The 111,748-nt window shown below is 58.6% G+C and carries 108 protein-coding genes and 7 pseudogenes (1 of these 115 cut by a window edge); 39 read left to right on the top strand and 76 right to left on the bottom strand.

Annotated features, from left to right (window positions below; genetic code table 11):
- Window positions 1-285, bottom strand: partial view of a hypothetical protein gene (locus AC1DIH_RS13150; protein ID WP_477771987.1) — the start only. It extends 447 nt beyond the left edge of the window; the window shows 285 of its 732 coding nt (coding positions 1-285); its start codon is at window positions 283-285; the stop codon falls past the left edge of the window.
- Between the two features lie 240 nt (window positions 286-525).
- On the opposite strand from AC1DIH_RS13150, the pseudogene AC1DIH_RS13145 reads away from it, so the two are divergent.
- A pseudogene (locus AC1DIH_RS13145) lies at window positions 526-726 on the top strand (DUF159 family protein); the annotation flags it as partial.
- Here the strand turns inward: AC1DIH_RS13145 and AC1DIH_RS13140 are convergent.
- The 14 genes and pseudogenes from AC1DIH_RS13140 to AC1DIH_RS13075 form a co-directional block, all read right to left on the bottom strand.
- The gene (locus AC1DIH_RS13140; RefSeq protein WP_477771986.1) at window positions 707-1,228 is read right to left on the bottom strand and encodes a lysis system i-spanin subunit Rz; all 522 of its coding nucleotides are present in this window, start codon (window positions 1,226-1,228) and stop codon (window positions 707-709) included. The pseudogene AC1DIH_RS13145 and the gene AC1DIH_RS13140 sit on opposite strands and share 20 nt — an antisense overlap.
- Window positions 1,225-1,650, bottom strand: coding sequence for a cell wall hydrolase (locus AC1DIH_RS13135; protein WP_477771985.1), 426 nt, complete (start codon window positions 1,648-1,650; stop codon window positions 1,225-1,227). The genes AC1DIH_RS13140 and AC1DIH_RS13135 overlap by 4 nt, the downstream gene beginning before the upstream one ends.
- 57 nt (window positions 1,651-1,707) lie before the next feature.
- Entirely contained in the window at window positions 1,708-2,058 is a 351-nt protein-coding gene (locus AC1DIH_RS13130) for a hypothetical protein (RefSeq protein ID WP_477771984.1), read from the bottom strand.
- Window positions 2,059-2,060: 2 nt separating this feature from the next.
- Window positions 2,061-3,137, bottom strand: a complete 1,077-nt coding sequence (locus AC1DIH_RS13125; RefSeq protein WP_477771983.1) for a hypothetical protein — start codon at window positions 3,135-3,137, stop codon at window positions 2,061-2,063.
- Between the two features lie 27 nt (window positions 3,138-3,164).
- On the bottom strand, window positions 3,165-3,776 hold the full coding sequence (locus AC1DIH_RS13120; protein ID WP_477772042.1) for a hypothetical protein: 612 nt from the start codon (window positions 3,774-3,776) through the stop codon (window positions 3,165-3,167).
- Window positions 3,777-3,844: 68 nt separating this feature from the next.
- A complete protein-coding gene (locus AC1DIH_RS13115; RefSeq protein WP_477772041.1) occupies window positions 3,845-4,156 on the bottom strand; it encodes a hypothetical protein in 312 nt (103 codons plus the stop codon).
- Window positions 4,157-4,171: 15 nt separating this feature from the next.
- Window positions 4,172-7,870, bottom strand: a complete 3,699-nt coding sequence (locus tag AC1DIH_RS13110; protein WP_477771982.1) for a TipJ family phage tail tip protein — start codon at window positions 7,868-7,870, stop codon at window positions 4,172-4,174.
- A 59-nt stretch (window positions 7,871-7,929) separates the two neighbouring features.
- Entirely contained in the window at window positions 7,930-8,541 is a 612-nt protein-coding gene (locus tag AC1DIH_RS13105; protein ID WP_477771981.1) for a tail assembly protein, read from the bottom strand.
- Window positions 8,542-9,191: 650 nt separating this feature from the next.
- Window positions 9,192-9,662, bottom strand: a complete 471-nt coding sequence (locus AC1DIH_RS13100; protein ID WP_477771980.1) for a carboxypeptidase regulatory-like domain-containing protein — start codon at window positions 9,660-9,662, stop codon at window positions 9,192-9,194.
- Window positions 9,663-10,139: 477 nt separating this feature from the next.
- Window positions 10,140-11,276: a nickel/cobalt efflux protein RcnA gene (locus tag AC1DIH_RS13095; protein WP_477771979.1), complete on the bottom strand. Its 1,137-nt coding sequence runs from the start codon at window positions 11,274-11,276 to the stop codon at window positions 10,140-10,142.
- Between the two features lie 8 nt (window positions 11,277-11,284).
- Entirely contained in the window at window positions 11,285-11,560 is a 276-nt protein-coding gene (locus AC1DIH_RS13090) for a metal/formaldehyde-sensitive transcriptional repressor (protein WP_461981654.1), read from the bottom strand.
- Between the two features lie 34 nt (window positions 11,561-11,594).
- On the bottom strand, window positions 11,595-12,386 hold the full coding sequence (locus tag AC1DIH_RS13085) for a C40 family peptidase (RefSeq protein ID WP_477771978.1): 792 nt from the start codon (window positions 12,384-12,386) through the stop codon (window positions 11,595-11,597).
- 2 nt (window positions 12,387-12,388) lie between these two features.
- A pseudogene (locus AC1DIH_RS13080) lies at window positions 12,389-13,141 on the bottom strand (phage minor tail protein L).
- A gap of 11 nt (window positions 13,142-13,152) precedes the next feature.
- Entirely contained in the window at window positions 13,153-13,491 is a 339-nt protein-coding gene (locus tag AC1DIH_RS13075; protein WP_477771977.1) for a phage tail protein, read from the bottom strand.
- A gap of 64 nt (window positions 13,492-13,555) precedes the next feature.
- Here AC1DIH_RS13075 and AC1DIH_RS13070 point away from each other — a divergent pair, with 64 nt between their 5' ends.
- Window positions 13,556-13,756 (top strand): hypothetical protein, encoded by a 201-nt coding sequence (locus AC1DIH_RS13070; RefSeq protein WP_477771976.1) that lies wholly within the window; start codon window positions 13,556-13,558, stop codon window positions 13,754-13,756.
- A gap of 18 nt (window positions 13,757-13,774) precedes the next feature.
- On the opposite strand, the pseudogene AC1DIH_RS13065 reads toward AC1DIH_RS13070, so the two are convergent.
- Window positions 13,775-16,048 (bottom strand): annotated as a pseudogene (locus AC1DIH_RS13065) (phage tail tape measure protein); the annotation flags it as partial.
- A 94-nt stretch (window positions 16,049-16,142) separates the two neighbouring features.
- Window positions 16,143-16,301: a hypothetical protein gene (locus tag AC1DIH_RS13060; RefSeq protein ID WP_477771975.1), complete on the bottom strand. Its 159-nt coding sequence runs from the start codon at window positions 16,299-16,301 to the stop codon at window positions 16,143-16,145.
- A 50-nt stretch (window positions 16,302-16,351) separates the two neighbouring features.
- On the opposite strand from AC1DIH_RS13060, the gene AC1DIH_RS13055 reads away from it, so the two are divergent.
- Window positions 16,352-16,630 (top strand): hypothetical protein, encoded by a 279-nt coding sequence (locus AC1DIH_RS13055; RefSeq protein WP_477772040.1) that lies wholly within the window; start codon window positions 16,352-16,354, stop codon window positions 16,628-16,630.
- Window positions 16,631-16,762: 132 nt separating this feature from the next.
- Here AC1DIH_RS13055 and AC1DIH_RS13050 read toward each other — a convergent pair whose 3' ends face one another.
- Window positions 16,763-17,272 (bottom strand): hypothetical protein, encoded by a 510-nt coding sequence (locus AC1DIH_RS13050; protein ID WP_477771974.1) that lies wholly within the window; start codon window positions 17,270-17,272, stop codon window positions 16,763-16,765.
- A 130-nt stretch (window positions 17,273-17,402) separates the two neighbouring features.
- Between AC1DIH_RS13050 and yejK the strand changes: the two genes are divergently transcribed.
- Window positions 17,403-18,410: a nucleoid-associated protein YejK gene (gene yejK / locus AC1DIH_RS13045; protein ID WP_477771973.1), complete on the top strand. Its 1,008-nt coding sequence runs from the start codon at window positions 17,403-17,405 to the stop codon at window positions 18,408-18,410.
- Between the two features lie 56 nt (window positions 18,411-18,466).
- A complete protein-coding gene (locus AC1DIH_RS13040; RefSeq protein WP_477771972.1) occupies window positions 18,467-19,750 on the top strand; it encodes a DNA-methyltransferase in 1,284 nt (427 codons plus the stop codon).
- A gap of 10 nt (window positions 19,751-19,760) precedes the next feature.
- Here AC1DIH_RS13040 and AC1DIH_RS13035 read toward each other — a convergent pair whose 3' ends face one another.
- A complete protein-coding gene (locus AC1DIH_RS13035) occupies window positions 19,761-20,267 on the bottom strand; it encodes a hypothetical protein (protein WP_477771971.1) in 507 nt (168 codons plus the stop codon).
- Between the two features lie 109 nt (window positions 20,268-20,376).
- Between AC1DIH_RS13035 and AC1DIH_RS13030 the strand changes: the two genes are divergently transcribed.
- A complete protein-coding gene (locus tag AC1DIH_RS13030; RefSeq protein WP_477771970.1) occupies window positions 20,377-20,784 on the top strand; it encodes a hypothetical protein in 408 nt (135 codons plus the stop codon).
- 30 nt (window positions 20,785-20,814) lie between these two features.
- Here AC1DIH_RS13030 and AC1DIH_RS13025 read toward each other — a convergent pair whose 3' ends face one another.
- The 3 genes and pseudogenes from AC1DIH_RS13025 to AC1DIH_RS13015 all read right to left on the bottom strand — a co-directional run.
- Entirely contained in the window at window positions 20,815-21,390 is a 576-nt protein-coding gene (locus AC1DIH_RS13025) for a hypothetical protein (RefSeq protein WP_477771969.1), read from the bottom strand.
- A 98-nt stretch (window positions 21,391-21,488) separates the two neighbouring features.
- On the bottom strand, window positions 21,489-21,941 hold the full coding sequence (locus AC1DIH_RS13020; protein WP_477771968.1) for a hypothetical protein: 453 nt from the start codon (window positions 21,939-21,941) through the stop codon (window positions 21,489-21,491).
- Between the two features lie 495 nt (window positions 21,942-22,436).
- Window positions 22,437-22,613 (bottom strand): annotated as a pseudogene (locus AC1DIH_RS13015) (lysis protein); the annotation flags it as partial.
- Window positions 22,614-22,708: 95 nt separating this feature from the next.
- On the opposite strand from AC1DIH_RS13015, the pseudogene AC1DIH_RS13010 reads away from it, so the two are divergent.
- A pseudogene (locus AC1DIH_RS13010) lies at window positions 22,709-23,266 on the top strand (nucleoid-associated protein); the annotation flags it as partial.
- Window positions 23,267-23,293: 27 nt separating this feature from the next.
- Here the strand turns inward: AC1DIH_RS13010 and AC1DIH_RS13005 are convergent.
- The 7 genes from AC1DIH_RS13005 to makC (AC1DIH_RS12975) all read right to left on the bottom strand — a co-directional run bounded on the left by AC1DIH_RS13005 (window position 23,294) and on the right by makC (AC1DIH_RS12975) (window position 28,511).
- Complete coding sequence (locus AC1DIH_RS13005; protein ID WP_477771967.1) at window positions 23,294-23,515, bottom strand: hypothetical protein; 222 nt, start codon at window positions 23,513-23,515, stop codon at window positions 23,294-23,296.
- Between the two features lie 100 nt (window positions 23,516-23,615).
- Window positions 23,616-23,933, bottom strand: a complete 318-nt coding sequence (locus AC1DIH_RS13000; protein ID WP_477771966.1) for a hypothetical protein — start codon at window positions 23,931-23,933, stop codon at window positions 23,616-23,618.
- A 426-nt stretch (window positions 23,934-24,359) separates the two neighbouring features.
- Window positions 24,360-25,421 (bottom strand): alpha-pore-forming cytotoxin subunit MakE, encoded by a 1,062-nt coding sequence (gene makE, locus AC1DIH_RS12995; protein WP_477771965.1) that lies wholly within the window; start codon window positions 25,419-25,421, stop codon window positions 24,360-24,362.
- 58 nt (window positions 25,422-25,479) lie between these two features.
- Window positions 25,480-26,583, bottom strand: coding sequence for an alpha-pore-forming cytotoxin MakA (makA, locus tag AC1DIH_RS12990; protein WP_477771964.1), 1,104 nt, complete (start codon window positions 26,581-26,583; stop codon window positions 25,480-25,482).
- Window positions 26,584-26,594: 11 nt separating this feature from the next.
- Window positions 26,595-27,683: an alpha-pore-forming cytotoxin subunit MakB gene (gene makB / locus AC1DIH_RS12985; RefSeq protein WP_477771963.1), complete on the bottom strand. Its 1,089-nt coding sequence runs from the start codon at window positions 27,681-27,683 to the stop codon at window positions 26,595-26,597.
- Complete coding sequence (gene makC, locus AC1DIH_RS12980) at window positions 27,683-28,081, bottom strand: alpha-pore-forming tripartite toxin MakABE regulator (protein ID WP_477771962.1); 399 nt, start codon at window positions 28,079-28,081, stop codon at window positions 27,683-27,685. The genes makB and makC (AC1DIH_RS12980) overlap by 1 nt, the downstream gene beginning before the upstream one ends.
- 37 nt (window positions 28,082-28,118) lie before the next feature.
- Complete coding sequence (gene makC / locus AC1DIH_RS12975; protein WP_477771961.1) at window positions 28,119-28,511, bottom strand: alpha-pore-forming tripartite toxin MakABE regulator; 393 nt, start codon at window positions 28,509-28,511, stop codon at window positions 28,119-28,121.
- A 480-nt stretch (window positions 28,512-28,991) separates the two neighbouring features.
- On the opposite strand from makC (AC1DIH_RS12975), the gene AC1DIH_RS12970 reads away from it, so the two are divergent.
- The 5 genes from AC1DIH_RS12970 to AC1DIH_RS12950 all read left to right on the top strand — a co-directional run bounded on the left by AC1DIH_RS12970 (window position 28,992) and on the right by AC1DIH_RS12950 (window position 35,851).
- A complete protein-coding gene (locus AC1DIH_RS12970) occupies window positions 28,992-29,669 on the top strand; it encodes an SOS response-associated peptidase family protein (RefSeq protein ID WP_477771960.1) in 678 nt (225 codons plus the stop codon).
- A 518-nt stretch (window positions 29,670-30,187) separates the two neighbouring features.
- Window positions 30,188-31,207: a substrate-binding domain-containing protein gene (locus AC1DIH_RS12965; RefSeq protein WP_477772039.1), complete on the top strand. Its 1,020-nt coding sequence runs from the start codon at window positions 30,188-30,190 to the stop codon at window positions 31,205-31,207.
- A complete protein-coding gene (locus AC1DIH_RS12960) occupies window positions 31,195-34,215 on the top strand; it encodes an EAL domain-containing protein (RefSeq protein WP_477771959.1) in 3,021 nt (1,006 codons plus the stop codon). Before AC1DIH_RS12965 ends, AC1DIH_RS12960 begins: the two co-directional genes overlap by 13 nt.
- Before the next feature lie 70 nt (window positions 34,216-34,285).
- The gene (locus AC1DIH_RS12955; protein WP_477771958.1) at window positions 34,286-35,032 is read left to right on the top strand and encodes a phytanoyl-CoA dioxygenase family protein; all 747 of its coding nucleotides are present in this window, start codon (window positions 34,286-34,288) and stop codon (window positions 35,030-35,032) included.
- A gap of 144 nt (window positions 35,033-35,176) precedes the next feature.
- Complete coding sequence (locus AC1DIH_RS12950) at window positions 35,177-35,851, top strand: DUF3313 domain-containing protein (protein ID WP_427538637.1); 675 nt, start codon at window positions 35,177-35,179, stop codon at window positions 35,849-35,851.
- Between the two features lie 153 nt (window positions 35,852-36,004).
- On the opposite strand, the gene AC1DIH_RS12945 is transcribed toward AC1DIH_RS12950, so the two are convergent.
- The gene (locus tag AC1DIH_RS12945; RefSeq protein ID WP_477771957.1) at window positions 36,005-36,607 is read right to left on the bottom strand and encodes a GNAT family N-acetyltransferase; all 603 of its coding nucleotides are present in this window, start codon (window positions 36,605-36,607) and stop codon (window positions 36,005-36,007) included.
- 446 nt (window positions 36,608-37,053) lie between these two features.
- Entirely contained in the window at window positions 37,054-37,317 is a 264-nt protein-coding gene (locus AC1DIH_RS12940) for a hypothetical protein (protein WP_477771956.1), read from the bottom strand.
- Window positions 37,318-37,595: 278 nt separating this feature from the next.
- Here AC1DIH_RS12940 and AC1DIH_RS12935 point away from each other — a divergent pair, with 278 nt between their 5' ends.
- The 3 genes from AC1DIH_RS12935 (at window position 37,596) to AC1DIH_RS12925 (ending at window position 40,074) form a co-directional block, all read left to right on the top strand.
- The gene (locus tag AC1DIH_RS12935) at window positions 37,596-37,802 is read left to right on the top strand and encodes a hypothetical protein (protein ID WP_054596953.1); all 207 of its coding nucleotides are present in this window, start codon (window positions 37,596-37,598) and stop codon (window positions 37,800-37,802) included.
- 128 nt (window positions 37,803-37,930) lie between these two features.
- On the top strand, window positions 37,931-39,043 hold the full coding sequence (locus AC1DIH_RS12930) for a CapA family protein (protein ID WP_477771955.1): 1,113 nt from the start codon (window positions 37,931-37,933) through the stop codon (window positions 39,041-39,043).
- Between the two features lie 674 nt (window positions 39,044-39,717).
- A complete protein-coding gene (locus tag AC1DIH_RS12925; RefSeq protein ID WP_477771954.1) occupies window positions 39,718-40,074 on the top strand; it encodes a hypothetical protein in 357 nt (118 codons plus the stop codon).
- Window positions 40,075-40,324: 250 nt separating this feature from the next.
- Here the strand turns inward: AC1DIH_RS12925 and AC1DIH_RS12920 are convergent, their stop codons facing one another.
- Window positions 40,325-40,519 carry a hypothetical protein gene (locus AC1DIH_RS12920; RefSeq protein WP_054596949.1) on the bottom strand — a complete coding sequence of 65 codons (195 nt, stop codon included), beginning with the start codon at window positions 40,517-40,519 and terminating at the stop codon, window positions 40,325-40,327.
- Window positions 40,520-40,787: 268 nt separating this feature from the next.
- Between AC1DIH_RS12920 and AC1DIH_RS12915 the strand changes: the two genes are divergently transcribed.
- Both AC1DIH_RS12915 and AC1DIH_RS12910 read left to right on the top strand, forming a co-directional pair.
- Window positions 40,788-41,699 carry a cache domain-containing protein gene (locus tag AC1DIH_RS12915; protein WP_477771953.1) on the top strand — a complete coding sequence of 304 codons (912 nt, stop codon included), beginning with the start codon at window positions 40,788-40,790 and terminating at the stop codon, window positions 41,697-41,699.
- Between the two features lie 59 nt (window positions 41,700-41,758).
- Window positions 41,759-42,346 (top strand): GGDEF domain-containing protein, encoded by a 588-nt coding sequence (locus AC1DIH_RS12910; RefSeq protein ID WP_477771952.1) that lies wholly within the window; start codon window positions 41,759-41,761, stop codon window positions 42,344-42,346.
- A 542-nt stretch (window positions 42,347-42,888) separates the two neighbouring features.
- On the opposite strand, the gene AC1DIH_RS12905 is transcribed toward AC1DIH_RS12910, so the two are convergent.
- Together AC1DIH_RS12905 and AC1DIH_RS12900 are read right to left on the bottom strand one after the other, a co-directional pair.
- Complete coding sequence (locus tag AC1DIH_RS12905) at window positions 42,889-43,428, bottom strand: hypothetical protein (protein WP_477771951.1); 540 nt, start codon at window positions 43,426-43,428, stop codon at window positions 42,889-42,891.
- Between the two features lie 405 nt (window positions 43,429-43,833).
- Entirely contained in the window at window positions 43,834-45,114 is a 1,281-nt protein-coding gene (locus tag AC1DIH_RS12900; protein ID WP_054596945.1) for a haloacid dehalogenase-like hydrolase, read from the bottom strand.
- Between the two features lie 263 nt (window positions 45,115-45,377).
- On the opposite strand from AC1DIH_RS12900, the gene AC1DIH_RS12895 reads away from it, so the two are divergent.
- Window positions 45,378-46,148: a DeoR/GlpR family DNA-binding transcription regulator gene (locus AC1DIH_RS12895; protein WP_477771950.1), complete on the top strand. Its 771-nt coding sequence runs from the start codon at window positions 45,378-45,380 to the stop codon at window positions 46,146-46,148.
- A 1-nt stretch (window position 46,149) separates the two neighbouring features.
- Here the strand turns inward: AC1DIH_RS12895 and AC1DIH_RS12890 are convergent, their stop codons facing one another.
- A complete protein-coding gene (locus tag AC1DIH_RS12890) occupies window positions 46,150-47,034 on the bottom strand; it encodes an alpha/beta fold hydrolase (RefSeq protein WP_477771949.1) in 885 nt (294 codons plus the stop codon).
- 331 nt (window positions 47,035-47,365) lie between these two features.
- Here AC1DIH_RS12890 and AC1DIH_RS12885 point away from each other — a divergent pair, with 331 nt between their 5' ends.
- Both AC1DIH_RS12885 and AC1DIH_RS12880 read left to right on the top strand, forming a co-directional pair.
- Entirely contained in the window at window positions 47,366-48,130 is a 765-nt protein-coding gene (locus AC1DIH_RS12885; RefSeq protein ID WP_477771948.1) for a substrate-binding periplasmic protein, read from the top strand.
- 144 nt (window positions 48,131-48,274) lie between these two features.
- On the top strand, window positions 48,275-48,985 hold the full coding sequence (locus AC1DIH_RS12880; RefSeq protein ID WP_477771947.1) for a class I SAM-dependent methyltransferase: 711 nt from the start codon (window positions 48,275-48,277) through the stop codon (window positions 48,983-48,985).
- 62 nt (window positions 48,986-49,047) lie between these two features.
- Here AC1DIH_RS12880 and AC1DIH_RS12875 read toward each other — a convergent pair whose 3' ends face one another.
- Window positions 49,048-49,923: a DNA/RNA non-specific endonuclease gene (locus AC1DIH_RS12875; RefSeq protein WP_477771946.1), complete on the bottom strand. Its 876-nt coding sequence runs from the start codon at window positions 49,921-49,923 to the stop codon at window positions 49,048-49,050.
- A gap of 390 nt (window positions 49,924-50,313) precedes the next feature.
- Here AC1DIH_RS12875 and AC1DIH_RS12870 point away from each other — a divergent pair, with 390 nt between their 5' ends.
- The gene (locus AC1DIH_RS12870) at window positions 50,314-52,053 is read left to right on the top strand and encodes a dipeptidase (RefSeq protein WP_477771945.1); all 1,740 of its coding nucleotides are present in this window, start codon (window positions 50,314-50,316) and stop codon (window positions 52,051-52,053) included.
- Window positions 52,054-52,106: 53 nt separating this feature from the next.
- Here the strand turns inward: AC1DIH_RS12870 and AC1DIH_RS12865 are convergent, their stop codons facing one another.
- The 12 genes from AC1DIH_RS12865 to AC1DIH_RS12810 all read right to left on the bottom strand — a co-directional run bounded on the left by AC1DIH_RS12865 (window position 52,107) and on the right by AC1DIH_RS12810 (window position 63,933).
- Window positions 52,107-53,834, bottom strand: coding sequence for a PAS domain-containing hybrid sensor histidine kinase/response regulator (locus AC1DIH_RS12865; RefSeq protein ID WP_477771944.1), 1,728 nt, complete (start codon window positions 53,832-53,834; stop codon window positions 52,107-52,109).
- Window positions 53,818-54,981 carry an alcohol dehydrogenase-like regulatory protein ErcA gene (gene ercA, locus AC1DIH_RS12860; protein WP_477771943.1) on the bottom strand — a complete coding sequence of 388 codons (1,164 nt, stop codon included), beginning with the start codon at window positions 54,979-54,981 and terminating at the stop codon, window positions 53,818-53,820. The genes AC1DIH_RS12865 and ercA overlap by 17 nt, the downstream gene beginning before the upstream one ends.
- A 90-nt stretch (window positions 54,982-55,071) precedes the next feature.
- Window positions 55,072-56,214 (bottom strand): pyrroloquinoline quinone biosynthesis protein PqqE, encoded by a 1,143-nt coding sequence (pqqE, locus tag AC1DIH_RS12855; RefSeq protein WP_477771942.1) that lies wholly within the window; start codon window positions 56,212-56,214, stop codon window positions 55,072-55,074.
- The gene (gene pqqD / locus AC1DIH_RS12850; protein ID WP_054596934.1) at window positions 56,192-56,464 is read right to left on the bottom strand and encodes a pyrroloquinoline quinone biosynthesis peptide chaperone PqqD; all 273 of its coding nucleotides are present in this window, start codon (window positions 56,462-56,464) and stop codon (window positions 56,192-56,194) included. Before pqqD ends, pqqE begins: the two co-directional genes overlap by 23 nt.
- Window positions 56,461-57,213, bottom strand: a complete 753-nt coding sequence (pqqC, locus tag AC1DIH_RS12845) for a pyrroloquinoline-quinone synthase PqqC (RefSeq protein WP_477771941.1) — start codon at window positions 57,211-57,213, stop codon at window positions 56,461-56,463. Before pqqC ends, pqqD begins: the two co-directional genes overlap by 4 nt.
- A 152-nt stretch (window positions 57,214-57,365) precedes the next feature.
- Entirely contained in the window at window positions 57,366-58,280 is a 915-nt protein-coding gene (pqqB, locus tag AC1DIH_RS12840) for a pyrroloquinoline quinone biosynthesis protein PqqB (protein ID WP_477771940.1), read from the bottom strand.
- Window positions 58,281-58,334: 54 nt separating this feature from the next.
- The gene (pqqA, locus tag AC1DIH_RS12835; RefSeq protein ID WP_477772038.1) at window positions 58,335-58,406 is read right to left on the bottom strand and encodes a pyrroloquinoline quinone precursor peptide PqqA; all 72 of its coding nucleotides are present in this window, start codon (window positions 58,404-58,406) and stop codon (window positions 58,335-58,337) included.
- A 256-nt stretch (window positions 58,407-58,662) separates the two neighbouring features.
- Window positions 58,663-60,183: an acetaldehyde dehydrogenase ExaC gene (exaC, locus tag AC1DIH_RS12830; RefSeq protein WP_477771939.1), complete on the bottom strand. Its 1,521-nt coding sequence runs from the start codon at window positions 60,181-60,183 to the stop codon at window positions 58,663-58,665.
- Window positions 60,184-60,338: 155 nt separating this feature from the next.
- Window positions 60,339-62,114 (bottom strand): PQQ-dependent methanol/ethanol family dehydrogenase, encoded by a 1,776-nt coding sequence (locus AC1DIH_RS12825; RefSeq protein ID WP_477771938.1) that lies wholly within the window; start codon window positions 62,112-62,114, stop codon window positions 60,339-60,341.
- A gap of 195 nt (window positions 62,115-62,309) precedes the next feature.
- On the bottom strand, window positions 62,310-63,185 hold the full coding sequence (locus tag AC1DIH_RS12820) for a substrate-binding periplasmic protein (protein WP_477771937.1): 876 nt from the start codon (window positions 63,183-63,185) through the stop codon (window positions 62,310-62,312).
- A 3-nt stretch (window positions 63,186-63,188) separates the two neighbouring features.
- Entirely contained in the window at window positions 63,189-63,650 is a 462-nt protein-coding gene (gene pedF / locus AC1DIH_RS12815) for a cytochrome c-550 PedF (protein ID WP_019690840.1), read from the bottom strand.
- A gap of 160 nt (window positions 63,651-63,810) precedes the next feature.
- Window positions 63,811-63,933, bottom strand: a complete 123-nt coding sequence (locus AC1DIH_RS12810; RefSeq protein WP_477771936.1) for a hypothetical protein — start codon at window positions 63,931-63,933, stop codon at window positions 63,811-63,813.
- Between the two features lie 154 nt (window positions 63,934-64,087).
- On the opposite strand from AC1DIH_RS12810, the gene AC1DIH_RS12805 reads away from it, so the two are divergent.
- The 5 genes from AC1DIH_RS12805 to AC1DIH_RS12785 all read left to right on the top strand — a co-directional run bounded on the left by AC1DIH_RS12805 (window position 64,088) and on the right by AC1DIH_RS12785 (window position 68,664).
- A complete protein-coding gene (locus AC1DIH_RS12805; RefSeq protein WP_477771935.1) occupies window positions 64,088-65,272 on the top strand; it encodes an ABC transporter substrate-binding protein in 1,185 nt (394 codons plus the stop codon).
- Window positions 65,273-65,302: 30 nt separating this feature from the next.
- The gene (locus AC1DIH_RS12800) at window positions 65,303-66,262 is read left to right on the top strand and encodes a YVTN family beta-propeller repeat protein (RefSeq protein WP_054596926.1); all 960 of its coding nucleotides are present in this window, start codon (window positions 65,303-65,305) and stop codon (window positions 66,260-66,262) included.
- On the top strand, window positions 66,259-67,014 hold the full coding sequence (locus AC1DIH_RS12795; RefSeq protein WP_477771934.1) for an ABC transporter ATP-binding protein: 756 nt from the start codon (window positions 66,259-66,261) through the stop codon (window positions 67,012-67,014). The genes AC1DIH_RS12800 and AC1DIH_RS12795 overlap by 4 nt, the downstream gene beginning before the upstream one ends.
- Entirely contained in the window at window positions 67,011-67,802 is a 792-nt protein-coding gene (locus AC1DIH_RS12790) for an ABC transporter permease (RefSeq protein ID WP_477771933.1), read from the top strand. The genes AC1DIH_RS12795 and AC1DIH_RS12790 overlap by 4 nt, the downstream gene beginning before the upstream one ends.
- Before the next feature lie 196 nt (window positions 67,803-67,998).
- Window positions 67,999-68,664, top strand: a complete 666-nt coding sequence (locus AC1DIH_RS12785) for a response regulator (protein WP_477771932.1) — start codon at window positions 67,999-68,001, stop codon at window positions 68,662-68,664.
- Window positions 68,665-68,724: 60 nt separating this feature from the next.
- Here the strand turns inward: AC1DIH_RS12785 and nahK are convergent, their stop codons facing one another.
- The 6 genes from nahK to AC1DIH_RS12755 all read right to left on the bottom strand — a co-directional run bounded on the left by nahK (window position 68,725) and on the right by AC1DIH_RS12755 (window position 76,492).
- Window positions 68,725-71,358 carry a hybrid sensor histidine kinase/response regulator NahK/ErcS' gene (nahK, locus tag AC1DIH_RS12780; RefSeq protein ID WP_477771931.1) on the bottom strand — a complete coding sequence of 878 codons (2,634 nt, stop codon included), beginning with the start codon at window positions 71,356-71,358 and terminating at the stop codon, window positions 68,725-68,727.
- Complete coding sequence (nosP, locus tag AC1DIH_RS12775; protein WP_477771930.1) at window positions 71,288-72,451, bottom strand: nitric oxide-sensing protein NosP; 1,164 nt, start codon at window positions 72,449-72,451, stop codon at window positions 71,288-71,290. Before nosP ends, nahK begins: the two co-directional genes overlap by 71 nt.
- Before the next feature lie 270 nt (window positions 72,452-72,721).
- Window positions 72,722-74,308, bottom strand: coding sequence for an MFS transporter (locus AC1DIH_RS12770; protein WP_477772037.1), 1,587 nt, complete (start codon window positions 74,306-74,308; stop codon window positions 72,722-72,724).
- A 19-nt stretch (window positions 74,309-74,327) separates the two neighbouring features.
- Window positions 74,328-74,756, bottom strand: a complete 429-nt coding sequence (locus AC1DIH_RS12765; protein WP_477771929.1) for a DoxX family protein — start codon at window positions 74,754-74,756, stop codon at window positions 74,328-74,330.
- 68 nt (window positions 74,757-74,824) lie between these two features.
- On the bottom strand, window positions 74,825-75,478 hold the full coding sequence (locus tag AC1DIH_RS12760; protein WP_054596913.1) for a hydrolase: 654 nt from the start codon (window positions 75,476-75,478) through the stop codon (window positions 74,825-74,827).
- Between the two features lie 120 nt (window positions 75,479-75,598).
- Complete coding sequence (locus AC1DIH_RS12755; protein ID WP_477771928.1) at window positions 75,599-76,492, bottom strand: LysR family transcriptional regulator; 894 nt, start codon at window positions 76,490-76,492, stop codon at window positions 75,599-75,601.
- A gap of 161 nt (window positions 76,493-76,653) precedes the next feature.
- Here AC1DIH_RS12755 and AC1DIH_RS12750 point away from each other — a divergent pair, with 161 nt between their 5' ends.
- Both AC1DIH_RS12750 and AC1DIH_RS12745 read left to right on the top strand, forming a co-directional pair.
- Window positions 76,654-77,670, top strand: coding sequence for an alpha/beta hydrolase (locus tag AC1DIH_RS12750; RefSeq protein WP_477771927.1), 1,017 nt, complete (start codon window positions 76,654-76,656; stop codon window positions 77,668-77,670).
- Between the two features lie 177 nt (window positions 77,671-77,847).
- Window positions 77,848-79,275: a mechanosensitive ion channel domain-containing protein gene (locus tag AC1DIH_RS12745; protein WP_477771926.1), complete on the top strand. Its 1,428-nt coding sequence runs from the start codon at window positions 77,848-77,850 to the stop codon at window positions 79,273-79,275.
- Between the two features lie 44 nt (window positions 79,276-79,319).
- On the opposite strand, the gene ycaC is transcribed toward AC1DIH_RS12745, so the two are convergent.
- The 4 genes from ycaC to AC1DIH_RS12725 all read right to left on the bottom strand — a co-directional run bounded on the left by ycaC (window position 79,320) and on the right by AC1DIH_RS12725 (window position 83,758).
- Entirely contained in the window at window positions 79,320-79,946 is a 627-nt protein-coding gene (ycaC, locus tag AC1DIH_RS12740) for an isochorismate family cysteine hydrolase YcaC (protein WP_019690857.1), read from the bottom strand.
- A 69-nt stretch (window positions 79,947-80,015) separates the two neighbouring features.
- Window positions 80,016-81,854, bottom strand: coding sequence for an amidohydrolase (locus AC1DIH_RS12735; protein ID WP_477771925.1), 1,839 nt, complete (start codon window positions 81,852-81,854; stop codon window positions 80,016-80,018).
- Window positions 81,851-82,486 carry an antibiotic biosynthesis monooxygenase gene (locus tag AC1DIH_RS12730; protein ID WP_477771924.1) on the bottom strand — a complete coding sequence of 212 codons (636 nt, stop codon included), beginning with the start codon at window positions 82,484-82,486 and terminating at the stop codon, window positions 81,851-81,853. Before AC1DIH_RS12730 ends, AC1DIH_RS12735 begins: the two co-directional genes overlap by 4 nt.
- A 348-nt stretch (window positions 82,487-82,834) precedes the next feature.
- Entirely contained in the window at window positions 82,835-83,758 is a 924-nt protein-coding gene (locus tag AC1DIH_RS12725; RefSeq protein ID WP_477771923.1) for a LysR substrate-binding domain-containing protein, read from the bottom strand.
- Window positions 83,759-83,984: 226 nt separating this feature from the next.
- Between AC1DIH_RS12725 and AC1DIH_RS12720 the strand changes: the two genes are divergently transcribed.
- A complete protein-coding gene (locus AC1DIH_RS12720; protein ID WP_477771922.1) occupies window positions 83,985-84,389 on the top strand; it encodes a helix-turn-helix domain-containing protein in 405 nt (134 codons plus the stop codon).
- Between the two features lie 279 nt (window positions 84,390-84,668).
- On the opposite strand, the gene AC1DIH_RS12715 is transcribed toward AC1DIH_RS12720, so the two are convergent.
- Together AC1DIH_RS12715 and AC1DIH_RS12710 are read right to left on the bottom strand one after the other, a co-directional pair.
- On the bottom strand, window positions 84,669-85,493 hold the full coding sequence (locus AC1DIH_RS12715) for an alpha/beta fold hydrolase (protein ID WP_477771921.1): 825 nt from the start codon (window positions 85,491-85,493) through the stop codon (window positions 84,669-84,671).
- Between the two features lie 41 nt (window positions 85,494-85,534).
- Complete coding sequence (locus AC1DIH_RS12710; protein WP_477771920.1) at window positions 85,535-86,110, bottom strand: flavodoxin family protein; 576 nt, start codon at window positions 86,108-86,110, stop codon at window positions 85,535-85,537.
- 326 nt (window positions 86,111-86,436) lie between these two features.
- On the opposite strand from AC1DIH_RS12710, the gene AC1DIH_RS12705 reads away from it, so the two are divergent.
- The gene (locus tag AC1DIH_RS12705; protein ID WP_477771919.1) at window positions 86,437-89,232 is read left to right on the top strand and encodes an ATP-binding protein; all 2,796 of its coding nucleotides are present in this window, start codon (window positions 86,437-86,439) and stop codon (window positions 89,230-89,232) included.
- Here the strand turns inward: AC1DIH_RS12705 and AC1DIH_RS12700 are convergent.
- Both AC1DIH_RS12700 and AC1DIH_RS12695 read right to left on the bottom strand, forming a co-directional pair.
- The gene (locus AC1DIH_RS12700; RefSeq protein WP_477771918.1) at window positions 89,179-90,675 is read right to left on the bottom strand and encodes an ATP-binding protein; all 1,497 of its coding nucleotides are present in this window, start codon (window positions 90,673-90,675) and stop codon (window positions 89,179-89,181) included. The genes AC1DIH_RS12705 and AC1DIH_RS12700 overlap by 54 nt on opposite strands.
- Before the next feature lie 186 nt (window positions 90,676-90,861).
- Window positions 90,862-91,812 carry a GlxA family transcriptional regulator gene (locus AC1DIH_RS12695; RefSeq protein WP_477771917.1) on the bottom strand — a complete coding sequence of 317 codons (951 nt, stop codon included), beginning with the start codon at window positions 91,810-91,812 and terminating at the stop codon, window positions 90,862-90,864.
- Window positions 91,813-92,027: 215 nt separating this feature from the next.
- On the opposite strand from AC1DIH_RS12695, the gene AC1DIH_RS12690 reads away from it, so the two are divergent.
- A complete protein-coding gene (locus AC1DIH_RS12690) occupies window positions 92,028-92,750 on the top strand; it encodes a pirin family protein (protein WP_477771916.1) in 723 nt (240 codons plus the stop codon).
- Between the two features lie 83 nt (window positions 92,751-92,833).
- On the opposite strand, the gene AC1DIH_RS12685 is transcribed toward AC1DIH_RS12690, so the two are convergent.
- The 7 genes from AC1DIH_RS12685 to copC all read right to left on the bottom strand — a co-directional run bounded on the left by AC1DIH_RS12685 (window position 92,834) and on the right by copC (window position 98,627).
- Window positions 92,834-93,610, bottom strand: a complete 777-nt coding sequence (locus tag AC1DIH_RS12685; protein WP_477771915.1) for an alpha/beta fold hydrolase — start codon at window positions 93,608-93,610, stop codon at window positions 92,834-92,836.
- A gap of 23 nt (window positions 93,611-93,633) precedes the next feature.
- A complete protein-coding gene (locus AC1DIH_RS12680) occupies window positions 93,634-94,143 on the bottom strand; it encodes a cytochrome P460 family protein (protein ID WP_477771914.1) in 510 nt (169 codons plus the stop codon).
- A 22-nt stretch (window positions 94,144-94,165) separates the two neighbouring features.
- The gene (locus AC1DIH_RS12675) at window positions 94,166-95,239 is read right to left on the bottom strand and encodes an alpha/beta fold hydrolase (RefSeq protein WP_477771913.1); all 1,074 of its coding nucleotides are present in this window, start codon (window positions 95,237-95,239) and stop codon (window positions 94,166-94,168) included.
- Window positions 95,240-95,302: 63 nt separating this feature from the next.
- A complete protein-coding gene (locus AC1DIH_RS12670; protein ID WP_477771912.1) occupies window positions 95,303-96,676 on the bottom strand; it encodes an epoxide hydrolase family protein in 1,374 nt (457 codons plus the stop codon).
- Window positions 96,677-96,744: 68 nt separating this feature from the next.
- A complete protein-coding gene (locus tag AC1DIH_RS12665; RefSeq protein ID WP_477771911.1) occupies window positions 96,745-97,008 on the bottom strand; it encodes a DUF2790 domain-containing protein in 264 nt (87 codons plus the stop codon).
- 293 nt (window positions 97,009-97,301) lie between these two features.
- Window positions 97,302-98,240, bottom strand: a complete 939-nt coding sequence (gene copD / locus AC1DIH_RS12660; RefSeq protein WP_477771910.1) for a copper homeostasis membrane protein CopD — start codon at window positions 98,238-98,240, stop codon at window positions 97,302-97,304.
- A 3-nt stretch (window positions 98,241-98,243) separates the two neighbouring features.
- Window positions 98,244-98,627 carry a copper homeostasis periplasmic binding protein CopC gene (gene copC, locus AC1DIH_RS12655; protein WP_477771909.1) on the bottom strand — a complete coding sequence of 128 codons (384 nt, stop codon included), beginning with the start codon at window positions 98,625-98,627 and terminating at the stop codon, window positions 98,244-98,246.
- Between the two features lie 467 nt (window positions 98,628-99,094).
- On the opposite strand from copC, the gene AC1DIH_RS12650 reads away from it, so the two are divergent.
- The 4 genes from AC1DIH_RS12650 (at window position 99,095) to AC1DIH_RS12635 (ending at window position 102,791) form a co-directional block, all read left to right on the top strand.
- Entirely contained in the window at window positions 99,095-99,301 is a 207-nt protein-coding gene (locus AC1DIH_RS12650) for a co-regulatory protein PtrA N-terminal domain-containing protein (protein ID WP_477771908.1), read from the top strand.
- 163 nt (window positions 99,302-99,464) lie between these two features.
- Window positions 99,465-101,315, top strand: coding sequence for a copper resistance system multicopper oxidase (locus AC1DIH_RS12645; RefSeq protein ID WP_477771907.1), 1,851 nt, complete (start codon window positions 99,465-99,467; stop codon window positions 101,313-101,315).
- A gap of 12 nt (window positions 101,316-101,327) precedes the next feature.
- Window positions 101,328-102,227: a copper resistance protein B gene (locus AC1DIH_RS12640; protein WP_477771906.1), complete on the top strand. Its 900-nt coding sequence runs from the start codon at window positions 101,328-101,330 to the stop codon at window positions 102,225-102,227.
- Between the two features lie 102 nt (window positions 102,228-102,329).
- Window positions 102,330-102,791 (top strand): DUF411 domain-containing protein, encoded by a 462-nt coding sequence (locus AC1DIH_RS12635; RefSeq protein WP_477771905.1) that lies wholly within the window; start codon window positions 102,330-102,332, stop codon window positions 102,789-102,791.
- Window positions 102,792-102,913: 122 nt separating this feature from the next.
- Here AC1DIH_RS12635 and AC1DIH_RS12630 read toward each other — a convergent pair whose 3' ends face one another.
- The 3 genes and pseudogenes from AC1DIH_RS12630 to AC1DIH_RS12620 all read right to left on the bottom strand — a co-directional run bounded on the left by AC1DIH_RS12630 (window position 102,914) and on the right by AC1DIH_RS12620 (window position 105,154).
- Window positions 102,914-104,125, bottom strand: coding sequence for an alginate lyase family protein (locus AC1DIH_RS12630; RefSeq protein WP_477771904.1), 1,212 nt, complete (start codon window positions 104,123-104,125; stop codon window positions 102,914-102,916).
- A gap of 265 nt (window positions 104,126-104,390) precedes the next feature.
- Window positions 104,391-104,753, bottom strand: a pseudogene (locus AC1DIH_RS12625) (tyrosine-type recombinase/integrase); the annotation flags it as partial.
- Window positions 104,754-104,941: 188 nt separating this feature from the next.
- Window positions 104,942-105,154 carry a DUF3079 domain-containing protein gene (locus AC1DIH_RS12620; RefSeq protein ID WP_477766086.1) on the bottom strand — a complete coding sequence of 71 codons (213 nt, stop codon included), beginning with the start codon at window positions 105,152-105,154 and terminating at the stop codon, window positions 104,942-104,944.
- A 262-nt stretch (window positions 105,155-105,416) separates the two neighbouring features.
- Between AC1DIH_RS12620 and AC1DIH_RS12615 the strand changes: the two genes are divergently transcribed.
- Genes AC1DIH_RS12615 through AC1DIH_RS12600 form a run of 4 tightly spaced genes read left to right on the top strand, consistent with a single transcriptional unit; the run spans window position 105,417 to window position 108,518 of the window.
- Window positions 105,417-105,941, top strand: a complete 525-nt coding sequence (locus tag AC1DIH_RS12615; RefSeq protein ID WP_054596886.1) for an iron transporter — start codon at window positions 105,417-105,419, stop codon at window positions 105,939-105,941.
- A complete protein-coding gene (locus tag AC1DIH_RS12610) occupies window positions 105,942-106,274 on the top strand; it encodes a cupredoxin domain-containing protein (protein ID WP_477771903.1) in 333 nt (110 codons plus the stop codon).
- A 22-nt stretch (window positions 106,275-106,296) separates the two neighbouring features.
- On the top strand, window positions 106,297-107,151 hold the full coding sequence (locus tag AC1DIH_RS12605; protein ID WP_477771902.1) for an FTR1 family iron permease: 855 nt from the start codon (window positions 106,297-106,299) through the stop codon (window positions 107,149-107,151).
- Window positions 107,139-108,518 carry a 4Fe-4S binding protein gene (locus AC1DIH_RS12600; protein ID WP_477766089.1) on the top strand — a complete coding sequence of 460 codons (1,380 nt, stop codon included), beginning with the start codon at window positions 107,139-107,141 and terminating at the stop codon, window positions 108,516-108,518. Before AC1DIH_RS12605 ends, AC1DIH_RS12600 begins: the two co-directional genes overlap by 13 nt.
- Before the next feature lie 16 nt (window positions 108,519-108,534).
- On the opposite strand, the gene AC1DIH_RS12595 is transcribed toward AC1DIH_RS12600, so the two are convergent.
- The 4 genes and pseudogenes from AC1DIH_RS12595 to AC1DIH_RS12580 form a co-directional block, all read right to left on the bottom strand.
- Window positions 108,535-109,230 carry an anaerobic ribonucleoside-triphosphate reductase activating protein gene (locus AC1DIH_RS12595; RefSeq protein WP_477771901.1) on the bottom strand — a complete coding sequence of 232 codons (696 nt, stop codon included), beginning with the start codon at window positions 109,228-109,230 and terminating at the stop codon, window positions 108,535-108,537.
- The gene (gene nrdD, locus AC1DIH_RS12590; RefSeq protein ID WP_054596881.1) at window positions 109,227-109,394 is read right to left on the bottom strand and encodes an anaerobic ribonucleoside-triphosphate reductase; all 168 of its coding nucleotides are present in this window, start codon (window positions 109,392-109,394) and stop codon (window positions 109,227-109,229) included. Before nrdD ends, AC1DIH_RS12595 begins: the two co-directional genes overlap by 4 nt.
- A gap of 32 nt (window positions 109,395-109,426) precedes the next feature.
- Window positions 109,427-111,442: a ribonucleoside triphosphate reductase gene (locus tag AC1DIH_RS12585; protein ID WP_477771900.1), complete on the bottom strand. Its 2,016-nt coding sequence runs from the start codon at window positions 111,440-111,442 to the stop codon at window positions 109,427-109,429.
- A gap of 172 nt (window positions 111,443-111,614) precedes the next feature.
- Window positions 111,615-111,748: pseudogene (locus AC1DIH_RS12580) on the bottom strand (IS110 family transposase); the annotation flags it as partial.

Raw genomic sequence — 111,748 nt, 5'->3', positions numbered from 1 at the left:
TGAAACCGAGATGGTTTGGGTGTCTGTACCTGAGACAAAACCCAGCGAAGCCTGGCCCGCATTGGCCGTGGTACCAGGAACGGTGATCGAGGCAGGCGGCTGACTATTACTCCAAACCACACTGACTGCGGCGTTATTGTCATTTTGAGCAGAGTTGTAGATAAAGATCCCATAGAGTTGGCCCGGACGAAGAACGGTACAGGTCGCGGTGTCACCCGCCTTGAGGGTAATGCGTTGTCCACCGTTCCAATTAATCTGAGCAGCTGCTATAGCGAAGCTTTCCATGTTGAAACCCCTTTCCTTGGTTGATCAGCAATAGGTGTCACGCGCAACGACAGCTCCACTTCCGCTACACGTGGATAGGAGGCTAGCCGCCCTTACTATTCCCGTTTGTTAATATCTAGATTCATTGGCGATAACCAGAAAGAGCCTAAAAGCGTTCCAAACAGGCCATTTGGAATCAGTCAAAAAAGAGAATTTTTCAGGGGCAGGCTAAAGCCTTTCGCCAGAAGAAATGTCCGACATTCGCGACCGGTGGTGCTTACGCCAGAGCTGGCTCGGGAATGGCTGGACCTGACCACATCAAAGGAATACGCCGAACAGATGGTGCTGCTCCAGGGCGAACCGGCCGGAGCCTTCGAATGGTTCAAGGTCAGCCCCGGCGTGGGCAATGTGCGCAACCAGAGCCAGAGTCTGATCAAACCGATCAGCGAACCATTTCTCTGACGAATGCCTGACACGCAGCCAGCGCGATCAATCCCCGGTCACCATCGTCGGTGATGCCGATAATTCGTTGAGCATGCGCCGGGTCAAGTCGGGCGCGCGCTCCTCCATGAACCACGCCGCCGGCGCCGGTAGCGGCTGGCACTGCGCAACCACTGGCTGAATCCGCTGCGTCGATGAGGACTGACAGCCGTAGATCGGAAGTAGCAAGACGATCGCGCAGGCGAGCCTGGTCTTTTTGAGCATTGGTCAAAGCCTCGTAGTGAGTTTGGTCGCTGGCCGCCAGGCGCTGCTCGAGCGCGAGGCGTTTGTCTTGCTCGGTGCGCTGCTGAGTGGCGGCGGCCAGGGTCAGCTCGTTCAAGGTCTCGCCGTGAAGCCTCGCCTGCTCCGCCAGTTGCCGGCCGTAGCGCCAGTCCTGAATCTGCCAGGCCAACGCCGCCGCGCCGCCGGCCACAACTGCCAGCAACGCAACGGCACCCGCCAACCGCCACGCCGCGGTGCTCACGGAACATCCTTGAAGAAGACGTGGTGCCCGAGCTTCAGCGTCTGCTTGGCCTTTGCGGCCCAGGCCGGAGCCTTCGGCATGGTGGTCGCGTAGTAGTGCGTGGCCCCGTCGGTGGGATCAAGCGCGGTACCAGCGATCACCTGGTCGGCCGCCTTCTGCGCCTGAGCGAACTGCCCGGCCGGGATCGGCTTCGCGCCGCTGAGGTAGGCGAAGTTCGGGTCATTCTTGTTCCAGCAACTGAACTGGTACGGCTTCAGGCACACACCGGCGTAACCCTCGCCCCACCAGGAGCCGGCCTTTCCATCGTTCACGCGGTTGCGGATCGTCCAGGCGACGGCGATCTGGCCGGCCAGGCCTTCGCCGCGGGCTTCGCCCCACAGGGTGCGGACGAGAATGTCGCGGTCTTTGTCGGTAGCGGTCATCACTTTTCTCCAGGCAAAAAAATACCCGCTCAGTGGCGGGCCTTCGATTGAGGTGATTTATTCGGGTCGGGGTGGTCGATGGGAGGCATCCGGGAAGTGCTCGGCCCCTGCTTTCCAGGCGCGGACCTTGGTGCGATAGGAGAGCCATTGCACGCGCGTCCCAGGTAGCGCGCCCGTGTCCTCGCTGGTGGCTTCCTCTTCCTCCAGCGCCATCAGTTGGTTCGAGATCACTTCAATCTCCTGATCGCGCCATACGTTCTCAGCGGTGATCGAAATCACGCTTTCTTCAGCGGCCTGGAACTTGTCGTAAACCCATTGCGGGATGTCCGAGTAAGCCGTTTCGTCAGGGTCAAGCGCCATGCCTTCCGACACGGCGCGCAGGTCACCATTTGCCTTGATTGCGTACATTGTCATCTCCAAAACCTATACCCAACAGCCCTGCCTATCGCCGGATCTGCGTTTCCGAGATCAAGGAAATATGTGAATGTGCCATCTGGATCTATCAGCACATCCCCCGTAAAGCCGCTTAACGGGCGCACCAGGTCACGGTAGTTACTGCTTGAGACAGTTCCCACCGACGGAATGGATAGCCGAAGAATTCCCGTGTTGGTATTTACCAGTATCGCCCTAACAGCCCAAGCGGTTACTGGGGCCACCGCCCTTGTGTTTACGGTCACGGGAACCGAAGAAGCCGAATTAAACAAAATGTATGGCGCAGAGTTGTTGTCGCCGCTGCCTATATAGAACATCGAGTCGCCGCGCTGGTAGAACCTCACTAACTGGCCGGCTGCGTTGGTCAGCAGGGAACTAAGGTATCGGCGGCTGAGGTCGCCGGTCTTGTAGCTTGCCGAGTCAGTGTATTTGACCGGTGCAACGGAGTTGAACTCGATGGCCATAACCCCGCTAGAGTTTTCGTACGCGTAAAGGTGGTATATCGAGTTTTGAGCGGGCTGCTGACCGTTGAGGACGATGTCGGCCCGACTCTCGATAACCCGATCCAGTGAAGGGATGTAAGCGGCTCCTGCGCGTACCAACAGGCTATTTGTACCGGTCCATACCGCCTCAAGGCCCCAGATATAGCCCATGGAGGCATTCAAAACCCCGAGCGCATAGCGTGCCCCTATTTGAGTTGTCGCCCCGAGCCCGCCCTTCTCCAGCGGCAGAACATCATAGTTGCCCGTGGTGCCAAGTGCGGCCAGCTTTGTACCGTAGCTGTTCACAATCGCCCGCAATTGGTCAGCTGAGTCCTTTACATAACCCTGAAGCGGAGCCAGCGCATAGCCGCCGACATTGTTCGTTGTGCCTTTGTAAGGCGGATCAATCGACATCGCCGTATTACTGGCAATGTTGGTCACCTCGTACCAGCCACCATCGGGGCCGCGAAAGCCATCACCGACCCTGCTATTGGCAATAAATGCGGTGTTCGTACCGATCACGGCGCTGGAATTTTGAGTGACGGAAACCGTCCCGGCCTTGTACCAGGGCATAAGCAATATCCTTGAGGAGAGTTGAGGCTATGCGTTCATCTTTGCGAACACGGCCGGGAGAAAGAACGCAATGGGGTTTGAAGCGGCGCTCGTGATTGCGTAAAGCGTGTTGTTTGGAAAGTCCCACCAGCAGTAAAGCCAGCGGGGAATGCCGCTCCCCGAAGTCATCTTCATGCCGAAGTTATTGATCAGCAGGTACTCGTTCTGCGGGAAGTTGAAGGGAACCGTGTAGTAGATCCGCGTCAAACCTTGAGCATCCAGGTCATATTTCACGTAATTCCAGTTCTGGAACGCGCGGGTGAAGGTGGCGTTTGGAGTTCCCGAGTCGAACAACAAGCCCCCAGCGCCATCCCATAGCCGCATGCCGTACTGCGCCACCGCCTGCGCAGCGAAAGCGGCAACGAAGTACCGGCCATTTGGTTTCGCCGTGTTCACGTCGTAGGCTCTAACATAGAACCCTGTCCAGTTACCCGCCGAGCCGATCAACCTCATCATGCAAAGCCCCGCCACGCCATTGACCGTATCGGGGCGGACAAAAACCAGCGGGGGTTCTTGTGACGTAACTGGCCTGGAAAAGTAGGTAGTCGAGCCCATGCCTGACTCCTCCGTTGGCGCAAACCTCCCGGAAGAGATGACCATCAACCTGGCGTACTCAGAATCGAGCACCACGGTGTTGCTGCTGTTGGTGAACTGAAGTCCATACGCCATCAGCTCCACCTCATCACGATCAGTCGCATGGTTCCACTGGCGGTAGTACTCGCCGCAAAACCACGGGTATGGTTGTAAACCCGGGCGACGTTATCGAGCAGCTCTGTTTCGAACTGCATCTGGCTATCGCTGTAGGCCCCTACCGAAACAACAATCGCCGAACCGTTACCCGGGCCGACACCCGGTACCGAAAAATCCTGATTGCTCTTGCTTCCACCAACGGGGAACGTCACCAGGATCGATAACGCAACACGAATCGTAAAAGAGTTCTCATCGAGCTGGAGCCCCCCCTCGGCGCCCCACACTCGCATTCCATAAGCCATATCTCACCCCAGATATCCAAGACGCACGCGCAGCACGTTGTTGGCGTCATAAACCGAAACATTGAGCGAATTGATCACCAGCCGCCCCTGACCAGGGACAACGCCGTTAATTTCCAGCGTGCCGTCTTTGTTGAGAATCCACCCCTGCTGACCAGCGATGTAGTTGGTCGAGCTGATGTAACTGCCGATTTTCGCGTTGGTGATCGAGCCATCCAGAATAAAAGCATCCCGGATAAAGGTCTGGCCGCCCGTGATCCCGAAGAAAGAAACCGGGTCTTGGGCGTTGGTGTTCATCACCAGGAAGGTGTCCGCACGCACCACAAACTGCGATGTTGTGCCGGCAGCCCCACTTTCCAGACCCAGGCCGAAACCGGCCGCATAAGGCTGGCCGTTCGCCGTCAGCTCCATCCGCACCGACCAGATCGACGCCAGTTTGCCGTTGGTGGTTGCGAGAGCGCTGGAGGTTTGCTGAACCGCGGCGCTCGCCCCATCGGCTTTCGCTTGCACCGTATCAACGCGCGTTGAGAGCGACCCGACCGCGTCAGACCTGGCAGTGGCTTCAGCCTGGATAGCCGCCTGGTTACTGCCGACTGAGGTCTTCAGCGTCTCCACCTGCTGGGAGATCGCGAGCTGATTAGTCGCCATCGTCGTCTCGACAATAGTGATCTTCGACTCGCTCGTACCAACGCGAGAGTCAAGGGACGTAATGCGCTGTGTTTGCGCGGAGTATTGGTCGGTCCGCACGCGAACTTCTTGCGCATAGTTCGCAGTGGCTTGCCAGCCATTCAACGCATCCGCCAAATCCCCGCTTCCATCATCATCGCGGGACGAAGCCTGCAATGCCTGGAGCTGGCTCGCGGTGGACGTGGTCTTGCCATCAATCACGGTAATGTCGGCCGTATTCTTGGTGACCTGTGCCGCGAGGCCGTTCGCCGTCTGTACTACCTGCCCAGTGTCGAGCCAATAGGTGACGTTCGGCGGCGCGTTGCCGGCGCCGGCCGGTACCGCAATCTTGGCGGTGTACAGGCGCTGCCCCAGGCGAACCGATTCGCCGATGGCGTAAGCCTTGGCAGGGTCGTATTCCAGCGTGTCGACCAGCTCACCAATCTCTTCTTTCAGTTCGCCGAGCCGCTCGTTGACTGAGCCAGGGCCATCGCCATCGATCAAATCGATTCGGCCCAACAAGTGCTCACCGAATTGGCTTTCGGTCAGCTTGTGCGTCAGCAAGTCCAGCACCGGACCGGCGTCGCTGCTGGCCTGCCCCATCACGCCATTTACTACCGGGTAAAACGGACCGATGTTGCCAGTACGATCCACAAGCCGCGCCCAGAAGAAGAACGTGGCGCCCGCCAGCAGGCTCTGCATTGAGTAGTCGCTTTGCGGATACGCCAGATCCGCCAGTTTGGTCGCTGCCTCAAGGCTGGTAGTCGGGCCGTACCAGATTTCCGTGCGCTGGGTGTCCTCGGCGCCGGCCGGAAAGCCCCACTTGAGGCCAATGCCGAACAGCAGTGAGGTGGCGGTCAGGAACGACACTGCCGGCGGCAGGCCTTCTTTGCCTTTCAGGTTGGTCAGCATCGAGCTGCGCCACGCCGACGAGATATCGAAGGCGCTCACCGCGCGGACACGGGCCAGGTAGGCGCCGGCGTAAATACCCACCACATCGACGCTGGTAGTGCCGACACGCTGCACCTTAATCCAGTTGCTGCTGTCCTTGCGCCACTCCACGTCATAGGCGACCGCGCCATTCACGGCAGGCCAGGTGACGGTCATGGTGGCGACAGCAATACCCTGGGACACAACCGAATTCGACGTGACGGTAACGCTGGCCGGCGCCGGAACCACGGTGATTGGAATCACGCTGATCGGGCGTTCTTCAAGGCGGGCGCCGGTGTCGATGTGAGCGAACTTGCTCGGGTCGTATTGGACGGCCGAGATTTCAAATACACCAGGCTCTGGTCGGGACACACTGGTCACCCGATACAACGGCACGGCCAAGTCGTCGGCATCCAAAGCCCAAACAAGTTCAGGCTCTGGCGCGGCCGAGTAGGCGACAGTGACAGTCACCACGCGGCCAGTTACCGATTGAACAGTGCGGCCTTCGCACTTGCCATTGGACAGGTTCAGGATCAGTCGGTCACCGGCCTTGGCCTGGGTGTCGCGGTCCAGGGTAATGGCGCGGCCATTCACCGACGAGATCCGCCCGCCAATTGGCCTGCCGGCCAGCAGCTCATCTGCCACCGGAATGACATAACCCGGGAGCGGGATACGACCATCGAGGCCGACACGGAAAGTGATACCGCGATCCTTCGAGTTGGTCAGCAGCGCCCACTTACCGCGACGCTGCGCCTCAGACTCGCGAGTGCAACCGATTGCGCTGATCTCCAGAGGATTGTCGCCGTAGCGCCGCTGGAGCTTGGCGTCAGTTACAGCGGTGACGTCGGTATCGTAGTTGTTCGCCGGGTTGTCGTAGCTGATAAGGGCGCGGCTGTACCGCGTGCGCTCCGAAGCGCTCGAGTAGGTGAACTTGCCTTCAATCACGTTCGCCCGGGTGTAGGTGAAGTCGAAGTCTGTCGCGCGCGGCATGTCGGACAGCGTGAAGACCTGGCCTTGAGCCCAATAGGTCATGCCACGGTAGATCGCCGAGATATCACGCAGTAGCGACCAGGCGTCAGCCTTGCCCTGCAGGTTCAGGTTGCAGATGAAGCGCGGCTCCTGGCCACCCTTCCCGTCCGGCACCAGTTGGTCGCAGTACTGGGCGATCCGGTACAGCTCCCACTTGTCCACCTGCCAGGGTTTGATGCGTCGACCGAGGCCGAAGCGGTCGTTGACCGTGATGCCGTAGGTTGCCCAGGCCGGGTTATCAGTCCAGGCCAGTTTGAAAGTGCCGTCCCAGATCCCGGTGTAGCTTCGGGTCTCCGGGTCGTAGTTGCTCGGCACCTGGAACTTGCGCAGCTTGCAGTCAATCGTGACTGCCGGGATGTTGCGAAACTGCTCGGCCGAAAACTCGATATAGAGCAGCGCGGTGTTTGGGTACCGCAGCTTCGCGTCGATTACCTCGGTGAAGCCCGCGATGTTCATGGTGTCGGCGATTTTGTTGTTGTTCTGGTTTGGCGTGATGCGGGTCACGCGGATTAGCCAGCCGCTGGTGGCCGTCGGCAGATCGATCCGCCGGGTGCGCTCGTAGTTACTGGTGGTCTTGCCGTCCACGGCCTCGCTGAGTACTTGCTGATAGGCACCGCCGTCGGTAGCCAGTTCGACCTTGTACTCGATCCGGTAACCGTTGACGTTGCCGCTTGAATCAATCGACTGAAGCATTGGCCAGGCAAAGCGTAGGCGCACCGCCGACAGCTCGGTATTGCTTATCGCCCGCACCCACGGCGTGCCGCTGCGCAACTCGATGCCGAGGGTAGTTTCGTTCTCGACCGAGGGGATGCCCTGGATATAGTCCTGCTCGACCGAGCCGCTGCGGAACTCCCACTTCACGTTCGGGAAGTTCATATTGCCCTGAGGGTCTTGCAGCGGGGTGTTGTCCAGATAGATGTCCTGCGCCGTTGGCTGGCCGGCGAACTCGCCCTCGCCCACCGCGATCAGGATCTTGGCCATCGCCACCGAACGCAGGCTATCTGGCGCTTCGGTTGGCGTCTTGGGTTTGTCCGATCCACCCTTGGCGCCGTAGATGTCGAGCTGTTGTGCTGCGCCCATGCTTTTCTCCAGGCAAAAAAATACCGCCTCATGGGCGGTTGCGGTGTTTGGTGGTCCGGCTACATCTGGTCTTCGGCGTAGATGGCGGCGCTGATGATCGCGCCGCCTACCCGACGTTTACCGATGCAGAGCGGTACCGGGTTGCCGGATGCCGTGGTGTTCTTGGCACTGCCGAAGGCATAGCCGGGGGTGTTCTCGGGGGCGGCGCTGGTCTTGAGGCCGCCGGCCTGGGGGCTGAGCATCTGGATTATGCCACCCACTGCTATCACTGCCCCCATTTTCATCATGGGCACACCTACAGCCCCTCCTCCCATAGCTGTTACCACTGCTCCCACAACAATCAACACGGCACCTATAACAGTCTGGAACGATCCAGCTCGCTTGCCACCGGTGATAACAGGAACAATTCGAATTTCTCGTGTGCCAGAAAGCTCGAACTCTTTTTCGGTGGCATTTTTGCCGTTACGAAAGATCGCAAATCGCATACCCAGGCGATCCAAGCGCTTGATCTCTTCCTCGAACCCAGGGATCGTATTCTTTAAGGCCTTAAAGACTTCCCATGACCGTCCTGAGTCAAGACACTTCGGATGGAGGCGACCAAACTTCTGCGCAAGCGAGCCGGAAAGCTTGATGGTTGTAGTTGGCTGGTGGTGGATAGCTGTTGCTGCCATGGGCTTCTCCAGATAATAAAAAGCCGCCCGGAGGCGGCTCGATGAATTAAATTGTGCTTGGCAATATATCGACATCGCCTTCGCTACTTGTAAAAACCCTATACCGTTTGGTCTGCCCCGCCCCCATGGACACCTCGCGCGCTCGTCTTGGGCTTTCGCACAGACCAGCGCCGACTCCGCCAGCCCCAACGACATAGCTCCCAACCGGCAAATAAAGCTGCACGCGCTCTTTTGTTCCGATCTTTGCCACAAGCTTGCCATCGACATAGACCCCCATGTCACAAGCAAAGCCAATAAAGCCCGAGTCACGGGTAATGGTAAGTGCTCCATGGAGCAGCAGGTGCAGTCTGATATCTGAAAACTTTATCAGCTGTTACCGGCTTAGAGTTCTCCGTGGTTACGCACGATAGTTCCACACATGATCACGTCCGTAAGCAGATCGATGAAGTCTGCTGCAGAGAGTCTCCCTTCCTCGCGAAGCTGCTGGCCGACGCTTAGCCTTACCAGTTGCTCTTTTCGCCTGTACGAATCCCCAGAAACAACAAAGCCCAGCACTAGACTGGGCTTTTTCGTGTCAGGTATTCAGGATCTCAGCGCCGGTATCGGTAAAAAATTGAGCAGCGCATCGCGCTGCTCAAGGGGGTTTATATCTATTGAGCGGTTAAGCTCGCATCCTTCCAGTGGAAAACCACATTCCGACTTGAGTGGTCGTCGATTGCGACCGTCTGCCGCTCTTCATGTCCATTGCGGCTGCCGACGACAAGGTATTTGCCTACCGGCAATTTAACGTAGACGATCGGGCCTACTTGGCTCAACGATAGTACTTCATGACCTTTGTCCGTCTGGATCACAACGTTAACATCGGAGGTGTACTCATTAGCTGGCCCTGCGGAAAAAGTCATGTGCAGACTGTAGCTCTTGGCCTGCTGCTGGATGGCTTTCGACTCGTCCTCGCCAATACCGCCCGATAGATACGCTATTCCGTTTTGCTGCTGCGGCTCCAATTTTACAGCCGACATGTCAACCGGCTCTGCAGTAGCGGCATGCAGCACCACAGGAGACAAACCTAACAGAATAGCCAAGACAGCTCTTGAAAGGGTTCGTGTATGGATGGATCTCATGATGACGACTCCCGGGCTCTTACAGAACCCATGCATGGATGCCACCACTGAGCGCTATGTCATAAAACGGCGACACCCCGATTTCAGTCATCCCCCTTGTACTGTTGATCCCTCACGTTCTAAAAAGTTTATATTTTTGTCATTGGCGGTTTTGACCGTCAGTATGAGGTCTCCACGGAACAACAAGGCCCAGGACTAAACTGGGCTTTTTCCCACCTGTACGAATCCCCAGTAACGCCCGACTGCCCTCGGATAGTAGCCTCCTGCCCCCACACAACGGATTCCCCCAGTCCTTTGCCTGCAAGCCCAAGGACTGGGATTGCGCCAATTTCGGCGCGGACAAGGCCTGGCCGAGCCCCAGAAACGAAAAAGCCCAGCGAGTGAGCTGGGCTTCGCTGTGTTGACAGCTCACAGAGATTACAACTGCATTTTGGGATCAACCCTGTTTCGCCCCTCACAAACTCCCCAAACGTCGCCTTATGCGTTCAAGCCGATCCAGCCATGGATGCCCACGTAAAGACCAACACCAATGATCAACACGCTGGACAGGTAAGGTGCACGACGTGCAACTGTACCCAGCCAAGGCCATCGGTTGGAGGCTTGTTTGGCACCAATGGCCGCAGCAACACCAACAGCAACCAAGGTAAGCGCCAAACCGATGCTGAAGCACAGAACGAGCATGCCTCCCAGAGCGACCTCTTTAACCTGAAGGCAGAGCAGCAGAACGGTGATGGCGGCAGGGCAAGGGATCAAACCGCCCGTCAAACCAAACATGACGACCTGGCCCGTGGTGACTTCCCGGCTGGTGAAGCGCTTGCGAATATCATTGGCATGCGCTCGTTCATGAGCATCCTGATAGCCGTCAATCGACAACTCCAGGCCTTCCAGCTCGGAATGCACATGCCCGTGATCATGCTCCTGGTACTCCAGATCGTAATCATGGGAGTGACCTGCATGCCCAAGGCTCAAGCGCGCACTGAATTCATGAGGCTCGGGAATGTCGACGGTCGACTCCAGGAAGCCTTCACGCTCAATAAATGAGAACGCTTGGGTGCTGCCGTCTGGACGGGTAGTCATCAGGCGAACGTCCGAAGCGGCCCACGCATGCCCGCTCAGTGCTTTCAAACGCCAATGCGGAGGCATGCCTTCTTCAAAGATCGACAGTTCGATGCGGCCATGGCCCGTATCGATGCGATGGGTTTCATCGTGATGACCATGGTCATGCTCGCCGTGGTGGTGATCATCACCTTGCTCGAACTTGAACATCTGCTCGCCGCGCCATGTACGCCAGAGCATCCAGAGCGCAATCAAAATGATCAGCGCGGAGGACGCGAGCTGGAAGTAAGGTTCAGTGGTTTGAGCATCCAGGCCTTTGCCTAAGTACATGCCGCCAATGGCAACCAGCCACACCACCGCTGTGTGCGAGAGCGTTGCGGCCAGGCCCAGCAGCACCGCCTGTTTCACCGATCCGCGAATGGCGATGATGAACGCTGCCATCATGGTCTTTGAATGGCCGGGCTCCAGCCCGTGCAAGGCGCCCAACAGTATCGCGCTGGGGAAATACAGCCACGCGTGGGAGCCGCCCTGTTGAAGCAGTTCTGCAAAATTTGGCATGACAGGACCTATTTCGAATAGCGACGGATGGCTTCGAGCAACTCTTCGACGCCTTTGGCGCGTTCTTCATCGCTCAGCTCAGGGTTGGCGACATGTGCGTGAGCGTGAGCTTCGATAATTTCATCCATCAGGCCGTTCATTGCCCCACGTGTAGCCGCGACAAGATGCAGCGTTTTGGCGCAGTCGGCATCTGACTCCAACGCTCGCTCTATCGCCTGAACCTGCCCGGCGATACGCCGAACACGCTTCAACAGATCGTCTTTTTGCCCATGAACATGCGACATACCATACCCCCCCTACCTATTAAGGCGCGCATATTCACCTAGATTTAAGGCGTTCGCAAGCGAAGCGTTCGTTCTGTGCATTTTTGTGCCTGAGGATCAGGCGTGTTCGGTCGAGCCATGGGCCGCCGAAGACGACGATCTCGCTCGGGCGGCCGTATAGGTGGTGCAGCAGGAAAGGACCGGAGCCGAAGGTCGCGGCGTCCTCGCCAGGCAATGCCGGATCGGCGCCAAGGAATATCCCGGCGTGGTTCGGGTGAACTGTCCGCCCTACTTCCATCACGATCATGTCGCCGCGCTGCGGTCGGTCCACCGTCATGAAGCCGGCGGCCTCGTAGTTCGCCTCATAAAGGCTCGCCGACTCCGCACTCTCCCACCAGCCGTCCTCGCGCTTGAACGCTTCGAACTCAAGCCCCCACTCACGCTGGTACCAATCCGCGCAGACCTGCCAGCAATCCCAGGCACCGTGCACGAACGGACGCTTCAACAGCGGCACTTCACCTATAGGCATAACAGTGCGCAGGTCACTCTCGGGCCAACTGAGGATGTGCCAGGGCAAAGCCGTGGCCTCACACATGGCCAAATCTCGCGGTGACGGTCGGCTGGTAGCGTCCGGATGCGAATGAACGACCCCGATCACTTCACCCAGGTCTTCCGCCGCGGCGTAGTCCTCCGGATCAAGCCGGAACTCCTCGCTCGGCTCGGTCGCGATGTTCCGGCACGGGAAGTACTGCTGCTTTCGTCCAATCGTCAGCACCAGGCCGCAGCACTCTTTCGGGTACTCGGCTGCCGCATGAGCCTGGATCGCACTCAAGATATGTTTGTGCATGCTCAGCTCCGGGCGATCAGGGACACGGCGGGGAAACCACCGTGCGGGAGTTGGTTGTTCTGTCCAAAGCGCAACTTGCAGGACTTCAGGCCGCCCTTGCACTGATCCTTGCTCGGGTCATCCGTAGGGTTGTCGTCGTCATCAAACATCAGTGCACCGGTGTAGCCGCAATTCGGTCCGCGGTAACCGCCAGTCATGGCCCAGTGGCAGAAGGTCGTCATCTGCCGACCGGGTAGCCCGTGGTTATCGATCTCGCCCGGCGAGGACAGCTCCCATTGCACGACCTCGCCGTCTTCGCCGGTCTTCTGGTCGATGTACCAAATTTCCAGCGCTTCCTGCGTCGGGTCGGCGGTCGGGTTGCCCTAGGGAAAATTCGCCGCATCCAGGTACTGGGCCAAAGTCTCGCGAACCGTCAGCTGGAACTTCAGCAGGTCCTCGAACGCCAGGCACAGCGCTGTGATGCGTCCGTTGACGTTGCCAGCGCTGAAGGTTGGGCGAGTAGCAGTGCCATTGCTGTCCGCGCCAATACCTTCAATCTGCACCGGCCAGGCCGCGTACTCGTTGCCTTGCCACCAGATCGATTTCGCTGGCAGCTCATCCGGCGAGCCGGCATAAGCCAAGAGCTCTTCCGGCGAGTGCGGGATTGCGTGAGCGTGAAAACGCAGAACGTCGGCGCCGTACTCGGTACCGTCAATTTCAAACAGCCGCACTTCCCCGCCGGGCTCCAGTTTCTGGATGTCCGTGATTAATGCCATCAGGGTTTCCCTTATGGGTGAAAGGTTTGTTCGAAGGTGGCGGTCAGCGTGTACACGTTGCCGCCCTTATGGGTTGGCTTGTAGCCATTGCATTTGTAGAGGCCAAGCTCGCCGAGTGGCGGCGTCCAGAGAAACGCTTTCGCGCCCTGGTGGCGATCGAGGAAGGTGATGATCTCCTTGATCCGCGCCGCACCGCCGGTGTGGCTGTAAGGCCAGGACTGCATTTTGTTGTTGATGCCGTCCGAAACTGTCTGGCCATAGCCATCGCCGAATTGCTTGGTCCGGGTCCGCTGGCTGATCTCGCCGGCGGCACCCTTTTCGATCTGCCAATTGAATGTCTCGAGTGCCATGTATTGTCCTTTCGTGGTTAGACTCTTCGGAGTAGCCTCGACTGACCTCTAGAGGGAGCGCCAAATGCAAATTCGGATTCAATCTGTCAGTCATAACCCAGACTTAGAGCCCGAAATATTCTCGGTTCGCCTACAGCTGGACCCTGATGAAGGCTACGAGGGCATCTTTATGGGAGAGGCCACCGTGACCATCCCGTTTGACTCCGGCCTGACCTTTTCTCAAATTGAGGAAAAAGCCATAGCTGAAGTCAAAAGAGTCCTTTAAGCAGGATTTTTGCGGGCATCAACCACCCTTTATTGCGGTACGGATTCGCCCGCCCTGCCCCAAGTCCTTGCGCATTTTTTGCTCGTAGACTCGCTCGATCATCGGCGCGATTGTCTTGGCGAAATCGTCTGCTGCAGCGCTTTGCGAGTCACTGGAGGCATCGGTACCGCCATCGCTGGAGATGTTCACCACAACGTTTATCTGCGTTGCTGACGCCCCACCGTCGCCCATTGCCGAGATACCAGGCCCACCGCCAGATGTCAGCGGTGTCACACTGCCGCCCTCGGCGCCGGTCATCAGGTAGGACCTGCCACCCTGGCTGAACAGCTCCGGCCCCTTCTCGTTCACTTCATACAGCGTGTTGGGATCAACACCACCACCCGAAGCCCGGCCACCACCGAAGGTCACCGAGGCGGAACTGGCATCGAACTGGCTGCCGAAGCTCTGCGCGCCAGCCTCCGCACCACCGGCCGTTGCAGCACCTGTTGCTCCGGTACCGCTGCCAGTGAAGTAACTGATGCCAGCACCGACCAGGCTACTCAGCAATGCCGAGCTGGCCTGCCGCGCAGCAATCCGCGCCATGTCCGCCAGAATCGACTTGGTGAAGTCGGCGAACGACAACTTCCCGGTCATGGCGAAGTTGACGACCGCGTCTTCCATCGAGCTGAAGGCATTGCCGAACAGGCTTTTGGTCTGGCCGGCAACGTTCTGCGCCGAATCCAGATAGTTGGCCCAGGCCGAAGTCGCGCCCTTGGTCCAGTCACCCTGCGCCGCTTCGACATCGGCATAGTTCTGCCGGATCTGGTCGGTTGCCGCTTTGTTCGCGTCGGCGAGGGCCTGGGATTTGCGAGTGAACTCTTCGTCGGACATATTGCGCGACGGATCGGAGCGCTGGTTTTCCAGCTCTAGTGACTGCTGAGCGAACCGGTCTTGCTGGTTGTTCAGCTCGCCACTGAGTGCGTTCTGCCGGTCGCCTTGGCCAACGCCGATAACGGCGCGCCGCCCGGCCAGCTCCAGCGCCTTCTGTTGCTGACTCAACGCCTGAACGTACGAAGTGATCGCGCGCTCTTGCTTGGCCAGTCGGCCGGTTTCGTTTGTCGCGATTACTTCAAGCTGGCTGTCAGCATCCTTCTGCGCCTTGACCATTGCGGTGCGTGCGTCGGCGATCTTCTGGTCCAGCTGAATACGCTGCGCTGCCGTGGTGCTGGATTTGTTCTTCACGGCTTCCAGCGCGGCGATTTCGGCTTCGTAGGCTGCCGTGACCTCGTCCCGTTCGTTGCCGATCAGGCCGTCGCGCTTTTGGGCATATTCAGCCTGGGAGATGAGACCAGCTTTCTGCGCGGCTTCCAGCTGTTTTTGGGCGTTGCTGTAATCGGCCACGATCGAGGCGAGCTGTTTTTTTGCGTCGTTGAAACCGGTGAGATCGACACTGCCTGCTGCGGCCTTTGAGTCCTTAAACTTGTCATTGATGTTCGCAATGTTCTTGTCGACGACCGACTGATCAAGACGCTTGTCTTTGGGGTCGGCCTTGCGAATATCGTCGAGCTGCCGGCGGTATTCCTTCAGCGCATCTGTGCGCTTTTGCTCATTTGTCCACGATGACTTGGTGAGCGCATCAACCTTTGTCATCGCCGCAACAGCATCTTGCTGGACTTTCGCCTGCTCGCCTTCGTACTTGGCGATATCAGCTTCTGCAGCCTTCTGGTCCTCGAGCATGTTGAGACGATTGCTGTAGAAGTCGATCATCTCCTGCTTGTTCTGGAACAGCCCAACATCCCCAGATTGGGCGCCAGCCAAGTTACGCCGTGCCTGCTCAATGTCGGCGCCGATGTCTGGACGACCTATATTTTTGAGGTTGTCAGCAGCTCGAGCTACCGCGTTGTAGCCCTTCTCCCAGAAGCTCAGGTTCTCCAGAATCTTCGGCGTACGCTCGTTGATCGCATCGGCGTACTGCTCGGTCGCCAACTTCACTGCGCCAGCATGGTCGCCCTGCTCTTCCAGTGCAGCAATCTGCGAGTAAACCGAGGCTGTCAGATAGTGGTACTGCTCGTTCAGTGCTGCGGATGCCTTGACGGGGTCATCCGCCAACTTCGTGAACTCGGCAATCGTTTCACTGATCGCTTTACCGGTTGCTTCCTGCATAGACACGGCGGCCTGCGTGATGCCGGCGAAGCTTTCGCCTGCGATCTTGCCATTCCCTGCCAGTGCCGCGAGCGCTTCGGCGGCTTGGCCAGTGGTGCCCACGGTTGCGCTAACTTGGCGCGCCATATCAGCGAGCTGCCCAGTGCTTACCGCCGTTGGGGATTTTGAAGCCCATGGTTTTTCCTCTTTTCAGAAATGACAAAACCCGCACAAGGCGGGTTCTGGATTTGCCCAACGGGCGTAATTAGTTGGTGTCAGCGCGGTACTGGAACGACGCCGCAACGGTGTAGGTGGTGTCGTCGGGAATGCCGGGGCTTGGCTCTACCGGCGTCAGCACGATGACTTCGAAATCTGCACGGTTGAGCCTGAGGTAGAGCGGGAACAGCGTAGCGAGCTCATCCACCAGGTCTTCCGCCGCGCCAGGACCAGAGCCCGAAGGCCGCCGAGAAGCGGATCGAGTACGACGAGAAGGAGTTGCGGCACCGGCTCAGGCTCGGCACCCGGCAGAAGCTTGACGAACTGATGGCCTGGAACGGTATCGAGGAGATGAGCGAGGCGGTGCAGAACCTGATACTGAACGCTCATGCTCTTGGGCCGACCCTGTCATACCAGGCGATAGAAAGTCCGCGCCACAAAGTGCAGATAAGCGAAAACGTGGCGCGGATGTTTCGGAATGAGAGCTTGCGGGAGCTGCGCAAAGACCCGGGCGACGAGAGCTTTGCATCCGTTTGAAATCTGGGTGGTTACTTGTCTTTTTTGGGCGGCTGTACTTTAGGCATTGGCAAAGTGTTTTGTACCGGCGGTAGACCTCTGTCATTTGCTTGGGTTGGGCCCGATGGCCGCTTGTGACCGGTAGACGGTTTGTTATCGCTCATCTTGAAGCTCCTGATAATGGCTTTTGAAATATTTCCGCATTTGATCTTCTGCTTTGGCCATCAGCTTTTCATTTTCTGGAAAAACCATTCCTGAAAAAGCTGACTTCATTACAGCAGACTTTTTCTTCCGTATCGCAACGCGTTTGTCATTGATTTCACGCTCAGTTAGATTTCCTTGAGCTACGTCAAACCAGCCTTTTTCAGCATCATCAGCTAAAAGAGAGAGCTCTACTCCTGCGGAGGCCAGCGGCTTTATTCGCGCCTTGAAAGGGAGGAACTTATAAACCACCGATATAACCTGAGTGATCATAATAAAAAACGCCCAAACAAAGGCGTAATCCTTCCAGATCACCCACCCACCTATGCTCGCCGACGATGCAATAGCCAGAATGATGCTGATCCATCGTTCAACAGACTCAGATCCCAGCTGATACAGCTCCAGGTAGTAGACGTGCGCCTTAAGGTTCTGTAACTCAACCCAATACTGTTGTTGGTACATCGGGAGCCCTTCTTCGATTCGATCCCGACTATATCAAAATGCCATCCGTTGTCGATGGAGCAACATCCCCCCCTCCAACCCCACTGTCGCATCCGGTCACGGAGGGCGGCGCCTACCCGAGGTAATCGCAATGCCTGTTCTCCACAGCGTGATTCACAAGATCGACAAGAAGCCCGACGGAAACCCGGCCATCCTGCACCGCAGCGCCGGTGAACTGGTCGAAAGCCAAGCCCGCGACGAACTGATGCAACAGCTCAACGAAAGCTACAACGCCAAGCCCGGCAAAGGCTGGGGGTTTTTCCATGCTGAATCCGGCGCCCACCCATTCAGCGGCTGGCTCAGCAACTACCTGGCCGGCACCGAAGACTTCATGGAGTTCAGCAACATCGCCGTCGAGCACCTGCAAAAGCTCATGGAAGAATCCAATCTGACCGTCGGCGGCAATGTCCTCTTCTGCCATTACCGGCAGGGCATGACCGATTACCTGGTCATCGCCCTGGTGCAGGAAGCAGAAGCGGTAATCATGACTGACGGTCTCACGCTACAGTCTATCCGGCGCCTGGACCTCGACAGCATCTTCCTCGCAGCACGGATCAATTTGTCTGAGTGGAAAAACAACCCGGCCTCGAAGCAGTACGTGTCATTCCTCAAGGCGAAGAAAGGCAGGCGCGTCACTGAATATTTCCGCGATTTCATCGGAGTTCAGGAAGGCATCGACGGACCAGGTGAAACCCGAACCCTGCTCAAGGCCTTCAGCGACTTCGTTGAAAACGAAGATCTCGGCGAGGAATCGGCCCGCGAGAAGACTGACACGCTGATCAGTTACGCAATGTCCCAGGCCAAGATCGGCGAGCCGGTCACTCTCGAGGAGCTGTCGGAACTGCTCAACGAGGAACAGCCGAAGAACTTCGCCGAGTTCATCCAGGGCAATGACTACGGCCTTTCGGATTCGATCCCGCCAGACAAAAAGACCCTCAGCAAATTCCGGCGTTTTACCGGCCGCATTGACGGCTTGTCGATCAGCTTCGAGCAGCACCTACTGGGCTCGAAGGTCAAGTTCGACAAGGTAGGGGGCACTCTGACGCTGAGCCATCTTCCTACCCAGCTCACCGACCAACTCAAGCGCGCAGCCGCCTGAAACCCACCGCTACGCCGCGCTCTGAATGGAGGGCGGCGCCTGACTGGAAATCACTTATGACCTCTTCCCACCAGATACTGGTCGGCGACTGCCTGGAGCTGATGCGGCTGTTGCCTGACAATTCAGTCGACAGCGTCGTGACCGATCCGCCCTACGGGATTCGGTTCATGGGCAAGAGCTGGGATGGGCAGGACATCGAAGACCGCGCCGCCTACAGAGCCAGCATGCCGTCACACGCCTCAGCTTGCGGGCCGAACGGCGGACATCGATCCGTAGCGGCCGAGGCCGGCAAGTACGACCTGACACCCAGCGGCATGCGTGCCTTCCAGTCGTTCACGCTTGAGTGGGCAACGGAAGCGCTTCGGGTACTCAAGCCCGGCGGACACCTGCTGTCGTTCGCCGCGGCTCGCACCTACCACCACATGGCGGTCGGCATCGAGATGGCGGGCTTCGAGATCCGCGATCAGATCATGTGGGTGTTTGGCTCGGGCTTTCCCAAATCGCACAATTTGAAGGGTGATCACGAAGGCTGGGGCACCGCACTCAAGCCGGCACATGAACCAATCTGCATGGCTCGCAAACCGCTGATCGGTACGGTAGCGGCCAACGCTCTGGCACACGGCACCGGACCAATCAACGTCGATGCCTGTCGAATTCATGGACCGGATGCCGCCGGCGGCCAATACACCCAGAAGCGGATGGCACCAGGTCACCACATCAATGAAACCGGCAAATGGAAGCAGGACGCAGAGTTCACCGGCGAGCGAAAGGCCGGGCGCTGGCCAGCCAATCTGATTCACGACGGAAGCGATTGTGTGGTTGCAATGTTTCCGGCGGAGGCCGGTGCCAGCGCACCAGTGCGCGGTAGCGAAGCCAGCGCCGCGAGTACTGGTGAGATCACTGGCAAGCGCGATCGAGTGGCCGGGGCATTTCACGGCGACACCGGCAGCGCCGCCCGCTTCTTCTACTGCGCCAAGACGAGTCGCGCCGATCGGCACGAAGGCCTGGCCAATCCAGGATCTCAGTTCAAACGGGGCAACACACTGCGCAAGGTCGAGAACACCGCCACCACCGGTAACACGCACCCGACGGTGAAGCCGACGGATCTGATGGCTTATCTATTGCGCCTGATCACACCGCCCGGTGGCACCGCACTCGATCCGTTCATGGGGTCGGGCAGCACCGGAAAAGCAGCGGCGCGTGAGGGTTTCCAGTTCATCGGCTGCGAAATCAACGAGCAGTACGCGGCGATCGCTCAAGCGCGGATCGAACACGAAGTCACTCGCCAGCAAGAGCGGAAGGTAAAAACTGATCAGCTTGATCTGTTCGGCACCGCCTGACCCACCCTCACTATTGCGCTGGCGGGTAATTCTTCGAAACCGCTTCAAAGGCGCTCAGTAGATGTCGCCGAAGATAAATCCGCTTCTCACCGTAATAAATCGCGATATCGTCAGCGAAATCCCCCCCCAGTGTTATGCCGTTCAGACTGAATGCGGAGGGAGAAAGACCTGCAACTACGTTAAATGTGAATTTACCAATTGACTCAAACAGATGCTCGCCGCTGCTGATATGGACTGCGGAGTTTCGGCACTCTCGAACAAGGTCGGTAACGTCCTTAATACTCTCCGTCTGATCGACGTGATCAACAATTGATATTCGCATCCCATCGGCTTTGGACTTCCCCAGCAGGTCGTTCAAATTAATGATCAAGAAAACAACGGCGGGCTCGAACAGCGGGTTTGAAATCCCGCCAGATGAAAATACCCCTGAATTGAAAAGCTCCTGGCATTTATAGATTGAAGTCTGAATATCGCCACTTCTTATCCACGCAGAAAAGCTCTGTTCTTCGCCAGCCATGTAGTTCTCCTTGATCCGGCCTCATGCCGGGCCATCAATTAATAGCCCACAAACCCACATCTCGCCACCGCATCCGATCACGGAGGGCGGCGCCTGACTGGAGATAATCATGAGCTACAACTGCGCATACGTCCGGCAGCACTATCAGGTGCCCGCCGAAGTCGGTCGTCGTGTCATCGCCTACGGAAAACCCGGCGTCATCCTTGCGGATCGCGGCCACTACATTGGCGTGGTGTTGGATGAAGATCCGAAGAAACGGATCAGCAACTACCATCCGACACACGAGATGCAGTACGGCGAGATGGCCGAGAAGCTGCCTCTCAAAGAGTGGCAGGTCATCACCGCCAAGTGCTTCGACTGGTTCGATGTCGTCCACAACATCGGGGACGCTCGGCATCACGTTGAACGCGTCTGGGCAGCAACTGCAAGCCAGGCCAAGTACCAGGCATTTAAGCGCTTGGAAGATTGTTTCGATAGCGCCAAGGCCATGTGCTTCTTCAAGGTTCGCCGCGCCTGAGCTGCCATCACCTACTGCGCTGAGCGCAGTTTAAAGATCAGCAGTCCTGATTACTTCGACTCCGCCATTATATTCATCCGCAAAAGAAGTTAAGCCCACTAAAGCCTTTTCGGCGGCAACGCTAAGCCCGCACAAAGATTTGTGGTTTTCAGCAGACTGATGCCCTTCAATGGATATTTTATCTAGAACTTTGAGCATTCGATTTGCGGAAAGGGCAATGTTCTGCACGTCTCTGGCGACCAAAGCTCCAGGGAGTTCATAAATAGGCAACCTTGCAATCCAAAGCGCTGCTGCCTCAAGAGCATCCCTATGGCGAGACGCACTCCCCTCCATGAGGATATCTGGCATCTTCCTGGCTGCCTCAATAACGCGTTTAGCGACAATTTCAGCTACCTCAGCTGTGGCTCTAAGCGACGCAACTCGTTGAAGTCTGGCTTCTTCCGCCTGGTGGTTAACCTGATCTCGAAATAGCTTTCGAGATTGGTGCCCTTGCCACCACGCAACACCTATCACTACAAGTAAGGCCGCGAGCGATCCAATCGCTTGAACCCATGACGCCAATCCTGGATGGCTATCCATCCAGGACAAAATCACTTCACCACCCATTAAGCCTCCTGGTACCGGCTCCATGCCGGGCCAAACACAAATACCCCACTTCAACGAATCACGCCAGCCGGCGAGGCTTGTGAGTGCTTCTGCGGCGACTAGGCCATTGCAGCCCTCAAGTAATTGACCAGCAAATCACCAAAGCCGTTGGTCAAAGTGCCGAGTACCAGAAGGGAAATTTCAACGCGCTTAACTCGATCTACGCGTTTTTCGATGTATGCGGAGAAGGTTGATTCAGTTTTCGCCCTAACATCACGCGTTAAGTTTGCTTTGAAATCTTCAGGGATTTTACCGCCCCAGAATTTTTCGTAGGCTTCGTATAGCAGGGCAAGCTGAGCGGGCTCATTTTTCTCAACGAATCTTTGTATTTGTTGACCGAGAATGTCTTTTAGCTTTATTGCGGCCACCACTACAGCTACGACGATGATCAAAGACCCGCATCGATTGAGCCACAACGAATCGTTGAAATAACCACCAATAGCCCCTCCTAGAAACAGAACCGATGAAAGGAAGACAGAAATTCTTTCCAGCCAGGTTGTTCGAAGTTTCAAGCCTTGGGCTCCCTTTCAAAATGTCCGTTTATTTCACAATTAGGCTATCACCAGCCTCTTGGAGGTATATCCTCACGTTCATCGCCCTCTATTGCATTGGCACCAGCGCAGCGTTTGCGGATGGCTCGCAGGCGACAGACGACAGGCGCGGGCCGGCAGGCATCGCGGTCGGTGAGCCCTTGGTCGCGGCCAGGTCCAAGCTCGTCAAACAAGGATGGAAGCCGACGCGAATGCATGCCAATGGCTATGAATATAGTGGCGTGGAGCGTGAGCTGACTGCACACAAGTTCTACGAGGTCGATGTCTGCTCTTTTGATAGCTCGCGTTGCATCTTGTTCTACTCAAAGAGCGGCGTTTGCCTGCGCGTAGACACTATCGGGGAGCAATTCAACGACATGACGGTTACGCGATGGGCCGATGAGTGTCCTGGCGCGCCTCCAAAACCAAGCAAGCGCGGCGCGGGCTAGCAACCGACCATCGCCAGGTCATTAAGCCTCAGTGTGATACCCCCCTCACATGCGCCTGGCACGCAGCCAGAGCAATCAATCCCCGGTCGCCGTCGCCGGTAATGCCGATCATTCGTTGGGCATGCGCCGGGGCAAGTCGGGCGCGCGTTCCTCCATGAACCACGCCGCCGGCGCCGGTAGCGGCTGGCACTGCGCAACCACCGGCCAGCTTCCACGCCGCGGCATTCACAGCAAAGCCCTGCGTACGCCTTCCACCAGCACTGCACTCGGATAGGCAAGGCCGGCGTTCTCGTGGTGGAGATGGCTTTCACGAAGCCCTGCATCATTGCGCTGTTAGGTCAGCAGCGTTTTACCCAGGGCCCGGATGCCGTTCTCTGGTGTGTCGAAGCGGGCGAGCGGGTCGAAAGCCAGGCCCGCGAAGAACTGATGCAACAGCTCAACGAAAGCTACAACGCCAAGCCCGGCAAAGGCTGGCGTTTCTTCCATGCGGAATCCGGCGCCCACCCATTCAGTGGCTGGCTCAGCAGCTACCTGGCCGGCACCGAAGACTTCATGGAGTTCAGCAATATCGCCGTCGAGCACCTGCAAAAGCTCATGGAAGAGTCCAACGAGGAATCGGCCCGCGAGAAGACCAACACCTTGGTCAGCTATGCAATGGCTCAGGCGAAGCTGGGTGAGCCGGTCACTTTCGACGAGTTGTCGGGACTGCTCGACGAGGGCCGACCGAGGAACTTCGCCGAGTTCATCCAGGGCAAGGACTACGGCCTATCGGCTTCGATCCCGCCAGACAAAAAGACCCTCAACACATTCCGCCGCTTCACCGGCCGCGCCGAAGGCCTGTCCATCAGCTCAGCTCAAGCGTGCTTCAGTCTGACCCACCCTCGCCTATTTCGAAGCAGACTTAAATGACATCACGTAAGTAAAGAATCCTTTCAGGTCATCGCGCAGGCGTTCTGAAATTAGAGGGTCATCAAATATGCGGGGGTCAAAGTAGATGAGCCACGTGCCATCCGGCCTTAGCTCCGAGTCGGCAAAGTAGGCCCCCACTTCGTTCTCTGTAAGTCCTGTGGCGTCAGCAATTTCCTTGATCGTAGGCTTGCTTTTCATCAGCGGCCTCCTTGATTCGGCGGCATGCCGAATCCTCAACAAATAGCCCACAACCCCGAATCACGCCACAGCCTTTCGTCACGGAGGGCGGCGCCTACGATTACGACCCTACGTGCGAAAGCTCTTCGTCAATGATTCGCTCAGCATTCTTCGCAGCGGTTGTCGCAAACTCGTAACAGATCCAGAAGTCCTGCTCCGTTACGGATGCAGATCCCTGCAAGTTCTCCAGGCAGCGCGCCAATGCATGCTTTATCAAGCCATCATTTAGAGCATTGCGGGCTGCCTCTTCACCTTCAACCGCTCGAATGGCAGCTTCGATTTCTTCGATCTGCTTAATCTTTGCCACCAGCACGACCTTGGCGGACTCATCTCGCTCGATGATCTTGGTCCAAGAGTGATCAACTATCAGCGTTTTCATTAGTAGCTCCCCGTCTTCATGGCTTATGCCGGGTCATCAACCAATAGCCCACAAACTCACATCTCGCCACCGCATCCGATCTTGGAGGGTGGCGCCTACTGAAGGCTCGGCACGCTTTGCCAACATGTCGCGACCAGAAATCGTTGTGACTGAAGATTGGTTCAATGTTGAACATTACGTCGGCGACGCCCGCCACTGGGTGAAGACAGTCTGGGCAGCCACTCGTAGCCAAGTTAAGTACAAGGCTTACGAAGACCTGCAAGACAACTGCTATAGCTCGAAGGCCATACGCTACACCGGCCCAAAGGATTAACTGGCCATGAACAGCGAAGGTGAGGCCCCCTCCCTGCATCTCAACCTGAGCGCCTATTACCCGATTCGGTGGTCATCCAACTGAGTGGCGTTTGATGTGGGCACTCCAACCTTTCAGGGTATTCGTACCCTGGTGCTGCTGGTATTGGTACTGGCGCCGATCAGGTCGCCAACGTGTTCGACGATCACGGTCCATTCGTCGCAGGCGGCGTTATACCAGGCTTCGGCGAGTATCGCCTCGGACGCTGAAGCAGACTTCTGGAGCTTGCTGATGGTGTCCAGGAGTTCTCCCGCGAACGCCGTCCACCCGGTACGGAGCGAGTCGAGCGCGATGGCTATGCGGTTCATGTCACCGAGCACCATGCCCGTGGATAACGTGAGGCCGTTCAAGGTGACAATCACCCGATCATCGGTGCTGAGTTCAGTCTGGTCACCCGCTATTGTCTGCTGATAGCCACTGATCTGCGTTTGCATCGAGGAGATCAGCGTTTGTGCCTCGGCGATCGACGCCACGCCAATGCCCGCCAGGATCAGTGACGCGCCTCCCGTGAAGGGTGTGAGCAGGACGCCGAAAATCGTCTCGATAATGCCACTGGTCCGTTTCGACTCTGCCTTGGATATCGCATCGCGGTCCGCCTGGATCTGCGTGTTCAGGGAAGCGATCTGTGCGTTGATGCTGGTGATCTGGGCCTGCAGTCGTTGCTCCTCAGCCTGCACTGCGCCGATGGTCGCTTGCATGTTCTGATGGGGGGTCTGCATGTTGACTTCGAAGGCCTTCAGCTTCGTCAGATAATCACCGCTTTGCGAGACAATCGACTGGATCGGCGGCTGCAACGCTTGTAGTGCGCTGACGAGCTGAGCCTGGGCGCTGTCGGAAGGGCTTTTTATCAGCGCAGCCAAGAGGGCCTGGATCTGCGGTGCACCGGCAGTAAAGGCATTGCCGGCCTGCTGGATCGTCTGGAGCACTTGCGAACTGAAGTAGAGGACACCGCTTTGCCGCCAGTCGAGGACAAGGTCCTCTGCCGCGCCGAGTTCGGCGTCGAGTTGCGGATACCAACTGGAGCTGACACCTTCGATCTGGGCCTCGACGACAGCCTGGCACGAAGCATTGAGGAGCACGACGGCTGACATCGCCCCGTCGATCTGCGCATCCGCAGTCTTGGCACTTAATGGCATCAATAACTCCTTAATGAATGAGTGCTGCGCGGCACATTGCCGCGCAGCACCTGTTCGATCACGCGGCCTGAGAGGTGATCGTGCCGTCCATGTTCATCTGGGCGGTGGGTATGTTGATCTGGGTGCCCTGCAGTGTCGTGGCGAAATCGATGGCGAGCTGCCACTCGTTCGCCGCCGCATTCGTGAACGCCATTTCGAGCAACGTGCTGAGTGCTTTGTCGGCTTTGTTCAGATCGTTAATAACGCCCTGCAAATCGTCGTGGAACCCGGCCCAGCTCGTACGGAAGTCAGAAAGTGAGCTCTCTGCCTGCACCATGTTGCCGACCGCCTGATTTGCCGATGTCGCAAGCCCCTGGAGCGCCACAATCTGTGCCTGATCGGAGGATTTTTCCACCTGGTCTGCCGCAATCTGTTGGAAGTCAGAGTTGATCTCACTCTGAAACTTCGACCACTCGACCGCACCGCCGACAATCCCGGCTACGGCAACAGCGCCTACCACGAGGCTCGCGCCACCGGAAACAGGAGCCAGCGCGAGCGCGACAACGCCCAGAAAGATGCCGACGCCGACGGCGATCTGCGCATCCATCATGTACTTGTTCAGTTGAGTGATCGTATCGTTGAGGTTCTGGATTGCCGTGTTCATCGCATCGATATCGCTTTGAAGCGCGACCTCGGCGTTCTGGATACTGCTGGCGCCGCTCGACAGATTGTCGTGCGCCGTCTGCAACCGGTCTCCCCAGGCCTTCAATTGAGTACTGGTTGTATCGACGGTGGCCAGGATTTCCGTTATCTGGTCCAACAGGCCGCCAATCAGCTGTTGAACCTGCTTGACATACTGGTTGTCCGCCCCCGACGCATTCGGATTGGCCTGACAAATGCTCACTATCTCGGCCGTAAGAGCCTGGTACGTCGTGCCATAGTCGAGCACAGCCTTTGGAACACTCGCTGTCACCGAGGGCGCGATATTGTCGACCCAATCGCGGGCCACAGTTTTGGCGTCGTCGAGGTGAGTGCTGAGGGCGTCGTACCACGACGGCTTCGGATCGGGAGCAGTGAAGGTTGTGTCAAGGACGCCATGACATGCCTGAGTGATCAGGATGAGCGACAGGAATCCCTTCTGGGTCTTGGACTGAAGTGCCGGCTGCGGGGTTGGGTCAGACATTTTTACTCTCCTTAGTGAACCGCTGATACAGATCGGGCCCGTGCTTGTTGGGGATTGAGTACCACGGGCCTCCCTGTAGCTGTCTTGAACGTCGTCAGGGATGCGGCGAAACCGGCGATTGTCTGCCAGTTCGCAGCGGCGGTAGAAAGTGTCAGCAGATCGAAATAACCGGCTGGGTCAGCGCCATCGTTCAGCGCATCGATTGCCTGCTGCACACCTTGTGTCTGGTCGCGCCACATTTGCGAGAGCTGCGGCACTACATCGTTTATCGACTTGAAGGAAAGTTGCAGGTTGTAAAGAAGCTGCAGGACCGACTTGGTCGCTGCGGCGGCCTGAGCGGCCTGGCTCGCTTCGATTTGAAGCTCGGCGATCTTCTGCAAGGTCGCCTGGACTTCTGCGGAGCCTTCGACAAGGTCGGCGAAGAACCGCCCGATCGTGATCGCAGACGTCAAGAAGGAAAGAAACGGAACGCCTTCGGCGCCGTCGACCGCGACATCGTAGACGATGCTCACGGACGTGGAGACGACGCCTTTGCCGTCGCTGATCGATCCGCTCGTGATAGCGTCCCCGAGCGATCCGACCAAGTCTTCAAGTCGGGCGAGTTCGGCCGCGATCTTCACCATCTGCTGCTCTTCCGCGGCCAGAGACTCCCATCCCTGATCAATACTCGCCTCAAGGAGCGGCTGGATGTCCGAGAAAGTATCGAGCTGCTCTTTCAACGCAACCCCGGCCGCATCAGTTGCCACCGCTGCGGCCTGCAGTTGCGGTATCAGCACTTGACCAAGCACCTGCACCCACTGCGACACAGTGACGAGCCGGCCGTTCTTTTGCAGGCTGGCGATCGAAGCAAGCGTCGCATTATAGGTAGCGAACTGATCCAGAATCGGCGCCCAGATCGAAGGTTTCGCCATGATCCAGCCACCACCCGCAGCCGCCAACATCGCCACCCGGTTTCGCACGGAAGCGAGCCAGTCAGGATCCTCCGTGAGCTTCCCGATGAAGATGGTACGGGTCGTGGCACAATAGTTGTCGATGCTCACGACCTCGTTCAGTGCCGCAACCAGTAACGTCTTCGCGAAGTTGACAGTAGGACTGAGCATCAGGCAGTAATCACAAGGAAGGGGTCGAAGGTTTTGGAAGTTCCGTCCATGGTCAGCACCACCGAATACTGCTGCTGGCTGCTGGTTCCCTGAGCCTCGACGCGCCCTTCCCAGTAAACACCGTTCGGGTTTTTGTACGGGTTCGGCACACACACCTTGTCTGTAATCATCTGGCCGGTGAACCGGGTGATGCTGACGTCGCTGGACGGTGAAACCGGCACCACGCTCCAAGTGATCAGTTGCCCGTCCTKGCATGCAGTCTTGAGCTCAACCTGACCCTCATTGCCGGAACCAACATATTTGTTGGTGTCGACAAGGTAGACGTTATCTTGCAGGTTTCCGGCGAGCGCAGCTTCCACGTCGACGACGATCAGTACATCGATGGTTTTTAAAGTCATTACTTTCTCCAAGGTAGCCGCGCACCGAGGTTCGGCGTCAGGCAATTTTCAGATTTGAGTTCAAAGACATGGATTTGCCGCCGACCGACAGGGTCACGGTGTAAGCGAAGGAAGCGAACTGCTGTCTGGACTGCACCTGGCCGGACCAGAATTGATCGCCTTGAGGCCCGTTTGTGCTCGGTCTACAGATGCCACTAGACACCATGTCGCCCGAAAAACCGGTGATTGCCACCTCGGCACTGGGGTTAATGGCGGTGATGCTCCAGATCACCACTTGTCCGTCCTGACAGACGGTGTTGAGCGTGGAAGTCCCCTCGCCCCATGATCCGAGGTAACCCTTGGTGTCGACCAGATAGGCGTTGTCCATTGCGGACCCGCTAGCCAGTGCACCATCGGTATCTATAACGATCAGCGCTGATATAGAGCTCATTCCAAGGATCCCTCCCACTACCGCTTTCCTGATGGCAGACGCCGTACAAGGCGACAGGGTCGATGCCATCGGCTGGGAGACTAGACCCGAGATCAGCTTGCCGCAAACCGATAATGTTAAATTGCTATGACCCTGTGAAATTTCAGGCGTAGCGACCGGCGAATGGATGCAGCGCTGCGCTGTTCAACCCTTTTGATTAAAGGCTGGCGAGAGCATGGCCTGCCTGGCTTAAAGTAAAAATCGCAATCGAGTAGGAGGCGTCTTCACAGCCGTCCCTCGAACGATGGCCCCGCCGCCACATGGGCACGGGCTGACTCGGGGGTCGCGGTGAGCATCTGCGCAGCTACCTTGGGCTAGCCGGGGCTTGGGTGCACCTGGTGCGCTTTTCCTATCTAAACCTGCACTCCGGTATGTTGGACGACCTCATAGAGCGCCCGAAAACGATCGTCTAAACTCAGGGTTGAGCTTGAGGGTTCAGCCATGTGCGGACGACTTTCCCAATACAAGGGCATCCACGACTTCGTGGCGGCGCTGAGCATGCCCAATGCTCTGGTCAACACCGTTGGCGACCAGCCGCTCGAGCAGTACAACGTCGCCCCGACAACAAGGGTCGCGCTCTTTCGCCAGGAGGGCGACACGCTGCACGCCGACCTGGTCAGGTGGTGTTGGCGACCGCATTGGGCAACCGATCAGCCAGCGAAACCGAACGGCAGAGTCGAAAAGGTAGCGCATAGCCCATTCTACCGGGCGATCTGGCCACACCGAGCCATCACCCCCATCAACAACTGGTTTGAGTGGGTCGATGAGGGCGGGCCGAAGAAGCAGCCCTATTTGATCCGGCATCGGGACGGCTCACCGATCCTGTGCGCTGCTATCGGCCAGTTTACGACCGGCGAACACGCGCCTAGCGAGTATGACGGCTTCGTGATCATCACTGCCGATTCGGCAGGTGGCATGGTGGACATCCACGATCAACGCCCGGTAACACTGGTGCCCGAGGTGGCACGGGAATGGCTCGACCCGACCACACCCAAGGAGCGCGCCGAGCATATGATGATTCAACAGGGAGAGCCGTCCGAGGCCTTCGAATGGTTCAGAGTCGGCGCAGCCATTGGCAATGTGCGCAACCAAGGCGCGAGCCTGATCAAACCGATTTGAAATGCTATTTGTCCCGCTGAACCCTGAAATTCACGCAGGCATCACTCCCCGGCTTGGCACCGTACGATTGGCAAGCAGATTGCCGGGCGTTCACACCGTCTGTGCAGGTGCCTGTTCTTGGCCTGGTGTTCATGCAAAGTCGAAGTTTTGTAAACCACTCAGTGGTCAACGATGCAATTGGCTTTCATCCCTTGTTTTGTGCCATGGCACCCTGCCCCATTTCCTGAATGTTCAGGACTAAAGCTCACGGACTTTACCCACAAAAGATCTGATGACAGCAGAACCGACTATCCTTTCGGATAGTGAACGCTGCACTCCTGGCAAAAAGGGACGCCATGCCAAACCATGATCGCGCCATCGGCTCCAGACCCGACATCACAGGCGGTGATCGAACCTGTCTGATCAGGCCCTGGTTACTCTGGATAGCTTCAATTGCGGCTTGCTGTCTTTTCACGGTAACTCCCGGATACGGGCAGAACCTGCCAACTGCAGCGGGTGTCGAGAACGCCACGGTTACGGTGATTCAAGCGCAGGAAATCGTTTCCAGGGCCACCCTCGAAGCCGTTCGCTGGAGCGGCCCTGAATCCGGCCCGCAAGCCCTGAAGGGCAAGAGCATCGCCCTTGTCGCAGAAGATTTGCGTAACGGAGGAATTCTCGGTGTCGCGCAGGGCGCTCGCGAGGCAGCCAAGGCGATGGGCTGGACGCTGGAGATATTCGACGGCGCGGGATCATCGGCCGGGCGCGCAAAGGCCTTTTCCGATGCCCTGGCAGCGAAACCCGACGGCCTGATTTTGTGCGGCTCCGATGCCCTTGAGAACAATGCGGCGCTGACCCTCTTCGCCAACAGGGATGTGCCGGTGGTGGGCTGGCACGCTGGCGCACACCCCGGGCCGATTGACGGCACGCCGGTGGCCATGAATGTCACGACCGACCCGCTCGAAGTGGCTCGCCTCACAGCCATGGCGGCAGTGGCACAGTCAAACGGACACGCCGGCGTGGTCATCCTGACCGACTCCAAGTACAGCATCGCCATGGCGAAAGCCAAGGCCATGGAAAACGTCATTCGGGCCTGTCGGGAATGTACGTTGCTGGAAGTGCGCGATGTCGCGATCTCCGATAGTGGCGAGAAGATGCCGGCGATCACCAAGGAACTGCTTCAACGCTATGGCAAGCGCTGGACCCACACGCTGGCCATCAACGATATCTATTTCGACTACTCGATTGCCTCATTGACCAACGCCGCAATACCGAGTGACGGCATCAGTCTGTTATCTGCCGGTGATGGCAGCGCTTCGGCTTTCTTGCGCATACAGGCAAAAACCTACCAGACCGTCACCGTTGCCGAGCCGCTCAACCTGCATGGCTGGCAAGTGATGGATGAATTGAACCGGCTGTTTTCAGGCCAGCCGGTGAGCGGCTTCGTAGCGCCGATTCACCTGGTCAATGCCGACAATATCGCCTTCGACGGCGGGAAGAAATTCCAGTACGACCCTGACAATAAATATCGAGAAATCTATCGCCACCAATGGAATCCCTGACATTGGACGTTACTTCCCGGCTCGGACACCGGCTATTGCCGCAATCGCTACGCGCACAGTTCACACTGGCGTTTCTGACGCTGGCGCTACTGATCCTGGCGGGTGGTGCAACGGCGGTCTACGCGTTGCGCACGTCAAACAGCGCCACTCGCCAGCTGACGGATGAACGACTGGTCCGCATGCAAAATGGGCAAGACATGCTGCAGCGCACCTTGCTGATCGAACGCCAGACCGATCAGCTTCTGACAACCCGCTCCCCCGACTCCCTGCGTACAAGCTATGCAGCGACCGTCGAACAGCTTGAAGCCCTTGATCAGTTGGTGCAGCAGCTGACTGCAGCGAACAGTGGCGTGGCGATACTCGACATGTATCAGTCGAGTCAGATGTTTCGCAATACCGCCAACATCGTTGCGCAGCTGCGAGAAAGCCTGCTGCAAACCGAGGTCACCTTCGAGCAGACCCTGGAGGATCACACCACCCGGTTAACCGCGACCAAGACCCCGGCCAGCCTGGAACTGGCGGTGTTACTTTTTGATCTGCCGCAGGCTGTTGACAGTGATGCCGTGCAACGCCTGCGGGTCCGATATGAGCGCCTGTCACGTACCGCAGGCAAGTTACCCGACACCGATGTGGAGACGCCCGATCTCTTCTCCCTGCGCCTGAGACTCATCAATCAGCACAACGTCATACAGCGGTTCAATGAGGAGCTGAAGAATGAGGCCGGGGTTCTGGTCGCGGTGGCCCGTGCGCAATCCAGTGCTTACACAGAAGACTATCGCAAAGCCGTGCAACGCCTGGTCGAGGCCTCAAATCGTAGCCAGCAATGGGTGCTGATCATGTTGGGCGCCAGCCTGGTGTTCGCCTGGTTTGTGACCCGGGTCTTCATGGGCCGTCATGTGCTCGTGCGCCTGAATGAAATAAGCCGGCAATTGCGTCAGGAACACACTGACAGAACACATTTGATGATGGCCGAACATGGGAAAGACGAGATCGGCAACATGGCTCGCGCGGTGAATCAATTCCTCGAAGACCGACTTCAGCTGGAAAAAAGAACGGTCCAATTGAGTATTGCCACAGAGCGGCTCGCCGTACAAAACAGCCGATTGGAGCAAGAAGCCGTCATCCGTGCCGGACAAGGTCGTGTCCTGGAACTGATCGCCAGGAGCACCGAGCTTGCAGAAGTCCTCGACAGCCTGGCTCACCTGGTCGAGTCCCAACTGGAGGGGATGAGGGTGTCCATCCTGGTGCTGGATGAGGATGGCAAGCACCTGTTGCATGGGGCTGCACCCAGTTTGCCAAAAGCCTATAACCAGCTCATTGACGGGATTGCGATCGGTCCGAACGTCGGTTCATGCGGCACCGCGGTGTATCGACGAGAACCGGTCATCGTCACGGATATCGAGCTGGATCCGCTGTGGGAGGACTACCGTTCAGCCGCTACGCCCTATGGATTTCGCGCCTGCTGGTCGACGCCGATTCTGTCCCATGAGCGAAAGGTATTGGGGACGTTTGCCTTGTATTCCAACACCGTACGTAGCCCTAGCTCGAGCGAGACACGGCTGATCGACATGGCGACACCGCTTGCCGGCATTGCGATAGAACGCCAACTGACCGAAAAGCGCATTCGCTACATGGGCGACCATGACGCACTGACCGGACTGCCGAATCGCACACTGCTCGAAGACCGTCTCAAGCAGGCAATACTTTATGCCCAGCGCTACAACCGCCAGGTAACCGTGGCGTTTCTCGATCTGGACAAATTCAAACTGGTGAATGACAGCCTTGGGCACAGTGCGGGAGACGAACTGCTGAAAACCGTCGCCCAGCGCATGCTGGAGTGTGTACGCCGCACCGACACCGTCGTGCGACTGGGTGGCGACGAGTTTGTGATCATCCTGTTCGACCAGCCCTCAGACCTCGACGGCGTGACTCCAGCACTGCACAAAATCCAGGAAGCCATCCTGCGGCCAATTCAGCTCAGCGGACATACACTCCACGTCACCTGCAGCATGGGGTTGGCCACCTACCCTGCCGACGGCAGCGATACCGACACGTTGCTCAGCAACGCGGACGCCGCCATGTATCGGGCCAAGGAGTTGGGGCGCAACAGTTACCAGTTCTATACGAGCGAGATGAATAACAAAGTTCAGGGCAAGCTTGCCATGCAAGACGGGCTTCGAAACGCACTCAACCATGACGAGTTCCTGTTGCTGTACCAACCTCAGGTGGATTTGCAGTCAGGTCGGATTATCGGCGTAGAGGCACTGATCCGCTGGCAGCACCCCGAGCTCGGCATGGTGTCTCCAATCAAATTCATTCCGCAGGCTGAAGATACCGGGTTGATCGTCCCCATCGGCGACTGGGTGATTCATACCGCGTGCAGACAGAACAAGGACTGGCAGGATGCGGGCTGGCCGCCGATCACCATGTCGGTGAATATTTCAGCACGCCAGTTCATCGAAAGGGACCTGATCGACCGGATAAGGCATGCCTTGAAAGAAACCGGACTGGACCCGATGTACCTTGAGCTGGAGCTGACCGAAAGTCTGATCATGCAAGACCTTCAGCAAGCCATCAGCAAAATGAAAGAACTGCAATCAATGGGGATCAGTCTCTCGATCGACGACTTCGGCACCGGCTACTCCAGCCTTGCAGCATTGAAAAGCTTCCCGATCGCGAGACTCAAGATCGACCAGTCTTTCGTACACGATCTGCCTGACAACGAGAACGACAAAGCCATCGCCACCGCGGTGATTTCGCTGGGGCACACACTGAACCTCAAGGTCATTGCCGAAGGTGTCGAAACCGAAGAGCAGCAAACCTTCCTGCGTGAAAACGGCTGCGATGAAATTCAGGGCCACTTTTTCAGCAGAGCGGTCAGCGCAGAGGAAATCAGCCTGTTACTGCGTACGTCCCGGTTGCCTCAACCGAGCCGCATTGCGAGCCCTGACTCGGTAAGGCGAAAGCACGATGTAAAACGCCCAAGCAGTCCAATGCCCGGGCATTAATGACTTAGCGTACGGTAGCGTGGGAACGATCTGTATTGATCGAGTTGATGGCGAGGGAATTGAGCAATCCATGACTGACCGCGAACAACTTCATCGAGATGGCTATGCACTGCTCCGTCGAGCGATCCCGGCCGAGTGGCTTGCAGACCTTCGGACTGTATTCGATGCGGGCGTGAAACCGGCGGACCAATGGCCCGTGCCACGTGGCATGGATTGGCGCCATTCGCTGCTGGACTCTGATTCGAAGATTCAGGCTGTGTGTCGTCTGCCCCAGGTGCTGGCGGTGGTGGGCGAGTTGATCGGAGAGCGGTTCTTCCTCTCGCAGGTGGAGGGTCGCGAGCCTCTTGCAGGTGGCGGTCATCAGCAGCTGCACCGCGACTTGTCGGCCCAACGGCCAGGCGACATTGTGAACGTCCTGGCTTTTTTCGACGATTACGGCCCCGAGAACGGCGCAACTCGTATCGTCCCTGGCAGCCATCGCCCTGAGCAGGGAGAGCCGCCATTCGACTTCAATGACGAGTCCCGGTCCGTGCAGCTTTCAGGTTCGGCGGGTGACATCCTGGTGTTTGATGTCGATTTAGTGCATGCGGGCAGTCTGAACTCAATCGGCGCACGCCGTCGTTCCATCCTGATGAGTTATTTTTCAGAGCCCCTATACGCTTCACACCTGGAAACGGTGAGCCTGCGAAATATTCGGATGGACACGACCGATCGGTTCGATCCCTCGGATTGGGAACATTGTTTCGAAGGAGAAAAAGCTGGAACATCGGCCAGCCATATATTTCATTTGGGTAACATTTCTACCGCATGGAAATAAGCGGGACATACTCCAGCAAAGGACACAAGGCACGCTATGCAGGCCGCCTCATAAGGAATTCAGCGTGCAGGTATTAGCCCTATAGCCTGTCACTGCCGTCAACTCGATGCGGTATTGAACGTCTTAATCCATGGAGTAAACAGTATGAGTCTGTCCAGAAAATTGCTTGTCGGCGTTGCCTTGAGCGGCCTGCTGCTCGGCGGGTGCACCTCAAGAATCACGGAGAAAGAACAGTACTCAGGGTTTCTTCCCGACTACAACAACTTGCAGGAAGTCACTACACCCAGCGGTGAGAAGGCGATGCGTTGGGTGACTCCGTCCTGGAACCCGAACACTTATGACACGGTGGCCTTCAAGCGATTGGAACTGTACCCGACACCACAGCCCAATGAACGGGTCAACCGCCAGACGCTGGACCAACTGCAAGCCTACATGACGAACAATGCCAAGAGCGCGCTGGGCCAGAAGTACCGTGTGGTACCCAACGTTCAGTCGGCCCCTGCCGGTTCGCGAGTCCTGGTCGTACGCGCTGCGATTACCGGGGTCAGCACGTCCAACGAAGGTATGAAATGGTATGAAGTGGTTCCGGTTGCGGCCGCAATAGGCGCGACTCAGGCGGCCACCGGCCACCGTAATCAAGAAACCGAGTTGTACATTGAGGCCGAGATAATCGACGCAAGCAATGGCCGGACTGTGGCCAAAGTGGTACGCAAGGTCTTCGGTGAGCAATTGAAAAATGCAAGCCAGCCGGTTACCGCCAACGATTTCAAAGCGGCGATCAAAAAACTGGACAGCGATATACAAGCATTCATCGAATAGCAATGAAGTGTCAGTCAGCTTCCGTGGATGACTGTGCTTCTCATCTCAGCCCCGCAGGAAAAGGTCGGTGCCGTCCAATCTGATGGCGCCAGCTGCTCGGGCGCCCGCCTACGTCTCAGGAGCAGCGAGCGGCAGAGCACATTGACACCTGGACTATAAAAACTGCCCTTGCGGCAAGGCGAGATTTATAACCCCGTGCGTAAATGTCGATGCTTTCGCGATTGCCTTCTGCGAAAACAGCCGCAACATGACGACTTTGCCCAACGTATCGCTGCGTAAAGCCTCTTCATCCTGGTTGCCGATCAGGATGATAGTGGGCGCAACAGACCATCCGCCAGCCTGCGCATAGAAACGAGCGAGCGGCGGATCACACGTGAAGACACCGATATCAAGGTTACTGCGCTCCATACAACGAGTCGCTGCAGCGACGGTCTTCAACCCAAGACCTAGCCCCTGACAATCTGGATCGGTCATGACGCAACTCAGCCCGGCAATGTCAAATGTGTCACCCGCATGTTCAATCGGCTTCATTACGACCGCGGCATAACTGACAACCCTGTCGTGCGCGCAAATATAGAACGAGAATGTATCGAACACCGGATCGTGCAGCGGTATCGCCATATTGATTTCATCTTCTTCCGTCTCGGGATAGACACGGTTTTGCAGCAAAGCAAACTCTCGTTTCAAAGCCGAAGAGGCCCGAATGTAGGCTATCGCGTCAACAGCCCAAGGCTCTGATGGCTTACGGTGGATCATTGTTACCCCTTCTCCTGAAATGACATGCCCGATCTAAACCTCGCCCCTCATAGGTGCGCCGGCATCCAGTACATAGTGTTTCCAGACGCCTCACACCGTCTGTCTGAAGCCTGAGAACCATAAACGAATGCCGTGCGTCCTAATTCATGCAAACCCACTCTTATCGATGGAAGCCATCATGCATTTTGAGTAACGCTGCTACTTCGAGCACCAAACAAGATAAAGATAAAGATAAAGATCAGTAGACCCGATCTTTACGTCTTCATGCTCCAATATGATGCAGAAAGCCCGCCGGTAGCGGGCTTTCTCATTAACCTCTCCCTCTCTTGAACATCAGTTTCGGCTCATGGGTTTTAAAGTTCCCTTGGTTCTCCGTCTTGAACCTGGAGAGCAGCTGGACTGCACGGGGCGACTCCATGCAGTCAATGAGCGTGTTCACCCTCTCGTTAACCAGCCTCTTGGCTCGCCTGCGTTTGACGACCTCTTTCAGCATCTTGAACCAACGCGTTCAAGAGTTCTTCGGTATGGTTTATCGAATCACGTATCTCGTCAAACGCCTCATCCAGAGCTTTTTCGATCTCGAGTGCAGGAGATCCACGTAATGTTTCCTGTATTTCAAGCTCGTCCTGCTTGAATTGCGAAAGGTTGGCGCGCAAGCCCTCTAATCGAAGAGATATCTGGGAGATATGGTGTCGGCGGCGCTGAACCATGATGCTTCTCCTGTTGGGTTCCCATACCTGTTTAGAACGCTGCCTGCAAAGAGATGTTCAGCATTTCCTGACCAAAGGATCCGGTCTCGGTAAAAGTCCTTTAGAGAGAACTCTGCGACACCATTCGTCGCCTATTAAAACGGGGTGCAGGATACGGCTCAAGGATTGCTAAGTACGCCCGTAGCGGCCCCAGGACGACATAATTCTGACGCGGCAGCAATCAACATTAACGCTTAAGGACTCCAGCGATACGCCTGGTCAGTCACCGGAGATGTAACGTGTCAACTCTCAATGAAATCGCAGCGAACCACGCGAGAATGGCTAAGGCAAACGAAGAAGAGTCGACCGGGCTGAGTGAGCGACACCTTCAAATAGTGGGCAGCTTTGAAATCCCCGCCATCGATGCACAACAGCACATTCCATTGCACCTGATTGCCGGGGTGCAGGACAACCACTTCGAACAGGCAACTGGCTACTTGCTCTGACAGTGTTTGATCTCAATACCGGGTTGGTTCGTCATCGGCTTGTCGCAGGCCACGCAGAAAAATTGATATTTTGAACAGTGTGCGAGCAAAACGTGCGGTGAGCTGATCGGGATATCCGGGAGGGTGTCATGGCCGCTGTTAGCGATACGCTGAAGCTGTTTCTCGCGGGCGACGTCATGACCGCCCGCGGCATCGACTCAGTACTGCCGCATCCTGGCGATCCGCGGCTTTACGAAGCTTACGTCAAGCATGCCGGCGACTACGTCCGGCTGGCAGAAAGACTCAATGGCCCGATTCCCCGCCCGGTCGACTTCACCTATGTCTGGGGCGCCGCGCTGGATGAGTTCGAACTTCGCCAGCCACACGCACGCATCATCAATCTGGAAACTGCGGTGTCCCGCCGCGGGCGACCGGAGCCAAAAGGCATCAATTACCGCATGAGTCCGGAGAACTTCCCGGTCATCAGCGCAGCCGGCATCGACTGCTGCATGCTGGCCAACAATCATGTGCTGGACTGGGGAGAAGCCGGTCTGACCGATACGCTAGACACCCTGTCAAGCAACGGTATGTGCAGCGCTGGCGCCGGGCATAACCGGCAAACTGCCGAAGCGCCTGCCGTACTGTCGCAGCCTGGCGGGCGGCGTTTGCTGGTGTTTGGCCTCGGCGCCCCCGACAGCGGCATCCCACCGGACTGGGCCGCTACAGACAAGCGCGCGGGCGTCGCACGGCTGGAGGATCTGTCGATGCAAAGCCTGCACCCGGTGGCCAAACGGATTCTTGCGAGCAAAAAACCGGGAGACCGGGTGGTCGCCTCCATTCACTGGGGCGGTAACTGGGGATTCGATATCCCGCGGGAGCAGGTCCGGTTCGCCCATGCCTTGATCGACGAGGCCGGAGTTGACGTGGTGCACGGGCATTCCTCGCACCACATCAAGGGCATCGAGGTGTACCGCGAACGCCTGATTCTCTATGGCTGCGGTGATCTCCTGAACGATTACGAAGGTATCGAGAACCACGCAGACTTTCGTGGCGACCTGGGGCTTCTGTACTTTGCCGCCCTGGACCCAAGCGGGTGCCTGCATTCGCTGGACCTGATACCCATCCGCCTCCATCGCTTTCGCATCTGCCGCGCCGAAGGGGATGACCATCAATGGCTGCACGATACCCTTTCTCGCGAATGCGCACGCTTGGGCAGCCGCATCGAGCCAGGCGCGAAAAATGCCTTCACGTTGTGTTGGTAGGAAAACAGGTCGGCATTCTGTTGCGAATAGTTGCACCCAACCCGCCGGATTCAACTGAATAACCTATGGGATCTCAACCATCAGGGCTCTGACGCCCAGATAACATTCGAACTGTTGATAACCGGACACCGGTCAGGGTTGATCTCGCGCTCGCGATGAAGCCAGACCCTGGTTCGCTCGACATCGAGTTTTCGCTCGTCTCTTTCCCTCATGACGATGCCAGATACGCCGAAATGCCCGCACTCAGGACAATTCAGTTCAATGCCATCCATTGCGGATTCAATACGTCGCGCGTCTTCCGAGCAGATCAAACACCACATGAGCCACTCCCAAGCACCTGTCAATTTCCACGACCAAGCGATCCAGCCGCCAACTCATGCCCCACCGCCGGGCATCGCCGAACGTTTTCCAGGCGCTGACTTCTCGCCCATCCTCGCGGTGCAGGTTGTCAATTAATAGACCATTTCCAACCGTCACGCTACCTCGACAAAAAATTCCTTGTACCCACAGAAAACCGGTAGCCCTGGTCTCGATCAGACGGGGGGGTGAATACCCTCGGCGGGTGTTGATCAAGTGACCGTCGGCCTCACCTTTTGTCGCAAGTCGATTGACTGAAGGGAGCCTTTGGAGCCCAGTACTCAACGGGCCAGACCAGATCACACGAAGAAAAAATCATGTCGAAAATAACGGTGATATCCGGTGACTTTCTGGCAGGCGATGCTGAATTTCAATCTGGATTTTTCACTCTGAAATCCGCACTGAAACCTTCTCTCGAACTCAAGATTCCCCTGTCAAATCTGGAAACCCTGGAAACAGCAACCGAAGAAGTCGTCAACAAGAAAGGCAGCGTCATCCGATGGGGCCTGGCGGGAGCATTGCTTCTAGGGCCAATAGGGCTAGTGGCGGGCTGGTTACTATGCGATACAGAAAGGGAAATAACGTTCTACGCAAAACTCAAGGATGGCCGCTGCTTACTGGCCACTACCGATAAAGGTACTTACTCAAAGATCTCTGCTTCTCCCCTCAAGTAACCCCCTCCCCTCAAAGTCAGCCGCTATAGCAGCAAGTGTTCGCCCTGACCAGCAGCTGGCCACTCAGCACGTTTCCTGAAGCATCTGGCAGGGCGAACAGGTAAACCTTACGCGCTCCATAACACCGCGTCCTCAAGCCAATTCTGAACAATTCACAACTGAACAGACACGCTCTGCCGACTGTCAGCATCCATCCGCCCCAAAACCAACAAAGCCCAGCACTGGGCTGGGCTTTTTCACTCCGTTGAGCTTATCTTTTCGGAGGTTTTTTGTGGCTGTCCAATCGACCGCTCTCCAGCAAATCCTTGTACTTCAACGCCTCAGCTTCACTGTGATAGACGCCGACCAGAACATCTCCCTGAAAGACATCCCACATCCTGATTCCCGCGCTACTTGATTCATGAGACATGTGATGCTCATCGCGCTCTTTGATGGTAATGACCATTTGCACATCCTCTGGATGAGGCAGGTAAGGTCTTTTTTACTCCTGTAATCCCCAAGATTCCATACCGAAAGCCTTCACCTCTCTCTGACGCTCCTGGGAGGGAGTGATTGCGGGGCAATCACGCTGTCGTTATTTGACCGCCTGCACATTTGGCAATAAGCAAGATGGGCATATGGCGAAAACGAATACCCACGCTGAAAATAGCTCAACGGTTTGAGAAAAATAGAATACGCTAACTATTGATACCCACGTCTAATGGCAGGATTTCATGTTGACAAGGAAGGCTTCTTTTTTTTCCGCCGGGTGGACCGATGCCAAACTCAAAGTCGGACATGTCATCCTCTTTGTTGCCGTCGTATGCATCTCGCTGATAGCAATAAGCACTTGGGGAATCTTCAACTCCCTGGAGTACCATTTGCACGACAAGGAAACCGAGATGTCCAATCTCTCGAAGACGTTGTCGTCCAACATAGAGGCCACCCTTACGCAGGCTGACACGGTACTTATAGGCGCCAAGGAACGACTGGAAACTGAAGGCGGCAATGCAGAAAACTTAAACAAACTGGAAGAGTTACTTAAAATACAACAAAAGCGCCTGCCTCAAATACATGGCTTTTTTGTCTACGATGAACAGGGACGCTGGCTACTCAATTCAAACGGTGTCATACCCGCTAGCGCCAACAACTCGGACCGTGACTATTTCATTTATCATCGCGACCATACGGACCCGGGACCCTATCTTGGCCCTTCCATACGCAGTCGCTCAACCAATGAATGGATCATGACGGTATCACGCCGAATCAACCATCCGGACGGCAGTTTTGCCGGCGTCGCACTCGCTACCATTTACCTCAACTACTTCCTCAATCTTTACGAAGGTGTGGACACCGGAACGAACGGCCTGATCAATCTGGTGAGTTCCAGCGGCAACATTGTGGTGCGCAAACCATTTCGCGACCAGGACATCGGCATTAACATATCAAAAGGCGAAGTGTTCGCCCTGTTAAAGCCTGATGTGAACTCCGGCACGGCGACCATAAAATCGTTTATCGACGGTGTAGAGCGGGTCATAGGCTTTAGACGCATTAATGGGTACCCCCTTGTCGTCGTCGCCGAATTTGATCGAAATGAAGTACTGGCGGACTGGCGGACTGGCGGAGCGAATCCCTCGCCAGCCTGATCATTTCCTCCATATTATTAATAATCCTGAGCGTTATAGGTTATCGACTCATCAAACTCATGAGTCAGCAAATTCAAGCGCAAAGAGAATTGCAAGCCTCTCAGAAAGATTACATTGAAGCCAATAAGATTCTTGGTTTGATGGCCCTCGAAGATGGACTGACACGGCTGGCCAACCGACGCCACTTTGATTTCTTCATAGAAGCTGAAGTGGCCAGGAAAAAACGCAAGAAACTGGACGGCACTGCACTGATCATGATCGACGTTGACCTCTTCAAGAGCTACAACGACCTCTACGGCCACGTACAGGGTGATGAGTGCCTGAAGGCCGTGGGCGCTATCATTAGAAAGCATGTCAACCGGACCGGTGATCTTGCCGCCCGGTACGGTGGGGAAGAATTTGCCGTAGTACTGTCAAACACCGATTATGTTGGGGCTTTCCTGCTGGCCGAAAAAATCCGACTCGATTTGGAGCACGCTGAAATACAACACAGCGACTCTCCGCTAGGGGTGGTCACTATCAGCATTGGCATTAGTTCACTTTCCGAACTGGAAGTCGATACGGTAGAGGGCTTGGTGGATATCGCCGACAAAGCGCTATACATCGCCAAGTCCAGCGGGAGAAACAGGACCGTCATTTCAAATTAGCAAGGACGGCAGACAGCAGTAAAAAAGCAGCCAAGCCGTAGTTGGCTGCTTCGTCACATCGAAGCAAGAACCTCCATCTAATCCAGCGTTACCGATTCCCTGGAACGATTTGACCGGGTGACCGCCTTCTCCTCGGTGTCGCGACGCAGTAAGGAAATGTTGTAATCGTAGGTCGATATCAAGGGCACTGGCTCATCATTGCGGGCCATCTGAAGCCATCGCCTTGTACGTTCAAGGTCAAAGGATTCGTTCTTCGAGGTCATTTTCGCAACAAGGTTCGCCGAGACCCTGAAGTGTCCACAACCGGCCGGGCAATTGACCTCTGACCAGTCTCCCAGCGCGTGAACAGTCTTGGCGACAGCCTGACAAATTAAGCACTTCATATGGGATCTCCCTATCGATGACCTCTCAACTGTAGTCGATCCCCGGCCGAAAACGAGAAAAGCCCTGCAAGCGTGAACCTGCAGGGCTTCTCGGTCAGACTGACCGTCTCATTAAGCCGGGCAACCCATGGTTTTCCCGGCTTTTTGAATGCGTTGTGCTTATCGGATTTTGTCGGTGGTCGAAGTCACTGCCTTACTCAAACCTTTTGCGTTGTGATCACCGGGTGTTGTCGCCGAGATAGCCGTTGCTTTCGCCACCCCTCGCGTTGCTTTCGAATGCGCAATACCCGAAGTCACGGCTCCATGACCACGATGGCTATCGCGGGCACGTCCAAGGTGATCGCGTCCTAGGTGATCGCGTCCAAGGTGATCATCGCTATCACGTCCGAGGTGTTTTCCGCTCAATCCGCGGTCTCGAACAGCCCGGCCGTCGTGATCGGTTTCCTGGCCTTCAGCGCGACCATTGCTCTTGGCACCCGCCGAATGACCTTCACCCGCATGAGCACCACCTGCATGACCACCACCGCCGCCACTGCCACCACCATTTCCGCCACCATTGCCATTACCGCCACCGTGACCACCACCTTCTTTGGCATAGGCCGTACCCATGACAGACAATCCGGCGGGGAGCAGAGGCGCGGCAGCAAGCATCAATACGCACGACATAGCTGCGGCTAGCTTCTTGTTTTTCAAAGGCATGATAGATTCCATAATGGTTCGTTTTTTACAGATTGTCGGACAAAGACAGTTGCCTGTAGTTCAGAACGAACGACGAACGGATCCATGCCCCTGCGCTGATGGAATCGGCTGCACGGGCAGCCGATTTCTTCTCATAGCCAGCCGCACAAACAGGACGATACGAAGATTGATTCAACGGCGCCCCCACCCTACTGATCGAGAGCGCCGTTTAGAACCTCATCAATGATCGCGGTAGTGATAGCGACAAGAATCAGATATCTACGAGCGCGATCTGAACATGTCCGCGCTCTCAGAAAAGGGATTAGCCCCTGCACTGCAGACGGTACTGGAGGGTTTAGTTCCACCCGTGACAGTCGTTGCACTGCGGCTCGCGGATAGCCGTCGACCACCCGCGAGCCAGTACCATCAGGCCAGCAGCTTACGTTCGTCTTTACCGTACTTGAGCGATTTTTCGTCCGGAATCATCAGGCCGGTGTGCTCGTCGCGCCCCTGCAGGATGAAACGGGCGTCCGGCTTGCCCAACTGGGTGGCAGCCTGCTGGCTGTCGGCACCAATCTCGCCTTTCTTCATGCGATTGACGATCACGCCCACCGCCGTGTCGTTGAAGTCGCGCAGCATCCATGCATCACCGTCGCTGTCACCGGCCACCAGCACCGGGCCATAACCCTTCTGTTTCACCAGTACATTCTTGATGCCGACGGTCTTGCCTGGGCCGTAATTGAAGTGCCAGTCCGGTTGATAGCGACTGGTGTACTTACCGTTTTCCATCGCCATGCGCAGGCCGATCACGTTCTCGGGCGGTACGCCATAGCCGTAGTTGGGATGACCGGCGAACACGCGTACTACATCGTCGATCGAGGCGGTGCTGACGTAGACGTCGATACCATTGGCGCGCAACGTGTGCATCAGGCCGCGGATTTCCTCATGGATGCGGATGCCATGAAAGTGCGTGTCCGCCACCACCCCTGCCTTGCCTGGCAACGTGCGTGAACTCTCGTACTTGACCTTGCGCAGCGCGTCGCCCATGGCGTAGTTGTTGGAGGCCTCCGCCATCGCCTGCAACTCGGCCGTGGTCATGTTCTTGTAGAAGTACAGAATCCACTTGTAGCCGATCTCCACCGGGTAGCTGTCGCAGATCGCGTCGTACATGAAGTAGAGCTTGGCGAGAAAATCCTTGTACTGCTCGCTGGCCTGGATCTCTTCCAGGCTTTTGTCGCCGGCAAGCCCTTTGTAGTTGGCGTGCAACCAGCGGTAGTCAGCTTCCACGTCGCTGGAGATGTCTTCCATGGTGACCGGTTTACCGTCCACCGTGGTGTAGTCCTTCATGAACGCGCCGTTCGGCACGTCCTGGCGCAGCACGGCGGCGAACTCATCGGGCGTCAGCTTGTACTGCAAATGATTGATCTGGTAGACCAGCAACGCTTCTTCACAGTCATTCATGATGCAGGTGTTGTCCCAGTCGAACACCGCGTACGGGCGTTGGTCAGGACGGTAAGACGCACTTTTGACGCCGTGCTGGTCGATGACCGCCTGCAGGCGCTGGGTGTTCAGTGGTGACCAGCGTGCCGGATCCAGCGCGCTCGGTGTGGCCGCGGGCGTGGCGGCTTGCGTTATACGGGAGGACAACAACAGCGGGGTTACGACGGAAACAGTAGCGAGGGTGTTCAGAAACTGGCGACGCTGCATGGTATAGCTCCTACTTCTAGACGATAGGTTACAACCGAGGCGATGGCGAAAGCGTGTTTCGAAAATAGGGACGAGGGGAAAAACCGTCCCGTGACGAGGCTAACTTCAAATACACAAAAACACAATATTGCCACAATATTACATTTTGATGATTCGCAGACCGCGCCCGCCCCTGCTGATGGAGGCCGGAGCGAACTTGACAGTGACCGGTGCCCCTCCACAATGCGTGCTCGGACAGCGACTCAAACGGCAGGACACCAGGCATGTGGCAAGAAGAGCGTTACCAGCGAATCCGCGCACTGCTATCGACCTTGCAGCGCGTCACCACCGACCGCATCGTCACGGAGCTGAATGTTTCACGCGAGACCGTGCGKCGCGATCTGGTCGCTCTGGAAGACCTCGGGGAGTTGAAGCGGATACACGGCGGCGCCATTCGAGTCGAAGACGAAGCCCCCATCGCCGAGCGGGCGCTCAGCAACGTCAAATTCAAGCGTGACCTCGCGCGTGCAGCGGTCGGCCTGCTGTCGCACGGACAGACCGTGTTTATCGACGCGGGCACCACCACGGTCATTCTTGCCGAAGAGCTGGCCAAGCTGGGCGGGCTGACCGTGATCACCAACTCGTTCAACGTGGCGCTGCAATTGCGTAACCCCGCCGCGTCGGGCGGCCAGCACAACGAGGTGATCGTGCTCGGCGGTTCGCTCGACGACCGTGCTCCCGCCACGGTTGGCGGCACCACGGTGGCGGAGATTGGCCGCTATCGGGCCGACCTCGCGCTGTTGTCGCCCGTCGGCATCGACGCCCAGCGCGGCGTCAGCAACTACGACCACCGTGAGGCCGAAGTGGCCCGCGCCATGGCCGAGAATGCCGAACGCGTGGTCATCCTCGCCGACTACAGCAAGATCGGCGTGGAGAGCCGCGTAGCCTATTGTCCGCCAGAGCGCATCGACGTGCTCATCACCAACCACAAGGCCAGCACCGAAGCGGCGTTTGCCGCACTGAACGCCAAGCTGAAACACATCATCCTGGCGTAGCTCACATCAGTGAAGCTTCTCTACTGAAAGCGTGATGACGGACCTGATTCGGTGTGCCGCAAGCCGGCTGCAGAAAGCCGAGTAAGGCCTGCCGTGTGTCATGCCAGGCCGCCGGGTGCTCCATATCGAGGAAGTGCCCAGTGTTCTTGATGGTGTGGAACCGGGACTGACGGGCATGAGCGGCAAAAAGCCGGGCGTCCTCCACCGAGGTGTATTCATCCCATTCGCCGTTGACGAACAACATCGGGACTTCGATCGCGTCGGCACAGACCGAGTAGCAGTGGATATCCTGCGTCAGGATCTCGTTGACGTGGAAATGCATCTGCCGGTATTCGTGTTCGGCCAGGCTGCTGACATGGCGATGATTAAAACGTTTGAACAACGATGGCAGGTGCTTGCCAATGGTGCTGTTGATCAAGTGCCCGACATTGGGCCGATCACAGGCCTGGAGAAAACTCAGGCCGTTCTCCAGGTAATCGCGCATCGGCGCATTGATCCGCGCTGCAAATGAATTGATCACCGCCTTCTCGATTCGACGCGGCCGCTGGGCCAGCGCCAGCAAGGTCGCCGCGCCCCCCCAGGAAAAGGACAGCACATGATGCACGCAAAAGTGCTCGATCAATTCCAGCAGGATCTGCGCCTCGTCTTCCTTTCGGATCGGTTGGCCATGGAGGTTGTGCTCTCTCGACTGACCGGCGTAAGGCTGGTCGTATAGCACCACATTGAATCGCGGTTGCAGGTAACGCACCGTTTGAGCAAAGGATGCGGTAGTTGCCAGCGAGCCGTTGACCAGAATGATGGTTTTGTCAGCGGCGGCGTTGAGATAGTGCTCGGTATAAACCTTGTACTTCTTGCAAATCTCGACGATGGCAGTTTTCGGCATCATGTCATTTTCTTCCCTGAACAAATTTAACTAAGCGCACAGCGTGAGCGACTTCCCGGACGGCCTTTGTGACTGATAAGTCACTGACTGACCGGAGGTTCAGAGTTAAGCAGGGATTTTCCCGTCTGCAAGAGCCCGAACGAGTTATTTTGCCGCCCCGTGGCAAGCAATGATCCGACTCACAGTCCCGGGCTCTAAAACCCGATGTAGAGGCCTCGCCCGGGTTCGCTGCCATCGCTTAACACCTGCACCTATGGGAAGATGTTTGCCACCTTGAGTCGGCGGTTAGTTGAGTTGAGTCGACCCTCTACTTCCAACGCCTGAAATATCAACCATGAACCGGATCACACACGTATCAAGTACCCGTACCAAGGCGCTTTGCGGACTGTGTCTGTCGATATCGCTGCTGATGACCTATAACGCGTGCGGTGCACCATTACCGATTGAACTGTTTATCCCCGACGCTCCCCCGTTGACCCTTGTCGATGATCCCAAAGGTCACGGAATCGTCGGAGACGCGGTCCTGAAGGCCATCGCCAACGCCGGCTATGTCGCCCATGTACAGGCGCTGCCTTGGGCCAGAGCGCAAAAACACGTCAGTGAGAATCAGGACATCCTCATAGCCCCGTTGTCACGTACGCCAGAACGTGAGGAGCACTTCAGCTGGATCGCTCCCATCATGTCCATGGAGCGAGCCTTTTTCAGTCTTGACCGGCCAGTGAGCAGCTTCGCTGAAGCCAGGAAAACCTACCGCGTGATCGGTGTAGGCCTGGGCAGCGCACAAGAGGAAATCCTGCGCGCGCAGGGCTTCGACAACCGACAGATCTACCCGCTGACCATTGGCGACAACCCCGCGCAAATGCTCTTGAGAGGACGCATCGATGCCTGGTTCAACGGTGTCCCGGAGACTCAATATATTTGGCCGAAGGTGTCTCGACGCACGCTGCTGATGAGTCCCGTCATGAATAGAACAGATCTTTATCTGGCCTGCTCGAAGCAATGCTCCCCTCAACAGGTACGAGCCTTGCGCAAAGCGGTTGAAACGCTTCGCAGTGACGGCACCCTGGCACAGATACAAAAGGGCTATTTGTCGCAATAAGCACTGCTTCAAATACATGCAGTGGGGGTCTTGAGTCTCTTCGGTACCGGGCTACGCTTCGCTGATGGTCGCCGTCACCCTTGCCGGTGGTCTGCAACTGATCGGCATCGGGTGCGCCAGGTCTACACCACCAGGGACTGAACCATGGATCTCAAGGAAATCGACATTCTCGGTTCAAGCATCGGTCAGCATTGGTATTACTGTTCGAAAGCCGCAGCGATGACTCGTCTGCTGGGCGATACCCCTGTCAAAAGGATTCTCGACATTGGCGCCGGCTCCGGCTTTTTCACCCATCACCTGCTGGCCCGGACAACCGCCACCGAGGCCTGGTGCGTGGATATCAGCTATGAGACGGACTCGGACACCACAACCGCCGGCAAACCGCTGCACTACCGTCGTTCGATTGATTCAGTGGACACCGATCTGGTGCTGTTGATGGACGTGCTGGAGCATGTCGATGACGACGTTGGATTGCTCAAGGCCTATGTCGATAAGGTCCCGTCCGGCAGCCGTTTCCTGATGACGGTGCCGGCATTCCGGTTTCTCTGGAGCGGGCACGACGAGTTTCTCGAGCACAAGCGTCGCTACACCTTGCCGCAACTGGAAACGGTGGCCAGGGACGCCGGTTTGACGGTGATGCAAGGGGTCTATTACTTCGGCCTGGTGTTCCCGATTGCGGCAACCCTGCGGTTGTTGCCAATAGGCGCACAACCGTCGGCGCCACGCTCGCAACTCAAGCGCCATCATCCGCTGGTCAATACCCTGTTGAAGACCCTGTGCACCCTCGAACTTCCGTTCATGGGGGTAAACCGTCTGGCCGGTCTGACCGTGTTTTGTCTGGCTCGCAAGCCGTGACCGCAGCTGAACAGTCAGCGTTGGTCAACGGCATGGCATTCAGCAAAGTGGGCCCTTGAAGATCAAGAGCGAACCACCGAACCCGAGACCGGCAGATTTCCCAGCAGGTTGAGTCCGGTGATCTTCACAAAAGTCTCATAGTCCACCGGCTTCTCGATGCGGGTTTCCGCGTTAGGTAGCACATACGCCCAGGCACGTTTGGACGAAGCGTCGTACACCAGTTTGAACAGGCGGTTTGGCACCCAGACCTTGTTGTCGCCAATGGTGGCATGACCTGCATCAAAGAGCGGGCCGGTGAAGACAAAGACATTGCCATCGGCGCGCTTCGCGAACTTCCTGACATCAGACTCGACCTTGCTCCAGATCTTGCGGTTATTGGTCGGGTCTTGCGGCACCATGTTCGACAGTGCAAAGGTCTGGGCCATTGCATGCGGATTCGGGGCATCGGCGGCCGGGGACTGATGACCACGATCCACGGCCGGATGTTGGCCGCGGTAGTCGCTCAACTCTGCCCGCCCGTCCTTGGGAATGCGTGGGTCCGGATAGAACTGATTGGTTCGCTCTTCTCCCTTGGCATCTGCCAGCTGGGCTGAATTCAGACGCTCAACCACAACCAATGGCGTCTTGCTGGTTTGCGAATACAGCACCGCAAAGTTGTCGGAACACAGGGCCAAGGGCTTCATCGTTGCAGCCACGATGGCCATGCTGATCGGCCGGGCTGCCGGAAACAGGTCGGCGCACCCATCAAACGATGCCTGTTGCTGCTTGCTTGAATACAGCTCGATCGCCGCGCTCTGGCTGATTGAGCCTGAACGGTGCCCTTGTTCCTCGTGCTGGCTGGGCGGCTTGAGGAAGTCCAGCAGGTTGCGAGCTTCTGCCGTACCGGTCGAGAACAAAACAAGGGCCGACAGCCCCACTGCCATTTTGCGTAGGTTCATGCTTGGAATCTTTGAGTTGGATTGAGGGAGGATACTGGCGGCAAAGCCCTGAAATCGTCGGCAAGAAAAAAGAGGCCAATGCCCCTTTTCATGATGCGGACAACATAATAACGAGACTCGCACCCGGCGTCTGACCCATTGAAATCAAAGGAGTTTCTTTTACTCGAAAAACAGTAACGGACATGACCCACAAAGACCTGGCCAACGACACTGAAAGCCCGTGAAACCGTCCCCGGGCTTTTTCGTTTCTGCGTCGCTTTGGCATTTCTGTGCGACAGATCTCACTTCAAGGACTCCCGTACCACTTCCTCATGGTGTTAGTTTGGAAACGTTTCTGTCTCATCGATCAGAAATCTCTCACAAACCACCTGCAAAGGAATGCCCCCAGCAATGGACTTCTCACTCAAGCACCTGGCCGCAACAACCTTGATGCTGGCCAGCCTTTCGGCGTTCACCACATCAGCGCACGCCAACATCACACCGCTCCAGAGCGCAACCATCCTCAAGACCTTCAGTGATACATCAGTCACGGATTTCAGGCAGTTCCTGGGCAGCCTGGCCAAGAGCGACCTTGCCAAAACCGCCGACTTCGGCCCGGCAATCAGTGCGTTCCAGGGCAACAAGCCTCTTTCCCTTGAACAACAGAACGAGATCCATCGCCTGCTTGGCATCTATGCGCGGGTGAAGTACGGCAACGCTGCCACCGAAACCCTGCGCGAGCTGGTGGCCATTCCGACCTTCCGCGTGGAGGGCGTTGCCCAGCACGAGAATCCGGAATTCATCAAGATCGCCGACAAGCTCAAGGGCCTGGCCCAGGCTTTCAACCTGAACTTTCGCAACATCGACAACCGCGTCTATGAAATTTCCCTCGAAGGCGGTGGCGATGAAATCGTGGGCATTCACGCGCACGCCGACGTAGTCCCCGTGACTCCGGAGAACTGGGTCCTGAAAGACGGCACCCGACTCGATCCGTTCAAGGTCACCCTGGTCGGCGACCGCATGTACGGTCGGGGCACCGAGGATGACAAGAACGGCATCGTGGTGGCGCTCTACGCCATGAAGATCATCAAGGAAGAGAAGCTGCCGCTGGCGAGGAATTTCAAGCTGCTGGTGGACACCACCGAGGAAACCACCGGCGACGCCATCCCCTATTACTTCGAACACAACCCGACACCCAATTACAACCTGGCGCTGGATGGCGGCTACCCGGTGGTGATTGCCGAGAAAGGCTACGGCACCGTCATGGCGAGCTTTGCCCGCCGTAAGGCTGAAGGCAGCGGCGCCGAAATCACCTCAATGACGGGCGGCCTGGCCACCAACCAGATTCCATCGACTTCGGTCGCCACCCTGGTGAGTGACAAGCCCGCCGAGTTGGCCGCCAGCCTGCAGCAGGCCGGTACTGATTATGCCAAGCGCAATGGCGGCAACTTCGAGGTGACCGCCAAGGTCGTCGGCAAGGACGTCAAGCTGACGGTCACCGGGGTTTCCGCCCACTCCTCCGAGCCCGAGTCAGGCGTCAACCCGGTGGCAAGGATGCTGGGCTTGATCAACAGCCTCGACGGTAAAGTCGCGCTCAAGCACAACCACATTACCGATGCCGCCCGCTATGCTGCCGACAACTGGAGCCTGGACTACCTGGGTGGCAAATTGGGGGTCGGTTTTTCCGATGCCTTCATGGGACCGCTGACCACGTCCCTGACCTATGTCGGGATGGATGACAAAGCCTTCAAACTCGCGGTCAACCTGCGCGTGCCGGTCGGTAAATCCCCGGAGACGCTCAAAAACGAAATCGCCGATAAGCTTGGCGCCTGGAGCAAGCAGACCCACATTGCCGTGGCCTTCAACTACTCGATCGCCGAGCCGATGCACCGCAACCCCGAGGGTGAATGGGTCAAGGCCCTGCTGGCCGTGTCCAGTGAAAACCTTGGCATGGAACACAAATTCGGCACCTCCGCCGGCGCCACCTCGGTCCATGAACTGCCCAATGGCGTGCAGTTCGGCCTGGCCAGGCCGGAGGTCAAGTACACCGGCCACACCGACAACGAGTTCAAGACTGTCGACCAGTTCCTGCTGGACCTGCAGATCGTGACCGAGATGATGGGGCGCGTCGGGCAGTTGCCGAAGCTCTGATCCACCGTTCGGACCCGCTGTTCTGGCGGGTCCACCTTTTTGATGGTCGGGCGCTACCCCAGCAACTGACTCAACGCCGCTCGCAGCTTTCCGGGTTTGACCGGTTTGTTCAGCAGCGGCGCGCCGAGTCGTTGCAACGAGCGGCGACACTGATCGCTGCGGTCTGCGGTGATGATCACGGCGGGAATGGCGGCGGCGAAATGCTCGCGCAGGTGGCGAATCACGTCGCAGCCGATGACCCCATGGTCCAGGTGGAAATCCGCCAGAATCAATTCCGGCGCCCGCCCCTGCAAGGCCAGCAGCGCACCGCTTTCGTCGGTTGCCGTCACCACCTCGCAGCCCCACTGGCCGAGCAATGCGCTCATGCTCTCGAGGATGCTCACTTCGTTATCCAGCACCAGCAGACGACGGCCCGGCAAAGGGTTGCCGGTGCTCGGCTGCGGCACCGCCTGATGGATGGGCAGCGGCACTTGCTCGCCGATCGGCACCTGGATGCTGAACATCGAACCGCGTCCCGGCAACGAGCGGACCTCGACCTTGTGCTCGAGAATTCTCGCGATACGCTCGACGATAGCCAGACCCAACCCGACGCCCTTGCGGTCGGCCGCACGTCCGACGTCCAGCTGGTTGAACTCCAGGAAGATCGAGTCCAGGCGGTCGGCCGGAATACCGCGACCTGTGTCCCAGACTTCCAGGCGCAGGTTCTTGCCACGTCGCCGGGCGCCCAGCAGGATGCTGCCCTGCTCGGTATAGCGACAGGCATTGCTGAGCAAGTTGCGCATGATCCGCGACATCAACCGAAGGTCGGTGTGAATGGCGAAATTGCCCATGTGTACCCGCAGGTTCAACCCGGCCGCTCCAGCCACCGACTGGAACTCCGAGACCAACGGGCCCAGCAGTTCATCGAGGCGATACAGGGCAATATCCGGTTTGACCGCTGCTTGATCGAGACGGGAAATATCCAGCAGATCAGTGAGCAGGTCTTCGGCACCTTCCAGCGCTTGATGAGTGCGTTCGACCAGTACCTGCTCAACACTGGGTAACGGGCGTTCACGCAACGTGGAGATCAGCAGGCGCGCCGCGTTCAACGGCTGCAGCAGGTCGTGGCTGGCGGCGGCCAGGTATTTGTCCTTGCTGTTGTTGGCCGCCTGCGCCGCATCCCGGGCATCGCGCAAGGCCTGTTCGACCTGCTCGCGCTGGGCGATCTGCTGTTGCAGGTTGCGGTTGGCTTCGAGCAATTCATCGGTGCGCGCGGTGACCCGTTGTTCCAGCTCATCGTTGAGCGTCTGCAAGCGTTGCTGGGCCAATTTACGCTCGGTGATATCGGCGACAAAACCTTCCACCAGGCCCTCCTGATCCGGCTTGAGCAGCAGGTTCATCAACACATCGATGTGGCTGCCGTCCTTGCGTCGCAGCTGGGTTTCATAGCCCAGCAGGCTGCGTTGAGCTTGCAGGGTTTCAGCGATGTCCTGCACTTCCTGCGCATCGCCGACGAACAACTGGCTTGCCAGATCGGCTCGGGAGAACAGTACTTCCTGAGGCGTCTCGTAACCCAGCATGTGCGCCAGCGCCGGGTTGGCGGCGAGCATGCCCTGTTGCAGGCTGGCCTGGAAAATTCCGTGGACGGCGTTTTCGAACAACCACTTGTAGCGGTTGCGTTCGGCTTCCAGCTCGTCGAGACGGGCCGCCAGCTCCGGGTAATGACTCTTGCGCGCCGAATGATTGCCCAGCCCCAGCAATCCGGTCAGCGCCCGTTGTTGCTCGTCAGAGGGCTTCGCCATAGACGACCTCGACATCGCGCTGGCTCGACTCGCGGGGGTTGGTGAGAATGCACGGGTCATCCATCGCATGCTGGGACAGGAACGGAATGTCAGACGTGCCGACTCCGTGCAGGCCCAGGGTTTCGTGGAAACCGATGGCGTGTTTCAGCGCGATCAGGTGCTCCACCAAACGCCCACAGATCTGCCGATGATTGAGGCCGCGGCAGTCGATGCCAAAGGTCTCGGCAATCACTTTGAAACGCTCCGGTGCCGAGCTGTAATTGAACGCCACGACATGTTCCACCAGTACCGCGTTGCACAAGCCATGAGGCAGGTCGAGGAAACCGCCCAGGCTGTGGGACATGGCGTGCACCGCACCGAGAATCGCGTTGGAGAACGCCAGGCCGGCCTGCATGCTGCCCAGCATGATCTTTTCGCGCAGGGCGATATCCGTCGGGTTGGCGATCATCTGTACCAGATTGCCGTTGATCAGCCGCATGGCCTCCAGCGCATGCGGGTCGGTCAACGGGCCGTGACCGGTGGAGACGAATGCCTCGATAGCGTGCACCAGGGCATCGATGCCGGTACAGGCCGACAGAAACGGGTCCATGCTCAGGGTGGTTTCCGGGTCGATCAGCGACACGTCCGGCACCACCGCCTTGCTGACGATGGAGAACTTCATCCGCTCCTGCTGGTTGGAGATGATCACGAACTGCGAAACATCCGCCGAGGTGCCAGCGGTGGTGGGGATCAGGATCAGCGGCGGGCTCGGTACGCGGATCATGTCCACGCCCTCGAACTCGAGAATGCTGCGACCGTGGGCAACGACGATGCCGATGCCCTTGCCACAGTCCATGGGGCTGCCGCCGCCGACGGCGACGATCACATCGCAGTGGTTTTCACGGTAGATGTCGGCCCCCAGCATGACCTCTTCGACCCGCGGGTTGGGCGACACGGCGCTGTACAGGCAATAGTCGATGCCGAGGGCCTGCAGGCTGGCCTCGACATCGGCGACCCAACCGGCAGCGATTACGCCGGGGTCGCTGACCACCAATACCTTGCGCGCGCCGAAGGTCTTGGCATAGTTGCCGACGTTATGCCGGCAGCCGGCACCGAAAATGATTTCAGGCGAAACGAATTTACGCAGCTGGCTGAGACTCTGGCTCATTGGAAAGCCTGTTTTTATTGTTTTGGAAGGTAATAGCCAGCCTAAAGCATCCCGCTGCGAATGCAATCAGACCAAAGGGTAGCCCGCGCCTCAGCCGCGAAAGATCAACTGCGACGCCTTCTCGTTGCGCAAGGTCAGCTGCTCGATCCCCTGCCCCGGCGCTTCGGCTTGCCGGCGGGCCTCGAGGATCTTGCCATGGTGCGGTGACTTGCTGCACACCGGGTCCGCATTCGCGGCATCGCCGGTGAGCATGAACGCCTGGCAACGGCAGCCACCCAGGTCCTGGTGTTTTTCATCGCAGGAACGACAGGGCTCGGTCATCCACTCATCGCCGCGAAAGCGATTGAAACCGAAGGAGTCGTTCCAGATGTGCTCGATGCTGTGGTCGCGCACATTGGGAAACTGCACCGGCAACTGCCGGGCGCTATGGCACGGCAACGCGGTGCCGTCCGGGGTGATATCGAGAAACAGGTTGGCCCAGCCGTTCATGCAGGTCTTGGGGCGTTCTTCGTAGTAGTCCGGGGTGACGAAGATCAGCTTGCAGGGGTGGCCCTGCTGCTCCAGGCGCTGGCGATACTCGTTGGTGATGCGTTCGGCACGCTGCAACTGCTCACGGGTCGGCAACAGGCCGACGCGGTTGAGTTCGGCCCAACCGTAGAACTGGCAGGTGGCCAACTCGACGAAATCCGCCTCCAGCTCCAGGCACAGCTCGATGATTTGTCCGATCTGGTCGATGTTGTGCCGATGGGTGACGAAGTTCAGCACCATCGGATAGCCCTGGGCCTTCACCGCCCGGGCCATCGCCAGCTTCTGGGCGAATGCCTTGCGCGAGCCGGCGAGCATGTTGTTGACCGTCTCGTCGGCGGCCTGGAAGCTGATCTGGATATGGTCCAGTCCGGCCTCCTTGAACTGCCGGACCTTGCTCGTGGTCAAGCCGATCCCCGAGGTGATGAGGTTGGTGTAATAGCCCATGTCCCGGGCGGCCTTGATCAGCTCGGCCAGGTCCTGGCGTACCAATGGCTCGCCACCGGAAAACCCCAGTTGCGCAGCGCCCATGTCCCGAGCCTCGCGGAACACGCGGATCCACTCGGCAGTGCTCAATTCCTCGCCGTGCCGGGCAAAGTCCAGGGGGTTGGAACAATACGGGCACTGCAACGGGCAGCGATAAGTCAGTTCCGCCAGCAGCCACAACGGCGGGCCCGGACGCGGGTCATTCGATCCAGTATTGAGCATGGGCCACCTCCAGAAACGCCAGCACATCTTCATCGATCCCCGGCACCTCGGGGAAACGCGCCGACAACAGCTCGATGATCGACGCCACATTGCGCTGACCGTCCACCAGGCTGAGGATCTCGCCGGCACTGCGATTGAGTTTGATCATGCCTTCCGGGTAGAGCAGCACATGGCAATCCTGACGGGCTTCCCACTGCAGGCGAAAGCCACGGCGCAGTGCCGGTTGCAGGTGACGTTCGATGCCGCTCACAGGATGATCCCCCGATGCCAGACTGCCTCGCGGGTGACGCTGTGGTACGGCGGACGTTCCAGTTCATAGGCCATGCTCATGGCATCGAGCATGCTCCACAGTACGTCGAGCTTGAATTGCAGAATCTCCAGCATCCGCTGCTGCCCCTCACGCGTGACGTAATGCGCCTGGGTAATGCGCAAGCCATGTTCGACATCACGCCGCGCCTGGCTCAGGCGTGTGCGGAAATACTCGTAGCCGGCAGGGTCGATCCACGGGTAGTGCTGCGGCCAGGCGTCGAGTCGGGATTGATGGATTTGCGGTGCAAAGAGCTCAGTGAGCGAACTGCTGGCGGCCTCCTGCCAACAGGCGCGACGGGCAAAATTGACGTAGGCATCCACCGCAAAGCGCACCCCCGGCAGGACCATTTCCTGGGATAGCATCCGCTCACGCGCAATGCCCACCGCCTCCCCCAGCCGCAGCCAGGCCTCGATCCCGCCCTCGCTGCCGGGCACGCCGTCGTGATCGACCAGGCGTTGCAGCCACTCCCGACGCACCTCGCGATCCGGGCAGTTGGCCAGAATCGCCGCATCCTTGAGCGGGATGTTGAGCTGATAATAAAAACGATTGGCGACCCAGCCCTGGATCTGTTCACGAGTCGCCCGGCCTTCGTACATCGCATGATGGAACGGATGGTGAATGTGGTAATAGGCGCCCTTGGCGCGCAGTGCCTGTTCGAACTCGGCGGGGGCCAGTGGTGTGTCAGTCATTTCGGTTCTCCGGGGAATAACCGTAGATAGGTGGTGCTGTTGCCGGCCTCATCGCGAGCAGGCTCGCTCCCACAGTAGAGCTGCTGTGCGCAGAAAATCGGGGCCGACTCGCCCCCCTGTGGGAGCGAGCCTGCTCGCGATGAGGGCATCCGCTACAGCAAGATACTCATGCCGTCATAGGCCACTTCAACGTTGCGCCGTACCAGTTCGGCGCGTTCGGCCGAGTCTTCGTCGAGGATCGGGTTGGTGTTATTGATATGGATGAGAATCTTGCGTTGACGGGGAAATTCCTCCAACACGTCGAGCATGCCGCCGGGGCCGCTTTGTGAGAGGTGGCCCATCTCGCTGCCCAGGCTCTGGCCGACTTCGCACAGGCGCATTTCATCGTCGCGCCACAGCGTGCCGTCGAGCAGCAGGCAGTCGGCGCGCTGCATCCAGCCCAGTACCTCGGCATCGACTTCGCCCAGGCCGGGGGCATAGAACAGGCTCGCGCCGCTGCGCAGGTCCTCGATGAACAGGCCGATGGTGTCGCCCGGTTGCGGGTTGCCGCGATTGGGCGAATACGGTGGCGCGTTGCTGCGCAACGGGATCGCCCGCCATTGCAGATGCGCGCAGGCCGCGATATGAAATGGCTCGCTGTCCAGCCCGACGGGCTGCCACTGCAAACCACCGTTCCAGTGGCTGAGCATGTTGAACAAGGGGAAACCGCTGCTCAGGTCCTGATGGACCCGCTCGGTGCACCAGACCTGATGCGGGCAGCCTTCGCGCAGGCTGAGCAGACCGGTGCAATGGTCGATCTGACTGTCCAGCAGCACGATCCCGGCTATCGCCGTATCGCGCAAGCGACGCGCCGGTTGCAGGGATGCGAAGCTCTCAAGCTGGGTGCGGATGTCTGGTGAGGCATTGCACAAGACCCAGTCCACGCCATTGTCACTCAAGGCAATCGACGACTGGGTACGACGCTGCGCCTTCAGGCGGCCATGACGCACGCCGCTACACTGGCGACAGTTGCAGTTCCATTGCGGAAAACCACCGCCGGCGGCGGAACCAAGAATGCGGATATGCATGGACAGTGCTCCCGACAAGAGGCCCGGCCACCGTGCAGATGGCCGGACGGAACATCAACGATTGGCGAAATACATCGTCACTTCGAAGCCAATACGCAGGTTGGTAAACGCGGGTTTAGTCCACATGGGTCAATCCTCTTCTTGTGCCGGTGCATTCCGGTAGAGGCATTAATACACGCGAGGACTGACGCCCGAATGCTACTTTCGAAGGAGGCAGTGGGGTGCCTTGGTAGGGGGTGTCGCGTAGAGACTGGAACCCTACAAAACCAATGTGGGAGCGAGCCTGCTCGCGATAGCGGACTGACAGTCAACATCAATATCGACTGTACTGGCCTCATCGCGAGCAGGCTCGCTCCCACAGGGTTTGTGGCGTTTTTGCGGGTTAGAAGAAGCCCAGCGGGTTGATGTCGTAGCTCACCAGCAGGTTTTTGGTCTGTTGGTAGTGGTCGAGCATCATTTTGTGGGTTTCACGGCCAACGCCGGACTTCTTGTAGCCACCAAACGCCGCGTGCGCCGGGTACAGGTGGTAGCAGTTGGTCCAGACGCGACCGGCCTTGATCGCCCGGCCCATGCGGTAGGCGCGGTTGATGTCGCGGGTCCACAGGCCGGCGCCGAGGCCGAACTCGCTGTCGTTGGCAATCGCCAGGGCTTCGGCTTCATCCTTGAAGGTGGTGACACCCACCACCGGGCCAAAGATTTCTTCCTGGAACACGCGCATTTTGTTGTGGCCCTTGAGCAGGGTCGGCTGGATGTAATAGCCGCTCGACAGGTCGCCTTCAAGACGTTCAGCCGCACCGCCGGTGAGCAGTTCGGCGCCCTCCTCCTGAGCGATTTTCAGGTACGAGAGGATCTTGTCGTATTGCTGCTCGGACGCCTGGGCGCCGACCATGGTCTCGGTGTCCAGCGGGTTGCCGCGCTTGATCTTGACGATCTTCTTCATGACCTCGGCCATGAACGGTTCGTAGATCGACTCCTGCACCAGCGCGCGGGACGGGCAAGTGCAGACTTCACCCTGGTTGAAGAACGCCAGCACCAGGCCTTCAGCGGCTTTTTCGATGAACGCGGGCTCTGCCTGCATGATGTCGGCGAAGAAAATGTTCGGCGACTTGCCACCCAGTTCCACGGTCGACGGGATGATGTTCTCGGCGGCGCATTTCAAGATGTGCGAACCCACCGGGGTGGAACCGGTGAAGGCAATCTTGGCGATACGCTTGCTGGTGGCCAGGGCCTCGCCGGCTTCGCGGCCAAAGCCCTGGACGATGTTCAGCACGCCCGGCGGCAGCAGGTCAGCGATCAACTCGGCGAAGACCATGATCGACAGCGGTGTCTGCTCGGCCGGTTTGAGGACGATGCAGTTACCGGCGGCCAGGGCCGGAGCGAGTTTCCAGGCAGCCATCAGCAGCGGGAAGTTCCACGGGATGATCTGCCCGACCACGCCCAGTGGTTCGTGAAAATGGTAGGCGGTGGTCAGTTCGTTGATCTCGGCGGCGCCACCTTCCTGGGCACGGATGCAGCCGGCAAAGTAGCGGAAATGGTCTGCCGCCAGCGGCACATCGGCATTGAGGGTTTCGCGCACAGCCTTGCCGTTGTCCCAGGTTTCGGTCACCGCAAGCACTTCGAGGTTCTGTTCGATGCGGTCGGCGATTTTCAGCAACACCAGCGAGCGATCCTGAGCCGAGGTCTTGCCCCAGGCGTCGGCCGCTGCATGGGCGGCGTCCAGGGCCTTGTCGATGTCTTCGGCGGTGGAACGCGGGAACTCGGCGATCGGCTGGCCGTTGACCGGTGAAGTCGTGGTGAAGTACTGGCCTTTGACCGGGGCGACAAACTCACCGCCGATGAAATTGCCGTAGCGCGCCTTGAAGGAAACGACGGCGCCGGGTGTTCCGGGTTGAGCGTAGATCATGATGAACCTCTGCTGGGTCGAGGCCTGTCGGTCAACAGGCGATAGACCGATAGTAGAGAGCCCCACAGGCCAGACGAATGCGCCGTTGGCAGGGGGACTCTCGTCATTTGGTCGTAGTTTTGCCTTGAGGGTATTCAGGCCCCTCCAGGCTCAGATCAATGCTTGGCCACCAGGTCCTTGGGCAGTTTGAAGGTCCAGAGCATGCCGCCCTGGTTGAAGTCCTTGACCCGCTTGGCCACTTCGCCACCCCACAACGGGACAGCACCGCCCCAGCCGGACAGCACCGAGACGTACTGCTCGCCATCCATCTCCCAGGTAATCGGTGAACCGAGCACGCCGGAGCCGGTCTGGAACTCCCAGACCTTTTCCCCGGTCTTGGCGTTGAAGGCCTGCAGGAAGCCTTCCGGCGTACCGGTAAACACCAGATTGCCCTTGGTGGTCAGCACCCCGCCCCAGAGCGGCGCGTAGTTCTTGTGCCGCCAGACTTCCTTGCCGGTTTTCGGGTCAATGGCGCGCAGCACGCCGATGTAGTCTTCGTTCAACGGTTTGATGGTGAAGCCGGCACCGAGGAATGCCGCGCCTTTCTTGTAGGCGATGCCTTCGTTCCAGATGTCCATGCCCCATTCGTTGGACGGTACGTAGAACAGTCCGGTGTCCTGGTTGTAGGCCATGGGCATCCAGTTTTTCGCGCCGAGGAATGCCGGTGCGACAAACACCGAACTGCCTTTTTCTTCACTGCCCGGCGCGCCCGGGCGGCTGGCTTCGTTGTAGATAGGCCGGCCGTCCTTGTCGAGGCCGCTGGCCCAGGTGATCTTGTCGACAAACGGGAAGCCACGGATGAACTTGCCGTTGGTGCGGTCCAGCACGTAGAAGAAGCCGTTGCGGTCAGCGGTGGCCGCGGCCTTGATCTCTTTGCCGCCGTCCTTGTAGTTGAACGAGATCAGCTCGTTGACGCCGTCAAAGTCCCAGCCATCGTGCGGAGTACTCTGGAAGTGCCACTTGATGGTGCCGTCGTCCGGGTTCAGCGCCAGACGCGATGAGGAGTAGAGGTTGTCGCCAGGGCGCAGGTGGGAGTTCCACGGTGCCGGGTTGCCGGTACCGAACAACAGCAGATTGGTTTCCGGGTCGTAGTAGCCGCCGAGCCAGGGCGCGGCACCGCCGGTTTTCCAGAGGTCGCCCGGCCAGGTCTTGCCGGCTTCGCCTCCGGAGATGCCGTTCTCGACCGCCTTGCCATCCTTGTAGACGTACCCCATGTGCCCTTCGACCGTTGGCCGGGTCCACAGCAGGTCACCGTTTTTCGGGTTGTAGGCTTCAATCTTGCCCACCACCCCGAACTCGCCGCCGGCGACGCCGGTGATCAGCTTGCCGTTGACCACCAGAGGGGCGGCGCTGATGGAGTAGCCTTCCTTGTGGTCGGCCACTTTCTTGCTCCAGACCACTTTGCCGGTGTCCTTGTTCAGGGCCACGAGCTTGGCGTCCAGGGTGCCGAAAATCACCAGATCGTCGTACAGCGCCACACCTCGGTTGATCACATCGCAGCACGGGCGGATGTCGTCCGGCAGGCGTGCATCGTACTGCCAGAGTTTCTTGCCGGTGTGGGCGTCCACCGCAAACACCCGCGAGTAGGATCCGGTCATGTACATCACGCCATCCTTGACCATCGGCTGCGCCTGCTGACCGCGCTGCTTTTCACCGCCGAACGAAAAGGCCCAGACCGGGCGCAGCTCCTTCACGTTATTGACATTGAGGATGTCCAGCGGACTGTAGCGCTGGCCCTGGACGCCGAGGCCGTTGGTGACGACCTGCCCGGGGTTTTTCGGGTCCTGGAGAATGTCCTGATCGGTGACGGCGGCCAGGGCCGAGCCGGACAGCAACATGGCACTGAGCAGCACACTGAGGGCGAAGGGTTGACGACGTACGGGGTGGGTCATGACGGCTACCTCTGCGGTTATTGTTGTACCCGGAAATTTCTCCGGTCTGACGCAGATTCTTGGGCGCCGCCGTCGGTGCAACAATTGCCCGCAGTGCGGAGATTGCTAGTTCCTTAGTACATATCGAGGATAAGTAGGGAGCGCCAGTGCCGGTACTGCCAGCGCTCGCCAGCAGCGCAACCGCCGGCACAATGACTATTGGTACATGTCAGGCACGTCATAGCGCAGGCCATAGCTGGCATAGATCGCCTTGAGCGTGCCGTCGCGGATCAAACCTTCCAGTGCTTCCTCTACCGCATAGGCCAGCTGGCGGTTGCTTTCATGCACCGCCATGCCGATCTCCCAGAGCTGCTTGCCCATGTTCGGGTAGGCGTTTTCTGCCAGCGCCAATTGCGGATCGGCCGCCTCGTGCACCTGCCAGTCGATCTCGCCGCGCATCGCCATCACCGCATCGACCTCGCCGGCCTTCATGGCAGCAAAGGCCTGGGGTACGCCCGGATAGTGGTGAGTACTGGCCCTGAGCATGCCGTTGAACACCGAGGTCAGGTAGAACGACGGCACACTGTCGACCTCAACCCCGATGGGGTGATGTTCGAACACCGCAACGCTGCCTACCGACTCCAGTCGACGGCGGTCGTAAGCGACCTGCCATTGCTCGTTCTGGTAAGGCCCGAACATCACCACGTGGCCGTTCTCCAGTTCACCGAGCTCGTTGCGCTTTTGTGAGTAGTCGCGGTCATACGGTACGCGCATCATCAGGTCGGCCAACTGCTGGTTGCGCAGTTGGCTGCCGCGCCAGATGTAGTCGCGCAAATCGTCGTCGAGCTTTTCTCCCGGCGGCGCCCAGATCAGCGAGAGACGGACACCGAGCGCCTTGGCCAGGGCCCGGGCCAGTTCAACATCAACCCCCCGTGGCGTGCCCGCATCTTCGAAGCTGTAGGGAGCGAAATCCTTGTAGACCGCGACCTTCAGCTCCCCTTCGGCGATCATTTGGTCAAAGGTGCGGACCTGCGCCTGCACCGCCTGGCAACACAACAACACTGCACTGATGAACACCGCGAGCAGGCGCATGGGTCATTGCTCGACATGCACGCTGTCGAGGTAAGTGCGCACCGCCCACAGCGCTTCCTGGCTCAGGTAGTCGGCCATCTTCGGCATGTAGACCCGACCGTCGCGCACGGCACCATTACGGACACGCTGGACGAACCATTCATCACCCGCTTCGCCGACATCCAGCAGGCGCAGGTCGGGGGCAATACCGCCGGACTTGGCTTCCAGGCCATGGCAGGCGGCGCAGTTCTGGTTGTAGGCCGAAGAGCCGATTTCCAGAGCCTTGTCATGTTCAGGGGAGGACCGATAGGGATTCGCCGCAGCCCAGCCATCGGCATCGACCTGCACGCCGGCATCCTTGATCGAGGTCAGGCCCTTGGTTTCCACTGCCTGGGGGACCACGTTGCCATGAGCCCAGGTCGCACCGGCACCGAACAGGCCGGTCAGCAGCCCGGCAACCAGCAAGGCGTTGCGTTTTGTTGTCATTGTTTTGCCCTCAAGATTGCACGCAATACCTCTCTACAGAGGCTACGGGCTCATCTTAGGAACAGCGCGGCACGATCCGAATGCTGCTTTGGTGGTCGCCCGCTCATCCCTTGGTAGTAGGGCTTGTGGCCAAGCGCTGGACGATTGGCGGCGTGCGCGCCTAAGACCCTGGGGTCATGGGGACCACCAGCACGGCGACAGGGCGGGCTCCGTGCAGTTTGTCGACGCCGATCAGGCTCAGGATCAGCAGCAACGGCAGGAGCAATGCTTTAAGAATTCGCATGATTGTTCTGCTCCGGATGGGTGACTGTTACCCATGCTAAAACCGCGCCGCACGCGGCAAGTTACGACCTTGGTACTGGCTCACTGGTACTTTCTGCATATTTCGCTGCCCTCCCGGACTTCCTATGCTGGCGCCATACGAAGTGGAGTGCCCTATGCGCCAGCTTATTGGTTACGCCCTGTTCTATTGGTTGGCGATTGCCTGCTCCGCGTTGCTGGCCACCCAGAGCCAGGCAGACGACGACCCGTTGCAAGTGCGCATCGGCTACCTGGGTTATCGCCCCGATCCCGGACCATTGCTGTCCACTGTCATTCCCGAACCCACCGATGCGGGATTGCGAGGTGCCGAGTTGGCAATCATCGACAGCAACAGCACCGGGCGCTTTCTCAAACACGACTATCACCTGCAAAGCACCGTCGTCGACAGTCCCGAAGCGTTGCTGGAAGCCGCCAGCGTCCAGCACGCTCAAGGCCTGCGATTGTTCGTGGTGAATGTGCCGCTGGACAGTCTGCGCCAGCTCAGCGCCGCCCTGCCCGACAGCCTGCTGTTCAATGCCGGCAGTGCCGATGACAGCCTGCGCAGCACCGACTGCCTGGCCAACGTGCTGCACAGTCTGCCCAGCCGGGCGATGTTGGCCGATGCACTGGTGCAGTTCATGGTGGTGCGCAAATGGCAGCGGGCGTTGTTGATCGTCGGTCAGACGCCCGAAGACCAGGCCTATGCCGCCGCTCTGCGACGAGCCATGAAACGCTTCGGGCTGAAGATCGTCGGCGAGAAACCCTGGACGTTCGACAACGACCAGCGGCGCAGCGCCCAGGCCGACATGCCGCTTTTCACCCAGACCGCCGAATACGACGTGGTGCTGGTGGCGGATGAGCGCGGCGACTTCGGTGAATACGTCCCCTACCAAACCTGGTACCCGCGCCCCGTGGCCGGCACTCAGGGACTGACCCCCACCGGCTGGCACTACACCGTGGAAACCTACGGGGCCGCCCAGTTGCAGAAGCGCTTCGAAGCCCAGGCCGGACGCTATATGAACGACCGCGACTTCGCCGCCTGGGTCGCCGTGCGCAGCATCGCCAGCGCGGTGAGCAAACTGCGCCAGACCGACCCGGTCGCTATTCGCCAACTGGAACTCAGTGACCAGTTGCCACTGGACGGCTTCAAGGGCCGCAAACTCAGCTATCGCCCATGGAACGGCCAGTTGCGCCAGCCGATCCCCATCGTCCAGCCGCGAGCGCTGGTCAGCACCGCACCCGAGGACGGTTTTTTACACCCCACCAATGAAATGGACAGCCTGGGTTTCGACAAACCTGAAGTGAGTTGCCGCTATCCCTGATCACCCCACCACAACAATAAGGAATCCGCCATGCGCCGCACCCTGCTCACTTGCGCCCTCCTGCTCGCCGCCGGGCAAGCCGTGGCGAGCACCGCCTGGGTCTCCAACGAGAAAGACAACAGCCTGAGCCTGATCGACATGCAGACGCTGCAAGTCACCGAGACCCTGCCCGTAGGCCAGCGTCCGCGCGGGTTGTTGCTGTCCCACGACAATAAGTTGCTGTACATCTGCGCCAGCGACTCGGACCGGGTCCAGGTGATGGATGTGGCCACCCGCAAGATCATCAAGGAGCTGCCCTCCGGCAAGGACCCGGAGCAGTTCGCCCTGCACCCCAACAACCGCTGGCTGTATGTCTCCAACGAGGACGATGCACTGGTGACAGTGATCGACACCGAGACCGCCAAGGTCCTGGGCCAGGTCAATGTCGGCGTCGAACCCGAAGGCATGGCGGTCAGCCCCGACGGCAAGTGGGCGGTCAACACCAGTGAAACCACGAACATGCTGCACTGGATCGACACCAGCACCCAGACCCTGACCGACAGCACCCTGGTGGATCAGCGGCCGCGTTTCGTCGAGTTCAATCGGGACGGCTCGCAACTCTGGGCTTCCGCCGAGATCGGCGGCACGGTGACCATTCTCGACGTGGCGACCCGCAAGATCCTCAAGACCCTGAAGTTCCAGATCAAGGGCGTGCACCCGGACAAAGTACAGCCGGTGGGCGTCAAGCTCAGCGCCGACGGCAAGTACGCCTTCGTCGCACTGGGTCCGGCCAACCATGTGGCGGTCATCGATGCGAAAACCTTCGAAATCCTCGACTACCTGTTGGTCGGGCGACGTGTCTGGCAGATGTCGTTTACCCCGGACCAGAGCCAGTTGCTGGCCACCAACGGGGTCAGCGGCGATGTATCGGTGATCGATGTCAACAGCCTCAAGGTCATCAAATCGGTGAAGGTCGGACGCTACCCATGGGGCGTGGTGGTCACGCCATGAACGCCCTTGATGTCTGCGACGTGAGCTTCGCCTACGGCCCGCGCGAAGCGCTGAAACAGGTCAGTTTCAGCCTGGCACCGGGGCGTTTCGCGGCATTGCTGGGGCCCAACGGCGCGGGCAAGTCAACGCTGATCGCCCTGCTCACCCGGCTCTATGACCTGCAACGCGGGGATATTCGAGTCGGCGGTTGCTCCTTGCGCAACGCCGCGCGCCCGGCCTTGCGTCAATTGGGGGTGGTGTTCCAGCAAAGCACTCTAGACCTGGACCTGAGCATTGAACAGAACCTGCGCTATCACGCCGCGTTGCAGGGCTTGTCGCGCGGCCAGAGCCAGCGGCGGGTCGATGCCGAACTGGCGCGCCAAAGCCTGACCGAGCGGCGGCACGAACGGGTTCGTGAACTCAATGGCGGGCATCGCCGGCGGGTGGAAATTGCCCGCGCCCTGCTCCACGAACCGCGCTTGCTGCTACTGGATGAAGCCAGTGCCGGCCTCGACCCGGCCAGCCGTCTGGCGCTCAATCGGCACATTCGCACGCTGTGTCACGAGCAACAGATCAGTGCGCTCTGGACCACCCACCTGCTGGACGAAGTGCATCCCGACGATGACCTGCTGATCCTCCATCAGGGCCGGCTGGTCGCCAGCGGACAGGCGGACGCGCTGAGCCGGGAGCACGGCGGCGACCTTGATACCGCTTTCGCCCGCCTCACCCCTTCACCCGGCCTTGCGGCCACTACCGGAGTCAGCACCCGATGAACGCATACTGGCGGTGTTTCAGCGGTATCGTGTTGCGCGAATGGCTGCGCTTCGTGTTGCAGCGCACGCGTTTTCTCAGCGCCCTGGTGCGCCCGCTACTGTGGCTGCTGGTGTTCGCCGCAGGTTTTCGCGCCGCCCTGGGTATCGCGATTATCGAACCCTACGACACCTACATTCCCTATGAGGTGTACATCATCCCCGGCCTGGCCTGCATGATCCTGCTGTTCAATGGCATGCAGGGCTCGCTGTCGATGGTCTACGACCGGGAGATGGGCAGCATGCGAGTGCTGCTGACCAGCCCTCTGCCGCGAGCCTTTCTGCTGGGCAGCAAACTAGTGGCCACCTCGTTGATTTCCCTGTTGCAGGTTTATGCTTTCCTCGCCATCGCCTGGCTGTACGGCGTGCAACCACCGGCGGCGGGACTGCTGCTGGCGTTACCGGTGTTGCTGCTGGTGGCCCTGATGCTCAGTGCCTTGGGGCTGCTGCTGTCCAACGCGATTCGCCAGTTGGAGAACTTTGCCGGGGTGATGAATTTCGTGATCTTCCCGCTGTTTTTCCTGTCATCGGCCCTGTACCCGTTGTGGAAGATGCTCGAGGCCAGTCAGTGGTTATACTGGCTCTGTGCCCTGAACCCATTTACCCACGCGGTGGAGCTGGTGCGTTTTGCCCTGTACGAACGCCTCAATCTGCTGGCATTGGCGGTGTGCCTGGGGCTGACCCTGCTGTTCAGCGCGCTTGCGGTGCTGACCTTCAATCCCCAGCACGCAGCGCTACGCAAGGCCGGATAACCCGTCTCCTACTTTAGTACTGGTTTTCTTATCTATGGTCGCATTCACAAAGCACCGTCCCTGGCATGTAATGGGTCCATGACAAACAGGATGAGAGCCTGTGCCGAGTGCCTTGCGTCGCCGGCAGCGCCTTTCCCTGACGCCATAGCCTGAGAACCCTTGCCCCACCCTAATCACAATAACGAGGTGAAAGGCCATGTATAAAATTCTGATTGCCGACGATCACCCGCTGTTTCGCGAAGCCATTCACAACGTTATCAGCGACGGCTTTCCGGGCAGCGAGGTGATGGAGACCGCCGACCTCGACAGCGCCCTGACGCTGACCCGGCAGCACGACGACCTGGACCTGATCCTGCTGGATTTGAACATGCCCGGCATGCACGGCCTCAATGGCCTGATCAATCTGCGCAACGAGGCGCCGACCATTCCGGTGGTGATCGTCTCTGCCGAGCAGGACAAACAGGTGGTGCTTCAAGCCATCACCTATGGCGCCGTGGGCTTTATCACCAAGTCTTCGCCACGCTCGCAAATGACCGAGGCAATCGAGCAGATCCTCAACGGCAACGTCTACCTGCCACCGGACATCATTCGCACGCAAAAAAGCGCCTTCACTCGACGCATGAGCGAAACCCCGAGCTTTCCTCCCGAATTGCTCCAGGCCCTGACCCGCAAGCAACTGCTGGTGCTCGAACGCATGACCAAGGGTGAATCGAACAAGCAGATCGCCTACACCCTGGACATCGCCGAAACCACGGTCAAGGCCCACGTCTCGGCAATCCTGCGCAAGCTCAACGTGCACAACCGGGTGCAAGCGATCCTCAGTGCCGGGGATATCGACTTCGGCGCTTATCTGCGGCGCTAGGTTCTTCTGGCGCGAGAGCGAAAGATCGCAGGCTGCGATCTTTTACGCTTCGCTCGCGCCTCAAGGCTGTCCGAGCAGATGGCTCATCGCAGTCTTGAGTTTCATCGGCCGCACCGGCTTGTGCATCAAGGTGTGGCCCCGCTCGCGGATCTGTTGCTTGAGTTCGTTGCTGTAGTTGGCAGTGATCATCATCGCCGGTATCGGCAGGGCCCGACGCGCATTGATCCGCGCCACGGCATCGACACCGTTGCAGTCGTTATCCAGGTGATAGTCGGCAATCAGCAGGTCGGCTTCGGCATGGTAATTGTCCACCTGACGTGCCAGGTCCTCTTCCGATAATGCCGTGACCACCAGGCAGCCCCAGCCTTCGAGCAAGGTCCGCATGCCGGCGCAAATCGCAGCATCGTTGTCCAGCACCCACACCCGCGCACCGCGCAGGTGTTCGAGCATCGGCTCGCTGATCACCGGGCTCGGCTGAGCCTTGGGCGCGGTGGCGCTGAGAGGGACTTCGACGGCAAACATCGAGCCCTTGCCCGGCCACGAGCGTACCCGAATCCGATGGCCGAGAATGCCGGATATCTTCTCGACGATAGCCAAGCCCAGGCCCAACCCGCGGTCCTGGTTCGGGCGCTGCACATCACCGCGTTTGAATTCCTGGAAAATCTCTTCCAGACGCTCCTCGGCGATCCCGATGCCGCTGTCCCAGACTTCGATCGACAGGTGTCGGCGATGCCGTCGGCAGCCCAGCACTACCCGGCCGCCGGGGGTGTAGCGAATCGCATTGCTCAACAGGTTGCGCAGGATCCGCGCCAATAGCTGGATGTCGCTGCGCACCAGCGCCGAGCAGGCCACGAAGTGCAACTCAAGCCCTTCGCTGCGCGCCACCTGGGCATATTCGGTGGCCAGGTTGTCCATCAGTTCGCTGAGGGCGAACGGCGCGATATCGGCCTTGATCACCCCGGCATCGAGCTTGGAAATATCCACCAGTGTGCCCAGCAGATTCTCCACGTCCTCCAGGGAATTGCTGACATTGCGCACCAGTGTCGCATTGGCTACCGGCTCGCGGCGTTCGAGCAACGCACTGGTAAACAGCCGCGCCGCGTTCAACGGTTGCAGCAGGTCATGACTGACGGCAGCGAGGAATTTGGTTTTCGACAGGTTGGCCTGTTCGGCCTCCAGCTTGGCCTCGCGCAAGCGCGATTCGACCCGGCTGCGTTCGTCGATCTCGCGCAGCAACTGGTCATTCAGGGTGGTCAGTTCGGCCGTGCGTTCACGCACCCGCAGCTCCAGGTTCTGGTAGGCCTGGTGCAGCGCCTGCGCCGTTCTGCGACGCTCGGTGATGTCGCGGATCAGCACAAAAATCCCCACCACCTCACCACTGGCCAGGCGGTTCGGGACATAGGAGCGCAGCATGTAGCGCTCCTGATTATTGATGTTGGTTTCGGCCACTTCAAAGGTCACGCTCTCACCCGCCAAGGCTCGCGCCACATAGCTCTCCAGCCGCTGATAGTGCTGTTCGCTGTGCACCTCGCGCAGACTCTGGCCGAGCATCACACCCCGTGGCCAGCAGTACCATTCTTCATAGACCTTGTTGGTGAACTCGTAGACCAGGTCGGCATTCAGATAGGCGATCAGCGCCGGCACATGGTCGGTGATCAGGCGAATCCAGCGCTCGCTCTCACTGAGTGCTTCGGCATGCTGATAGCGTTCAGTGATGTCGGTGAAGGTGTTGACGAAGCCACCGGTGGGCAGCGGATGGGTGCGGATTTCCAGTACCCGTCCGTCGTAGAGGCGCTGCTCACACTCGTGGATGATCCTCCCGTTATCGTCGCGACTGTCCGGGGTCAGCAGGCGCAACTCACTGTCGCCGATCACCTCGGCAAAGGGCCGGTGAGCCGCCACCGGCGCCAGGCCGCTGAGTTCGAGGAAGCGCCGGTTCCACAACTCCAGGATGCCCTCGGCGCTGACCATGGCCACCCCTTGGGACAGGTTGTCCACCGCTCGCTGCAACAGACGGGATTTTTGCGCGACAGCCTGTTCGCGGCGCACGGTTTCGCTGAGCTTGACCTCGGTGATGTCGGTAAACAGCATCACCCGCCCACCTTCCCGGGTGGAGCGTTCGCTGACTTGCAGCCAACAACCGCTCTGCAGCCGATAGAGCAGTTGCTCGTCGGCATGGCCTCGCGGTTCTTCGTTGAACAGCCCGGTGGCGGTCATCAGTCGCTTGACCTCGGCCAGCCGCATGCCAGCGATAATCCGCACCTTGCTGTTGGCCCAGAATGCCTTGAACCGGCTGTTGAACAGCACAATGCGCTGCTCTTCGTCGAACAGCACGAAGGCATCGGAGATGCTCTCGATCGCGTCAATCAGATACCGGTGAGCGGTTTCGGCCCGCAACCGGGCTTCGCTGAGCAAGTGATTGCCGGCCTTGAGTTCGGCCATCGCCTGGTTCAATGCATCGGTGCGCTCGCGGACCTGTTCGGCCAGTACCACCGAATGCTGAAACGCCGAGTAAGGGTCGTTGCCCCGCGTCACCCCGGACTCGATCCGCTCGATCAGCGCGTCATTGATGCGCTGTAACTTGCGGTTTTCATGCTGCAGTCGGGCGACCTGCTGCTGCAGTTCAACGGCTGACAGGGGTTCGGTTCCGGGCAATGGCAACTCCGGTGAAGGTTTGGTTGATGTGCATGCCATTGAACTGTTCTCCATAGGTGTTGAAACCCATCACCCGCTGCTCGCGCAAGAACGCGCCGATCTGTTCCAGGCCATCACCGTCTTCCAGCTCCAGGCGCCGGAGAAAACAATCGCAACCGATGGTCAGCAGCAACTCGCCGAGACGCGCCTGCAAACCGTCGAACAAATGTTGCAGATTCGGCAGCATGGGCCCAGGGGTCATGGCGGTCAGCACGATGCCGTTCTCCACCGCACAATAAAAACTCAGGCTCAGGTCTGGATGAACCTGCTGGATCGCCCGGACGTAATACTGGTCGTGGATCCGCACCGCCAGCGGGTGGGCGGCGAATACCCGGTGATCGAGCTCGGCCACCGGCACACCGATGTGGCGCGCGTACTCTTCGGCGGCGGGCTCGGCGTTAAGCTCGAAGACCCGACGCTGGGCACTGTCAGCACCCGTCACCACCAGTTTCTCTTCGCGGGGCAGGATGTGATGGGTGGTGAACACTTCGAAATCCAGCCAGGTGTTGACCAGCACCACCACCGCCGCGCCGCAGTGGAATTCACCATCGAAATAGACGTGAGTGTGGGTCAGGTAATTGTCGTCACCGGCTGAGCCACCGAAATGCGGAATGTCCCCCAGTGCCGCGCTCAAAGCAGCCAGGACCATCTCCTCACGACTGGACAGGCCATCGAGCAGGGTCAGGGCAAAGCTGTTGCCCTTGATCGGTGCCAGGGTGTTGCTGCGACAGTCGCTGACCAGCCGCTCGACCATCCGTTGGGCGTCGATCAGGCTGAAGCGCTCCATTTCGTCGATCCGTTCGGTGGCGATGGAAAAGTGCCGATGATCGAAACCGACCGCCGTCACGCAATTGCGGCCATAGCCAAGGGGCGTGATTTCGCCGGCGCTGGTGCAACCCACCAGGCGGATACCGCCGAAACTCTGCTCCAGGGCTGTGCCCAGAGCCTGCAAATCGTATTCGGCAGAACAGAAAAACAGCACGAAGCCCAAGTGCGGATGCAACAGCTGCCGCGCCAGTTCCTGGGCCACCAGCCGGGCATCGGTCGCCTGGGACATTGCACTGACGACACCCTCATTCTGGGCCTGCTGCATCTTCGCCTCCTGCCGGCGCGCAATATAAGGCCTGAGTGTACGAAGCCTGCCGGGCGCCACGAATGCTACTTGGGTAGGGGTTAGCCGCTTCCATGGGATGAAAAGGCCGGTCGATCAGGCGTTGCCGCCGAAGGATTGCAGCCTTCGGCGGTGCCTATGGGATGTGTGTGTGTGTGTGCAGCAATCTGCGCAGGCGCGGCAGCAGGCGACGATCCTGGGCGATCGCACCGCTGCCGTTGGTCAAGACTGCATCTGCGCAGGACTAACCCGTCAGCCTTTGAGCAGGTGCCGAATACGTAGAGGCTTTCCAGCGATTTGAAAGCGCCGGGCGGCTGATTCGATTTTCAACTCGGCGCGAGTGACTCGACTGTGATGGCGTAGATGATCGTGCCAGGACTCGTCAAAAAACAGCTCTATCCACAGTTGCGGATTTTCGGTGTCCTGCATCAATTGCCAGGAAAAAGAACCATTGCGCTGGCGCATTCTGCGCACTTCTTCCATGGCCTCTTTGAAGGCATCGGCATCCGCCGTGTCAATCTCGTACTCGACCGTGATCATGACTGGCCCACGTTCACCATCAGCGTCGACACTCAGCAGCGGTTGAGGCCAATGCAGCGAAGGGGCCAGGTCTTCTGCGCTCAGCGCGGGCAGTTTGACCCTCCAGCCCACCGCGACTCCCGCCACCATGATGACGGCAGCAAAACTCAGCGATAGCGAGATCGACTGCCAACTGGCGATCAGCCCCCACACCACACCGCCGATGGCCATGCTGCCAAAGAACGTCAGGATGTAGACCGCCAACGCCCTGGCCCTGACCCACGCCGGTACCGAGGTTTGCGCAGACACCTGAAGGCTGGACAATACCGCGATCCAGGCAGCACCACTGATGAGCATCACCGGGATAAGCAGATAGAAATCCCGAACCCATGCCAACGCCAGCAAGACTGCCGCATAGATAAGGCTGGCCGATGCCACCAGCAGATTGACCGCAATATGACGACGAATCAGGGGCAGAAACATTGCGCCCGCGACCGCGCCGATCCCGACGCAACCGAGCAAGACCCCGAATTGCTCAGCGCTGCCCTTCAACTCACCTCGCACAATCAGTGGAAGCAACGACATGCCGGCGCTTGCGCCCAGAAAGAACGCCAGGGCACGCACCATGACTCGCTGCAGTTCGCGTGAACTACGGGCATGGCGCCAACCCACACGGATAGCGCCAAACAGCCGTTCTGCCGGTAATACGGACGGTTGTGGCGTACGACGCCACAAGGCGAGCACGGCGATAACGCCAAAGAAAGACAGGGCGTTGACGGCAAATGTCGCCCATGGCCCTACCAGGCTGATGATGATGCCAGCGATGGCCGGTCCGAGTGCTCGGGCAACGTTGACCCCCACGCTGCTAAGCGATATCGCGGCGGGCAGATCGTTCGCGGGAACCAACTCGGGTGTCAACGCCGACCATGCGGGCATGGTCAGTGCTGTTCCAATCCCCATGGCCAGCGTAAAGAGGAGTAAAAGCGTCGCGCTCATCAGGTTCGCAAAGGTGATCAAGGCGAGCGCAAGCGCAATGACGGCCATCCCTGTCTGGACAGCCAACAGGTAACGTCGTTTGTCGATGATGTCGGCCAGCGCACCAGCGGGTAGCGCGAGAAGGAACATGGGAGCGGCACCCGCTACCTGCACCAGAGACACCATGAAAGGACTGGCCGACAAGGAGGTCATCAGCCAGCCAGCACCCACTTCATGCATCCACGTCCCGATGCTGGATGCAATGCTGGCAAGCCACAGACTGCGAAACAATCCATGACGAAGCGGCTGCCAGGCCGACGTTGTCGGTGGCTGCTCATTGGTCATCGTACTCACCCGTCTCTCCTTACAGTTTGCTCAGGAGTGGCCAGCGATGCGACAGACTCGTACCCACTGCCAATTTTCCAGACCCGCCAACAAGAATCGTCGAGAAGATGATCAGCAGCAGCCAGGCGAACTGGCCCTCGGCCAGGCTCCACTCGGGATGAACCCAGAGAACCGAGACAACCAGCAAAAAGAGCACAGGCAGTGTCGCAAGGCGCGTCAGAAGTCCGGCTGCGATGAATATCGGACAAAACACTTCCGCGAAAATGGCCAGCGACAAGGTCAACCGAGCCCCCATGCCAAACGGGTCTTCGATCAACGTCAGTTCGTGCTCAAAATTGAAAAGCTTGGGCAATCCATGCACCAGCAACAGCATCAGTACACCGGTGATGCGTAGCCAAAACAGCGCTGCATCCGCTGCAGTCGTCGTATTCATATCAGATGTGGACATGTTCCATTGCTCCCCACCGCTCGCCTGAGTGCGCCTCTTCCCCTATCAAGGAAGAGGCGCAATTCAGATCAGTGACCTTCCGATGCGTTAAACATGGTTTTGGCATAAATCAAACCAAGACCATAAGCACCGCCGTGAGCGATAGAGGTTTTCACCGTCTCGTTATAGGTGTCGCTGCGAGCCCAGTCACGTTGCAGTTCCAGCAGGTACTGGAGTGAGGTCATTGGACGCGCACCGGCTTGAATCATGCGCTCGATAGCGCGCTCATGAGCCTCATCCGAAACGTCACCGCATGCATCGCAAATGATGTAGACCTCGAAGCCTTGTTCAAGCGCCGAGATTGCAGGGCCGACAATGCAGACCGAAGTCCAGAGACCGGCAAGAACAATACGGTCGCGACCGATCTTATTCACGGCGACGGCTATGCGCTCGTCTTCCCAGGTGTTCATGCTGGTGCGGTCAATCAGTTCCTGACCGGCAAAAACCGAGGTGATTTCTTCAAACATCGGGCCCGAAAAGCTTTTTTCGGCGACGGTGGTAAGAATGGCCGGAACGCCAAACTCCTTCGCTGCCTTGGAGATCAGTGCAGCGTTATTGCGGAGTGAAACAGCGTCGATGGATTTGGTCGCAAATGACATCTGCGACTGAAAGTCGATCAGGATCAGAGCGTGGTTGCTCGGATTGATCAGACCTTTACCTGGTGCTGCTTTTGCGGTTGCCATAACACTTCTCCGGATAAGTTTGAGAGGGGCTATGTTCGGCTTCGCTGTAGCAGAGCGATTGTATGGATGTGCGAATCTGGAAAAATCATGCTGATAAAATTTCTTTTTACGCCCAGCGCCTCAGGCGTCCTCGGTCCGATCCAGCCGTTCACGCAAGAATTCGATCAGCGCCTGCACCGGTCGCGAGCCCTGGCGATGCTGCGGATAGACCGCCGATAACGTCAACGGCTCGGGGCGGAAGTTGTCCAGCACCGGCACCAGGCGCCCGTCCTTCAAGGCCGAGCCGACAATGAAGGTCGGCAAATAAGTAATGCCCATGCCGGCGATGGCCGCGTCCTTGAGCAATTCTCCGTTGTTGACCCGCATCCTTCCGGTGACGTTCACGGTCAATGGTTTGCCCTGTCCTTCGAACCGCCATTGCACCTGGCGACCGTGGCCGTAAGGCAGGCAGTCATGGCTGTGCAAATCTTCGGGATGAACCGGCGTGCCGCGCTCGGCCAGGTAGGCCGGGCTCGCGCAGTACACCCGCTGGATGGAAGCGAGGCGTCGGGCGATCAGCGTCGAGTCTTCCAGCACGCCGATGCGCAATGCCAGGTCGTAGCCTTCACTGAGCAAATCCACAGGGCGGTCGCTCAAGTCCACGTCCACCGTGACGTCGCGATAGCGCTGCAGAAACACCGGCAGCAGGCACCCCAAGTGCGCCACCGCGAACGACAGCGGCGCGCTCAAGCGGATGGTGCCGCGTGGCTCGGCGGTCTGCCCGGCGATGCCCTGCTCCACGTGTTCGACTTCGCTGAGCAGGCGCAAGGCTGACTCGTAATAACTCTGCCCCAAGGGCGTGACGTCCAGCCGCCGGGTCGAGCGGTTGAGCAGGCGCACGCCGAGGCGCTCCTCCAATTGCATCAGCCGGCGGCTGACGAATTGCTTGGACAGGCCCAACTGATCGGCCGCCGCCGTGAAGCTGCCGGAGTCCATGACCTGGCAAAAAATACGCATGTCTTCGAACGGGTTCATTGTCACTCCCTGGTTGACAGTTAAACGCTTTATAGCCGCTTTTTCACTTTCAGGCACCTCATTAATCTGTGCTCACGGTGTTGCTGAGGCCTGAACCCCAGCGCCACAGCAGCCCGATCCCAAGGCATAAAAAACTCAAACGATTGAAAAAGGAATTGACCATGAGCCTCAAGAAAACCCTCACCGCTTCCCTCCTCGCCCTGTCCATCGGCAACGCTTTCGCCGCCGGCAGCCCCGGTGTCGAACACAACACCCAAGCCTTCCTCGATGCCCTCGCCGCCGGCGGTGGCAAACCGCTGGAACAACTGAGCCCGACAGACGCCCGCGCGGTGCTGACCGGTGCCCAGGCCTCGGTGAAAGTCAATCTGTCCGGTGTTGAAGTCAGCGACAAGGCGATCAAGGTCGACGGCCAGATGATCAACCTGAAAGTGGTGCGCCCAGCCGGGGCCAAGGGCGAGTTGCCGGTGTTCATGTTCTTCCACGGTGGCGGTTGGGTGCTGGGCGACTTCCCGACCCACCAACGCTTGATTCGTGATCTGGTGGTGGGCTCCGGGGCCGTTGCCGTGTACGTCGATTACACCCCATCGCCGGAAGCGCACTACCCGACCGCGATCAACCAGGCCTACGCCGCCACGAAATGGGTGGCCGAGCACGGCAAGGACATCGGTGTCGACGGCAAACGTCTGGCGGTCGCCGGCAACAGCGTCGGCGGCAACATGGCGGCGGTGGTGGCGTTGATGGCCAAGGAACAGAACACCCCGGCCCTGCGCTTCCAGTTGCTGATGTGGCCGGTGACCAACGCCGGGTTCGATAACGGCTCGTACCAGCAGTTTGCCGAAGGCCACTTCCTGACCAAAGGCATGATGCAGTGGTTCTGGGACAACTACACCACCAGCCCGGCCGAACGTGCGCAGATCCATGCCTCGCCATTGAATGCCAGCGCCGAACAGCTCAAGGGCCTGCCTGCCGCGCTGGTGCAGACCGCCGAATTCGACGTGCTGCGTGACGAAGGTGAAGGTTACGCCCGCCACCTCGATGCGGCCGGCGTGCCGGTGACCTCGGTGCGCTACAACGGGATGATCCATGACTTCGGCCTGCTCAATCCGCTGAGTCAGATTCCGGAAGTGAAGGCAGCCGTGCGACAAGCGGCGGCTGAGCTCAAGACCCATCTGAACTAAGCCAGGGCCCTTCCCCCACAGCGATGTGGGGCGAAGGGCTTTTATGTGGGAGCGAGCCTGCTCGCGATGGCGTCCTGTCAGCCGCTGCACTGTTGACTGATAGACCGCCATCGCGAGCAGGCTCGCTCCCACACAATCCGGTGCGAGCCACTCACTCTTTTCCGGCGGAGCTATGCCATGACTTTCATGTTTGCCCACCTGCTGTCCTGGAGCGCCCTGCTTCTGGTACTCGACGCTCTGCTCTGGCACCTCGCCCCGTTCAAGCACCGCGCCTTGCGGGTCGGCGTGCGTCTGGGGTTGTTTCTGGCGTTCAGTGCGCTGGTCATCAACGCCGGCGTCAGCCCGTTGCAGGCGCCGTTGTTCGCCGATGACCGGGTTGCGCAACTGGGCGCCACGGCACTGGGGATTCTCTGGTGGCTGTACGCCGCGCGGGTGCTGACCGAAGTGATCGGCCTGGCCCTGATGCGCCGCATCGGTCACAGCGGTCGGTTGTTGCAGGACGTGATCGGTGCACTGGTGTTCCTGGCCGCTATTGTCGCTGCCGCCGGGTATGTGCTGGAGCTGCCGGTCAAAGGCCTGCTCGCGACCTCCGGGGTGGTTGCCATCGTGGTCGGTCTGGCGTTGCAGAGTACGTTGAGCGACGTGTTCTCCGGCATCGTGCTCAACACCACCAAGCCCTATCAGGTGGACGATTTCGTGATGATCGACGGCGTCGAAGGCAAGGTGCTCGATATCGACTGGCGCGCCACCCATCTGCTGACCAGCGCTGGCACCCTGGCCGTGGTGCCGAACTCGGTGGCGGCCAAGGCCAAGATCGTCAACCTCAGCCGCCCGACCAACCTGCACGGCGTGTCGATCAGCATCAAGCTGCCGAACCACGTCCGTCCGCGCCGGGTGCTCGATGCCCTCGAGCGGACTCTGCAAGGCAGCAGCAGTCTGTTGCTCGATCCGGCGCCGAAAGCGCTGCTCAAAGAAGCCGGTGAAGAAATGTCCGAATACGTGGCCAGCGGTTTCATCGCCGAATTGGGCAAGAAAGGCGATGTGCGCAATCAACTGTTCGACCTCGCCCATCGGCACCTTGAAGCGGCGGGCATCTCGCGGCATCCGGACGGTGTGATCGAACCCTCGAGCCGCGCCCGCGCGCTGCTCGATGAAGTGAAGATTTTCCGCTCGCTTAGCCATGAGGAACGTGACCGCCTCGCCGAATCGATGGTGCCGCAGCAGTACACCGCAGGCCAGGTGGTGCTGGATCTGGACGAAGTGCCGGACAGCCTGTTTGTGATTGCCACCGGTGTCGTCAGCGCCAGCGTGTCCGACGGCGATGGCCTGGCCGAGGCAGGTCGCATGGGGCCGAGCGAAGTCATGGGCGAACAGAGCATCCTTGCCGATACACCGTCCCAGGCAACGTTCACCGCGCTGACATCCTCCATCATCTACCGTCTCGACAAGAACCTGACCCGCCAGTGCATGGAGCAGCGCAACGAAGTGGGCCAGGCGTTGAACAAGTTGCAAGCGGTCCGGCAACAGAACAGTCGGCTGGCGTTGATGGCCAAGCCTGTGCCGGTCAGGAAAGCTGGATTTCTGGGGTGGTTGCAAAAACGTTGAGCAGAAAAATGCCCGCACATCGGCGGGCATTTTTTTTCAGCAGATTACTTGGCAGTGAACTTGGTATAGCTATTGATCAGATTGCGATAGTTCGGCAGACGCTGCGACAGCAGATTCGCCAGACCTTCCATGTCATTGCGCCAGTCGACTTGCAGCTCGCAGGCCACCGCGAACCAGTTCATCAGATGCGCACCGGCGGCCGACATCCGCGCCCACGCCGCTTGTTGCACAGTGGTGTTGAAGGTGCCGGAGGCATCTGTGACCACAAACACTTCAAAACCTTCAGCAAGCGCCGACAGGGTCGGGAACGCCACGCACACGTCAGTCACCACACCGGCGATGATCAGTTGCTTGCGGCCGGTGGCCTTGATGGCTTTGACGAAGTCTGCGTTGTCCCAGGCATTGATCTGGCCAGGGCGGGCAATGAACGGCGCGTCCGGGAATTGCTCTTTGAGTTCCGGCACGATCGGGCCGTTCGGGCCGCTGTCGAAACTGGTGGTAAGGATGGTCGGCAGGTTGAAGAACTTGGCGATGTCGCCCAGCGCCAGGACGTTGTTCTTGAACTCGTTCGGGCTGAAATCCTGCACCAGTGAGATCAGGCCGGTCTGGTGGTCGACCAACAGCACAACGGCATCGTCTTTGTTCAGACGCGAGTAAGGAACGTTGCTCATGTGAAACTCCTCGGTGGATGGTTGTTGCGGGGGAGCGCCGGTCACCAAGACCGGCGCTTTGTTTCGGAATCAGAAGGCGAAGCAGGAACAGCCGAACGCGCCCCAGAAACCGGCGAAATCGCTGACCGGCGCATTCGACTGGCGCGCCTTTTCATGGCTGTGCGTATGCACCGCGCACGGGCCGCTGCAATGGTGGACCTGAGCCTGCATCGGCGAATTCGGGCGCCAGTGGCCGGGGACTTTCATCACCGGCGACCAGTCCGGCAGTACCGGCACGCTGGCCGGACCGAGCTTTTCGAAGTCGCCGGCGGCGTACACCACCTTGCCGCCGACCACCGTCAGTACCGACTCGATCCACTTGATCGCTTCTTCCTCGACGCTGAAGAAGTCCGCGCTCAACGCTGCCAGGTCCGCCAGTTGCCCGACCTTGATCTGGCCCTTCTTGCCCTGTTCGGACGAGAACCAGGCGCTGCCGTGGGTGAACAGCTCCAGCGCAGTGGTGCGCGGCAAGCCTTCCTCGTACAACGCCAGACCACCGACGGTGCGGCCGCTGACCATCCAGTACAGCGAGGTCCACGGGTTGTAGCTGGAAACGCGTGTGGCGTCGGTGCCCGCACCGACCGGCACGCCCTCGGCGAGCATGCGTTTGATCGGCGGCGTGTGCTCGGCGGCTTTGCTGCCGTAACGGTCGACGAAGTATTCGCCCTGGAAGGCCATGCGGTCCTGAATCGCAATGCCGCCACCCAGCGCCTTCACCCGCTCGATGTTCTGCGGGGTGATGGTTTCGGCGTGGTCGAAGAACCACGGCAAACCGTTGAACGGAATGTCGCGATTGACCTTCTCGAACACATCGAGCATGCGGCTGATGGATTCGTTGTAGGTGGCGTGCAGGCGGAACGGCCAGCGTTGCTCGACCAAGTGGCGAACCACCGGTTCCAGTTCCTGTTCCATGGTCTGCGGCAGGTCCGGACGCGGTTCGAGGAAGTCCTCGAAATCCGCCGCCGAAAACACCAGCATTTCACCGGCGCCGTTGTGCCGCAGGTAATCGTCGCCCTGATGCAGGGTGACGCTACTGGTCCAGTTCTTGAAGTCAGTCAGCTCTTCCTTGGGCTTCTGGGTAAACAGGTTATAAGCAATGCGAATCGTCAGTTGCTGGTCCTTGGCCAACTGCTCGATCACGGCGTAATCGTCCGGGTAATTCTGGAAACCACCACCGGCATCGATGGCGCTGGTCAGGCCCAGGCGATTGAGTTCACGCATGAACTGACGGGTCGAGTTGACCTGATAGTCCAGCGGCAACTTCGGCCCTTTGGCCAAGGTCGAGTAAAGAATCATCGCGTTCGGACGGGCCACCAACATGCCAGTCGGCTCGCCGTTGGCGTCGCGCACAATCTCGCCACCCGGTGGGTTTGGCGTGTTGCGCGTGTAACCGACAACCTTGAGCGCTGCGCGGTTGAGCAAGGCGCGGTCGTACAAGTGCAAAACGAACACCGGTGTATCCGGCGCAGCCTGGTTGAGTTCTTCAATCGTCGGCATGCGCTTTTCGGCAAACTGGAATTCGTTCCAGCCACCAACCACCCGCACCCATTGCGGCGTCGGCGTGCGATCGGCCTGGTCCTTGAGCATGCGCAGGGCATCGGCCAGCGACGGCACGCCTTCCCAGCGCAGTTCGAGGTTGTAGTTCAAGCCACCCCGAATCAGGTGCAGGTGCGAGTCATTGAGCCCAGGGATGACGCAGCGGCCCTTGAGGTCAATGACCTGGGTGCCCGAACCGCGCAGGGCCATGGCCTCGGCATCGGTACCCACCGTGACGAAGCGACCATTGCTGATCGCGACCGCACTGGCGAGGGGTTTTTCACGGTCAACGGTATGAAACTGGCCATTGAATAGAATCAGATCGGCGTTCATTGGTTTTCCTCAGGCAGAGTGGGATGAGGTTGTCCGGCTTTCAGCCACGGCGCGAACAGACGCGTCGCCCTGGGCATGAACAGGTACACCACCGAAACCACAATGGTCACGGTGATCAGAAAAGTAGCAACCACGTAATTGGACAGAAAGGCGTTGAGCTTGAGCAGCGGGCCCCAGATCAGCGGCACCAGCAAGGTATGCGGCAGGATCACCAGCAGCGTCACCACGGCCTGTTTCCAGCGCGGCGGTGGCGAACCGGCATCCTCCTGTGGCGCGAACCAGAACTCCTTGACCGGGTTGACCTCGGTCTGGTCCCCATCCGCCAGCATCGGCTCGGCTTCGTTGACCAACTCTAGCCGTTGCGGCGATTCGAGCCAGCGCTGCATCGCCTCGGTAGAGCAAAAACGCAGCACGCAGGTAAACATGTCGAGGCCGGCGCTCTTGCCGCGAATCACATCCACCCCCAAATGCCCCTCGCTCTGCCCGGCAATACTGACAATCCGCCGCAGCCAGGCTTCATAGGGCACTTCAAAACCGGCCTTGACCCGGTGTTTGACGACCAGGGTCACGACTTCTTCGAAGCCGCGCACCGGGTGGGTGGTTGCAGGGTCGAGTCGATTGGAATCAGGCATAACGAAAGGCTCCGGCGAAACGGGAATTGTGCGCAAGCACAGGTGAAAACCAGCGGCGTTGATGCGCCAGGACTTGATTCGATAATGCCGGCGTGAGGCAGGGGAAAATTGAACGTATGTGCTCTCTTTGCGAACGGACTTGAGCCTGAGATTTTCCTGTGGCGAGCGGGGTTACCCGCGCCGGCCGGTCTGCGCTCGGGCGCAGCAGTCGTGGAACCGGTTGATGTGTTCTACCTGATGAATCCCGGTGGTTGGTTTTGGGGCCGCTTCGCGCCCCAGCGGGAGCAAGCTCCCTCGCCACAGCAAGCTTGCTTGCCACAGAAGCGAAATCTGGCAGAAGTTTTTCCGCTATGAAGCTGGAATATTCAGAGGCTCGGACATGAACTGAGTAATCCGCGACCGCAACCATCGCTCCGCCGGATCATTGTCGTGCACCCCGCTCCAGGCCATCGACAACTGTGCCTCATCGATGGGAAACGGCGGGTCTTCGGCCCTCAAGGCACAGCCTTCGACCAGCGCGCAGGCGGCGTAGTCGGGAACGGTAGCGATCATTTCAGTCCCGGCGAGCAACGCCCGCAACCCACTGAACTGCGGCACCCCCAACACCACCCGCCGGGTGCGTCCCACCTTGGCCAGGTCAAGATCAATGTTGCCGCTCAAATCCCCCGAGAACGACACCATCGCATGGGGCCGCTCACAGTACTCATCCAGCGTCAGTGCTCCAGGCCGGTTGTCTGCGCGCAGCACTTTGCAGGGGATGTCCCGCAGTTTCTTGCGTTTGGCATTGGCCGGCAGTTCGGTGGTGTAACTGACTCCGACCGAAATTTCCCCGGACGCCAGCAACGCCGGCATCAGCAGGTAGTTAGCCCGGCGCACCACCACAATGATCCCCGGCGCCTCCTCCCGCAGATGGCTCAACAGCGACGGAAACAAGCCGAACTCGGCGTCATCCGACAGACCAATGCGAAACACATCACAACGGGTAGCCGGATCAAACTCCCTGGCCCGGCTGACCGCCCCGGAGATGGTGTCCATCGCCGGCTGCAGCTCCTTGAGAATCGCCTGCGCCCGTGCCGTCGGCTCCATGCCGCGACCGTTGCGCAGCAACAGCGGGTCGTCGAACAGATCACGCAACCGCCCCAACGCAGCGCTCACGGCTGGCTGCCCCATAAAGAGTTTTTCGGCGACCCGGGTCAGATTCTTTTCGAACATCAGAGCCTCGAAAATCACCAGCAGGTTCATATCGACGCGGCGTAGATCGTTACGGTTCATAGGTACGGTTCCATGGTGTTTTTCCAGCCTGGCAAAGGCTTTTGGACTTTACTCAATCATGGGTTTGCGCGCGCTGTTAACCGGAGGAATTAACAACGTTTAACTCGTAAGCCAAAGCCCTGCGACCAACAATCAAGCCTTCTACGCAAACCTGTTATTCCAAAAGGGATGGTGCTGACCCACCGTGCAGTGCGCCAGCGCATTCCCACCGACCCGGACATTTGCCATGGCCCACGTTCAGCACTACGCCGCCCGCGCATCAGCCACGCAAACGCGAAAAGCCACCACTGGCGGCCTCAGCCCCTGGCGGGAAAGCCTGGTCAAGCAATTGATCCTCGAGCGCCTCAGCGAAACCCTGGAAGTCACCGAACTGGCCCGGGCCTGCGCGATGTCGCGCAGTCATTTCTCCCGCACCTTCAAGTGCAGCACGGGCCTGTCACCCCAGGACTGGATTCGTTGCCAGCGCATCGCCCGGGCCAAGCAACTGATCCAGAACACCGACATGACCCTGACGCAAATCAGCCTGGAATGCGGCTTCTGCGACCAGGCGCACTTCTGCCACATTTTCACCCGCAGCGAAGGTGTTACGCCTTTCGCCTGGCGCTGTCAGGTGATGCGATCCGCGCCGTAAGCCACCTCCTCACCTACCACTCAAATTCACGCCGAATGAAAAGCCGAGCGGTATGACCGCTCGGCTTCTCAGTCAAGGCAATTCTGGCTTCGCACATTCCCCGTAGCAGCTGCCGAAGGCGGCGTTCGATCGCGCAGCGGTCGTAAAATCAGGCGCTGTGGTGTTACAGGTTAACCGTGGTTGCATGAGTTGCGACTGCTGCGCCCGAACGCGAACCGAGCCGAACGCAGCCTTCGGCAGCTGCTACGGGCCGCGTCTTCACCTTGACATCGGGGCCAATCAGCCCTTGATGAACGCCAGCAGGTCGGCGTTGAGCTGATCCTTGTGAGTGTCGGTCAGCCCATGGGGCGCGCCAGGGTAGACGAGCAGTTTCGAGCCCTTGATCAATTTGGCCGAGGCGATGCCGGCGGCTTCGATCGGCACGATCTGGTCAGCGTCGCCATGTACCACCAGGGTCGGTACGTCGAACTTTTTCAGGTCTTCGGTGAAGTCGGTTTCGGAGAACGCCTTGATGCAGTCATAGGTGTTCTTGTGACCGGCGGTCATGCCCTGCATCCAGAACCAGTCGATCATCCCCTGAGAGGGCTTGACCCCAGGCTGGTTGAAGCCAAAGAACGGCCCGCTGGCGATGTCTTTGTACAGCTGTGAACGGTCCTCCAGGGACGCCTGACGCATACCGTCGAACACTTCCATCGGCAGGCCGCCCGGATTGGCTTCGGTCTTGAGCATCTGCGGCGGCACCGCGGAAATCAGCCCGGCCTTGGCCACGCGACCGCTGCCGTGTCGACCGATGTAGCGCGCCACCTCGCCGCCGCCGGTGGAGAAACCGAACAGCACCGCGTTTTGCAGATCCAGCAACTCGATCAACTGCGCGAGGTCGTCGGCGTAGGTGTCCATTTCATTGCCAGACCAGGGCTGGCTGGAGCGGCCGTGGCCACGGCGGTCATGGGCGATGACCCGGTAGCCCTTGGACGCCAGGAAGATCATCTGCGATTCCCAGCTGTCGGCATTCAACGGCCAGCCGTGGCTGAAGACGATGGGCTGGCCGGTGCCCCAGTCCTTGTAGTAAATCTCGGTACCGTCGCGGGTGGTGAATGTACTCATGGTGATTGCTCCTTGACTAAGGGTCGGGGTGTTGGGGTGAATCAAAACGATGAATGGCTCATTCGTTCGGCCAGGCGCGCTACCCGCTCGCCCAGGTGCGCGGCGGTGCAGCGATCTTCGGGAGGTGGCGCATGGTCCGGGGATTGCTCGACATTCGACTGGGCCATGGCCCCCAGGGAACTGCCCAGGCGATTCAATTGCCCGTCAAACATGCCAACGCTGGAGCGCGCCGGCAGCAGGTCGAGGCCGACCCAGATCATCGAGTGCTGAGCGGCGAACACGGCCATCTGCAGCAAGGTGTTGAGCTTGTCGCCGCACAGACAGCCGGAGTTGGTGAACCCGGCAGCCAACTTGTCGCGCCAGGGCTGCGCCAGGTAAAACGACGCGGTGGCCTCCATGAAGGCCTTGAACGACGCCGATGCGCTGCCCATGTACGTCGGGGCACCGAAGATGATCGCGTCGGCGCGGTGCAAGCGGTCCCAGTGCCCGTCCACTTCCTCGACCGCAATCAATTGGCAGGTACTGCCCAAGTGTCGCTCCACACCCTGAGCCACGGCTTCGGCGATAACCCGCGTATGACCATAGCCGCTGTGATAGACCACTACCACGTCGCTCATTCCGGCATCCTCCTGAAGTGTTCATCCCTTTTGCTGCACGAAGACCGGCGCCTTCGGTTGATGGACTGGAAGTAGTGTATTTTTGGGCGTAAACAGGGCGCAGGACGAGTTAAACGTTGTTAATTTTCAACGGTGCGCCAAAAGCCGCGACTCAGCCATTTGCCACCGCCGCACCCAGTAAATACAGCGCTTGCGAACGGTGCCGCAAACGCTGCATACACTGCACACGCAGGACAGTCGCTCGGTCACTGCGTTGCATTGACGAAAAAATCTGAAGAACATGCTCGAATACCGCGTGATAGAAGGACGCAAGCAGGAGTGACCCGTTGACCCTTTCCCCCGAACAGGCTGTGCATTTCGGCCCTTACCGGGTCTACCCCGGACAACGTCTGGTGCTGGAGGCCGACCAGCCGCTGCGCCTGGGTCGACGTGCCATGGACATTCTGTTGATCCTGCTGGAGCACGCCGGGAATGTGGTCAGCAAGCAGCAATTGATCGCGCGGGTCTGGCCCAAAAGCGTCGTCGAAGACATCAATCTGCGAGTGCACATCGCGGCGCTGCGCAAAGCCCTCGGCGACGGTCACGCCGGCCAGCGCTACATCGTCACCGTGGCCCAGCGTGGTTACAGCTTTGTCGCGCCATACTCGGTGCAACAGTTCGACCAGCGTCCCGTGAGCRGTGGGCACGAGCAGAGCGGCCATAACCTGCCCATTCGTCGGACTCGCATGATTGGTCGCCAGGCCTTGGTCGACAGTCTTGTGTCGCACTTGCCACACCAACGCTTCATCACCCTCGTCGGCCCTGGTGGTATCGGCAAGACCACGGTGGCACTGCGCGTCGCCGAACAACTGATCGGTCGTTACCGGGACGGTATTCGCCTGCTGGACCTGGCCCCGGTCAGCGACCCGTCGATGATCGTCCCCCACCTCGCGACGCTGCTGGACCTGTCGCTGCATGACACTGAACCGATGACCGGTCTCGCGACCTTCCTGCGCGAGCGGCAAATGCTGCTGGTCATCGACAACTGCGAGCATCTGATCGACGCCGTTGCGTTGCTCAGCGAAAGCATCTTGCGTGGCGCGCCCGATGTGAACATTCTGGCCACCAGTCGCGAGAGCCTGCGGGTCGAAGGCGAATTCGTTCAGCGCCTGGAGTCCCTGGACTGCCCACCGCCCATCACCGCACTGGACCGCGTCCAGGCCTTGAGCTTTTCGGCTGTGCAACTGTTCGTCGAACGAGCGATGGCCAGTCATGACAGTTTCGAACTGACCGATAACGAGCTGCCTCTGGCGATCGAGATTTGCCGCCGCCTGGACGGCATTCCTTTGGCGATCGAACTGGCCGCAGCGCAAGTGAACAGCCTTGGCTTGAGTGGATTGCTGACGCAACTGCAAGGCAGTTTTCGTCTGCTCACACAGGGCTGTCAGACGACGCTGGGACGGCATCAGACCCTGCGCGCAACACTCGACTGGAGCTTCGAGCTGCTGAGTACCTGCGAACAAATCTGCCTGCGCCGACTGGGTGTGTTCCGGGGCGGTTTCACGCTGGAATCGGCGGCTGCGGTGATTGCCGGCGAACACATCGAGCCCAGCGAGGTGTTTGGCTCGATCACGCAACTGGTGGCCAAGTCGCTGCTGAACGTGGAGGTCGGCGACGAGCAGGTGTTCTACCGCCTGCTCGACACCACCCGCAGTTATGCCCTGGAAAAACTCGACCAGGCCAATGATTTTCCAGACACCCTGGAGCGCCACGCCGAGTGCTGCCTGGCCTTGATGCATCAGGCCCAGAACGACTGGGAGCACATCCAGACCAATGTATGGATCGAGCGTTACGCCCGCAGTCTGGAAGACATCCGCTCGGTCCTGGACTGGGGCTTGAACGCTCAAGGGCCGCAGGCTGTGGCGATCCGACTGGCTTCGGTTTCGACGCCGCTCTGGCAGGAACTGTCGCTGCTCAAGGAACACGGCGTGTACGTGCGCAAGGCCCTGGCGCTGCTCGAATTGACGCCCGAGCCCTGCCCTCGCCTGAAAATGGCCCTCAAGCTCGCCCTCGGCAGCTCCTGCTACCACACCCAAGGCGGCACCGCCGAAACCGTCGAAGCCTTTGTGAACGCCAGAACCCTGGCTGAACACTGCAACGACGTGGTCGGTCAGCTCAGGGCCGTGTCCGGGCACATGGCGGTCAACCTCAGTTGCGGCAACTATCTAACGGCCCTGGAGCAGAGCCTGCAATTCGACCGTCTGGGTTTGCAAGGCAACGCCGCTGTGTCCCTGAGTACACACCGTTTGCAGGTGCTGGCCCTGCACTTTGCCGGGGATCAGCAACGGGCACGGGAGAATGCTGAACAAGTCATTCAGCGCATGACCCAGAGTGGACACCTCAATCGCTTCACCCACGGCTTTGGCGTCCAGTACGACCAGAGCGTCGCCGCCCTGACTATTCTCGCGCGGATCCTCTGGTTGCAGGGCCTTCCCGAAAAGGCCTGGCGCACTGCCCGTCAGGCGTTGGACATTGCGATCCAGATCGACCACGGCACGTCCATCTGCTACACGCTGGCATTGTCCGGTTGCCTGATCGCCCACTACAACGGCGACACTCGAACTGCCCGAGAACTCTTGCGCCTGCTGCTCGAACAAACACAAAAACATTCGGTGCCGCTGTTCTACAACTGGGCCCAGCACTATGCGCAGGTGATCGATGGCAATAACGCACACTCGAACCCGCAACCCGGCGCGGGGCTGATCAAGGAAATCATGGTCACCCTGGATACCGGCTTCGTCGATGACGCACTGCTGGCACGGGCCGAAAACGGCGCTGCGGGTTGGAGCACGGCGGAAATCCTTCGGGCCGGAGCCGATGCTCTGCTTGCAGAAAACAGCCAAAGTGCAGCCGAGACCGTGCTGCTCAAAGCGCTGGCAGTGGCAAAAGCCCAGGGTGCTCTGGCGTGGGAGCTGCGCACTGCCACCTCACTGGCCGAGCTTTGGCAGCGTCAAGGCCGCCTCCAACAAGCCCATGACCTGCTGGCGCCAATCTACAACCGCTTCACCGAAGGCTTTGCCACACCAGACCTAAGCAAAGTCCGCCGTCTGCTCGACGAGCTGCAACGACACCGGCCGTCCTGAACCCCAGCGTGCCTGGCTGTTGTAGCGGGCATAACGCATTTCAAACACTCGCAGCAGTCCGCTCAGTCCAAGCTTTTCCAGTACGTAAGTGCGGGTAGTGTTGAGAAACCGGTAACGGGTCACGCCATTGCTGTGTTCAACCGACAACAGTGATTTCAGCACCAGCCGCTCCATCACCTCCACCAGACTGATAGGCCGCAGCACCGCACAACTGATGACGCCGATGGCTGCGTCCAGAGTAAAGGCTGTTTTGAACACCGCCAGCCCCAGCAGCACGGTCTGCTCCAGCGGGCTCAGCCGCTGGTAGCTCCAGTCCAGCGCGGCCTTGAGCGTCTGATGCCGTGGCACGGCAGTGCGCCGGCCTTGGGTCAGCAGTTGAAAACAGTTGTCCAGTTGTGCTCGCAGCCCAACCAGTGCCAGCGCATCGATCTGCGCCGCGGCGAGTTCGATCGCCAGGGGCAGGCCGTCGAGGCGCCGACAGATTTCCCGCACAGCCTTGAGGTCCTGTTCACGCAGGGCAAACCCTTGTTGGCGGGCACGGGCACAGCTGACAAACAGTTGCACCGCCGAGTAGCTCATAACCTCGCTGACACTCTGCAGCGTCGACATCGGCGGCACCGCCAGGGCTGGCAATCGCTGGACCGTTTCCCTCTCCGCCCGCAGCGGTTCGCGGCTGGTGACCAGGATCGATAACCGTGGTGCCGAAACCAATAGACCCTCCACCAGCGAACGGCAACGTTCGAGCTCGTGCTCGCAATTGTCGAGCACCAGCAATGCATGCCGTGGCGCCAGTGCATCCACGCCAACGTCCAGTTCAAGGGTCTGGCTCAGACAATCGACGAGCCGCGCGGGGTCATCGATTGCCGCCAGATCAACGATCCAGACACCATCGCGATAGTGCTGCAACAGCAGTTCGGCCACGCGCAAGGCCACCGTGGTCTTGCCAATGCCTGCAGGGCCGACCAAGGTCATGAAACGGCGAACCGGCAACTGCCGGACCAGACTGCCAACGATCGAATCTCGGCCGACCACTGGCGTGATCCGTGTCGGCAGGTTGTGCCGGGGCTGCTGAACAGTCTCGATCGAAACCTGCATCCCGTCCGATTCGCACTGCACTGGGGCGATGAAGCTATAACCGCGCTGGGGAATATTAACGATGTAGCACCGCCCGTTCTGGCCGTCACCGAGGGTCCGGCGTAGCGCAGCGATGTGCACGCGCAGGTTGATCTCCTCGACCACCGAAGTCGGCCAGACGTGGGCAATCAGTTCGTCCTTGCTGACCACACTGCCCGCGCGCTCGACCAGTACCTGGAGGATATCCAGTGCCCGCCCGCCCATACGCAGCGGCCGATCACCTTCCAGTATCAGCCGTTGACGAGTGTGAAACACATACGGGCCGAACCGCAGCACCGCACTGCTATTTAAATCTCTGAGTCTGTTCATGCACATTCATGTGCTGAAAACCTGGCCCGGCTCAAGGTACTGCATCATCCGTTGCGCGAGTTCGCCCAGGCTCCCGCACCTCCGCTGCCAAGAGTCCACGAGTATCTTGGCAGGCATGGGTGACGGTACAACGGCGATGGTGGGAGCGTCACGGCCATTGCGGTGCGCAGGACGGACAAGAAGACTCTAACTGAACTGTTCGCGGTACTGGGCGGGGGTCAGCCCCAGTTTTTCACTGAACAGAAAACGCATGTGCCGCACACTGCCGAAGCCGCTCTTGTAGGCGACGGTCTTGAGCGGCAAGTCACCGGTTTCCAGCAGGTTCCTGGCGCAATCGATACGCGCGCTTTGCAGAAACTCCATGGGTGTCATGTTCACTTCCCGGGCAAACACCCGGGCGAAATGCCGCGCACTCATGTTCACCAGGCTGGCCATGCGTTCGACGCTGAAGGCTTCATCAAGGTGTTCGAGCACATGGTTCTGCACCCGGGTCACAGGCGTTTCCTGGGGTGCCACCGCAGCCATCAATGGGCTGAACTGTGCCTGTCCGCCCTGGCGTTTCATCACCACCAGCAATACCTTGGCCACGTCCTGGGCGATTTTCTTGCCGTGATCCTGAGCGACCACCGCCAGTGCCAGGTCGATGCCAGCGGTGACCCCGCCAGAGCTGATCAGGTTGCGATCCTCGACGTAAATCTGATCGGTCTTCACCGTCGCCTTGGGGAAGGCTCGAATCAACCGCTCCGTGTAATGCCAGTGAGTCGTCACCCGATAACCGTCCAGCAAACCGGCATGCCCCAATATGAACGCCCCCGTGCAGATCGAGCCATAACCGGCCGACCGACTGACGGCGCCCCGTAGCCAGTCGAGCAACGGTGGATGTTTTTCGTTGTAGGCCCCGGGGCCGCCCGGTACCAACAACAGGTCATAGCCCTCGCACGCCTGATCGATATGCACATCGGCCTGAACGCTGACACCGTTGGAAGCTCGCAGCAAGCCGTGCTCGGTGCCGATCATCGACAGCTGATAACGGTCACCCGGCTCCAGATAACGGTTGGCGATGGAAAACACCTCCATGGGCCCGGCCATATCAAGCAGGAGAAAGTCTGGAAACAGCACCATTGCCACGGTTTTCATGGGTTGGAAATCACTGATATCAAAGAAGTAGGAAACGTAGTGTCAGCACTGAACATTATGGCCATTTGTAACAACAAGAATACATGAACCCGCTCACATAACTGTCAACCTGATCGAGACAGTATTTCAATTTCCATCTACTTATTGCACTCACCGGTAAACATTAACCTTCTCCTCACTCGGACGAACTCTCGTCCCAAACAGGAGATTTCATCATGCTGACCCTTCGCAAAGCCTCTGATCGCGGTGCGGCCAATCACGGTTGGTTGAAGTCGTTCCATACCTTTTCCTTTGCCAACTACCGCAATCCGCGGGAGCAGGGTTTTTCCGACCTGCTGGTGATCAACGATGACCGCGTGGCAGCCGGCAAAGGCTTTGGCCAACACCCACACCGGGACATGGAGATTTTCTCCTATGTGCTCGAGGGTGCCCTGGAACACAAGGACACTTTAGGCACAGGTTCGGTGATCCGCCCCGGCGACGTGCAATTGATGAGCGCCGGCAGCGGCGTGGCTCACAGTGAATACAATCACTCGGCGACCCGGCCGGTGCACTTCCTGCAAATCTGGATCGTACCGGACGTCAGCGGCGCCAAACCGCGTTATCAGCAAGAGCACTTCAGCACGCAGAAGAAACGCGGTCGCCTGCAACTGATCATCTCCCCCGATGGGGCCAACGGTTCGCTGCGGGTGCGTCAGGATGCCCGGGTCTATGCCGGCCTCATCGACGGCAAGGAAAGCGCCAGCCTCACGCTCGCCGCCAATCGCTACGCCTATGTGCATGTAGCCCGGGGCAAGGTCGAACTCAACGGCGTGCAGTTGCAGGAAGGTGATGGTGTGCGGGTTCGCGATGAACAGGCGTTGACCTTGAGCAACGGCGTGGATGCCGAAGTGCTGGTGTTCGATTTGCGTCCGCAAGAGCTGCCAGAAATGCCTTGACCGGTACTGGCCCGGGGGCTTGCGCCCCCGGGCTGGATTGGCAGGCGAAGGCTTGGACAGGTCGGGCGCCGCAAGCGCAGGAATCACATCGCCGCAGCCGCCTTTTCAATCAGTCGGGCTACCGGCTCCGGATTTGAAACCATCACGACATGGGAAGCCCCTTTAACGACTTTCACCACTTTGGCCTCGGCTCGCTTGGCCATGAATGCCATGGCCTGCGGTGGGATGTTCTTGTCCTTGTCGCCATAGATGTACCAGGACGGAATATGCTTCCAGGCCGGTGCACCTGACTGCTCGTTCAGCGCCGCTTCAGTGACCGGACGCTGAGTCGCCGCCATCAATGCCGCTTGCGCGGCGGGGACGTCAGCCGCGAATTGGTCGTGGAACTTATCCTGCTGGATGTACAAGTCCTTGCCGCCATCAGCCAGCGCGACGGGCGCCGCAAGGGTTGGGCCGAGGGTACTTCCCGGGAATTTTCCGGCTAGCCCGGCGACGGTTTCACCCGCCTCGGGCGCGAAGGCGCTGACATAAACCAGCGCCTTTACATTGGCCCGGTCATTGGCCGCTTCACTGATGACGTTGCCGCCGTAGGAGTGGCCGACCAGCACGACGGGCGACTTGATGCCAGCCAGCAATGCCGAAACAGCAGCGCCGTCGCCCTTCACACTGCGCAATGGATTGGCGGCAGCCACAACGGGATAGCCATCCTTCTCGAGGATCTTCACCACACCATTCCAGCTCGACGCATCGGCAAAGGCACCGTGCACGAGAACGACCGTAGGCTTTTCAGTTTGCGCCGATGCGTTGGTACCGATGATCAGGCTGGCGGTGCAGGCCAGAGCTGCCATTACTTTTTTCATTGGAAACTCCTTGGGTGATTGGACTATGGAGCGAATCGGGTGAAGACGAAGTCGTGGTTCTGCACTCGCGCCTGGTGGCAGGCGAAGCAGGTCTGGTGCTGTGCCTCATCGGCGGGTTTGCCGTTGATAAAGCGACCAAAACCCCAGCCGCCGGTTGATGCATATTTCCTCGAGTCCTTGACCATGACCTGAACGGTAGTGGCCGCGCCAGGAATGGAGGCCGGCTCGAACTCCGGGGACTGGACGTGTTTCCAGGCGAGCTTCACCAGCACCGTGCCGTCAGGGAACGGCAGCGTTGAATCCTGATAGGCCTTGATCGCCAGATCATTGCCCAGGACCGCTCGAAGTTCGTCCAGGGGTGCCGCTTCCTGCGCCGGCGCTATCAGCGCCCATTGGCGATAGCCATCGGGAAGCTTCACGCCGTAGATCGGTGAAGCGTCGCCGCTACCGGCGTCGCCCAGGGCTACTCCGGTAGCACTCAACACAACCGATGCCACGGCAGCGGACAACACGGCCAGATGCTTGAGCTTCATCGCTGCTCTCCCCTTCTGGCCATCAGAGATGATCGGCGTCGATCACTGCCTGGGCGAAGGCTTGTGGGGCCTCCTGCGGCAAGTTGTGGCCGATACCGCCATTGATCAATCGATACTCATATTTGCCGGTGAAGCGCTTGGCATAGGCCTCGGCAGGTGGATGCGGCGCACCGTTGGCATCGCCCTCAAGGGTGATGGTCGGCACGCTGATGGATGGGAAGGCCGCCAGTTTCTTCTCCAGCTTGTCGTATTTTGATTCGCCCTTGATCAGGCCCAGGCGCCAGCGATAGTTGAAGATGGATACGGCGACGTGATCGGGATTTTGCAAAGCGGCGGCGCTTCGGTCATAGGTGGTGTCGTCGAAGTTCCACTTTGGCGACGCCAGTTTCCAGATCAGCTTGGCGAAGTCGTGGGTGTTTTTTTCATAGCCCAGACGGCCGCGCTCTGTCGCAAAGTAGAACTGATACCACCACTGCAACTCGGCGGCAGGTGGCAGCGGTGTCTTGCCGGCCTCCTGGCTACCGATCAGGTAGCCACTCACCGCAACCAGCGCCTTCACCCGCTCCGGCCATAAGGCCGCGACGATATCGGCCGTGCGCGCGCCCCAGTCATACCCGCCGAGTACGGCCTGGTTGATTTTCAGCGCATCCATGAAGTCGATCAGATCGCTTGCAAGTGCAGCAGGCTGGCCGTTGCGAATGGTCTTGGCAGAAAGAAAACGCGTATCGCCATAACCACGCGCATACGGAATCAGCACTCGATAGCCCTTCTGCGCCAGCGCCGGCGCCACGTCGGCGTAGCTGTGAATATCGTAAGGCCAACCGTGCAGCAGGATGACCACCGGCCCATCGGCAGGGCCGACTTCGGCGTAGGCAACATCCAGCAGACCGGCCTTGACATGCTTCAATGGGCCGAACGAAGTGTTACTTCCCGGCGTAATGGTGCCGATGGTGCCGGCCGGCACATCAGCGGCGTTCGCCTGCGCCGAGGCCACACTCAAAGCGCCCAGCTGCATCAATGCGATCGCCAGAACAGATGGCGCGAGCAGACGCCGATGGCGCGGTGCGGGTTTGTGGTTCAACAGGGTGGTGTCCATGGTGAGTCTCCCTTGCGAATGGCGGGTTAGCAGTTCCGGGTTTTGTAATCGATTGGTAAGTGTTTAGCGGGTGGCCTGAGCGCCGGTGTTTTGCGCAGACGCACGCAACGGACGGAATGCCTCACGTAATTCTTCGCTGAATAATTGAGGCTGCTCCCAGGCAGCGAAGTGGCCGCCCCTGTTGACTTCGCTGAAGTAGGAGAGCGATGGATAGGCACGCTCTGCCCAGGCTTTCGGCGCGCGGTAGATTTCGTGCGGGAACACGGTGATCGCCACCGGGACCTTGATGTCAGCAGTCTTTTGCGCCGCGGCGCTGAAGTTATTGTTGTTGTTCTCCCAATAGAAACGGGAGGACGACGCGCCGGTGTCAGTCAGCCAATACAGGCTGATGTCGTCGAGCATCTCATCGCGGCTCAGCACACGTTCAGGCTTGCCGTCACTGTCGGTCCAGGCTGCGAATTTTTCGTACATCCAGGCCGCCGTGCCGGAGGGCGAGTCGGCCAGCAGATAGCCGATAGTCTGCGGCCGGGTCACCATCATCGCGCCGTAGGCTGCATTGCGGCCGAAGAAACTACTCAGCGAGTTGTAGGCCGTGCGTTCCGGATCGGTCAGACCGGCCGGTGCCGGATCGCCACTATTGATCGGCTTCACCAGCTCCGGCGGTACGGTAGCCGGCATGTTCAAATGAATACCAAGTAAACCCGCAGGCGCCAGGCGACCCAGTGCGTCGGAAATCACCGAGCCATGATCGCCGCCCTGGGACACGTAATGGGTGTAGCCCAGTCGCTTCATCAGCACATCCCAAGCCTTCGCCACCCGGTCAGGCCCCCAGCCCAATTCAGTCGGTTTGCCGGAAAAACCATGGCCGGGAATCGACGGAATCACCACGTCAAATGAGTCTTCCGCACGCCCGCCGTAAGCGGTCGGATCGGTCAGCGGGCCGATGGTTTTCAGAAATTCGAATTGCGAACCGGGCCAGCCGTGGGTGAGGATCAACGGCATGGCGTTGGGATTACGCGAGCGCACATGGATGAACTGGATGTCGACACCATCGATGGTGGTCATGAACTCCGGCAAAGCATTGAGCCTGGCCTCGGCCTTGCGCCAGTCGTAACCGTTGCCCCAGTACTTCACCAGTTCCTGCACCTGTGCCCGTTGCACACCTTGGGAAACGTCGTCGACAGTCTCTTTGTCAGGCCAGCGGGTGTCTGCGATGCGTTTGCGCAGGTCGGTCAGGCGCGCTTCATCAACATGAATGCGGTATGGGCGAATGGCCTCCGATGTAGCCGATGCAGCGCTGGCGGACACATTGTCGGCAGCCGTGGTGGCTGCCCATGCGCCACTGCTGCCAGCCAGCAGAGCGAGACCGAACACGTGAACCCTGGCGGATGAAGCCAGGCAACGGCGCCTGGCGGAAACGGACGAAACTGCAAGCATGATAAAACTCCTTTTTAGTCAGTGGCCTATAGGCGCGGCGATCGTTGCCTGCCCTGCACAACCTTGCATCAACTGCCTTGGCCGCAGTCCTGGGCAAGGGTGCCGTAATCCAGAGACTGGATCTTGCCGAGCGAGTCGAGGTAAGTCATACGAGTCGCCACGACGCCACAGCCCGAGGACGGTGCTTCATTGACCGACAGCACTTTGGCGATATCCAGGTGATCGCCGTACATGTAGCTGTGGGATTTGACGCTGTCTTGGGCGTTGGCCGCTGCGGCGCCAAGGCTGAGTACGGCAAACAATGAAGCGAGGCTGAGGTTCTTCCAGTTCATGACGATATCTCCAGACGTTGAGTGGTCCAGCGAGACGGCTTGTGCTGTCTCGGTGGAGCTCATTTGACGCCGACCAGGTATCCCGTATGTGTCAGTAACGGCCCACAAAAGAAACAGTCCGTATCGGCATGTGGCCTGGATACACAGAGATACATTTGTGTCAGAAGGAGTGGAGAGCAAATGGCAGTGGTTTCGAGTGAAACCTGCAGGAACGAAAAAAAGAGGCAAAAGCCTCTTTTTTCAATCTGTCTTTTATTGCTTGGGGAGGGAAACGAGACATGCGGTTTTTAGCGCTATTCAGCTTTCATACTCATCTCCGGGCTCAACGTTCCTAACCAAGCGACAAGACACACTATGATGACGGCCATTGAGAACTCAAACGTCATGCTACGCCGCAAAGCCTTGACCGCAACTGAATACTCTCCATGTCGAACTGATCGCTCCAATAGCGGGCTTAGATGAAAACGATTAAGCATGGCCAGTACGATCATTCCGGAAAACAGCAGGACTTTCAGGAACAACAATATTCCATAAGTGCTCAGCATCACCTCATCGAGGGTTGGACCTACGATAAACAGGTAATTCACTACGCCGGTGATGCTCAGGACCACTACGATCACCGCGCCAGCCGATTCAAATCCAGTCAGTACCCGAGCAAGCATTCGCGCCTCTTGCTCGCCCTTCAGTGATTTCAAACGCAGCAGTAGAGCGAACGCCGCGAGAGCACCCAACCAACCACCTGCAGCTAAAAGATGGAAGATATCGCTGATGAAATGCCAATAACGACGGCTACCTTCATCCATAGCACCATGTCCTGTCCATGCCAGGGTGGCCAGTGCAATGGCTCCACATGCGGTGACGATCCAGAGGCTGAGTGTCGGGAGGCGCTTATTCAATGCGACGCCAATAATTGCCATCACCAGAGCAGCTATTCGGACCATCCAGGTCAACCCGACGTCAGTCCCCATGAGGACCATTTGAAAAATAGGGTGATGCAGCTCCATAAACCCCGACACACCGCTCATTGCTTTCGCAAGCAACAACATGGCGGCCAGGGACAGGGCGACACCTGCAACAGAAGTACCATAAAGAAGCGACTCAAAATTCAAGGCCGTGCCCGATACTCTTTCCTTTCCCCTGAGGCTGTACAAACCAAAAACTGCCAATCCGAATAACAGCATCAGGTCGAAATAAAGAGCAAAACGAACCACGATGTTTATTGAGTCGCTCATGAATCATTTCACTTTGAAAGAAAAGTTGCCGGTCATCGGGTGAGTGTCCGAAGAGACGGCACGCCATTCGACTTTGTAAGTGCCCGTGGTCAATGGTGATGCGGGCGTAATAACCATCGTTTTCGGATCACTGCCACCCGCGACGCCGGCCTTAACGCCCATTGGAGAGTTCGGCATGCCAGGCATATCGGTCATGATCAGTTTTGCACCGGAGAACTGAGTCGTGAGGTTCTCGGAAAAGTGCAGTTCAATTTTCGAAGGGGCCGCTGCGGCCGAACTTTCTGCTGGAGTGGAGGAAAGAAGTTTTGGATGTGCTTGAGCAACTGCACTCAGAAGCAAACCAGCGGTCAGTACAGCCGCTACGGTGGTGGTTTTAAGGAATGACATGCAAGACTCCTCACAGCATGAGCTGTTGGTTCGAGGTTTGGTGGGGGGAAGAACCAGTTTTTATTTCTTGATTGTTGTTAAAACCACAGACGAATACTCAGCGTATTCCACGTCCTGGTAAGTACTGAACACGGGGAACTTGGCCAAGACGCCAGCGTTATAGTGCGACTACACGATGCCACATGAACGCGGGCCGTGCGATTACATTTCAGTCAGCTTTGGAGTGGCTCTTTGCCCTGAATAAGGACTTCCCAGCCATCCAGGCTGGGCATCATGACGTGAACCTGCACTCTGCTTATACCTATGTTCAAGAAGGAAGTTGCAACCTGACAAAACGGTAATGCTGACTTAAGGCTTCTGACAGGGGGCGAGTTTTAAAGTTGTATCGAGCCTAACGCTCAACCCCAAGAATCATCATCCTGATGTGGACTCAAAGGGGTAAACAACACTCATCCAAGGATACCCAAATGAAATCTGTCAAAACCTTGCTGATCATCGCGACCTTGACTGCCTCTTCTCTGGCGATGGCCGAAGGCGGCAGTGATCGCGTATTCGAACGCATGGAAGCTGCCAGACAGAACACAATGCAAGCGTACCAAGTAGCCCAAACCCAAGGCGCCCAACCTCCCGTCGCAGAAAGCAAGACCAAAGAGATGGACCACAAGAATTGCTGAAGGGTCTGGTGCATTCCTGGCTGACAGAAATGTAATCGCTGCGCTGGTTCAAATAACGTATCCGGGACTAATACGAACTCCCGAGAGAGTGCCTTCAACCTGTATGAGCCACTCACGGGTTGTTTCGCACCGCTCCCCTTTTGATTGATTGGACATAAACGGCATGCACTCCAAAACCTCTAGGCGGACGTTCGTCAAAGGCCTGGCCGCGGGTGGAATTCTTGGCGGCCTTGGCCTGTGGCGCACGCCGGTATGGGCAGTCACCAGCCCGGGCCTGCCGAGCGTACTGAGCGGCAACGAATTTGATCTGTTTATTGGTGAAACACCGGTAAACATCACCGGTTCGCCGCGCACAGCCATGACCATCAATGGCACATTGCCCGGGCCTCTACTGCGCTGGCGCGAAGGAGAAACAGTCAAGCTGCGGGTGAAAAACCGCCTGGACCAGGCTACTTCGATCCATTGGCACGGGATCATCCTACCGGCCAACATGGACGGTGTACCTGGCTTGAGTTTCCATGGCATCGCACCGGATGGCATGTACGAGTACACATTCAAGGTTCATCAGAACGGTACGTACTGGTACCACAGCCACTCGGGTTTTCAGGAACAGGTAGGCGTTTACGGTCCAATCGTGATCGACTCGAAAGAGCCCGAGCCTTTTCAATACCACCGCGATTACGTGGTGATGCTGACCGACTGGACCGATGAAGATCCTGGTCGTGTCATGGCCAAGCTCAAGAAACAATCGGACTACTACAACCACCGCAAACGTACCGTTGGCGACTTCATCGAAGATGTCAGCAAGCAAGGCTGGTCCGCGGCGGTGGCCGATCGGAAGATGTGGGCCGAAATGAAAATGAACCCCACCGATCTAGCAGACGTCAGTGGGGACACTTACACCTATCTCATGAATGGCCAGGCCCCCAATGGCAACTGGACCGGCATTTTCAAACCGGGTGAGAAGCTGCGCCTGCGCTTCATCAACGGCTCGGCCATGAGCTATTTCGACGTCCGTATCCCGGGTTTGAAAATGACGGTTGTGGCTGCCGACGGCCAACACGTCAACCCGGTCAGCGTCGACGAATTCCGCATCGCCACTGCTGAAACCTATGACGTGATCGTGGAGCCATCCAGCCAAGAGGCTTACACCATCTTCGCCCAATCCATGGATCGAACCGGTTATGCACGCGGAACCCTGGCGGTACGTGAAGGGTTGAAGGCGCCTGTTCCGGCGATAGATCCCCGCCCTCTTTTGACCATGGATGACATGGGAATGGGCGGTATGGCCGGCATGGATCACGGCAGCATGGGCGGCGACATGTCTGGCATGACCGGAATGGACCACAGCAATATGACCGGCATGGACCAGGGCGGCATGACCGGCATGGACAGCAGTGACATGTCCAGCATGGCCGGCATGGATCACAGCAAAATGGCCGGGATGGACCATGGTGATATGTCGGGTATGGCTGGCATGGGTGGCGAAATGCAGACTCACCCGGCCTCCGAAACCAACAACCCCTTGGTTGACATGCAAGCCATGAACCCAACGCCGAAGCTCAACGATCCTGGCATTGGCTTACGCAACAATGGCCGTCGCGTGCTCACCTATTCCGACCTGAAAAGTACCTTCCAGGATCCTGACGGCCGCGAACCCAATCGCACCATTGAGCTGCATCTGACCGGTCACATGGAGAAATTCTCGTGGTCGTTCAACGGCATCAAGTTCTCCGATGCCGAACCGTTGCGCCTCAAGTATGGCGAGCGTCTGCGCATCACGCTGGTAAACGACACCATGATGACTCACCCCATCCACCTCCACGGCATGTGGAGTGACCTTGAGGATGAGAACGGCAAATTCATGGTCCGCAAACACACGATCGACATGCCCCCCGGAACCAAACGCAGCTACCGAGTCACCGCTGATGCCCTGGGTCGCTGGGCGTATCACTGCCACCTGCTATTCCATATGGAAATGGGCATGTTCCGTGAAGTACGGGTTGATGAGTAACGGAGACGGGTTATGCGCAAAAATCCAGAAAGGCAGTTTGAGACCATGACCAACAAGCTTTTACGCCCAGCCCTGATTGCACTGGCGGTCTCCGTCAGTCCTGCTTTCTTTGTCGTGGCCAACGCCGCTGAAGAGATGGCTCACGGTTCGATGGGAACCATGGGCGGTATGGAGAGTATGGACTCAGGAGCGACCACCACGAGTCGTACCCCCATTCCCGTATTGACCGACGCTGATCGTGCAGCCGCCTTTCCACCAGTGGCTGGTCACGGCGTCCACGACAAGAAACTCAACGCCTTCGTCCTGCTTGATAAGTTCGAATATCAGGATGCCGACAACGGCAGTGCACTGAGCTGGGATGCAAAGGGATGGATTGGTGGAGACGTCGATCGCCTGTGGTTGCGTTCGGAGGGTGAACGGACCAACGGCGTAACCGAGAACGCCGAACTCCAGGCGCTTTGGGGGCACTCGATCGGTCCATGGTGGGATGTCGTCACCGGTGTACGCCAGGACTTCAAACCCGGATCACCGCAGACATGGGGGGCTCTTGGGATTCAGGGGATGGCCCTTTACAACTTCGAAACCKAAGCGACTGCTTACATCGGCGAGAACGGCCAGACTGCCGCACGGTTCGAGGGTGACTACGACATTCTGCTCACCAATCGCCTGATCTTGCAGCCGACCGCCGAGGCGAACCTCTACGGGAAAAACGACCCCCAGCGCGGCATTGGCTCGGGCTTGGCGAATACCGAAGTAGGCTTGCGTTTGCGCTATGAAATTGCCCGTGAATTTGCCCCCTATATCGGGGTGACCTGGAATCGCTCCTACGGCAAGACCGCCGACCTGGCCGAAGACGAAGGTCAAAAGACCAATGAGGCTCTATTTGTCGCCGGTATCCGGATGTGGTTCTGAGGCATTTGCCTGAGCAATACCCTCACCATCACGCACGCCCATGCAGTAATTCTGTTGCTTCGCCGAAGGTTCACACCGCTGCCGAGGCCAAGGAAAATAACCATGCAAAGTAACTTCCGCCTGCGAGCATTACGCATCGCGACATTCGCGGCACTGTTCATTGGTTCAACTGCTCACGCAGCTCAGGCCCTGACCATCGATGTTCATCGCGATGCAAACTGCGGGTGCTGCAAGCAGTGGATTCAGCACCTTGAGGCCAACGGTTTCACCGTCATTGATCATCTGGAAACCAACATGAGCGCGGTTAAACAGGACCTTGGTGTTGTTCCACGACTCTCGTCTTGCCACACCGCGGTGATCAACGGGAAGTTTGTTGAGGGTCATGTACCCGCTGAGCAAATAATCGCGATGAGCAAACGCGATGACCTGGTCGGGATCGCTGCACCCGGTATGCCGGCAGGCTCGCCAGGGATGGAAGTCGATGGAAAGCACGACGCTTATCAGATTGTCGGACTGACTAAAGCGGGCACCGATCAGATCATTGCGCAATACCCGGGAACCTGATGCCTGTTGGCTTGCCTTCGTCCGTCAAGGCAAATCCACTGCGTCCATCCGCGAACTCGCGTGTTTGCTTCACGTGCTCAGAAACGGCGCAGCAATTAACTGCGCCGCCACTATTGAAAAAATCAGTGTCTTCCAGCTGCGACTTCCTGGTAGTTATTGAACAACAGTGATCCATAACCCAACTGGTCAAAACCTCCACTGTTAGCCCCGTAGGCACCCGCCTCAGGGCCAAAGTTGTCCATCATTTTTTTCGTATAGGGGGCTTCCAGGTGTTTGATTCCGGCGTAGTGATTGTAAATCAAGCTCCATATTGGACGGGTACTGCCGCGGCTGGTGGGAGAAATCTGAATTTGGATCGAGCCGTCGCTGGTGGTGTAATTTGTCCATGGCACATCATAAAGCAGATTGTATTTGGCAACATACTCACTGGCTTTTAATGCGAGATCGTGATTAAAACCAAACACGTCATCGCCCTGGCTCCACGCCATCTGGCAAATCACCCCGATTAACGCGATGTCTAATGTAGAGTGCCCCTGATCACGTCCACTTTCCTGCACCTGAGCCAATCCAACTTCCTTTCCAGTGCCTGGATAAACAGCCCACATGGCATTGTTGAATGCGCCATTTCCTTTTCCATGAAGTACATAATTCACAGATTCTTTATAAATGTCATGACGGCCCGTCAAGATGCCGATTGCCATCATCGAAGCAAGATTGGCCAAGTCCCAATTTGCCCAATAATGCTGTCCAGCGTCTCCATATCCATTATGCTTTGTGATGAAATCATGGTTCATCGGGTAGAAAACCCTGAGCATCATCTCTTGAAATTTAGGTAATTTTTTCCACCCTGGATAAGTCCTCATAATTTCTGCCGCATTGGCCAGTTCATAACCGTAAAGACCAGACGCCAAGTATTTATCGCTCGTACCTATAACGTCGGTCAGTGTTCCTGCCCAAGCATCAAGAACGTTGATAGCGGCATTCGCGTAGTCGATATTTCCAGAGATTTTCCAGCGAACTGCCAGCTGATAAGCAGCTGCAGCATCTCGGTACAGCAAGCCGTAATTGTCTTTGCCCCATGATGGGTTGCCCCGCACCACCTTATCAACTGCATCAGGTGTGTAATTGGCGACGGCATACCGGCTTTTTCCCAGAAGATTCCAGCTGTCGATCGCGGGAGATGTTTTGGCGGCAACAAGCCTCTTGGCGCGAGCAAAATCATCGTCCGTACTTAACATTCCCGGATGCACGAATTTTTTGTTTTCGGCATTGGCTACGTCTGCGACGCATAGGCCGATAAGCAATCCCACAACGCTAAGCACTCCACCTCGCATTTCTCACCTCAAGTAAACCATTCATGGACTGCAGGTATAACGTTCAGTAGTGGAACAACTATGCAGCGATGCTCAACGGCCAAGTTCGTGCAGCCCGGGGCGGATAGCGTTTGACAGCCGGGCATCTGATGTTAAGCGGCACCATTCGCCGCTTCCTGAACCGCAGCTGAAGAAATCCAGAGTACGCATTTAGTGCGTTGCATGGGCTTAGGTTACTTGATGGGCGGAGAAGATCTGCCAAACGTCGGGAGCTGAAGGAGCGGTATGTAGTGAGCGTTGCGCGAATTCCGTGAACTGTGAGCTGCCTTTCGTAGCCCATACGCTTGATCGCCGTATTAAGGGTGTTCTCGCTGATCCGTTTTGATAGATCACTGCGATGAGAGAGCAAGTAGCGCTGAGCTGGACGCCTAAGTATCAACAACTCATGGACGATCGCGATCGCCTGACGCGAGAGCGGCACCACATAAGGCGGGATCTTACTGCCCTCCTTTCTTAACCGTACCTGCAGTTGCTTAACGATCACGGCCGGTATTGTCCAAATTCCTCGTACCAAGTCGAACTGCTCAGGTACAGCCAAGCGCAACTCGCCGGTCCGCACGCCCGTGAGGAACAGCAAGCGCAAACCCAAAATCCTCGATCAAGTGCTGACGAGAAATCTCGGCGATGGGTAGAGGACCCAGCAAAGACAAAACGTCTTTGGCAAAGATGCGATCAATCTGAGAAAGCGAGGTTTGGCGTCCCAGCTTCAGTGTGACTGCCTTGAAGGTTCTCCATGCGAGGAAGACTGCTGTTATGCACGACCATTCCGGGCTTGCGCTAGATGCCTTCATTCCCTGTCTTGTCTGTGACGATGAGGGACTCGATACCCCAGTCGCCAGGCAGATGCCAATCTTCCCCGAACAGCTCGGCCGGATGCATCGTACGGTCGGAGCCATTGCCGCACGCCAGGGACTTGGCTGGACAATACCGGTCGCATCCCCAACAGATCCGCTCGGGGTGCTTGGGGTTGACGGGGAAGTTCTTGGCCATGTCGATCTCCAATCATTGAGAGACGTTTTTGCAACCTACAGCCTTTGTGCAAAGCCATCCTTGATCGATATCAAGAATCAACATCGAGCGACTGTCCGTTCATRCGGCGGCACAGATGACCCACAGCGTCGAGCGGGCCCAGCGCTTTCGTCAGCGTGACAAGCGATCGGTTTAAGTGCTCGAAACTTGATAATAATCATTATTGTTTGCAGAAAAGCTTCCTAGACTCGGGTTCCTACTCGTTAGTGCCCAGGAAGACTTTATGCGTACCCACCTCTCACTCGCCCTGCTCTTGCTCGTACCGCTGGCTCACGCGAAGGAGTACCCGATCGGGGTACCCCAGCTGTGTCAGGGACTGGAAGTCGGGGCGGTGTATCTGCAACCCATCGAGATGGCCCCGGCGGGCATGATGCGGGCGACTGTCGATTCCGATGTTCACCTGGAAGCCGACATTCGGGCCACCGCGGACAATCGACAGGGCTTTCAGGAAGGTAGTTTCGTGCCTTACCTCAATGTCTCGTTCAACTTGAGCAGAGCGGGTAACCCGGACGAAATCAAGGGCGACTTCCATGCCATGGTCGCCAATGACGGCCCGCACTATGGCGACAATGTGAAGCTGCTGGGACCGGGCAAATATCGGCTGACCTTCACCGTGCTCCCCCCCACCGGTCACGGTTCCCTCGGGCGTCATACCGATAAGGAAACCGGTGTAGCGCCCTGGTTCGAACGCTGCGAACTGCACTACGAGTTCATCTACGCCGGCATCGGTAAGAAAGGTGGCTATTGAATGAAGCGCCTGCCGCTTGCCTGGCTGATGGTGGCCGGAACCGTTGTGCCGTTGACCGTCCATGCCGATTTGCCGAGCTACGAACTGATCCTGCGCGATGGCCACTTCTCCCCTGCCTTACTCGAGGTTCCGGCCGGACAGCGCTTCAAGATCGTCCTGAAAAATAGCGGTCAGGGGCCGGCCGAGTTCGAGAGCACGCCGTTGCGGGTTGAAAAAGTACTGTCGCCGGGCGTGACGACCTTCGTCGTGATTCACCCGCTCAGGCCCGGCCACTACCCCTTTTTCGACGAGTTCAATCCACAACTGCCCGAGGGCGGCATTCTCGCGAAATAACCCGCACCTGCACGGAGTTTCCATGAATCAATCAATGTTCATCGTCTGGCGCGAAAGCGTCGAGGCGCTGCTGGTGATCGGCATTCTCCAGGCCTGGACCAGCCAACAAGGTCCAGGCAATCGCCTGGTCAAATATCTGTGGGCCGGTGTGATGCTGGGATTGATGCTTTCGGGCCTGCTGGCGGTGCTGATTCTGTTTGCCGGTGAGGCCATGAGCGGTTCAGCCAGTGAATGGTTCCAGGCAGCACTGGCGTTGATTGCCAGCCTGTTGATGGTGCAAATGGTTGGCTGGATGCATCGCAACGGGCGCACGCTGAAATTTGACTTGCGACGACATGCCGATAGCCATCTGGCCCGGCGAGGCGGCTTGGGGCTGTTGCTGCTGGCCATGCTCGCCGTCGGCCGCGAAGGCAGCGAAACCGTAGTATTTCTCTATGGTGCTGGCGCCCGCTTGCGAGGCCCGCAACTCGGTTTGTTTGCGGTCGGTGGCGTCATGGGGCTGGTGCTGTCGGCACTCACCCTTGCCCTGCTACACAGCAGTCGCCGGTTCATTTCATGGCAGCGATTCTTTGCCATCAGCGAAGTCGTCCTGCTCATGCTCGGCGCGGCGTTGCTGGTCAGCAGCACCGAGCGAATCGGCGGCCAACTGCTCGTCCTCGATTTTCCAGAGCAGGTGTACAGCATCGTTGGCGAGGCGCTTTGGGACAGCAGCACACTGTTGAACGACAGCCATGGATTGGGTGGCTTTCTGGCCAGTTTTGCTGGTTATCGGGCAACCCCCAGTGGCTTGACCTTGTTGGTGTGGGTCGGTTACTGGCTGGTCGTCGGCGGCTGGCTACGGCAACAGACTGCGGACAACCTGCCATGCCCGACCTGAGCCGCCACAATCAATGGCTCCAGCGCCTGGGTGACGGGATGCGTCGCCATGCGTCCGTCATTCGAGCCGTGCAGTGGGCTGTCGTACTGGTTTACGCAGTGCTGTTGGTGACCCCGGCGCTATTGCCGCTACCGGACAGCCAGGCGCGGATACTCGACCACCTGACCTTGCTCGCGCAGTTTCTATTCTGGGGGATCTGGTGGCCGTTCGTGTTGCTGTCGATGGTGTTCTTCGGTCGACTTTGGTGTGGCGTTCTGTGCCCGGAAGGTTCGCTCAGCGAGTGGGCCAGCCATTACGGAAAAGGCCTGGGTGTGCCGCGTTGGGTGCGCTGGGGCGGCTGGCCCACATTGGCGTTCTGCCTGACAACCCTCTACGGCCAGTTGATCAGCGTTTATGACTACGCCCAGGCCGCGCTGTTGATTCTGGGTGGCTCGACCGTTGCTGCGGTCATCGTTGGGTTGTTGTTCGCCCGGGGCAAACGGGTCTGGTGCCGTTACCTGTGCCCGGTCAGCGGCGTCTTCGCCCTGCTCGCCCGGCTGGCCCCTATGCATTTTCAGGTCGATGAACAACGCTGGATAGAGAATGCCGCACCACGCCTGCCGCCGCCCAACTGCGCTCCCCTGCTCGATATCCGCCGCCTGCAAGGCGCCAGTGATTGCCACGCCTGCGGACGCTGCAGCGGGCAACGCGGTGCCGTTCAACTGATCGCCCGCTCCAGCAATCAGGAGATTCTTCACGCAACCGCGCAGACGCTGTCCCCTTGGGATACACGCTTGCTGCTGTTCGGCGTGATCGGCTTGGCTATGGGCGCGTTTCAGTGGACGGTCAGCCCGTGGTTTATCGCCCTCAAACAACACCTGGCCCAGTGGCTGGTCGAACACAACCAGCTCTGGGCCCTGCAGGACAATGCCCCCTGGTGGTTGCTCACCCATTACCCACAACTCAACGACAGCTTCAGTTGGCTCGACGGCTTCAGCATCGTCGCTTACTTGAGTTTGAGTTCGATCATGCTCGGCGCAGCGTTGATGCTGCTTCTGCGGCTGACGGCCCGACTGGCGCGAGATCGCGCACTGTATTGGCCTCTGGCGCTGACACTCACGCCTCTGGGGGGTGCCGGACTGTTTCTCGGGCTGTCGGCCACCACCGTCAAATTACTGCGTTATGAAGGTCTGCTGCTGGAGTGGGTACAACCCGCCAGGGCCTGTCTGTTATTGGCCGCCATGGGGTGGAGCCTGCTGCTGGGTTGGAAACGGCTGAAACACGAAGATATTTCCCTGGTTCGGCGCGGGTCGGGGGGCGTTTGCCTGTTACTCGCCAACGGCCTGATCGGGTTTGGCTGGTGGTTGCAGTTCTGGGGCTGGGCTTGAGTTCCCCCAGGCCCCGTTACCCCCGTAGCACGAAGACTGGGAACAACTCGCGCATGGCCCCCCACAACTCTGGCAGCAAGGCTTGTGCCGAAACGCTCGGCAACAGCGGATCGAACATCCGCTCGGTGCGAACCAGTTGCACGGCGAAGCGTTTGACGCCAAGTGCATTCAAGCGTTTGGCCAGGATCAGCAGACGCGCCGGCTCGAACAGATGCCAATGCACGGTGGTGCGACATTCGTAGTCCACACCACTGGCCAACAGATACTCAAGGCTGCGCCAGTTTGCCGTTCCACTGCCCTCGACCCGGGTGATGGCCTGGCAATCCTCGGGCAATGCCTTGATATCGAAGCCGACCCAATCAGCACCGGTCAGTGCCTTGGCGAAGGCGGCAGGCTTGATGCCAGCGCTGTGCAAGCCAATGCGAAATCCCATTTCCCGCACTTCATCCATGGCACCGAGCAAGCCGTCCTGCAGCGTCGGCTCACCGCCGCTGAACACCACGGCATCGAGCAGGTCCTGACGACGTTGCAGAAACGCCAACACCCGCCGCCAATCCACTTCCTCACTGCCACGAGGGGGAATCAGCTGCGGGTTATGACAATAACGACAACGCCAGGCGCAACCCTGGCAAAACAACACACAGGCGAGCTGTCCCGGATAGTCGATAGTGGTCAGGGGCACCATGCCCCCAACCCGAAGCGTTCGACTCATTGGCGCCCGACCAGCGCCGCGCTTTCAGTAAAGTGCACCCGCTCGCGGTGCTCCGACTGTTTACCCGGATTGAACGCTGACACAGGACGATGATAGCCCATCACGCGGGTCCAGACTTCGCAGCGTTGACGTTGAGCCTGAGGCAGTGGTTGCGATGCAGTCATGGTGAAGCTCCTTGCGGTTGAGGGGATAGAAATCAATGAACAGTGCCGATTTTCTGCTCTTGCAGCAGCAGAACTTCGTCGCACTTGGGGCAGAACTCATGCTCGCCATCGAGGTAGCCGTGCACCGGGCAGATGGAGAACGTCGGGGTCACGGTCAGGTACGGCAGGCGGAAACGCCCAAGGGCTTTGCGCACTAGTTGCTTGCAGGCCTGGGTCGAGGAAATCCGCTCGGCCATGTACAGATGCAAGACCGTGCCACCGGTGTATTTGCATTGCAGTTCGTCTTGCAGTTCCAGGGCTTCGAAGGGATCGTCGGTGTAGCCCACCGGCAGTTGCGAAGAGTTGGTGTAATACGGCGCTTGCGTCGTGCCGGCCTGGAGAATGTCGGGGTAGCGCTTGAGGTCTTCCTTGGCGAAGCGATAGGTAGTGCCTTCGGCCGGTGTCGCTTCCAGGTTGTAGAGATGACCGGTTTCTTCCTGAAAACGCAGCAAGGTAGCGCGCACATGGTCCAGCAGTTTCAAGGCAAACTGGCGGCCCTGCTCGGTGTGCATACCCTCCTTATCACCGGTGAAATTACGCAGCATTTCATGCAGGCCGTTGAGACCGATGGTGGAAAAATGGTTGCGCAAGGTGCCCAGGTAGCGCTTGGTGTAAGGGTACAAACCGGCGTCCATATGATGCTGAATGACCTTGCGCTTGACCTCCAGGCTCTCCATCGCCAGCTCCATCAGCGTGTCCAGCCGTTTCAGCAAACCGCTGGTATCACCCTTGAACACATAGCCCAGACGCGCACAGTTAATGGTCACTACGCCGAGCGATCCGGTCTGTTCCGCCGAGCCAAACAAGCCACCGCCGCGCTTGAGCAACTCGCGCACATCCAGCTGCAACCGGCAGCACATCGAACGCACTTGATTGGGCTGCAGATCCGAATTGAGGAAGTTCTGGAAGTAAGGCAAACCGTAACGCGCCGTCATCTCGAACAGACGGTCGGCGTTTTCACTGTCCCATGGAAAGTCATGGGTGATGTTGTAGGTCGGAATCGGAAAGGTGAACACTCGCCCTTTCGCATCGCCAGCCTGCATCACCTCGATGTAGGCGCGGTTGAGCACATCCATTTCGACTTGCAGGTCGCCGTAGGCAAACGGCATTTCCTCCCCGCCGATGACGGGTATCTGCTCGCGCAGATCCTGCGGGCACACCCAGTCGAAGGTCAGGTTGGTGAACGGCGTCTGGGTGCCCCAGCGTGACGGCACATTGAGGTTGTAGATGAACTCCTGGATCGCCTGGCGAACCTGCGGATAGCTCAGTTGGTCCTTGCGCACATACGGCGCCAGGTAGGTATCGAACGAGCTGAAGGCCTGGGCGCCGGCCCATTCGTTTTGCAGGGTGCCGAGGAAATTCACCATTTGCCCCAGGGCACTGCTCAAGTGCTTCGGCGGCCCGGCTTCAACACGTCCGGGCACACCATTAAGGCCCTCGTGCAACAAGGTGCGCAGCGACCAGCCAGCGCAGTAACCGGCCAGCATGTCCAGGTCATGTACATGCAAATCCGCCTCTCGATGAGCGTGGCCGATCGCCTCGCTGTACACCTCGTCCAGCCAGTAGTTGGCGGTGACCTTGCCCGACACGTTCAACACCAGCCCGCCCAGTGAGTAGCCCTGATTGGCGTTGGCCTGGACCCGCCAGTCTTCACGGTCCAGGTACTCGTTCATCGACGTCGCCACTTCGACCAGGGTCCGGCGGTCGCGACGCAAACGCCCGTGCTGTTCGCGATAAACGATGTAAGCACGCATGGCGAGGAAAAAACCGGCGTCCATCAGCACCCGCTCAACACGATCCTGGATCTGCTCGACATGCAGCCTTGGCTGCCTTTCCAATCGGGCGAGTACCGCTTCGAGCAAGCCTTCGGCTTCAACGTCGGTGTACTCCCCGGTTGCCTTGCCGGCAGCGATCAATGCCTGACGGATCTTGTCGGCATCGAAGGCAACCAGACTGCCATCGCGCTTGTGCAAGCGGTTACATCCAACTGAGATCAGCGTGCTCTGCATTTGGCCTCCAGATACTACATATAGATGTTTGCAGACAAACAAACACAACATGCAGTGAAGACTACGGACAAAGCGCTGTTCTGCAATTGACCAACGTCAAGATTTGCCGGTGAAAAAAAAACCCGATGACGACATAGATCCAGTGGCAAGCGAGGACCCAATGTGGGAGATTCTATGTTGCAGGACAACCCTGCAGCGGTCGATTCGGTCGGTATTCGCTCTGGTTTTTCATCAGGGCGAACGCCACCCGGGCGAGTTTGCGGGCAAGGATTACCAGGGCCTGAGTCTTCTTGAAACCTCTGGCCA

The organism is Pseudomonas sp. 05N36 (assembly GCF_056397385.1).
The sequence above is the reverse complement of the archived record's forward strand: the minus strand, read 5'-3'. Positions and strand labels throughout refer to the sequence as shown.

What these genes read in the sequence shown, in the direction of transcription:
- AC1DIH_RS12715 (WP_477771921.1), bottom strand. Translation starts at nt 85,493, where the DNA reads ATGAGTACATTCACCACCCGCGACGGTACCGAGATTTACTACAAGGAC.
- nrdD (WP_054596881.1), bottom strand. Translation starts at nt 109,394, where the DNA reads ATGACTGCATCGCAACCACTGCCTCAGGCTCAACGTCAACGCTGCGAA.
- exaC (WP_477771939.1), bottom strand. Translation starts at nt 60,183, where the DNA reads ATGATCTACGCTCAACCCGGAACACCCGGCGCCGTCGTTTCCTTCAAG.
- AC1DIH_RS12920 (WP_054596949.1), bottom strand. Translation starts at nt 40,519, where the DNA reads ATGGTCATTACCATCAAAGAGCGCGATGAGCATCACATGTCTCATGAA.
- pqqC (WP_477771941.1), bottom strand. Translation starts at nt 57,213, where the DNA reads ATGACTGACACACCACTGGCCCCCGCCGAGTTCGAACAGGCACTGCGC.
- AC1DIH_RS12870 (WP_477771945.1), top strand. Translation starts at nt 50,314, where the DNA reads ATGGACTTCTCACTCAAGCACCTGGCCGCAACAACCTTGATGCTGGCC.
- makE (WP_477771965.1), bottom strand. Translation starts at nt 25,421, where the DNA reads ATGCCATTAAGTGCCAAGACTGCGGATGCGCAGATCGACGGGGCGATG.
- AC1DIH_RS13085 (WP_477771978.1), bottom strand. Translation starts at nt 12,386, where the DNA reads ATGCACAAACATATCTTGAGTGCGATCCAGGCTCATGCGGCAGCCGAG.
- AC1DIH_RS12585 (WP_477771900.1), bottom strand. Translation starts at nt 111,442, where the DNA reads ATGCAGAGCACGCTGATCTCAGTTGGATGTAACCGCTTGCACAAGCGC.
- nosP (WP_477771930.1), bottom strand. Translation starts at nt 72,451, where the DNA reads ATGCAGCAGGCCCAGAATGAGGGTGTCGTCAGTGCAATGTCCCAGGCG.
- AC1DIH_RS13000 (WP_477771966.1), bottom strand. Translation starts at nt 23,933, where the DNA reads ATGAAAACGCTGATAGTTGATCACTCTTGGACCAAGATCATCGAGCGA.
- AC1DIH_RS12795 (WP_477771934.1), top strand. Translation starts at nt 66,259, where the DNA reads ATGAACGCCCTTGATGTCTGCGACGTGAGCTTCGCCTACGGCCCGCGC.
- AC1DIH_RS12785 (WP_477771932.1), top strand. Translation starts at nt 67,999, where the DNA reads ATGTATAAAATTCTGATTGCCGACGATCACCCGCTGTTTCGCGAAGCC.
- pedF (WP_019690840.1), bottom strand. Translation starts at nt 63,650, where the DNA reads ATGACAACAAAACGCAACGCCTTGCTGGTTGCCGGGCTGCTGACCGGC.
- AC1DIH_RS12685 (WP_477771915.1), bottom strand. Translation starts at nt 93,610, where the DNA reads ATGAAAAAAGTAATGGCAGCTCTGGCCTGCACCGCCAGCCTGATCATC.
- AC1DIH_RS12885 (WP_477771948.1), top strand. Translation starts at nt 47,366, where the DNA reads ATGAACCGGATCACACACGTATCAAGTACCCGTACCAAGGCGCTTTGC.
- AC1DIH_RS13040 (WP_477771972.1), top strand. Translation starts at nt 18,467, where the DNA reads ATGACCTCTTCCCACCAGATACTGGTCGGCGACTGCCTGGAGCTGATG.
- AC1DIH_RS12820 (WP_477771937.1), bottom strand. Translation starts at nt 63,185, where the DNA reads ATGCGCCTGCTCGCGGTGTTCATCAGTGCAGTGTTGTTGTGTTGCCAG.
- AC1DIH_RS13105 (WP_477771981.1), bottom strand. Translation starts at nt 8,541, where the DNA reads ATGGCAGCAACAGCTATCCACCACCAGCCAACTACAACCATCAAGCTT.
- AC1DIH_RS12790 (WP_477771933.1), top strand. Translation starts at nt 67,011, where the DNA reads ATGAACGCATACTGGCGGTGTTTCAGCGGTATCGTGTTGCGCGAATGG.
- AC1DIH_RS13095 (WP_477771979.1), bottom strand. Translation starts at nt 11,276, where the DNA reads ATGCCAAATTTTGCAGAACTGCTTCAACAGGGCGGCTCCCACGCGTGG.
- AC1DIH_RS12735 (WP_477771925.1), bottom strand. Translation starts at nt 81,854, where the DNA reads ATGAACGCCGATCTGATTCTATTCAATGGCCAGTTTCATACCGTTGAC.
- AC1DIH_RS12755 (WP_477771928.1), bottom strand. Translation starts at nt 76,492, where the DNA reads ATGAACCCGTTCGAAGACATGCGTATTTTTTGCCAGGTCATGGACTCC.
- AC1DIH_RS13115 (WP_477772041.1), bottom strand. Translation starts at nt 4,156, where the DNA reads ATGCGAGTGTGGGGCGCCGAGGGGGGGCTCCAGCTCGATGAGAACTCT.
- AC1DIH_RS12940 (WP_477771956.1), bottom strand. Translation starts at nt 37,317, where the DNA reads ATGGTTCAGCGCCGCCGACACCATATCTCCCAGATATCTCTTCGATTA.
- AC1DIH_RS12970 (WP_477771960.1), top strand. Translation starts at nt 28,992, where the DNA reads ATGTGCGGACGACTTTCCCAATACAAGGGCATCCACGACTTCGTGGCG.
- AC1DIH_RS12610 (WP_477771903.1), top strand. Translation starts at nt 105,942, where the DNA reads ATGAAGCGCCTGCCGCTTGCCTGGCTGATGGTGGCCGGAACCGTTGTG.
- AC1DIH_RS12925 (WP_477771954.1), top strand. Translation starts at nt 39,718, where the DNA reads ATGTCGAAAATAACGGTGATATCCGGTGACTTTCTGGCAGGCGATGCT.
- AC1DIH_RS12595 (WP_477771901.1), bottom strand. Translation starts at nt 109,230, where the DNA reads ATGAGTCGAACGCTTCGGGTTGGGGGCATGGTGCCCCTGACCACTATC.
- AC1DIH_RS13110 (WP_477771982.1), bottom strand. Translation starts at nt 7,870, where the DNA reads ATGGGCGCAGCACAACAGCTCGACATCTACGGCGCCAAGGGTGGATCG.
- AC1DIH_RS12960 (WP_477771959.1), top strand. Translation starts at nt 31,195, where the DNA reads ATGGAATCCCTGACATTGGACGTTACTTCCCGGCTCGGACACCGGCTA.
- copC (WP_477771909.1), bottom strand. Translation starts at nt 98,627, where the DNA reads ATGTCATTCCTTAAAACCACCACCGTAGCGGCTGTACTGACCGCTGGT.
- ercA (WP_477771943.1), bottom strand. Translation starts at nt 54,981, where the DNA reads ATGAGCCAGAGTCTCAGCCAGCTGCGTAAATTCGTTTCGCCTGAAATC.
- AC1DIH_RS13135 (WP_477771985.1), bottom strand. Translation starts at nt 1,650, where the DNA reads ATGACCGCTACCGACAAAGACCGCGACATTCTCGTCCGCACCCTGTGG.
- AC1DIH_RS12800 (WP_054596926.1), top strand. Translation starts at nt 65,303, where the DNA reads ATGCGCCGCACCCTGCTCACTTGCGCCCTCCTGCTCGCCGCCGGGCAA.
- AC1DIH_RS12915 (WP_477771953.1), top strand. Translation starts at nt 40,788, where the DNA reads ATGTTGACAAGGAAGGCTTCTTTTTTTTCCGCCGGGTGGACCGATGCC.
- AC1DIH_RS13075 (WP_477771977.1), bottom strand. Translation starts at nt 13,491, where the DNA reads ATGGCACTCGAGACATTCAATTGGCAGATCGAAAAGGGTGCCGCCGGC.
- pqqB (WP_477771940.1), bottom strand. Translation starts at nt 58,280, where the DNA reads ATGCATATCCGCATTCTTGGTTCCGCCGCCGGCGGTGGTTTTCCGCAA.
- AC1DIH_RS12950 (WP_427538637.1), top strand. Translation starts at nt 35,177, where the DNA reads ATGAGTCTGTCCAGAAAATTGCTTGTCGGCGTTGCCTTGAGCGGCCTG.
- AC1DIH_RS12890 (WP_477771949.1), bottom strand. Translation starts at nt 47,034, where the DNA reads ATGATGCCGAAAACTGCCATCGTCGAGATTTGCAAGAAGTACAAGGTT.
- pqqE (WP_477771942.1), bottom strand. Translation starts at nt 56,214, where the DNA reads ATGCTCAATACTGGATCGAATGACCCGCGTCCGGGCCCGCCGTTGTGG.
- AC1DIH_RS12910 (WP_477771952.1), top strand. Translation starts at nt 41,759, where the DNA reads ATGAGTCAGCAAATTCAAGCGCAAAGAGAATTGCAAGCCTCTCAGAAA.
- AC1DIH_RS13030 (WP_477771970.1), top strand. Translation starts at nt 20,377, where the DNA reads ATGAGCTACAACTGCGCATACGTCCGGCAGCACTATCAGGTGCCCGCC.
- AC1DIH_RS12605 (WP_477771902.1), top strand. Translation starts at nt 106,297, where the DNA reads ATGAATCAATCAATGTTCATCGTCTGGCGCGAAAGCGTCGAGGCGCTG.
- AC1DIH_RS12825 (WP_477771938.1), bottom strand. Translation starts at nt 62,114, where the DNA reads ATGACCCACCCCGTACGTCGTCAACCCTTCGCCCTCAGTGTGCTGCTC.
- nahK (WP_477771931.1), bottom strand. Translation starts at nt 71,358, where the DNA reads ATGGCATGCACATCAACCAAACCTTCACCGGAGTTGCCATTGCCCGGA.
- AC1DIH_RS12760 (WP_054596913.1), bottom strand. Translation starts at nt 75,478, where the DNA reads ATGGCAACCGCAAAAGCAGCACCAGGTAAAGGTCTGATCAATCCGAGC.
- AC1DIH_RS12930 (WP_477771955.1), top strand. Translation starts at nt 37,931, where the DNA reads ATGGCCGCTGTTAGCGATACGCTGAAGCTGTTTCTCGCGGGCGACGTC.
- AC1DIH_RS13035 (WP_477771971.1), bottom strand. Translation starts at nt 20,267, where the DNA reads ATGGCTGGCGAAGAACAGAGCTTTTCTGCGTGGATAAGAAGTGGCGAT.
- AC1DIH_RS12620 (WP_477766086.1), bottom strand. Translation starts at nt 105,154, where the DNA reads ATGGCCAAGAACTTCCCCGTCAACCCCAAGCACCCCGAGCGGATCTGT.
- AC1DIH_RS12630 (WP_477771904.1), bottom strand. Translation starts at nt 104,125, where the DNA reads ATGCGAGGTGGAGTGCTTAGCGTTGTGGGATTGCTTATCGGCCTATGC.
- AC1DIH_RS12635 (WP_477771905.1), top strand. Translation starts at nt 102,330, where the DNA reads ATGCAAAGTAACTTCCGCCTGCGAGCATTACGCATCGCGACATTCGCG.
- AC1DIH_RS12955 (WP_477771958.1), top strand. Translation starts at nt 34,286, where the DNA reads ATGACTGACCGCGAACAACTTCATCGAGATGGCTATGCACTGCTCCGT.
- AC1DIH_RS13050 (WP_477771974.1), bottom strand. Translation starts at nt 17,272, where the DNA reads ATGTACCAACAACAGTATTGGGTTGAGTTACAGAACCTTAAGGCGCAC.
- AC1DIH_RS12645 (WP_477771907.1), top strand. Translation starts at nt 99,465, where the DNA reads ATGCACTCCAAAACCTCTAGGCGGACGTTCGTCAAAGGCCTGGCCGCG.
- makC (WP_477771961.1), bottom strand. Translation starts at nt 28,511, where the DNA reads ATGAGCTCTATATCAGCGCTGATCGTTATAGATACCGATGGTGCACTG.
- AC1DIH_RS12750 (WP_477771927.1), top strand. Translation starts at nt 76,654, where the DNA reads ATGAGCCTCAAGAAAACCCTCACCGCTTCCCTCCTCGCCCTGTCCATC.
- AC1DIH_RS12720 (WP_477771922.1), top strand. Translation starts at nt 83,985, where the DNA reads ATGGCCCACGTTCAGCACTACGCCGCCCGCGCATCAGCCACGCAAACG.
- AC1DIH_RS12865 (WP_477771944.1), bottom strand. Translation starts at nt 53,834, where the DNA reads ATGGCGAAGCCCTCTGACGAGCAACAACGGGCGCTGACCGGATTGCTG.
- AC1DIH_RS13025 (WP_477771969.1), bottom strand. Translation starts at nt 21,390, where the DNA reads ATGGGTGGTGAAGTGATTTTGTCCTGGATGGATAGCCATCCAGGATTG.
- AC1DIH_RS12670 (WP_477771912.1), bottom strand. Translation starts at nt 96,676, where the DNA reads ATGCTTGCAGTTTCGTCCGTTTCCGCCAGGCGCCGTTGCCTGGCTTCA.
- AC1DIH_RS12690 (WP_477771916.1), top strand. Translation starts at nt 92,028, where the DNA reads ATGCTGACCCTTCGCAAAGCCTCTGATCGCGGTGCGGCCAATCACGGT.
- AC1DIH_RS12900 (WP_054596945.1), bottom strand. Translation starts at nt 45,114, where the DNA reads ATGCAGCGTCGCCAGTTTCTGAACACCCTCGCTACTGTTTCCGTCGTA.
- AC1DIH_RS12695 (WP_477771917.1), bottom strand. Translation starts at nt 91,812, where the DNA reads ATGAAAACCGTGGCAATGGTGCTGTTTCCAGACTTTCTCCTGCTTGAT.
- AC1DIH_RS12770 (WP_477772037.1), bottom strand. Translation starts at nt 74,308, where the DNA reads ATGACCAATGAGCAGCCACCGACAACGTCGGCCTGGCAGCCGCTTCGT.
- ycaC (WP_019690857.1), bottom strand. Translation starts at nt 79,946, where the DNA reads ATGAGCAACGTTCCTTACTCGCGTCTGAACAAAGACGATGCCGTTGTG.
- AC1DIH_RS12905 (WP_477771951.1), bottom strand. Translation starts at nt 43,428, where the DNA reads ATGCCTTTGAAAAACAAGAAGCTAGCCGCAGCTATGTCGTGCGTATTG.
- AC1DIH_RS12730 (WP_477771924.1), bottom strand. Translation starts at nt 82,486, where the DNA reads ATGCCTGATTCCAATCGACTCGACCCTGCAACCACCCACCCGGTGCGC.
- AC1DIH_RS12875 (WP_477771946.1), bottom strand. Translation starts at nt 49,923, where the DNA reads ATGAACCTACGCAAAATGGCAGTGGGGCTGTCGGCCCTTGTTTTGTTC.
- AC1DIH_RS13070 (WP_477771976.1), top strand. Translation starts at nt 13,556, where the DNA reads ATGCAAATTCGGATTCAATCTGTCAGTCATAACCCAGACTTAGAGCCC.
- AC1DIH_RS12600 (WP_477766089.1), top strand. Translation starts at nt 107,139, where the DNA reads ATGCCCGACCTGAGCCGCCACAATCAATGGCTCCAGCGCCTGGGTGAC.
- AC1DIH_RS13130 (WP_477771984.1), bottom strand. Translation starts at nt 2,058, where the DNA reads ATGTACGCAATCAAGGCAAATGGTGACCTGCGCGCCGTGTCGGAAGGC.
- AC1DIH_RS12880 (WP_477771947.1), top strand. Translation starts at nt 48,275, where the DNA reads ATGGATCTCAAGGAAATCGACATTCTCGGTTCAAGCATCGGTCAGCAT.
- AC1DIH_RS12765 (WP_477771929.1), bottom strand. Translation starts at nt 74,756, where the DNA reads ATGTCCACATCTGATATGAATACGACGACTGCAGCGGATGCAGCGCTG.
- AC1DIH_RS13125 (WP_477771983.1), bottom strand. Translation starts at nt 3,137, where the DNA reads ATGCCCTGGTACAAGGCCGGGACGGTTTCCGTCACTCAAAATTCCAGC.
- AC1DIH_RS12615 (WP_054596886.1), top strand. Translation starts at nt 105,417, where the DNA reads ATGCGTACCCACCTCTCACTCGCCCTGCTCTTGCTCGTACCGCTGGCT.
- AC1DIH_RS12675 (WP_477771913.1), bottom strand. Translation starts at nt 95,239, where the DNA reads ATGGACACCACCCTGTTGAACCACAAACCCGCACCGCGCCATCGGCGT.
- AC1DIH_RS13005 (WP_477771967.1), bottom strand. Translation starts at nt 23,515, where the DNA reads ATGAAAAGCAAGCCTACGATCAAGGAAATTGCTGACGCCACAGGACTT.
- AC1DIH_RS12725 (WP_477771923.1), bottom strand. Translation starts at nt 83,758, where the DNA reads ATGAACCGTAACGATCTACGCCGCGTCGATATGAACCTGCTGGTGATT.
- AC1DIH_RS12945 (WP_477771957.1), bottom strand. Translation starts at nt 36,607, where the DNA reads ATGATCCACCGTAAGCCATCAGAGCCTTGGGCTGTTGACGCGATAGCC.
- AC1DIH_RS12680 (WP_477771914.1), bottom strand. Translation starts at nt 94,143, where the DNA reads ATGAAGCTCAAGCATCTGGCCGTGTTGTCCGCTGCCGTGGCATCGGTT.
- AC1DIH_RS12650 (WP_477771908.1), top strand. Translation starts at nt 99,095, where the DNA reads ATGAAATCTGTCAAAACCTTGCTGATCATCGCGACCTTGACTGCCTCT.
- makB (WP_477771963.1), bottom strand. Translation starts at nt 27,683, where the DNA reads ATGCTCAGTCCTACTGTCAACTTCGCGAAGACGTTACTGGTTGCGGCA.
- AC1DIH_RS12710 (WP_477771920.1), bottom strand. Translation starts at nt 86,110, where the DNA reads ATGAGCGACGTGGTAGTGGTCTATCACAGCGGCTATGGTCATACGCGG.
- AC1DIH_RS13120 (WP_477772042.1), bottom strand. Translation starts at nt 3,776, where the DNA reads ATGGTCATCTCTTCCGGGAGGTTTGCGCCAACGGAGGAGTCAGGCATG.
- yejK (WP_477771973.1), top strand. Translation starts at nt 17,403, where the DNA reads ATGCCTGTTCTCCACAGCGTGATTCACAAGATCGACAAGAAGCCCGAC.
- makA (WP_477771964.1), bottom strand. Translation starts at nt 26,583, where the DNA reads ATGTCTGACCCAACCCCGCAGCCGGCACTTCAGTCCAAGACCCAGAAG.
- AC1DIH_RS12745 (WP_477771926.1), top strand. Translation starts at nt 77,848, where the DNA reads ATGACTTTCATGTTTGCCCACCTGCTGTCCTGGAGCGCCCTGCTTCTG.
- AC1DIH_RS13090 (WP_461981654.1), bottom strand. Translation starts at nt 11,560, where the DNA reads ATGTCGCATGTTCATGGGCAAAAAGACGATCTGTTGAAGCGTGTTCGG.
- copD (WP_477771910.1), bottom strand. Translation starts at nt 98,240, where the DNA reads ATGAGCGACTCAATAAACATCGTGGTTCGTTTTGCTCTTTATTTCGAC.
- AC1DIH_RS12805 (WP_477771935.1), top strand. Translation starts at nt 64,088, where the DNA reads ATGCGCCAGCTTATTGGTTACGCCCTGTTCTATTGGTTGGCGATTGCC.
- AC1DIH_RS13100 (WP_477771980.1), bottom strand. Translation starts at nt 9,662, where the DNA reads ATGAGATCCATCCATACACGAACCCTTTCAAGAGCTGTCTTGGCTATT.
- AC1DIH_RS12665 (WP_477771911.1), bottom strand. Translation starts at nt 97,008, where the DNA reads ATGAACTGGAAGAACCTCAGCCTCGCTTCATTGTTTGCCGTACTCAGC.
- AC1DIH_RS12810 (WP_477771936.1), bottom strand. Translation starts at nt 63,933, where the DNA reads ATGCGAATTCTTAAAGCATTGCTCCTGCCGTTGCTGCTGATCCTGAGC.
- AC1DIH_RS12700 (WP_477771918.1), bottom strand. Translation starts at nt 90,675, where the DNA reads ATGAACAGACTCAGAGATTTAAATAGCAGTGCGGTGCTGCGGTTCGGC.